The organism is Streptomyces rubrogriseus (assembly GCF_027947575.1).
Lineage (GTDB): Bacteria > Actinomycetota > Actinomycetes > Streptomycetales > Streptomycetaceae > Streptomyces > Streptomyces rubrogriseus.
Window position 1 is genome coordinate 6,430,273 of the sequence record NZ_CP116256.1, and the last position, 115,343, is coordinate 6,545,615.

Sequence of the window (115,343 nt, forward strand, 5' to 3'; positions counted from 1 at the left end):
TCCCGGACCTCGACCGAGGCGTCGTCGTGGAGGATCACTTCGATGTGGTCGCAGTAACCACCCAGGGCCTCGTCGACGGAGTTGTCGATGATCTCCCACAGGCAGTGCATCAGGCCACGGCTGTCGGTCGATCCGATGTACATGCCCGGACGCTTGCGCACGGCCTCGAGCCCCTCGAGGACGAGCAGGTGCCGCGCGGTGTAGTTGGATCCGTCCCGGTCTGCTCCTGCCAGCAGCGCAGTGGACGGCACGGATGTCTCGGCGGTCACGCGGTTCGCTCCTCGCTGAATTTCAGATGGGGCCCCGCTGGGTAAGGGCGCGGCTCTGTTCACCGGTCAGAGGGTACCGAGGCGTGGTAGAGCCGTTGTAACGCCACCCTCGTCACGCGCTCACCCTAGTCCAGGATCGCATACCTGTTCGATCCCTCGATGGGGTGAAGTACACATCACGTTCCCTTCGACGCATGAACCATTTAGGCTCCGGGCACGTCCTCATGAACAAACCGGCAACCCAGCCGGCGGGACCGACACTGACCGACTGCGCGAACCCGTACGACACAAAGACACGCAATACGGCACATTCGCCGCCAATCGGCAACAGCCGGCCCCTCGGAAAGTTTTTTCGAGGAAAAGCCACGAGCGGGAACGTTTTGGGGCTGGTTGGATGTTGACCCTGGTACGACAGCTCGTCGAGCTAGAGAAGAGGCGACGTGACTACTGTTCTGACTTCCGCAAGCCCGCTGACGGCCGCCGATCGTTGCGACCGCTGCGGCGCCCAGGCATACCTGCGCGTCGTCCTGCTGAGCGGCGGAGAACTGCTCTTCTGCGCCCACCACGGTCGCAAGTTCGAGCCGGAACTCAAGAAGATCGCCGCTGAGATACAGGACGAGACGGAGCGGCTGACGACCGTTCCGGCATCTTCCGCCGAGGAAGAGCGCTGACTCAACGCGCCCGACGACGAGCCGAATCGGCACAGGCCGGTGAACGGGCGGCCGCCTCCGGAACCCGGAGGCGGCCGCCCGTGCTCGTACCCGAAAGGCTCTCAGCGGCCGTCAGACGCCCCCGCGCTGCCGCGCGGCCGTGCCGTCCCAGCCCAGCGTCCGCAGTATCGAGGAGACCCGCGTGTACACCCCGGGACTGCCCGGGCGCCCGCAGCCGCTCCCCCAGGACACGAGACCGATGAGTCTGCCCCGACCGACCAGCGGTCCTCCGCTGTCCCCCTGACAGGCGTCACGGCCCCCGGCCTCCTCGCCGGCACAGAGCATGGTGCCCGGGAGGTAGTGGCCGTCGTCATCGCCCGGATACGCCCGCTCGCAGGACGCGTCGGGGAGTACGCGCACCCGGGACGCGTGCAGGCCGTTCGCGTAGTCTCCGGCGCCCGAGGTGTCCCCCCAGCCGTAGACAAGGGCCGCGGTGTCCGGTGTGTACGCCGGGTCGCCTTCCGCAGCCATCCCTATGACCGAGTCGGCGGGTAGGGCTTCGGAGAGCGTGAGCACCGCGAAGTCGCCGGCGTTGGTGCCGTCGTCGTGCTCCGGATTCACCCACACGGAGCGGACGGGGATCTCCTGGCCCCGGTCCGACAGCAGGTCGGTGCGGCCCGCGATGACCCTCAGGTCGTCCACCTGTTCCGGCGGCGACCCGAGAACCTCCTCCCCCAGACAGTGGGCCGCCGTGAGCACGGTGGTCCGGCCGACGGCCACTCCGCCGCAGAACTGTCCCGCCCGCGTACCCCCGAACCGGTCACGACTGGACAGGGCGACGGTCCACGGACTGTCGGACACCTCGACCGGAAAGCCGCCGACGACGATGCTGTCGGCGGCCGCGGGGGCGGCGGACCCCAGCGGTATCGCGGTCGCCGCGGCCGCCAGCACCAGCGGCCGGGCCAGTGTCCGGGCAAAGAGACGACGCATGCGGGCTCCTCACTCCTAGGTGGTCATGGGACACCCAGAGTGATCCAGTACGCCGTGCCGCGCACCCGCTGCCCAGCACGAAGGCCCGGCCCCGCACCTGGCGGGACCGGGCCTCAGTCGCTCGAACCGACCGCTCGTACCGTCCGGTCGTGCTGCCGGTCCGTACTGTCGGCTACGACCTAGTCGAGGTAGTCGCGGAGCACCTGCGAGCGCGAGGGGTGCCGCAGCTTCGACATGGTCTTCGACTCGATCTGGCGGATGCGCTCACGCGTGACGCCGTACACCTTGCCGATCTCGTCGAGGGTCTTCGGCTGACCGTCGGTGAGTCCGAAGCGCATGGAGACGACGCCTGCCTCGCGCTCGGACAGGGTGTCGAGAACGGAGTGCAGCTGCTCCTGCAGGAGTGTGAAGCTGACCGCGTCGGCCGGGACGACCGCCTCGGAGTCCTCGATGAGGTCACCGAACTCGCTGTCGCCGTCCTCGCCCAGCGGCGTGTGCAGCGAGATGGGCTCGCGACCGTACTTCTGGACCTCGATGACCTTCTCCGGGGTCATGTCGAGCTCCTTGGCCAGCTCCTCCGGGGTGGGCTCGCGGCCCAGGTCCTGGAGCATCTGGCGCTGCACGCGCGCGAGCTTGTTGATGACCTCGACCATGTGCACCGGGATACGGATGGTGCGGGCCTGGTCGGCCATCGCGCGGGTGATCGCCTGGCGGATCCACCAGGTGGCGTACGTGGAGAACTTGTAGCCCTTGGTGTAGTCGAACTTCTCCACCGCGCGGATCAGACCGAGGTTGCCCTCCTGGATGAGGTCCAGGAAGAGCATGCCGCGGCCGGTGTAGCGCTTGGCCAGCGAGACCACCAGGCGGAGGTTGGCCTCCAGCAGGTGGTTCTTGGCGCGGCGGCCGTCCTCGGCGATGATCTCCAGCTCGCGCTTGAGCTTGGGCGCCAGCTTGTCGGCGTTCGCCAGCTTGTCCTCGGCGAACAGACCGGCCTCGATGCGCTTGGCGAGCTCGACCTCCTGCTCGGCGTTGAGCAGGGGGACCTTGCCGATCTGCTTGAGGTAGTCCTTGACCGGGTCGGCGGTGGCACCGGCCGCGGCGACCTGCTGGGCCGGGGCGTCGTCCTCGTCCTCGTCGGACAGCACGAAGCCCGCGTTCTCGGTGCCCTCGGGCTCCTCCGTCGCGGCCTTCGGCTCCTCGGTCGCCTCGTCCTCGAGAAGCTCGCCGTCCTCCTTCTTGGCGGTGGTCTTCTTGGCCGCCGTCTTCTTGGCGGTGGTCTTCTTCGCCGTCGCCTTCTTGGCGGTCGTCTTCTTGGCCGCCGCCTTCTTGGCGGGCGCCTCTTCCTCGACGGCGGCGGGCTCGGTCGCGGGCGCCGCGGGGGCGGCGGGAGCGGCCGTCTTCCTGCTGGTCACCGGCTTCGCCGCGACCGCCTTCGTGGCGGTGCGCTTGGCGGGACTCTTCGCTGCGACGCTCTTTCGGGTGCGCTTGGGCTCTGCGGCACTGACCATCAGCGTCACACCCTCTTCCTCGAGGATCTGGTTGAGGCTGCGCAGTACGTTCTTCCACTGAGTGGCCGGAATCTGGTCAGCTTCGAAGGCCCGACGCACGTCATCGCCGGCGATCTGCCCCTCAGCCTTTCCCCGCTCAATGAGCGCCATGACAGAGACGGACTCGGCGATCTCCGGCGGGAGCGTACGGGATGTGCTGGCCGACACGAACAACCTCTCGGAACGTTGAAAAACGGCTTCCGGCCCCGTCCACGGCGGACAGGGGCCGACCACCGGCTTGGGAATGGGCCGACGGTGCGGGCGGGCCGGGGAGATGCACAGCGCCGTGAACGGCGTCCGTATTCCCTCCGCGGCTGTCACCTCTTAGGTCATCGTGTTGTTCCCAAGAGCGTTACGCCCAATCCGCGTGGCCCGAGTCACACCCCGTAAGCGATCAAAATTGGTCAGATGCGGATAAACAAGGTCATCAACTCGTACCTTCCGACCGCACGAGGAAGGCGCAGCCCGCTCATCACACCTTCGGACCCCGTGGAACCGCGAGCGGCTCCGCGGGGTCCGAAGGTGACGGCGGTGGCCGGCCACAGCCACAGGAGGGGTTTGGCGTGCCCGGACCGCGCCGTTCCGGTGGAAGGCGGTCAGTGCTCGCGAGGGGCGGGCACCACGCGTTCCACCTCTGGGTGGACGGTCAGAAGTTGACGCATGGCCGCCTCGGCCGCCGCGCCGTCACCGGTGGCGAGGGCGTCGACGATCCTGCCGTGCTGTGCGAGCGACACGTCGTTCGGCCGGTCACAGCCCGTGACCGGACCGCCGGAGACGTGGAGGGCGGCGGAGACGATGCCGGAGAGGTGGTCCAGCATCCGGTTGCCCGCGATCTGGATGAGCAGGCTGTGGAACTCCGCATCGGCGCGCGAGAAGGTGAGCGCGTCGCCCTGCCCCATGGCGTGGCCCATGATCCCGACCATGTCGGACAGCCTCTGCTGGACGTCCTCACGCCCGTGCCCGGCGGCCAGGCGCGCGGCGAGCGGCTCGATCGTCCAGCGCAGCTCGCTCAGCTCGCGGCGCTGGTCGTCGCGCTGCGGACCGAAGGCACGCCATTCGATGATGTCCGGATCCAGGAGGTTCCAGTCACTGACGGGGCGCACGCGGGTGCCGACATTGGGGCGAGCGCTGACCAGCCCCTTGGCCTCCAGCACGCGCAGGGACTCGCGCACCACGGTGCGGGAGACCTCGAAACGCTGTCCGATCTCCTCGGGCACCAGCGGGCGGTCGGCACCCAGGTCGCCGGAAACGATCATCTGGCCCAGCTGCTGGACGAGTTGCCCGTGCAGTCCGCGGCCACGGTTGCCCGCGGTGCGCCGGCCCACGCGCCCCAGCTCGGGCTCCACCCCTTCCCAGGAGGGCGCCCCGACGCGGTCGACGGCGGGCGTCTCCGCGTACGGGTAGCGGTCGAGTTCGCCCGGGTTCGCGAGGCCGGAGTCGGCGGAACGGGCGGCGGTCATCATGGTGTGCGCAAGGGTACTCACGCATCCTTTGTCGGCGCCGACCTCAACTCCCTTGAGGTCTTTGGTGAAAAGCACACGAAAGGGTGATCGCTCACCCCGTCGCAATTGACGCCTTATCGGAAAGAAATGGGCTTTCCCCGGGGAGTTGCGCACACGGTCGGAACGGAAGGGTGGGAGAGGGTCCTCAAACCCTGCTGCGCAGGGTCATGAGCAGATAGGCGCAGAGCAACGCGGTCAGCGACAACGTCATTGCGCCGCCCACCGGTTGGGCGATCAGGCGCAGTACCTCCGCCACGTACCGCTCGCCTCCGAACGGCCACTGGGTCAGAAGGACCTCGCGCACCCGCATCGGCAGTCCGGCGGCCGTCCGCACGGACGGTCCCTCCCAGACCTTCTGTACGAGCGGTACGACGACGACCGGGACGGCGACCACCACGGCCAGCCCGGCGGTGGTGGAACGGAAGACGCCCGCGGCGAGCACTCCGGACCAGGCGCACCCGACGACGAGCCCGAGCCAACCCGCACTCAGCGCGGGCCAGTCGGCGGGGGCCTGGGCGAGCTCCGGCCCGTAGAAGAGGCGGAGCACCTCGGCGTCGCAGCCCACCGTCAGCGCGGCCAGCAGCAGTGCGGTGGCCGCGGAGACGAGGAGTTTGGCGGTCAGCAGCCCCAGGCGTCGGGGCACGGTGCCGCGGTCCGCCGCCAGGGCGGGGTGGCGGAACTCGTCGCCGAAGGCGAGGGCGCCGAGCAGCCCGGCGCCGAGCGCGGCGGGCGGAAGCGGGAGTTCCCGCGGCCAGGCGGCCAGGAGTCGCGGCTGCGGGGTGTGTCCGACTCGGGCCAGGACCACGGCGACGACGGCGGACACGAGGAGGACGACCGCGCCGGTGACGAACCCGGTGCGGACGCCCACCGCGCGACGGAGTTCGTAGCGCAGCGGACGGAGCGGGCTGGGAGCGGAGCGGACGGAGATCGGCGGCGGCAGCGTGGCGGTCGCTTCCCGGGCCCGCGCGCCGCCCGCGTCGAGGACGCGGAACGGGCGCGTGGTGCGGAGCGGAGCGGCGTCGAGCGCGGAGGGGCAGGCAGCAGGCGCGGAGGGACCGGGAGCGGATACGGAAGGCCCGGGAGCGGACGCGGAATGCCCGGATGCGGGTTCGGCGGGACTGGGAGCGGACGCGGAATGCCCGGATGCGGGTTCGGCGGGACTGGGAGCGGACGCGGAATGCCCGGATGCGGGTTCGGCGGGACCGGGAGCGGCTTCGGGGTGGTGGCCGGAGGCTGGGGCCTGGCGGGGGCCGGGAGTTCTGTTCGGGACGGTTCCCGATGCGGGGCCGTCCGCGTCTCCGTGCCCGGCACCGCGCCCGTCTTCGACGGTTTCGCCTTCCGTGGCGGGAGACGGGAGGAGCACGCCGGGCGTCTCCGGGCCCGGCCCTCCCGCGCTCAACGTGCCTGTGCCCGGCTCTCGATCGCCGTCCGGCTCCTGGCGTTCCTGCTGCCGGGCTGCGGGAATCTCACCGGCTCCGGGGCCCATGTCACCGACCTCGTCAGCGAGTTGGTGCACGAGGATGCCGTGCCGAAAGGCCGCCTCGCCGATGTCGGCGCACGTACTGCCGTACACCGCCAGCCGGTTGCCGCCCTCGCGTACCACCTCGACGGAACGGCGGGCCGCGCGTGCCTCCTTGGTCACCAGGGCCGCGAGCCGGGCGGCGTGCGGGCTGCGTACGGCGACGCGGGGGCGCAGCCGGGTACGGGAGAACTCCGCCGCCTCCTGGTCGGCGACGACTCTGCCCCGCTCGAGTGTGACGACGTGGTCGGCCCTGCGCGCGGCCTCCTTGGGATCCGCCGTGCTGAACAGCACCGTGCCGCCCTGTGCGGCGTGCGCGCGCAGCGCTCCGTGCAGTCCCCGGGCATCGTGGGTGGAGAGGGCGCCGGCGGGATCGTCGAAGACCAGGGTGTGCGGGTCGGGGACCAGTGCGCAGGCCAGTCCGAGGCGCCGGTCCATGCCCCGGGAGAGGGAGCCGAGGCGTTCGTCGCGCAGGCCCAGGAGACCGACCGACTCCAGGACCTCGTCGGCCCTGCGGGCGGGAACACCGGCGGCGGCGCACAGCATGCGGAGATGGCCGCGCACCGTACGGGCGGGGTGGCCCGGAACGTCCCCCAGCAGCACGCCGACCTCGCGTGAGGGGTGGGCGATGCGGTGCAGGGGGCGGCCTCTGAAGTAGGTGAGGCCACGGCCCCGCTGAAGGCCGAGCATGAGTCTGAGTGCCGTCGTCTTGCCGGCGCCCGATGCTCCGAGCAGCGCGGTGACGCGGCCCGCGCGCGCCTCGAACGAGACGTCGTCGACGGCGGGCGGAAGCTCCTTGCGGGGGTTGCTGGTCAGTCCGAAGGCCTGGATCACCCGTAGCAAGATAGCGTGTGATATCCGATTTTTCGGGCATCGTGCGGGCCCGGCGTCAGACCTCGGGACGGAGCATCGGCGGGTTGAGGAGGGTGGCGCCGCCCGCGCGGAAGAGCTGGGCGGGACGGCCGCCCTGGCGGGTGGTCGTGCCGCCGGTGGGCACGAGGAAGCCGGGGGTGCCCGTCACTTTGCGGTGGAAGTTGCGCGGGTCGAGCGCCACGCTCCACACCGCCTCGTAGACACGGCGAAGCTCCCCCACGGTGAACTCGGGCGGGCAGAAGGCGGTGGCCAGCGACGAGTACTCGATCTTGGAGCGGGCTCGCTCCACGCCGTCCGCCAGGATCTGGGCGTGGTCGAAGGCGAGCGGCGCCACCGCCTCGTCGGCACGGCCGTAGCCACTCTGTTCGAGCAGTTCCTCGACCGGCGCCCAGCGGGCGTTGCTGGCGTCGCCACCGGCTCGCGGCGCGGGCAGGTCGGGGGCGAGCGCGAGGTGGGCGACGCTGACCACCCGCATGCGGGGGTCGCGCTCGGGGTCACCGTACGTCGCGAGCTGCTCCAGGTGGGCGCCGTTGTCCTGGGTCGGTGCGGCAGGGTCGTGGACGCACAGCCCGGTCTCCTCGGCCAGCTCCCGCGCCGCCGCCTGCGCCAGGTCCTCGCCGTCCCGTACGAACCCGCCGGGCAGGGCCCAGCGGCCCTGGAACGGCGGCTCACCCCTGCGCACCGCCAGCGCGCACAGTGAGTGGCGACGCACGGTCAGCACGACCAGGTCCACAGTGACGGCGAAGGGCGGAAAAGCTGACGGGTCGTAGGGCATGCGGCGATCATAGTCGTCTGCCTGACGATAAACACTCCCTTCGCCATCCGCTTCGCCGCTGATCCACTTCCTACCGACCTGCGCCTCCCTGCCCGGCGCCCCCGGGCACGTCCGGGCCTCGGCCGTCCGCCTCAGGAGCGCTCCCTGTCCTCGTGGCTCCCGCTCTCTCCCGGGCCCGCGCCCTCCGGGCGAGCGTCCTCCCGGCCGGTGACCGGCGTCGCCGGAGCGTGCGGGCGGGTCCGTCCCGTGCGCGGGACGCCGGGGTGGCCGGCCCCGGGGGTGATGCGGGGAGGCGTGGTGCGGGGAGGCGTGGTCTCGGTCCCGGGCCGGTGACCCCCCGCCCTCGTCCGGCGTCGTACACCGGAGGGCGAGGCGAGCGAGCGCCCGCGGTGCCGACGGCGGGGCGGCGCGGCGGACAGCGGCCGGGCCGGTTCCGTTTCCCCTTCCCTTCCCCCTCCCACGGCCGCACCGCCGCGTCCGTCGTCGTCCGCGGTGGTGTCTCCCGTACCTTGGCCGTCTTCCCTGCTCTCGCGCAGGCAGCGGCGGATCGACTCGGGGTCGAGGCCCTCGTTGCACGCCTGGTGCAGGAGCCGGGCGAAGAGGTAGTCGGGGTCCGCCCCGAGGGCCATGGCCAAGGCCTCCCGCGCCTCCAGCTCGTCACCCGTGGACCAGGCGACCCAGCCCGCGAGGGTGAGGGGCGCGGCCGCGTGTTCGCCGTACGGCCCGACGCAGCGTCGGGCCAGGGCCCGCCAGAGGCGCATCGCGGGTGCCGCCTCGGCGCCCTCCATCCAGGCGGCGGCACGGTCACGCGTCGTACGGTCCTGGAGCCCCAGGATCAGTGCCGCCGCCTCGTCGTGCCCGAGCAGTTGATCGTCCCGCACGTCCTCGGCCGACGCACCGGACACGGGCGGGGCCCCGGCGAGGCGTCGCATGATCCGCTCCGCCGTCTCCAGCGTCTCCTCGGCCACCTCCGCCCGGCCGCCGGCGTCAAGGATCCTGGCGACCAGCGTCGTGGCGGCCGCGTCCAGGGCGGCCGCCTGCTCGGCCGCCGTCGTGTGCTCCCTCGGAAGCATCCTGGCCCGCAGCTCGGTGAGCGAGCCGCGCACCTGGATACCGGCGTAGGTGGCCGCCGCGGCCAGCACCGACGTACCCGGCAGTCCCACGGGGAGGCCGTCGGCAGGGCAGCAGGCCTCTTCGTCGCAGCAGTACGACCAGAAGCGCCCGTCCGAGATGCACAGGGCTTCGACGACGGGAATGTCGAGCGCACCGCACTCGACACGGAGCTTCTGGGCCAGCGGCCGCAGTCGCTCCATCACCTTCCGGCCGGTCTCGCCCGGGCGAGGTTCCTGGCAGAGGTAGGCGACCATCTGCTCGGGTCGCACCCCTCGGCGCTCGCTCCCGGTCACCAGGCCGTGAACCAGTTGTCCGGCCGCGCCCGCCCAGTCGTCCGGGCTCGCCGGGATGCCGAGGCGCGCGCGGCCGCCGAACCGGCCCCGACCGTCCCTGTCGCGCAGAGCCGCCAGGACGATGCTGTCCTCGGGGCGGTACCCGAGCAGATAAGGCAAGGCGTCCGCGAGCTCGGCGGGGGTGCGCAGGGTGACCTGGTGTTCGTCTGCGGGGCTCTCGGGCGTGGCGCCGTCGGCCCGCTCCGGCCCCCGCTCCGCGGCTCGCGAGATGTCGCCGTTCTCGGAGGATCCAGTCGTTTCGCTGTGGTTCGTCATGACTGGACGATCTCGCGGATCGGGAAACTCCGCTTTGGCCTGTGGACAACTATCGGCAGGGGCACGTCACACCGGGCGACCCCTGCCATCGGAGACCGCATCGACGTGCCGTCCCAGCCGCCCCACCAGGCCCCGACGCCTGGCCGGACGACCGCCTCCGAGGGCCGGAATCCGTCATCCGGCCAGGGCCAGGACGAGCGGGAGGACCTCGTCTGCACCGGCCTGCCGCAGGAGGCGTGCGCCGACGGCCAGGGTCCAGCCGGAGTCGGTGAAGTCGTCGACGAGCAGGACCGGACCGTCCGTGGCGGCCAGCGCCGCGGCGAGCTCGCCGGGCACGGTGAACGACTCGGCCAGGGCCCGCAGCCGCTGGGCGGAGTTGCTGCGGTGGGCGGCGTACTCGTCGGCGTGGGGGGTGTGGGCGAGGCTGCCCAGCAGCGGGAGCCTGCCGACCCGCGCCACTCCCTCGGCCAGTGAGCCGACCAGCTGGGGCCGGGCGCGGGAGGGCACGGCGACGACGCCCACGGGCCTCGCCACCGCGTCGGGAGAGCCGGTGGCCCAGCCACCCGGTGAGCGGGCCCAGTCGGCCAGCACCGTCACGACGGCCCGCAGCACGTCGTCCGGGACCGGGCCGTCCGCGGCCTGCGCCGACAGGAGGGGCCGCAGACGGTTGCCCCAGCCGATGTCCGACAGTCTTCCCAGCGCCCGCCCGGTGAGGGCCTGCCGACCTGCGGGAATGCGGCCCTTGAGGTCCATGCCCACCGCGGCGAGGCCGGTCGGCCACATCTTGCGCGGCTCGACCTGCACGCCCGGACGGTCCAGCTCGCCCGTCGCCGCCGCGAGGGCCGCGGCGGAGACGGCGGGGTCGAGCCAGGGGCCGGCGCAGGTGTCGCAGCGGCCGCACGGGGCCGCCTTCTCGTCGTCCAGCTGCCGCTGCAGGAACTCCATCCGGCACCGCGTGGTGGACACGTAGTCCCGCATGGCCTGCTGCTCGGCCTGCCGCTGCCGGGCCACCCAGGCGTACCGCTCGGCGTCGTACGCCCACGCCTGTCCCGTGGCGGCCCAGCCGCCCTTGACCCGCTTGACCGCGCCGTCCACGTCCAGGACCTTGAGCATGGTCTCCAGCCGCGATCGGCGAAGGTCCACCAGCGGCTCGAGCGCCGGGAGCGACATGGGCCGCCCCGCCTCCTCCAGCACCGCCAGCGTGCGCCGGACCTGCTCCTCCGGCGGGAAGCCCACCGAGGCGAAGTACGCCCAGATCGCCTCGTCCTCCCGTCCGGGCAGCAGCAGGACGTCCGCATGGTCCACGCCGCGCCCGGCACGTCCCACCTGCTGGTAGTAGGCGATGGGGGACGAGGGCGACCCCACATGTACGACGAAGCCCAGGTCGGGCTTGTCGAAGCCCATGCCCAGCGCCGACGTCGCCACGAGTGCCTTCACCCGGTTGGCCAGCAGATCCTCCTCCGCCTGCAACCGGTCGGCGTTCTCCGTCTTCCCCGTGTAGGAGGCCACCGGATATCCGCGCTGCCGCAGGAACGCCGCGATCTCCTCCGCCGCGGCCACCGTCAGGGTGTAGATGATCCCGGAACCGGGCAGCTCGCCCAGCCTCTCCCCCAGCCACGCCAGCCGGTGCGCCGCGTCCGGCAGCACGAGCACGCCCAGCCGGAGGCTCTCCCGGTCGAGCGGCCCCCGCAGTACCAGAGCGTCCCCGGCGCCGGTGCCCAGTTGCTCGGCCACGTCGGCCGTGACCCGCGCGTTGGCGGTCGCCGTGGTGGCCAGCACCGGCACCCCGGCCGGCAGCTCGGCCAGCATCGTGCGCAGCCTGCGGTAGTCGGGGCGGAAGTCGTGCCCCCAGTCGGAGATGCAGTGCGCCTCGTCCACCACCAGCAGGCCGGTCGTGGCCGCGAGCCTCGGCAGTACTTGATCGCGGAAGTCGACGGAGTTGAGGCGTTCCGGGCTCACCAGGAGGACATCCGTCTCACCCCGCTCGACCTCCCCGTAGATCGCTTCCCAGTCCTCCGGGTTCGCCGAGTTGATCGTGCGCGCCCGGATCCCCGCCCGCGCGGCCGCCTCGACCTGGTTCCGCATCAGCGCCAGCAGCGGCGAGATGATCACCGTGGGTCCGGCGCCACGGCGGCGCAGCAGGGCGGTGGCGACGAAGTACACCGCCGACTTGCCCCAGCCGGTGCGCTGCACCACCAGGGCCCGCCGGTGCTCCTCCACCAGGGCCGCCACCGCCTGCCACTGATCCTCCCGCAGCCGTGCCGAGCCCTCACGGTCACCGACGAGCTCGGCGAGGACGGCGTCGGCTTCGGTCCGGAGTTCCACGTGGTCCATGCCTCCATGCAACCCGATGGCACTGACAATCGGCGAATCCGGAACAGGCCGTGGCGTGTGCCGTGCCCCATGCGTCGCCCGGTGACACTCCGGGTAGGGATATAGAACGCACATCGGCCGATATGGGTCCTCGGTCTCAATTGCTCGTTGCCGCATCCAAGTTCGACAGGAAGAATTGAAGTCCGCTCCCCGCACGGCCCGCCGTGACCCGGCAGGGCTTCGCTGCGGTGCGCGCTCCCCGATACCGACCCTGCCCGCAGTGTGGGCGCGTAGCCGAAGGGAGGAACGTGACCTTCGGATTCGCTCCGTCCTCGGCGGCCTCGTTTTCGTCGTCCGCCGTTTCCGCCACTCGCATGCTCGAACCGGCGGAGTGGGCCGCCGCCGGAATCCCGCTGCTGCGCAATCCCCGCGAGGTCGTCACCGGGCTGCACTCACGGCACCGTCCCGAGCCGGCGACGGCGGTCGTGGCCGTACTCGACCCGGACGAACGCCTGCGCGCCAGCGCCTCGTTCACCAGCCGCCGCGCGCCCGCCGACGGATGGATGTTCCGCAACGCGCTGCTCTCCCAGCTGCGCCGTGTCATCCCGCACGACCTGCGCCGCCGCACTCCGGTGCGCACCGCCGTGCTGCTCTACTGCCGTGAGGGCGACGGACGCTGGACGCAGGAGGACGGCGCGTGGATGTGGGGGCTGCGGGACGCGTGCACACTGCACGGGCTGCGCTGCGGCGCGTACATCACGCTGACCCGGGACGGCTGGCAGGTCCTGGGCGAGGGCCGCGGCGGGCGTCGGCCCAACGCGGCGTCGGCGCCGGAGCCCTTCGCCACGGCGGAGTCGCCTCCTCCGCCGCCACGCACCGGTGGTGTCGCCTCGGACGTGCTGCGCCGCGCCGCGGCCCGCTGAGCACCGCGGCGGGGCGGACCCGGCGAGGCCGCCCCGATGGAGGCCACGGGCCACGACGGGGTCGCGGCCCGGGCCGTCGCGCTGTTCGCTCGTGACCCGACCCGACCGGTGCGAGACCCGTCGGCGCCGACCGCGCCGGGCGTCCGGCGCCGGAGGCCCTCCGGGCACCCGGTCAGGCCGGAGTGTCCACCGTGCCGAGGGCTCCGGCCGGCGCCCCCTGTGTCACACCCGTGTCCGCCGCGCTCGGCGGAACGGGCTCAGACGCCCGCGCCCAGCACCGAGTTGATCCGCTGCGGATCACCGCAGACGATCAGCAGGGCACCGGCCCGGGAGTGGGCCACGGTCAGGGCGGTGACAGCGGCGGCCTCGGGGCCTCCGTTGAACGCGACCACGACCACGGCCCGCGACGCGGCACGGTCGGCGACGGCGGCGTCGGTGTAGAAGACGTCGTCGCCCGCGTCGTGCTGCGCCCAGTAGGCGGCATCGCCGAAGGACAGTTCGTGGGCCGCCCACGGGTGGAGTTCGCCGGTGGTGATCACCAGCACGTCTCCGGGGGTACGACCCGAGTCCAGCAGCAGGTCCACGGCCTCTTCGGCGGCGTCGAGCGCGCCGTCGGGGGTGGCCGGGATCAACTGGATCTGCGGGGCGGCCGAGGTGGCTTCCGGGGTGGACGGTGCGGCCGGACCCGAAGGTCCGGGTTCGGCGGCCGTGTCGCGCGGTGCGCGTTGCGCCGGCGGTGCCGGCCGCACCGGGCCGGGACGGCCGGGGCGCGGCGGAGCCGCGGGACGGGGGCCGGGTACGGGGCGGGGGGTCGGCGCGGTGCGGCCACTGGCCGGAGTGGCGCGGGGACCCTGGGCCTTCTCGTGAATCTGAGGCTCCTCGGGAATGAGAGGCATGAGCTGATATTTATCAAACGTTGGTGCGGCTCGCGTCGGCGGGTGGCACATACCTGCGAGCGGAACGGTCAGAAATCGAATCCGAGCTGACCCTCGATTTCCGGAACGCTTCCCTCCACCCAACTGCGGACCTTCTTGAGGTGCCGCCACTGGGGCAGCGCATCAAGATACGCCCACGACAACCGGTGGTGCGGGGTGGGGCCCCGCTCCTCCAGTGCCGCCTTGTGCACGGGCGACGGATACCCGGCGTTGTCCGCGAAACCGAAGTCTGCATGGTCGACACCCAGTTCGGCCATCATTTTGTCGCGCTGGACCTTGGCGAGCACCGAGGCCGCCGCGACGGCGATGCAGGACTGATCGCCCTTGATCACCGTGCGAACCCGCCAAGGGGCCCCGAGATAGTCGTGCTTGCCGTCGAGGATGACGGCGTCGGGGCGGACGGGCAGGGTATCCAGGGCCCGCACCGCAGCCAGTCGCAGCGCGGCGGTCATCCCCAGCGCGTCGATCTCCTCCGGGGAGGCGTGACCCAGGGCGTAGGACGTGACCCAGGTCCGCAACTCCACCTCGAGTTCGGTGCGTCGCTTGATGGTGAGCAGCTTGGAGTCGGTCAGACCGACCGGGGGTCGGCGCAGTCCGGTGATCGCGGCACAGACGGTGACCGGGCCGGCCCACGCACCGCGCCCCACCTCGTCGACACCGGCAATGATCTTCGCTCCGGTCGTGGCGCGAAGGGAGCGCTCGACGGTGTGAGTAGGCGGTTCGTACGGCATGGCGCCCCTAGCGTACGCCGCCGCGATCGCCGGGCGACACCCCGGTCGCCCGAAGCGGGAACGGCCTCCTCGCCGCGCGGGGTCAGGGGCTGTCGGGCCGCAGCAGCGGGATCATCAACTGGTCGATCATTTCCTCGAGCTCGCGATCCGTCCATTCACTTGCACAAATCTTGGAGCGGTACATCATCATCGCCGGGATGGCGTCGCAGACGTATCCGTTGGCCGCGTCGCGCCGGACCTCTCCCCGCTCCACTCCACGCTCGATGACCTCACAGAGCAGCTTGAGGGTCGGCTCGACGACACCCTTGACGATCACCGCGTGGAAGCGCTCGGCCTGCGTGGTGTCGCATTCGTGAATCACGGAGCGCAGAGCGGAGCCGGGCCGGGAGAACATCGCGTCGCGCGCCCTGCGGCACAGCTCCAGCAGGTCCTCGCGCACGTTGCCACGGTCGGGGGCCGTGTCGAAGTCCGGCAGCCCGGACCGCAGCGCGTCAGCGACCAGGTCTTCCTTGGAGGGCCAGCGCCGGTAGACGGCGGCCTTGCCGGTCTGCGCGCCCGCGGCCACCCCCTCCATCGTCAGCCCGTTCCAGCCGACGGTCCCGAGCTGGTCCAGCGCGGCCTCGAGGATCGCGCGCTCCAGGACCGCGCCACGCCGGCGGGAGGGCGTCTGGGCGGAAGCGGACGCCCAGTGCGAAGCAACCATGTCGGAGGTCTCCAGAAAGCGGTGAAAACGGGTATTCGGGAAAAGGCACACATCGCGCGGCCGCGACGGAGGACCGGACGCGCGACGACACGACAAGTGAACGGTTGCGTTCACTGTCTCCGGGTCGCTAACGTCGAAGCAACAGTGAACGCGAGCGTTCACTAAATCGTTCGTGGGGACACATAGTGACAACCTCTTCTCTGATCAAAGACAAGAAGCCGGGAGCGGCCCGCCGGGAGGGGCATCCCGGCATCGCACTCGCCGTCATCGCGGCCTGCCAACTCATGGTCGTACTCGACGCGACGATTGTGAACATCGCGCTCCCGCACATCCAGAACGCGCTCGAGTTCAGCACCACGGACCTCACCTGGGTCGTCAGCGCCTACACGCTCACCTTCGGCGGCCTGCTCCTGCTCGGCGGCCGAGCCGGTGACATCCTCGGCAGGCGCCGGGTCTTCATGACGGGCATCCTGCTGTTCACCTTCGCGTCGCTGCTCGGCGGCTTCGCCCAGGAACCCTGGCAGCTGCTGGCCGCGCGCGTCCTGCAGGGCGTGGGAGGCGCGATCGCGTCGCCCACGTCGCTGGCCCTCATAACCACCACCTTCCCCGAGGGGCCGGAACGCAACCGGGCCTTCGGCGTCTTCGCCGCCGTCTCCGCGGGTGGCGGTGCCATCGGCCTGCTGGCGGGCGGCATGCTCACCGAGTGGCTCGACTGGCGCTGGGTGCTCTTCGTCAACGTGCCGATCGGCATACTGATCGCCGTGCTCGCGCCGCTGTACATCAGCGAGTCCGAACGGCACTCCGGCCGCTTCGACATCGCCGGGGCGGTCACCTCGACGGCGGGCATGGCATCTCTCGTCTACGGCTTCATCCGGGCCGCGGACGAGGGCTGGCGGGACAACCTGACCATCGGCTCCTTCGCGGCCGCCGCGGTCCTGCTGCTGGCCTTCGTCCTCATCGAGCAGCGGGCCAAGGAACCGATCACCCCGCTGAAGATGTTCGCCGACCGCAACCGCTCCGGCACGTACGTGATCATGCTGAGCCTGGCCGCGGCGATGTTCGGCATGTTCTTCTACATCGTGCTGTTCGTGCAGAACGTGCTCGGCTACACCCCCATCGAGGCCGGACTGGCCTTCCTGCCGGTCACGGTCGTGATCGCGCTCGGTGCCGGACTGTCGCAGCGCTTCCTGCCCGTGTTCGGCCCCAAGCCGTTCATGATCGCGGGCTCGGCGCTCGCGGCGCTCGGGCTCGGCTGGCAGGCGCTCATCAGCTCCGACAGCTCGTACGTCGGCGGAATCCTGGGACCGATGCTGATCTTCGGCTTCGGCATGGGGCTGAACTTCGTCACGCTGACGCTGACCGCGGTCTCCGGCGTCGCCCAGCACGAGGCGGGCGCGGCGTCGGGGCTGCTCAACGCGATGCAACAGGTGGGCGGATCCATCGGCCTCGCCATCCTGACGACGGTCTTCGGCACGGCCAGCAAGGACGAGGCGGAGAAGCAGGTGCCCGACTTCCTCACCAACGGTTCGCCGGAGCAGAAGGCGGAGTTCGCCCAGACGCACCAGCTGCCCGCGCCTTGGTCGCACGACGTGCTGGCACAGGGCATCTCGGCCGCCTTCATCCCGGCGGCGGCCATGGCCGTGCTCGCGCTGGCCACGGCCTGGCTGGTGATACGGGTGCGCAAGAGCGACCTGGACGCCCTGTCCGGCACCGCCGGACCGGGTATGGGCTGACGCCCCGGCGCCCCGGGCCGGGCGGGGGCGACAGGTGGGAGTCGCCCCCGCCCGCCGGGGCCCGCCCCGCCTGCTCGCGTCCGACCGGGCGACCGGCCGGCCGAGCGGGGCGGCGGACAGCACGACGCACAGCACGACGGACAGCAGCGCGACGAACACCGACAGCGCGTCCACGTCCCACCCCCATGACCTTCCTGTCTGCCCGGAGGCGGTGCCCCGGGCAGCGGTTGTCATGACAACGCACTGGCGGTCACGCAGAGTTCCCGACGCACACGGAGAGTTTCCGTCGAGGGGCCGGGTCAGGCCGGCGTCGCCATCCAGGCGGGCAGCGCCTCGACCCGCTCCGCCCACTCGGCCGGGGGCGCCCCAGCCTTGCCGGCCGCGATCACCCCGCCCACGATGGCACAGGTGGTGTCCACGTCCCCGCCGACCTGGGCGGTGGTCCAGAACGCCGTCTCGTAGTCCCGGAGGGCGCGCGCCGCGGACCACAGGGCGAAGGGGACCGTGTCATGGGCGGTCGTACGCCGACCGCAGCCCAGGACCGCCGCCACCGTGGCCGCGTCGCCGTAGTCGAGCATGTCCCGGGCGCGTCGCAGCCCTGCGCCCACCGCGCTCTTCGGTACGAGCGCGATCACCCCGTCGAGGAGCGTGTGCGCTGTGGGCGGGCCGGACGGATCGGCGGCCAGCGCCGCGGCCGCCGCGACGGCCATGGCACCGACCACGGCCTCACGGTGCTGGTGTGTCGGGTAGGCCGAGATCTCCGCCTGGTGGGTCGCCTGCTCCGGATCGTCCGCGTACCAGGCACCGAGCGGGGCGATGCGCATGGCGGCGCCGTTGCCCCACGAGCCCTGGCCGTTGAACAGCGCCGCGGCCAGCTCGCGCCAGTCGCCGCCTTCGCGGACCAGCCGCAGCAGCCGGTTGACCGCGGGGCCGTAACCCCGGTCGAAGTCGTGGTGGTGGGCGAAGGAGTGTGCCAGGGCGTCCTGGTCGATGCGGTGGTGGGCGGCCAGGACGGAGACGACGGAACAGGCCATCTCCGTGTCGTCCGTCCACTGCCAGGTACCGGACGGCAGCTCGCGGCGCCCCAACAGCGGGTAGTTCGCGGGAACGAAGAACTGTGAGCCGAGCGCGTCCCCCACCGAAAGTCCGCGCAGGCTGGAAAGGGCGCGGTCCAGGCGCCCGTCAGAAGAGGAATGAAGGGTCATCGCCCCGCCACTCTATCCGGTGATCCCGTACGGTTCCGGATCTCGCCAGCGTTCGAAGGGCCGGTCAAGGCTGTACTTGCCGTCCTCACCGAGAACGAGCATCCGCATCTCGGCGTTCCCGGGGTTGGACAGCGACTCGAACTCCGCGACCGTCCAGTGGAACCACCTCATGCAGAACAGCCGCATGGCCAGTCCGTGCGTCACCAGCAGCACGTTCGGGGGATGGTCCGGGTCGTCGAAGCTGCGGAACAGGCTCTCCAGGAAGCCGCCGACCCGGTCGTACACGTCGGCGCCGGACTCGCCCTGGGCAAAGCGGTAGAAGAAGTGCCCGTAGGCGTCGCGGTAGGCCTTCTGCAGGCGCACGTCGTCGCGGTCCTGCCAGTTGCCCCAGTCCTGCTCCCGCAGCCGGGGCTCCTCACGTATCCGTATGAGGTCCGGGTCGAGGCGGAAGGCGCGGAGCGTCTCGTGGGTGCGGCGGTACGGGGAGACGTACACGCTGATCCGCTCGCTGCCGAACACCTCGCGCAGCCCCTTGCCGGTCTCCTCGGCCTGCGCCCGGCCCCGGTCGGTGAGGGCGAGCGCGTGGTCGGGTTCGCGCTCGTACACGGTGTCATCGACGTTGCCGGTCGACTCGCCGTGCCGGACAAGAACGATGCGCCGTGGTCGTGCCATGCCAGAACCCTAGATCGAGACGGGCGGAACCAAGCACCCGTACGAGCCCCGTACGGCGTACGTCACACAGTTTCCACACCTGGGAGAGGTATGCGGGTATGCGGGTCCGGATCTCAAACGTTCACACGGTCCAGGAAGGTTCCAGTTGCACGATGTCGCCCGTGAGCGCCGCGATGTCGGCCTCCGTCTGGGCGCGCAGGGCGAGCCGCTCCACCCGCTCGGTGCGGTACTTCCCGTGTTCGGCGGCCGACAGCCACATGGACAGCACTAGGTACTCGTTGTACCCGTTCCCCGGGGCCTCGCCGAACAGGCCGCGGATCATGCCGGGCGAGCCGGCCATCGCCGGGTTCCAGACCTTCTCCTGCATGAGGACGTAGTGCTCCGACCGCTCCTCGTGGACCCGGCACAGCGCCACCCGCAGCAGGTCGGCGTCGGTGAAGCGCGGCTCGAACCCGGTCTTCACGTCGAAGCGGTAGTCGAAGAGCCTGACCTGGGCGTCCTTGAACGTGCCCACCTGGGCCGAGGCCAGCCTGTCGTGGGAACGGGCCATGAAGGAGTCGTAGAAGGCACGGCTCTCCCAGAAGGCGAAGACGTGCGCCACGTCCGGCCGCCCCCGGCTCCAGCCACCCCCCTGTCCCCGAAAACCCGGCTCCCCCGGAAGCCCCGCCCACTTCCGCTGCCCCCGTTCGAAACCGCGGCGGTCCACCACGGTGCAGCGAATCCACTTGACCAGCACCGCGCCATGGTAAGGCCAGCGAACCCGGCGCCGGTCGCTCTCCGCGGGACCGCTTGCCCGCACGCCCGTCCCGGTGCGTGGCAGGATGGACAACCGGCCGCCACCGCCCGGCAGTTCAGGTGGCCCGGGCGGGGCGGGGGGACCTGGGAAGGGGAAGTCTGTGAACGGCCTCAGCAAGGGCATGGGCAAGGTCGAGGTCGCGCTGCGGTGGGACCCGAGTCCGGCGGGAGAGCCACCCACCGATCTGGACCTCGTCGCCGGGACCTATCCGGCCGGTGACCCGTACGGGACCCCGGTCTACGTGGTGCACTTCGACAGCCGCTCGCCCGACGGCACGATCTACCTCAACCGGGACAGCAAGGACGGCAAGGGCTTCGGTTTCGACGAGGTCATGACCCTGGAGCTGGAGCGGCTGGACGCCCGGTACGCGCGCGTGGTGGTGGGCGTCGCCATCCAGCAGCACACCGAGGACCGGACCTTCCGCGACGTGGCCGCCCCGGGCCTGCGCATCCGCGAGGGCTACACGGACCTGGCCGCGGAGGACTTCGCCGGCGTTCCGGCCGCCACCGCGGCGACGGTCGCGGAGTTCGTCCGGGACGAGGCGGGGGCGTGGGAGTTCCGCGCCGGCGTGCACGGCTTCGACGGCGATCCCGCGACGTTCACCCGGGTGATGGGCGCGGCACGGCGCCCCTGACGTTGCCGGTGGATGAGTAAGGGGCGCCCACCATTGGCGGGCGCCCCTTACTCATGGGCGGCTGGAGCGACTACGCGTCAGCTGCAACCGCTGGTCGAGCCGCAGCCCTCGCAGATGTAGCAGGAGCCGGCGCGCTGCATCTTCGTGCCGCAGGAGAAGCAGAGCGGGGCGTCGGCCTGGATGCCCAGCTGCATCTCCACCAGCTCGGCGCTGGTGTGCGCCTGCTGCGGAGCGGGCTTGGCGGCCTCGGCCTCGGCCTTCGGCGTGGCGACGGCCACCAGCTCCTGGGCGCGGGGCGCCGACTGGGCCAGGCCCTCGACGTCCAGCTCGTCGTCGGACGGCTCGTACGACCCGGTCTCCAGGTGGCGCTGGCGCTCCTCGGCGGAGTGGATGCCGAGCGCGGAGCGCGTCTCGAAGGGCAGGAAGTCCAGCGCCAGGCGGCGGAAGATGTAGTCGACGATCGACTGCGCCATCCGCACGTCCGGGTCGTCCGTCATGCCGGCCGGCTCGAAGCGCATGTTGGTGAACTTCGAGACGTACGTCTCCAGCGGCACGCCGTACTGGAGGCCGACGGAGACCGCGATGGAGAAGGCGTCCATCATGCCCGCGAGGGTCGAGCCCTGCTTGGACATCTTGAGGAAGACCTCGCCGAGACCGTCGTCCGGGTAGGAGTTGGCGGTCATGTAGCCCTCGGCGCCGCCGACGGTGAAGGACGTGGTGATGCCGGGGCGTCCCTTCGGAAGGCGCTTGCGGACCGGGCGGTACTCGACGACCTTCTCGACCGTCTCGCGGATGGCCGCCTCGGTCTTCTCGGTGATCTCCGCCTTCTCGTCCTTGGCGGACTTGGTCTTGGCGGAGAGGGGCTGGCCGACCTTGCAGTTGTCGCGGTAGATGGCGAGCGCCTTGACGCCCATCTTCCAGGCCTCGAAGTAGACCTCCTCGACGTCCTCGACGGTCGCCGACTCCGGCAGGTTGACCGTCTTGGAGAGGGCGCCGGAGATCCACGGCTGGATGGCGGCCATCATGCGGACGTGGCCCATCGCGGAGATGGAACGCTCGCCCATCGCGCAGTCGAACACCTCGTAGTGCTCGTGCTTGAGACCGGGCGCGTCGATCACGTTGCCGTGCTCGGCGATGTGGGCGACGATCGCCTCGATCTGCTCCTCCTGGTAGCCCAGGCGGCGCAGGGCCTGCGGGACGGTGCCGTTGACGATCTGCATCGAGCCGCCGCCGACCAGCTTCTTGAACTTGACCAGGGCGAGGTCGGGCTCGAGGCCGGTGGTGTCGCAGGACATCGCGAGGCCGATGGTGCCGGTCGGGGCGATGACGGACGCCTGGGAGTTGCGGAAGCCGTTCTTCTCGCCGAGGCGCAGCACGTCCTGCCAGGCCTCGGTGGCGGCGGCCCAGATCGGAGTGTCGAGGTCGTCCATGCGGACGGCCTTGGCGTTCTCGTCGGAGTGCTGCTTCATGACCCGCAGGTGCGGCTTGGCGTTGCGGGCGTAGCCGTCGTACGGGCCGACGATCGCGGCCAGCTCGGCGGAGCGCCGGTACGACGTGCCGGTCATCAGGGAGGTGATGGCGCCGGCCAGGGCGCGGCCGCCGTCGGAGTCGTAGGCGTGGCCGGTCGCCATCAGCAGGGCGCCGAGGTTGGCGTAGCCGATGCCGAGCTGGCGGAAGGCGCGGGTGTTCTCGCCGATCTTCTGGGTCGGGAAGTCCGCGAAGCAGATGGAGATGTCCATCGCGGTGATGACCAGCTCGACGACCTTCGAGAAGCGCTCGGCGTCGAAGGACTGGTTGCCCAAGCCGTCGTCCTTCAGGAACTTCATCAGGTTCAGCGAGGCGAGGTTGCAGGACGTGTTGTCCAGGTGCATGTACTCGCTGCACGGGTTCGAGCCGTTGATGCGGCCGGACTCCGGGCAGGTGTGCCAGGCGTTGATGGTGTCGTCGTACTGGATGCCCGGGTCGGCGCAGGCCCAGGCGGCCTCGGCCATCTTGCGGAAGAGCGCCTTGGCGTCGACCTCCTCGATGACCTCGCCGGTCATGCGGGACGTCAGGCCGAACTTGCCGCCGTCCTGCACGGCCTTCATGAACGTGTCGTTCACCCGGACCGAGTTGTTGGCGTTCTGGTACTGGACGGACGTGATGTCGTCGCCGCCCAGGTCCATGTCGAAGCCCGCGTCGCGCAGGGCGCGGATCTTCTCCTCTTCCTTGACCTTGGTCTGGATGAAGTCCTCGATGTCGGGGTGGTCGACGTCGAGGATGACCATCTTGGCCGCGCGGCGGGTGGCGCCGCCGGACTTGATGGTGCCGGCGGAGGCGTCGGCGCCGCGCATGAAGGAGACCGGTCCCGAGGCGTTGCCGCCGGAGGAGAGGAGTTCCTTGGAGGAGCGGATCCGGGAGAGGTTCAGGCCGGCGCCGGAGCCGCCCTTGAAGATCATGCCCTCTTCCTTGTACCAGTCGAGGATCGACTCCATGGAGTCGTCGACGGACAGGATGAAGCAGGCGGAGACCTGCTGCGGCTGGGGCGTGCCGACGTTGAACCACACCGGGCTGTTGAAGCTGAAGATCTGGTGCAGGAGGGCGTAGGCCAACTCGTGCTCGAAGATCTCGGCGTCGGCGGGCGAGGCGAAGTACTTGTGGTCCTCGCCGGCCTTCCGGTACGTCTTCACGATGCGGTCGATGAGCTGCTTCAGGCTCACCTCGCGCTGCGGGGTGCCCACGGCGCCCCGGAAGTACTTGCTGGTGACGATGTTGACCGCGTTCACCGACCAGAACTCGGGGAACTCGACGCCACGCTGCTCGAAGTTGACCGAGCCGTCGCGCCAGTTGGTCATGACGACGTCACGACGCTCCCAGGCCACCTCGTCGTAGGGGTGGACGCCGGGAGTGGTGTGGACGCGCTCGACGCGGAGTCCCTTGCCCGCCTTGGTGCCCTTGGCGCGGGAACTCCGTGCCGGACCGCTCGCCGTCTCTGTCATGCCGCCTCCCTGTACGGGCGAAAACGCCCTGAAGTGCCCCGATTGTTCCCGTGGGCACGGTGTTCTGTCTGGTGTTGCGGGCATCTCTCGGACCGCCCGCAACAGGTCTTTCTCACTCGCCGCCGTCCGGCCGGGCCCGGGCGCCGAAGTCCGGGTCCGGCCCGCCGATCAGTCGGCGGCGCCTGCGGGCTCGGGGACCTGTCCTGCCCCCGTGGGCCCGCGGTCGTTCTCCTGGCTCCCCGTGCCGGTGTCGTCCTCGCCGGGGTGCCCCGTCGTCTCCCTCAGTTCCGTGATCGCGGCCTCGAAGTCCTCGAGCGAGTCGAACGCCCGGTAGACGGAGGCGAATCGCAGATAGGCGACGAGGTCGAGCTCCTGCAACGGTCCGAGGATGGCCAGCCCCACGTCGTGGGTGGTCAGCTCGGCGCTTCCGGTGGCCCGCACCGCCTCCTCGACCCGCTGGCCGAGCTGGGCGAGCGCGTCCTCGGTGACGGGCCGGCCCTGACAGGCCTTGCGCACACCGTTGATCACCTTGGTGCGGCTGAACGGTTCGGTGACCCCGGACCGCTTCACCACCATGAGCGAGCACGTCTCCACGGTCGTGAACCGACGGGAGCAGTCAGGGCACTGGCGGCGCCTGCGGATCGACGTGCCGTCGTCGGTCGTACGACTGTCGACGACACGGCTGTCGGGGTGCCTGCAGAAGGGGCAGTGCATGGCCTCCGAACCCTCCTCACAGCAGACTCAACAGCCTCGAAAGGCCCTTCAGGCCCCTCGAAGCAGCCCCCAGCATAGGCGATCGCGGCGGGCTCGAAGACCCGGGGGACCACAACTTGTGGGCTGCTCTCGCTATCCAACCACTAGATGTGGGGATTGGCTCATACATACACGCCCTGCACGCGTGTCGCGCCTGTGCGTGCGCGGCCGCCCGCGCCGCCCCCCTGCGCCCAACCGCCACTCGCACCCAGCCGTCGCCCGCACGCGCCGCGGCCGTGTCGGGGCCGCGCCGCCCGGGGCATGCGGAGATACGGTGGGCGCCGCGGGGAGGGGACGTGGGGCTACCGCAACGGATGGGAGACCCGCCCCGTCGAACGGGATGCCGGATGGCAGACTGTGGTGACATCCCGGAGGTTGTCACCACGGCGGTGAAGAGTACAGCAATGAGCCCTTTTGTCCGCCAGGCGCCACGGTAGCCATACACCCAGGCACGCGATACGAGCGAGCGATTCGCGTTTTTTCACTCGAACGTGTGTTTGGCGCAACCTTTCGAAAGCTACTACCGTTGTGCAGCAGGGAGACCATCGAGAGGGGCCGACGTGACCACCACCGCCGACAGTGCCACCATCACTGCCCAGGAACGCCCCCAGGGCCGTCCTGAGCCGGTGCACGCGATGAGCGACGCCGCGAATCCCGAGGGGCACAAGCGCTCCCTGCCAGGACGACCTCCCGGCATCCGGGCGGACAGCTCGGGGCTCACCGACCGCCAGCGCCGGGTGATCGAGGTCATCCGCGACTCCGTGCAGCGGCGCGGATACCCGCCGTCGATGCGGGAGATCGGCCAGGCCGTCGGTCTCTCCAGCACCTCGTCCGTGGCGCACCAGCTGATGGCACTCGAACGCAAGGGCTTCCTGCGCCGGGACCCGCACCGCCCGCGCGCCTACGAGGTGCGCGGCTCCGACCAGGCCGCCTCGGTGCAGCCCACGGACACCGCCGGAAAGCCGGCCGCCTCGTACGTCCCGCTGGTCGGCCGGATCGCCGCCGGTGGTCCGATCCTGGCCGAGGAGTCCGTCGAGGACGTCTTCCCGCTCCCCCGGCAGCTGGTCGGCGACGGTGAGCTGTTCGTCCTGAAGGTCGTCGGCGACTCGATGATCGAGGCCGCGATCTGCGACGGCGACTGGGTCACGGTCCGCCGTCAGCCGGTCGCGGAGAACGGCGACATCGTGGCCGCGATGCTCGAAGGCGAGGCCACCGTCAAGCGCTTCAAGCGCGAGGACGGCCACGTCTGGCTTCTCCCGCACAACTCGGCGTACGAGCCGATTCCCGGTGACGACGCGACCATCCTCGGCAAGGTGGTGGCCGTACTGCGTCGCGTCTGAGCGCCACGGCGGGCGGGTACGCGCGACAGCGCCCCGCCGACCAGACCGGGCCCCGGGACCTCTGCGCCGGTTCCGGGGCCCAGCGCTGTCAGCCGCTCTCCGTCTGCCCCGCGGCCTCGGTCTGCCGTGCCTTCGCATCGATCGCGGCGAGTGACTTGCGGACCTGGTTTCGGTCCGTGGTGAACCAGAAGTCGGGCAGCGACGCCTTCAGATAGCTGCCGTACCGGGCCGTCGCCAGTCGCTGGTCGAGTACGGCGACCACCCCGCGGTCGCCCGACGCGCGGACCAGCCTGCCCGCGCCCTGCGCCATGAGCAGCGCGGCGTGGGTGGCGGCGACCGCCATGAAGCCGTTGCCCCCTGCCTCCTCCACCGCCTTCTGGCGTGCGCTCATCAGGGGGTCGTCGGGACGCGGGAACGGGATCTTGTCCATGACGACCAGCTGGCAGCTGGGCCCGGGCACGTCGACGCCCTGCCACAGGGACAGGGTGCCGAAGAGGCAGGTCCCGGGGTCGGCCGCGAAGTTCTTGATCAGCTCGCCGAGGGTCTCCTCGCCCTGGAGGAGGATCGGGTACTCCGGGATCCGCGAGCGCAGCTCCTCGGCGGCCAGCTGGGCCGCGCGCATCGAGGAGAACAGGCCCAGGGTGCGGCCGCCCGCCGCCTGGATCAGCTCGGTCAGCTCGTCGAGCATGTCGCCGCGGTCGCCGTCCCTGGCGGGGCGGGCCAGGTGCTTGGCGACGTAGAGGATGCCCTGCTTGCGGTAGTCGAAGGGCGAGCCGACGTCGACGCCCTTCCACTGGGGCACGTCGTCGCCCTCGGTGCCCTCGGGGGCGAGGCCGAGGGACGCCCCGACGCCGTTGAAGTCGCCGCCCAGCTTCAGCGTCGCGGAGGTCAGGACGACCGAGCGGTCGGTGAAGAGCTTCTCCCGCAGCAGTCCGGAGACGGACATCGGCGCGACCCGCAGCGAGGCGCCGAACCGGTCGTGGCGCTCGTACCAGACGACGTCCCACTCGGAGCCGTTGGTGATCCGCTCCGCCACGTCGTGCACGGACTCCACGGAGGCCAGCGCCTGCTTGCGGACCGCGTCCTCGTCCTGCACGGACTTGTCACGGGTGGTCCCGATCGCCGAGATGACCGTGCGACAGGCGTCCCGCAGGGCCATCAGGGCGTAGCCGAGATCCTCCGGGACCTCCTCGAGGCGGCCCGGCAGCGCGAGCTCCATCAGCCGCTCGAAGCCCTCCGCGGCGGTCTGGAGCTGGTCGGCGGCCTTCTCGTTCACCAGCTTCGCGGCACGGCGCACCGCACGGTTGACCTGGCCGGGGGTCAGCTCGCCGGTGGCGACTCCGGTGACCCGGGAGACCAGCTCGTGCGCCTCGTCGACGATCAGCACCTCGTGCTGCGGCAGGACGGGCGCGCCCTCGATGGCGTCGATCGCGAGCAGCGCGTGATTGGTGACGACGACCTCGGAGAGCTTGGCCCGCTCACGGGCCGACTCGGCGAAGCACTCGGCGCCGTAGGCACACTTCGAGGCGCCCAGGCACTCCCGGGAGGACACCGACACCTGCGCCCAGGCGCGGTCGGAGACGCCCGGCGTGAGGTCGTCGCGGTCGCCGGTCTCGGTCTCGTCCGCCCAGTCGCGCATCCGCAGCAGGTCCTGGCCCAGTTTGCTGGTGGGGGCGGCGGCCTCGAACTGGTCGAAGAGGCCCTCCTCCTCGTCCTGCGGCATGCCCTCGTGCAGCCGGTGCAGGCACAGATAGTTCGACCGGCCCTTGAGCATCGCGAACTCGGGACGGCGGCGCAGCTGGGGATGGAGCGCGTCGACCGTGCGGGGCAGGTCCCGCTCGACCAGCTGGCGCTGCAGGGCCAGGGTCGCCGTGGCCACGACCACCCGCTCGCCGTGCGCCAGCGCGGGCACCAGGTACCCCAGCGACTTTCCGGTGCCGGTGCCGGCCTGGACGAGCAGGTGGGAGCCGCCGTCGATGGCTTCCTCGACGGCTTCGGCCATGGCCACCTGGCCGGGACGCTCCGTTCCGCCGACGGCGGTGACGGCGGCGTGCAGGAGTTCGGGGAGTGAGGGCTTCGTCATAGCGCGACCACCCTACGGCCCGGGACTGACAAACGGGTCGGCAAGGCGGGGGCGAGCGACGTGAGTGACCGTGGGGACAGGCGGGGCAAGGGTGGCTCCTGGGCGGCCGAGCGGCGAAACGGGGTGGGCGGCCGGCGGCACGGGGACGGGCGACCGACCGGCGGAGACGCGGAGAGGCGGGGATGAGGAGAGGCGGGGGCGAGGAAAGACGGTGGGCGGGACGACGGATACGCCGGGCGGGGCGGCACAGGGCGTGGCGCCGGGCGGACGACTGAGGACGGCGGGTGGGCGGCCCCGCGCTTCACGGCGACTGTTCCCGCGCCTCGCGTGCCCGGACCATGAGAACGGCGCGCTTGGTGGGCAGCTCCACCTCCCCCGTCGGCCGGAACCCGGCGCCGAGGAACGCCGCGACGGACGGCCTGTTGCGGACGTCGGGTTCGGCGAGCACGCGCGTGCAGGCCGGTCGGCCCGCGAGGACGAGGTCGGTGACGGCCCTGATCAGCTCGGTTCCGAGGCCCCGCCCGCGGTGGGTGCCGTCGCCGATCAGCAGGTGGACGCCGGTGTCGTGGGGCCGGACCGGGCAGTACCGGGCCAGCGGATCGAGATCGGCGCGGTAGATCTCCCAGTAGCTCATCGGCACCCCGTCCAGCGTCCCGACGCACGGGACGCTGCGCCCGTCGCCGGTCAGCTGGGCCCGTAGGTGGTCCGCGGTCACGCTCTGCGGGCCGGTCAGCTCCCAGTACGCCGCGACGGCGGGGTCGTTCATCCAGCGGGCGAGGAGGGGGACGTCCCGTTCGAGGTCGGCGGGGACCAGGTGGAAGACCCCGGCGGAGGTGTCGCTCGGCCCCCAGTCGGCGATCCCGTCGAGGAGGTCCTCACGCGCGCGTGCCGTCCCCGCTTGCGCGCAGTCGTGCGCCGGGGTCCGGAAGAGGGCGACGAACTCCTCGGGCAGGTGCAGGTCCAGGGTGTCGTCGGCGCTCGCGTCGGTGGGGTTCGTGGAATGCACAGTTCGCTCCTTCGGGAGGGCGGCCCGCTCAACCATGCAGGGGGTTGGCGATGGTGACGTAGACGGACTGGGTGTCCACCGGGCCGACGAGTTCGTCCAGGCCGTGCAGCCGGGTCAGCAGGTTCGCCTTGCAGCGCAGCACGGGTGAGTCGAGCAGGTAGGCGGGGAGCGGGCCGCCCTGGGGGTCGGGGCCCGAGTCCAGCTCACCGAGGAAGCGGCGGAAGGCCGCCAGCAGCGTGCCCTCCGGGGCGAGACGCTCGGAGCCGAAGGTGCCGATGAGACCGAACACGTTGTTGACGGCGAGGTAGTAGGCGAAGCGCTCGTCGGTGACGGCGTCGGCCACGAACGTGTCGCTGTGTTCGCCGATCCCGGGGAGCCTGGCGTCGAGTTCCGCACGCCGGGACTCGCGGAAGTAGTAGCCCTGGTTGTCGCGGTAGCGGCCGCCCGCGGGCCAGCCGTCGGCGTCCAGCATGACGAGCGTGTTCTGCTGGTGCGCCTCCAGGGCGATCCCCGCGCGGGCGTCCAGCCACAGGACGGGGCGAACGACGTGGTGGAGGTAGCGCAGGAACCACTCCACGGCGACCGCCTCGCGCGGGCGGCCGGTCCGCCCGGCGAGCCGGGTGACCACCTCCGCCAGCCGGGTGTGCGGCCGCGGCGCCACGAGGGAGGCCACGCAGCAGACGTCGTCCGAGGGCCGGAAGGGGTTGTGCCGGACGACGACGTCGAGGCCGCGCACGGGCGTGCCGTCGGCGCCGTCGACGGCCAGCCAGGCGGGGTCGCGGACGATGTCGAAGTGCGGGTGGGCCGACCGCCACTGGCGGGACAGGCCGCGGCGCAGCAGGCGGTGCACCTCGACGCCGCGGTGGAGCTCCTTGCGGAGGTTCTCCCTGCGGGAGTTGGTGATGTGCAGGCCCAGCGAGAGCTTGAGCATGGCGGGTGCGCCACCCCGGTGGACGGTGCGCACGGAGGACGTGGGATGCCATGCCGGGCCCCGGGCGCCGAGGTCCCTGACCAGCCCGGCGTCCAGGAGGGCGGCGACGTCCGGCCGGTGCAGCACCGCGCGGAACTGCCAGGGGTGCAGCGGCAGGAGGGCGTACCCCTCCGGTGCCGCCGGACCGTCCGCAGCGAGGCGTGCGGTGAGCGCGGGCGCGGTGACCGGGCGGCCGCGCTCGGTCCAGGCCGAGTCGGTGCCGAGCACGGAGGGGGCGACGGCCAGCCAGTGCAGCGGGAAGGAGCCGCGCAGCTCCGGTGAGTACCGGCGTGCCTCGTCCTCGGTGAGGCCCTCCCGGCTCTTCGGGGTGGGATGCAGCGGGTGTCCGAGGAGCAGGGCCTGTTCGGCGGCGAGGAACAGGTCGGACCCGCCGCGTTCGCCTGAACCGGCGCGGTCCCGGAGGAAGACGGCGGTGCGGCGGACGGAGTCGGCCACGCGCGCGACGAGGTCGGGGCCGTCCGGCCCTGGTGCACCGGCCGTCTCGCGTACGAGCAGCGCGGCGAGCGTGACCGCGTCCACCGGCGGCGCCGACGCGGGAGCGCCGGACAGCCGCGGCGGGCCGAAGCGGTGCGCTCCGGTCGCGGACCAGTAGCGGACGGGCACGGCGAGCGCCGTACCGGAGGCCGGGAGCGGCACGTGGAGGACGCCGTCGTCGGGGGCGGACAGGTCGGCCTCACGGGCCCAGCAGCGGATCAGGTTCTCCGTGCCCGCGGCCTGGGCGGCGGCGCAGGGATCGAGGTCGTCCAGGGGGCCGGCCGCGGACTGGCGGGTGTGCGACGCGGGCCGCGGCCCGGGGAGGACGCCGTGCGCCGGGGCAAGCCGTGGTGCGGTGCCCGGAGTTCCGTCGGACTCCGCGGCGGCGTCGCGCGCGGCGACCGGAGCCGCGACAGGCCCCGGAGCAGCCGGGGTCCCGGGGGTGGAGGTTGCCGCGGGGGCCGGTTCGGGGGCGGGGTCGGTGTGCAACGCGGGTCCTCCTGGCGTGCCGTGTCCGGGGGTGGGTCTCATCTCGGGCCGCGCCTCCCGCGTAACGGGACGGGGCCGCCGGGACGGCCGCGGTCCACCGCCCGTACGGCGTCGGCGAGTCGGTCGAGGACGGCGGACATCTGCTCCTCGGTCACGATGAGCGGCGGCAGCAGCCGTACGACGTTCGCGCGCGGGCCCGTGACGTCCACGATCAGCCCGCGGCGCAGGCACTCCCGGCGGACGGCGGTGGCGAGCTCGGCGGCGGCGCCGGGGCGGACGGCGGTACCGGGGCGGGCGCCATGGGCGGTGACGTGGGGCGCGGTGTCCGGTGCCACGAGTTCGACACCGGCCATCAGGCCCCGCCCGCGCACGTCGCCGACACACGTGAACTCCGCGGCCAGGGCGCGCAGTCCGGTCAGCATCCGGCCGCCCAGCGTGGCGGCGTGTGCGGCCAGCCGGTGCTCGCGGACGTGGGCGAGGGTGGCGGCTCCCGCGGCCAGGGCCAGTTGGTTGCCGCGGAAGGCGCCGGCCGTACGCTCCGGTTCGCCCAGGTCCTCGCGGTGGACCACCACGGCCAGGGGGAGGCTGCCGCCGATCGCCTTGGCGAGGACCAGCACGTCGGGCGTGACTCCGCTGTGCTCGAAGGCCCAGTAGGCGCCGGTCCGGCCCACACCCGTTCCGGTCTCGTCGACGATGAGCGGGACGGCGCGGTCGGCCGCGCGGGCCCGCAGGCGCCGCACCAGGCCGTCCGGCACCGGACGCACCCCGGCCTCGCTTCGGACCGGTTCCAGGAGCAGTCCGGCAGGCCGCTCCCGTCCCGGCCCGCCGTCGCCGCCGCTGTCGCCGAGAACCGTCTCGTCGGCATCGGCATCGGCATCGGCATCGGCATCGGCATCGGTGACGGTGACCACCCGGGTCCGTCCGGTGGCGGCACGGACCAGCGCGACGGCGGCGTCGACCGGGTCCGTGCCGGCCGGGCCGCAGAACCGCACGCGCGCGCGGTCGGCGAGTCCCGGCGGCAGGGTGCGCAGCAGCTCGGTGACGAAGGCGTCCTCGACCGGTGTGGTGAGGTCCATGACGTGCAGGGGCGCGCCCGAGTCGAGGACCGCGCGGATCGCGTCCAGGACGACGGGGTGGTTGTGGCCGAGGGCCAGGGTGCCCGCGCCGGAGACACAGTCCAGGTAACGGCGGCCGTCGGCGCCCTCGATGGTGAGGCCCCGGGCGCGGACGGGTACGACCGGGAGAGCGCGCGCGTAGGTGCGCGCGGCCGGTTCCCGCGCCGCCGGGCGCCTCGGAGCACTCCTTCGCCCGCCGTCCCCCGGCCCCAGTCCAGATCCTGGCCCTGGCCCCGGCCCTGCCATGCCGCTCCCCTGCCCAGGGCCCTCGTGCAGGCCTCGCCCCTGCCCAGCGCCCGCGCGCGCGGCGTGCGCCCGCGTGGACGCCCCGGCCGCGGGCTCCCTCGCCACGACCGGCCCGGCGTTCCCGCCGGCGTCCGCGCACCCTCCGTACGGGGATCCCGCCACGGCTCGTCGACCTCCCGCCGTCCGGACACGACCCGACGTGCCGGGCGCTCCCGGCATGGGGGACCGCGTCCGGACAGCAGGCCCCCCACCGCTACCAACCGAGGACCGTTCACGGGGTTACGGCCTGCCTGAAGATCGTTGCCACGGCGGGAGTTCGCACGCGGCTTTCGCGGTCCGCTCGGGCTCCGCGACCCGGCGGTCCGCTCCGGCGGGCGACGCGTACCAGGTCAGGCGGCTGTATCCGAACCGTTGCCGTTCCGTCGGAACTCCCCCACAGCCACCGCATAGTGTGTGGTGCCGTTCCCGGTCACCGTCGTTCGGCGGTTCGACCGCGGCACCACGTTCGTTCACAGCAGGGGGAGTCAACACCATGCGATCCATACGGCCGTCGTTCAGCACGCGCGGAATCAGGCGCGGACGGCGCGGAACCTCCTCCGCGGCCGCCGCCGTGGCGCTCGTCTCGGCGCTCGCGCTCACCGCCACGGCGTGCGAGGACGGCGACCCCGAGGCGGGCGGCGACGCCGCGGCCTCCGCGTCCGCCGCGGACGACGGCAACGGCGGCATCCGGATCCCGGACGACATCAAGGACAAGCTCAAGGAACACGGGATCGACGTCGACGACTGGAAGAACGGCGCCTGGAAGAACTGGAACAAGGACGACTGGCTGCGCGAGGCGCAGGACTTCGTCAACCCGATCATCGAGGGCCTGTGGGACCCGGACCGGATGCGGGACGCCGAGGAGCCGGACCAGGAGGTCGACGAGAACGACATCTCCGGCGACCAGGGCGTGACCGACCCGGAGCCCGCGCCCGTCGAGGCGGAGGCCGTGCCGGCCAAGTACCACGACAACGCCGCCACGGCCGGCAAGCTCCTCTTCGACTCCCCCAAGGGTTCGATGGTGTGCTCGGCGACGGTCGTGAAGGACCCGGCCCACCCCGGCAAGTCCAACATGGTGTGGACGGCCGGCCACTGCGTGCACGCGGGCAAGAGCGGCGGCTGGTACCGCAACATCGCCTTCGTCCCGTCGTACAACGACGCGGACAAGTCGGTGGAGGAGCTGCAGAACGCCACCAAGGAGGAGCTCGCTCCCTACGGTGTCTGGTGGGGCGACTGGGCGCAGACCTCGGACCAGTGGATCGAGCAGGGCGGCGCGACCGGCGGTGACGGCGCCTCGTACGACTTCGCCGTGATCCATGTGACGCCGGAGAAGGGCAGCGGTGGCAAGTCGCTGGAGGAGACCGTCGGCGCCGCGCTGCCGGTCGACTTCGACGCGCCCGCCGTGCCGGAGATCGAGAGCATGAAGGCGACCGGCTACCCGGCCGCGCCGCCGTACGACGGCCAGAAGCTGTACCAGTGCCAGGACAAGCCCGGACGGCTGTCGCTCAACGCCTCCGACCCGACGATGTACCGCATCGGCTGCACCATGACCGGCGGCTCGTCCGGCGGTGGCTGGGTCGCCGCCGGTTCCGACGGCAAGCCCGCGCTGGTCTCCAACACCTCCATCGGTCCGGTGACGGCCGGCTGGCTGGCCGGTCCGCGCCTGGGCGACGAGGCCAAGGGCGTGTTCGACGCGGTGAGCGGCAAGTTCGCCGACCAGTGAGGACGGTGGGGTGCGTCGGGCCGGTGGCCGGCACCCCGCCGCGCGTTCCATGACAGACATTCACGTGTTCACACGTTTCAACGGGGGTTGTCGCACCATGCGTTCCACACCTGTGTCCGCCGCGCCACGGCGCGGGCGGCGCACCGCACTCGCCGCCGCCGGTCTGGTCGCCGCGCTCACGCTCACCGCGACCGCCTGCGGCGGGTCGGAGCAGGACGAGGCCGACGCCAAGCCCGGTGGCGGCACCTCCGGGGCCGCCGAGGCGGGCGGCACCGGTGGCGGCGAGGGCGGGCCGGCGGCCGGGCTCGCGAACCGGCTCAAGGAGCACGGCATCGACGTCGACCGGTGGAAGGACGGCGGCTGGAAGGACTGGGACCAGGACAAGTGGCTCAGTGAGGCCAAGGACTTCGTCAACCCGGTGATCGAGGGCCTGTGGGAGCCGGACCGGATGAAGTCCGCGAAGGAGGCCGACAAGACCGTCACCACCAAGGACGCCGCCGCCGACCAGGGCGCCACCGACCCGGAGCCGGCGCCCGTCGAGGCCGTGGCCGAGGAGAAGCCGTACCACGAGAACGCCGCTCCGGTGGGGAAGGTCTTCTTCGACTCCCCCGAGGGCTCGATGGTCTGCTCCGGCACGGTGATCAAGGACGTGAACCACCCCGGGAAGTCCAACCTGGTGTGGACGGCGGGCCACTGCGTGCACGCGGGCGGCAGCGGCGGCTGGTACCGCAACATCGCCTTCGTCCCGTCGTACAACGACTACGGCAAGTCCGAGGCGGAACTGGCGAACGCGACGACCACCGAGATGGCGCCGTACGGCACCTGGTGGGCCGACTGGGCGGCGACCTCGGACCAGTGGATCAAGGGCGGTTCGGAGAGCGGCGGTGACGGGGCCGCGTACGACTACTCGGTGCTGCACGTGAAGCCCGAGCAGGGCGGCAAGTCGCTGGAGGAGACCGTCGGCGCCGCGCTGGAGGTGGACTTCTCCGCCCCCTCGGCGACCGAGGTGTCCAGCATGGGTGCCTGGGGCTACCCGGCGGCCGCGCCGTACAACGGCCTGGAGATGTTCAAGTGCGTCGACCGGCCCGGCCGGCTGTCGCTGAGCCCGTCGCTGCCGACGATGTACCGCATCGGCTGCACCATGACCGGCGGCTCGTCCGGCGGCGGCTGGTTCCGGGTGGTGGACGGCGAGACCAGGCTGGTCTCGAACACCTCGATCGGCCCGCTGGAGAACACCTGGCTGGCGGGCCCGCAGCTCGGCCCGTCGGCCGAGGCGATGTACCAGAACATGAGCAAGACGTACGGCGGTCAGTGACCCGTACGGGATCCGTACGGATCCGCACGTGACCGAGGGCCCGTCCCCTGCCGCGGCAGGGGACGGGCCCTCGGTCGGTCGGCCTGCTGTTCGGCCGCGCGGGTCTCAGGCGAGCGGTGCCGGAACGTACGGCGCGAACTCCGCCGCCAGCTCCTCGTGCACCCGCACCTTGAGCAGGGTGCCCTCCGGGGTGTGCTCCTCGGAGATCACCTCGCCCTCGTCGTGGGCGCGGGCCACCAGCTTGCCGTGGGTGTACGGCACGAGCGCCTCGATCTCGACCGAGGGACGCGGCAGCTCGTTGTCGATCAGGGCGAGCAGCTGGTCGATGTTCTGGCCGGTGCGCGCCGAGACGGCGATGGCCCGCTTCTCGATCCGCAGCAGCCGCTGGAGCACCAGCGGGTCGGCCATGTCGGCCTTGTTGATCACGACGATCTCGGGCACGTCGGTGGCGCCGACGTCCCTGATCACCTCGCGCACGGCGGCCAGCTGCTCCTCCGGGACGGGGTGCGAACCGTCGACCACGTGGAGGATCAGGTCGGAGTCGCCGACCTCCTCCATCGTGGAGCGGAACGCCTCGACCAGGTGGTGCGGCAGGTGCCGGACGAAGCCGACGGTGTCGGCCAGGGTGTACAGCCGCCCGCTCGGGGTCTCGGCCCGGCGCACGGTCGGGTCGAGAGTCGCGAACAGGGCGTTCTCCACCAGCACGCCCGCGCCCGTGAGGCGGTTGAGCAGCGAGGACTTGCCGGCGTTGGTGTAGCCCGCGATGGCGACGGAGGGCACCTTGTGACGCTTGCGCTCCTGGCGCTTGATCTCGCGGCCGGTCTTCATCTCCGCGATCTCCCGGCGCATCTTCGCCATCTTCTCGCGGATCCGGCGCCGGTCCGTCTCGATCTTGGTCTCACCGGGACCACGGGTGGCGAGGCCGCCGCCCTTGCCGCCGCCCATCTGCCGGGACAGCGACTGACCCCAGCCGCGCAGCCTCGGCAGCATGTACTGCATCTGCGCGAGCGCGACCTGCGCCTTGCCCTCTCGGGACTTGGCGTGCTGGGCGAAGATGTCCAGGATCAGGGCCGTGCGGTCGATGACCTTGACCTTGACGACGTCCTCGAGGTGGATCAGCTGTCCCGGGCTCAGCTCACCGTCGCAGATGACGGTGTCAGCGCCCGTGTCGAGCACGACGTCCCGCAGCTCCTCGGCCTTGCCGGAGCCGATGTAGGTGGCGGCGTCGGGCTTGTCGCGGCGCTGGACGACGCCGTCGAGCACGAGCGCACCCGCCGTCTCCGCGAGGGCGGCCAGCTCGGCCAGGGAGTTCTCCGCGTCCTGCACGGTGCCCGAGGTCCAGACGCCGACGAGGACGACCCGCTCCAGCCGGAGCTGGCGGTACTCGACCTCGGTGACGTCCTCGAGCTCGGTGGAGAGGCCCGCCACGCGGCGCAGGGCCGCGCGGTCGGAGCGGTCGAACTGCTCACCGTCCCACTGCGAGTCGTTTCCGCGGTTCCAGGCGACGTCCTCTTCCATCAGGGCATCGGCCCGGAGGCCCTCGGGATAGGTCTGCTCGAGACGCTTGGTGTCCTGGGAGGGGGAAGAAGAGGAGGTCATTGGATCCTTACGTAGCTGGGAAGGGGTCGGCGCGGCGGACGGGCCGCGACATCGTGTACAACGTGCGAACGACCGGGGAGATTCCCGGGGCCCGTACCGCGCCGTCCCGAAGATGGTCGCACGGCACGGGCCGTCTCGTCACCGGCTTATTCCCCGTCTGCGTTCCGGGACGCCTTGGCGGGCCGCTTCCCCGCGGCCTTCTCGACGGGGTTCTGCTTCCAGTCCGGGTGGCCGGGCATCGGCGGGGTCTTCGCGCCGTACAGCCAGGCCTGGAAGAAGCCGCCCAGGTCCCGGCCGGAGGTCTCGGAGGCGAGCCGGACGAAGTCGGCGGTCGTCGCCGTGCCGTCCTGGTTGCGGGCGACCCACGCGCGCTCGACGCGTTCGAAGGCGGGGCTGCCGATCTCCTGGCGCAGGGCGTAGAGCACGAGCGCGCCGCCGTCGTAGACGTTGGCGCGGAAGATCCCGGTCTTGCTGCCGTTCTTCGGCGGCTTGGGGGCGGCGGGGGGTCCGCCCGCCGTGCGCCAGCGGTCGGAGGCCCCGTAGGCGGCCTTCATACGGGCCGCCACGGGCTTGTCCGCGGTCTCCTCCGCGTACAGCGCCTCGTACCAGGTGGCGTGGCCCTCGTTGAGCCACAGGTCGGACCAGGTGGCCGGGCTGACGCTGTTGCCGAACCACGAGTGGGCCAGCTCGTGCACCATGATCGACTCGACGTACCACTTCGGGTAGGCCGGCTCGGTGAACAGCTCCCGCTCGAAGAGGGTGAGCGTCTGGGTCTCGAGTTCGAAGCCGGTGGTGGCGTCGGCCATGAGCAGGCCGTACGTCTCGAAGGGGTAGCGCCCGACCTTCTGCTCCATCCACGTGATCTGGCCGGGGGTCTTCTCCAGCCACGGTTCGAGCGCCGCGCGGTGCTCGGTCGGCACCACGTCCCGGACGGGCAGTCCGTGCGGCCCGGCGCGGTGCAGCACCGTGGAGCGGCCGATGGACACCTGGGCCAGTTCGGTGGCCATGGGGTGGGGGCTCCGGTAGGTCCAGGTGGTCGATCCGCCGGTGCGGTCCACGCGGGTCGGCAGGCCGTTCGCGACGGCCGTGAGCCCGTCGGGGGCGGTGATGTGGAAGGTGAACCGCGCCTTGTCGGAGGGATGGTCGTTGCAGGGGAACACCAGGTGGGCGACGTCCGCCTGGTTGGCCATGGCGAGTCCGTCGGCGGTGCGCACCCAGCCGCCCGGACGGTCCTCGGAATACACCGGGTCGCTGCTGTGCCGCACGGTGATCCGCGTCCAGTCGCCCTCGTCGAGCGCGTCCTCGGGCGTCACGACGAGGTCCTCGCCCGCGGTGGCGAAGCCGGCGGGTTCGCCGTCGACCTCGACCGAGTCGACCTTCCCGTGGGCGAAGTCGAGGTTGATCCGGTCCAGGTCGGCGGTGGTCCGTGCCTCGATGGTGGTGACGGCCTTCAGCGGCTCGTCGTTGCTGCCGGAGTAGGTGAAGGAGAGGTCGTACGCCGCCACGTCGTACCCGGGGTTGCCCAGCTGCGGGAAGAGACGGTCGCCGACGCCCAGCGGGGTCGGCGGGGCGCTCGCGGCGACCAGGCAGACGGAGACGGCGGAGGCGAGCAGCGCCACGGCCCTGAGCCGGCGCCGGGGACGTGCGCGGAGTCGCGGAGTCGGGGGGTGAGGGGTGTGCGGCATCCCCCACGGCTATCAGCGCGCGCGTGCCCGACGGCGACGGCGCGCGCCCGGGGCACCCGAACGGGTCCCCGCGCGGTATGCCGGATCACGCGCCGGTCGGTTGCGGCTGGGCCCGGCTGACGTCGTAGACGCCGGCCACGTCGCGCATGGCGCGCATGAGGGCGGGCAGCCGGGCGGCGTCCGGGAGTACGACGGTGTAGCTGTGCCGGACCCGCTGGCGGTCCGGGGGTTCGACGGTCGCGGAGACGATCTCGGCGCCTTCGAGGGCCATGGCCTCGGTGAGGTCGGCCAGGAGGTGCGGGCGGCCGAACGATTCGGCGAGCAGGGTCACCCGGCACCCGGTGCTCTCCCCCCAGCGCACACCGACCTCCGCGCGCCCGGTGCTCTTCATACGCGCCACCACCGCGCACTGGGCGCGGTGCACGGTCACCACGCCTCCGCGCACGGCGAAACCGGTGATCTCGTCCGGCGGTACGGGGGTGCAGCAGCCGGCCAGCCGTACGGTCGCGCCCGGCGGGTCGACGAGGACGTCCGCGGCGGCGGGGCGGGCGGGTGCGGCGTCCGGGGCCGGGCGCGGCGCGTCCGGGTGGGCGTGGGGCTCGGGTACGGCGGGTCCGCGGGGCGGCTCCTGCACCTCGGGCGCCGCTTCCGGGTGGGCGGCGAGCCTGCGCTGGATGGCGATCCGCGCGGCCGGGGTGTGGGCGTGCTCCAGCCACTCCCTGGAGGGCTCGGAGGCGGGGTCCTGGCCCATCAGGAGCTGCACGGTGTCGCCGTCCCGCAGCACCGTGCTCATGGGCGCCAGCCGCCCGTTGACCCGGGCGCCGATGGTCGCGTGGGCGTCCTCGCCGTACTGGGCGTAGGCGGCGTCCACGCAGGTCGCGCCGTCGGGCAGGCCGAGGGTGCCGCCGTCGGGGCGGAAGACGGTGATCTCGCGGTCCTGGGCGAGGTCCTCGCGGAGGGTGGACCAGAAGGTGTCCGGGTCGGGGGCGCCGCGCTGCCAGTCGAGCAGCCGGGAGAGCCAGCCGGGCCGGGTGGGGTCGGCGCGCTCGCCGTCGCCCGCGCTCTGCTCCTCCGCCGGAGGCGCGTACGGGTTGCCGAGCGCGACCACGCCGGCCTCGGCGACCTTGTGCATCTGGTGGGTGCGGATGAGGACTTCGACGACCTGGCCGTCCTCCGCGCGGGCCACCGCCGTGTGCAGCGACTGGTAGAGGTTGAACTTGGGGACGGCGATGAAGTCCTTGAACTCCGAGACGACGGGCGTCATACAGGTGTGCAGCTCACCGAGGACGGCGTAGCAGTCGGCGTCCTCCTGGACGAGCACCAGGAGGCGGCCGAAGTCCGCGCCGCGGAGCGTGCCGCGCTTGCGGGAGACACGGTGTACCGAGACGAAGTGCCGCGGGCGGATGAGGACTTCGGCCTGGATGTCGGCCTCGCGCAGCACGCCCCGCACCTCGTCGGCGACCGCGGCGAGCGGGTCGTCCGCGCGGGCGGCGTTCTCCTGGACCAGCTCCCGCGTGTGGGCGTACTCCTCGGGGTGCATGACCGCGAAGACGAGGTCCTCCAGCTCGGACTTGAGCGCCTGGACGCCGAGCCGTTCGGCGAGCGGGATGAGGACGTCGCGGGTGACCTTGGCGATGCGTTCCTGTTTCTCGCGGCGCATGACACCGAGGGTGCGCATGTTGTGCAGCCGGTCGGCCAGTTTGATCGACATCACGCGGACGTCGTTGCCGGTGGCGAGGAGCATCTTGCGGAAGGTCTCGGGCTCGGCGGCGGCGCCGTAGTCGACCTTCTCCAGCTTGGTGACGCCGTCCACGAGGTAGCGGACCTCGGCGCCGAACTGCTCGCCGACCTGCTCGAGCGTCACCTCGGTGTCCTCGACGGTGTCGTGGAGGAGCGAGGCGGTCAGGGTGGTGGTCTCCGCGCCCAGTTCGGCGAGGATCAGGGTGACGGCGAGCGGGTGGGTGATGTACGGCTCGCCGCTCTTGCGCATCTGCCCGCGGTGCGAGGACTCGGCCAGGACGTAGGCGCGGCGCAGCGGGTCGAGGTCGGCGTCGGGGTGGTGGGCGCGGTGGGCCTCGACGACGTGGCCGATGGCGTCGGGCAGGCCACGGCTGCGGGGGGCGGAGCCGAGCAGGGCGGCCCGGCCGAGGCGGCGCAGGTCGATCCGGGGTCGGGCCTTCCTGCGGGGCGCCGGCGTGACGGCACCGGTGGCCGCGGGCGGCACGGGTCCCGGGCTCGCTGGATTCACGGCCTCCGCATTCATGGGCACCTCCGGCTGCGCGGACCGGCGGACGGGGAATCCCAGGGCGGACACGGCTCAGGGGATGCTGTCGGTCCCCCGTCCGGGCCGGTGCTTGATGCTATCGAGCCCATCACGTGCGGCCGACCGCCTCTCGCCGAGCGTGAAACGGATCACCCATTCGAGCGATGGTCCGAGGGTTTACGTTTTCGCACTGAGTGTCATGGACCGAGCTGTGGTTCACCGCGGTCCGGGTGACCGGGTCGTGGTTCAGGCGAGTACCCCTTCCAGCCAGGCGGAGTCGAACTCGCCCTCCGCGACGATCACGGCCGGCCCCGTCATCTCGATCTCGCCGTCCGGGCGCTCGGTGATCACCAGGGTGCCGCCGGGCACGTCGACGGTGTAGGTGGCCGGGGTTCCGGTGGCCGCGGGGTCGAGGCCGTCCCGGCGGGCGGTGGCGACGGCGACGGCGCACGCGCCCGTACCGCAGGAGCGGGTCTCGCCGGAGCCGCGCTCGTGCACGCGCATCGCGACGTGGCGGGGGCCCCGGTCGACCACGAACTCGACGTTGACCCCGTCCGGATAGGCACCGGCGGGCGCGTGGGAGGGCGGGGCGTACAGGTCGCCCGCGTGGGCGAGGTCGGCGACGAAGGCGACCGCGTGCGGGTTGCCCATGTTCACGTTCCGCGCGGGCCAGTCTCGCTCCCCCACGCTCACCTCGACGTCGCCCTCGGGCAGCAGCGCCCGGCCCATGCCGACGGTGACGTCGCCGTTCTTGGCGATGTGCACGGTCTTCACGCCCCCGCGGGTGGCGACGGCGAGGTCTCCCTCGGTGACGTGCCCGGCGTGCTGGAGGTAGCGCGCGAAGACCCGCACGCCGTTGCCGCACATCTCCGCGACCGAGCCGTCGCCGTTGCGGTAGTCCATGAACCACTCCGCCTCGGCGGCCATGCCCCGGGCCTCGGGGTGCGCCGCGGACCGCACCACGTGCAGCAGCCCGTCCCCGCCGAGGCCCGCTCGGCGGTCGCACAGGGCGGCGACGGCGGCGGGGGGCAGGTCGAGGGCGTTCTCCGGGTCGGGAACGATCACGAAGTCGTTCTCGGTGCCGTGACCCTTGAGGAAGGCGATCCGCGTGCTCATTCCTCGATCGTACGGGGTGGGTGCACCGCGACGACGAGGGGCGGAGCGGAGGCCGGGGGCGGGAGGGCCCCGTCAGCCCCGCAGGCGGGCGACCCGCCACACGGCCAGGACGACGACCGCGGCGACCGCCAGGGCGTACACGAGGATCGTCCGCCAGTCGGCTCGGCGCCCCGAGCCGCGCTGGGGCAGGCCCGGCCAGGTGTAGCCGACCCGGCGGGCGGCCATCATGCCCCAGCCGGCCGCGCAGGAGCAGATCAGCAGTCCCAGCATGGCGATCACGGCGCCGCTGTCGCCGAAGTCGAAGGCGAGCGGGAAGGCGAACATCAGGGAGCCGAGCGCGGCCAGGCACACGATGGGCGCGAGCTGCCAGATCCGCAGCCGGCGCTGGGGCCGCAACTCGACCTCGACCTCGTCGCCGTACATCTCGGCGGGCGCGGGGCCGTCGGCGACGCCGTCCGGCGTCTCGTCGGGACCGTCGGGGCTCAGGGCGCCGCCGTCCGGCTCCGGTCCGCCGTGGTCGGCGGTGCCGTGTTCGGTGCTCGGTGCGGTGTCGCGAGGGCCGGCCTCCATCGCCACGCGCCCTCCCAACTAGGACTCACTCGGTCGATCGAAGCTCGATGATGGCACGCCGCCGAAGGCCCGGATGACGGCCGGGGCGTCCCGATGCCATCACGTGATCAGGCTGTAACCGGTCGTTCGACCAACGACAGGGCGAGTCGCGGAAGTTCCGTGCGATCCGCCACACCCCCACTCAACCAGTGCACCCGCGGGTCGCGCCTGAACCACGAATCCTGACGGCGCGCGAAGCGCTTGGTGGCACGGACGGTCTCGGCGCGCGCCTCGTCGAGCGTGCACTCGCCGGCGAGCGCCGCGAGGACCTGCTGGTAGCCGAGCGCGCGGGACGCCGTACGCCCCTCGCGCAACCCCTGCGCCTCCAGTGCGCGCACCTCGTCGACCAGACCGGCCTCCCACATCCGGTCGACGCGCAGGGCGATGCGCTCGTGCAGCTCGGGGCGGGCCACGTCGACGCCGATCTGCACGGTGTCGTAGACGGAGTCGTGACCGGGGAGGTTGGCGGTGAAGGGCCGGCCGGTGATCTCGATCACCTCGAGGGCGCGCACGATGCGGCGCCCGTTGCTGGGCAGGATGGCCCGCGCCGCCTCCGGGTCGGCGAGGGCCAGCCGGGCGTGCAGCGCACCCGGGCCGCGCAGTTCCAGCTCCTCCTCGAGGCGGGCCCTGATCTCCGGGTCGGTACCGGGGAACTCCAGGTTGTCGACGGCCCCGCGGACGTAGAGACCGGAACCGCCGACGAGGATCGGCCAGCGTCCTTCGGCGAGCAGCGCGTCGATCCGCTCGCGCGCGAGGCGCTGGTACTCGGCGACGGACGCCGTGACCGTCACGTCCCAGATGTCGAGCAAATGGTGCGGGACGCCACCGCGTTCCTCGGGCGTCAGTTTGGCGGTGCCGATGTCCATCCCTCGGTAGAGCTGCATGGAGTCGGCGTTGACGACCTCGCCGCCGAGCCGCTCGGCCAGGAAGACGCCCAGATCGGACTTTCCGGCCGCGGTGGGTCCGACTACGGCGATGACGCGGGGGGCGGGGGGTGCGCTGCTCACCGCACCAGTCTCGCAAACCTCTCACCTCGCCCTCGAACGAGTTACGTGACGGTCCGCGTCCGGGGTCGTTGCCCGTTGCGAGGTTCCCGCTCCCGGGCCACCGGGTCATGGCCCCGGCCACGCGAACGGACGCACCGGATGCCGCGGGATTTCGCCCGCACGAGTAACGTATGGAGTTGATATGGGCGTTTTTACACGGCTTTTTCGGAGGTCGAAGAACACCGAGGCGGCGTCGGGCGCGGAGACGCGGACCGACGTCCCGGACGCCGGGAGCGCGGCCGGGGCGAAGGCGGCGGATGCCGCCGGGGCGGCCGAGCCCGCCGATGCCGGTCCGCGGAACACGGCGGAGGCCGGCGAAGCCGACGGGACCTCCACCGAGGCCGGCGACCCGGAGAGCGTCGGCATCCCCAAGCAGCAGTCCGCCGGGGAGGCCGTCGACAACGAGGCCGACAAGGGCGCCCGCACCTGACTGCCCCGTGAGGGAAGGCGAACCATGGGTCTCCTGGACAACTTGAAGGCCAGACTCGAGCCGGCGAAGGGCAAGGTCTCCGACCTCGCGCAGCAGCACGGCGACAAGATCGATCGCGGTCTCGACAAGATGGCGCGGACCGTCGACGAGAGGACCAAGGGCAAGTACAGCGACCGGATCCAGACCGGCACGGGCAAGGCCAAGGGCGCCATGGACCGCCTCGCCCACAAGGACGACAGGGGCGGGGAAGAAGGCGGCGGCACGCCCGGCGCCGCACCCGGCAGCGGACCCGGCGGCACCCCTCCGGCCGGCCCGCCACCGGCCTCCTGACCCGTTACGCCGCAGGACGGTCACGGAGCCCGGCCCCCGGGCCGGCTCCGGACCGCCCGCGGGCGCGGCTACGGCTACGGCTACGGCTACGGCACGGTGACAGCGCGGTCGCTGCGACCGGGCGGCACCTCGCCGCTGAGCCCGAGCGCTACGACCAGGTCGCCACGATGTATCCGACCCCGTAGGGCGCGTCCTCGTACAGCAGCGCCCCGCCCAGGTCCGAGTCCCCGGCGGCACCCGCGAGGACCTGCCAGGGTGCCCGGCCCGACGCCTTGAGCTCGCGGGCCAGACCGGGGTCGAGGGCGGCGAGTGCGGCCGGGTCCGCCGTTTCCAGGGCACGGCCCACCTCCGCGTCGAAGGGCGCCGCCCGCTCGTCGAGGTAGCCGGGCGCCTTCAGTGTGCGGCACGCGCTGGCGTCGCCGAGCACCAGCAGCGCCGTCCGGCCGGACCGCGCGGCGACGTCCCGGCCGACGGCGGCACAGCGCTCGGCGGACAGCTCTTCTCCCACCCCGATGACGTCGACGGGGGCGTCGGCCCAGCCGGTCCGCCCGAGCAGCCAGGCGCCGACGGCGAGGCCGTGGGGCAGCTCGGCCCCGTCGGCACCGGCGCTGTCGGCGCCCAGGCACACCTCCACGTCCACGCCGAAGCCGCGGAAGGAGCCCCGCGCACCGCTCGGATAGACCTCGGGCCCGGCGGAGTCCGCGGGTCCGACCACCACGAGCCGGTCGGGCCGGGACGCGGCGAGCACGCCCAGCGCGTCCGCGCACGCGGCGCGTGCGGCGTCCAGCTCGGGTGCGGCACCCGCGGCGACCTCCGGCACGAGGAGCGGCGGGCAGGGACAGACGGCGGCGGCGACAAGCATGATCGGCAGCGTATCCCCGTGTCGCCGCCCCCGGCGGCACCCCCCGCGGTCAGTCGCAGCCGCAGCCGCTCGCCACGGCCGGCTGGGGCTCGGGAACGCCGATCTTCGGCAGTCCCAGCAGCACGCCCGCGGGCTTGGCCTGCTCGGCGGTGTTGCGCTTCTCCCAGGCGTCGCCCGCGCGCGTGCGGCGCACGTCGAGCACGGCGCCCTCGGCGAGGAGGTGGTGCGGGGCGGCGTAGGTGATCTCCACGGTCACCACGTCGCCGGGGCGGACCTCCTGGTCGGGCTTGGTGAAGTGCACCAGGCGGTTGTCGGGGGCCCGGCCGGACAGACGGTGGGTGGCGCCGTCCTTGCGGCCCTCGCCCTCGGCGACCATCAGCTCCAGGGTGCGGCCGACCTGCTTCTTGTTCTCGTCCCAGGAGATCTCCTCCTGAAGGGCCACGAGGCGCTCGTAGCGCTCCTGGACGACCGCCTTGGGGATCTGGTTCTCCATCTCGGCGGCCGGGGTGCCGGGGCGCTTGGAGTACTGGAAGGTGAAGGCCTGGGCGAAGCGGGCCTCCCGCACCACGTGCAGCGTCTGCTCGAAGTCCTCCTCGGTCTCGCCGGGGAAGCCCACGATGATGTCGGTGGTGATCGCCGCGTGCGGGATGGCGGCGCGGACCTTCTCGATGATCCCCAGGTAGCGCTCCTGGCGGTAGGAGCGGCGCATCGCCTTGAGGACCGGGTCGGAGCCGGACTGGAGCGGCATGTGCAGCTGCGGCATCGCGTTCGGCGTCTCGGCCATGGCGGCGATGACGTCGTCGGTGAAGTCGCGGGGGTGCGGGGAGGTGAAGCGGACGCGCTCCAGGCCGTCGATGTTCCCGCAGGCGCGCAGCAGCTTGCTGAACGCCTCGCGGTCGCCGATGTCGGAGCCGTAGGCGTTGACGTTCTGCCCGAGCAGGGTGATCTCGCTGACGCCCTCGGCGACCAGGGCCTCGACCTCGGCGAGGATGTCACCGGGGCGGCGGTCCTTCTCCTTGCCGCGCAGCGCCGGGACGATGCAGAAGGTACAGGTGTTGTTGCAGCCGACGGAGATGGAGACCCAGGCCGCGTACGCGCTCTCGCGCCGGGTGGGCAGCGTGGACGGGAACGCCTCCAGGGACTCGGCGATCTCGACCTGCGCCTCCTCCTGCACGCGGGCGCGCTCGAGCAGCACCGGGAGCTTGCCGATGTTGTGGGTGCCGAAGACGACGTCCACCCAGGGGGCCCGCTTCACGATGGTGTCGCGGTCCTTCTGCGCCAGGCAGCCGCCGACGGCGATCTGCATGCCGGGGCGGCTCGCCTTCTTCGGGGCGAGGTGGCCGAGGTTGCCGTACAGCTTGTTGTCGGCGTTCTCCCGTACGGCGCAGGTGTTGAAGACGACGACGTCGGCGTCGCCGTCGGCGCCCTCGGGGGCGCGGACGTAACCCGCGTCCTCCAGCAGACCGGACAATCGCTCGGAGTCGTGGACGTTCATCTGGCACCCGTAGGTGCGTACTTCGTAGGTGCGCGTGCCGCCCGCTGACTGGCTCCGGTCGATGCTGCTCATGGCACTAAGGGTAGGCGGTCACGATCGGGCCGAACGCCCGCACACATCTTGACAGTACACCGTCAATCTCGGTGTGATGCATGGGAGCGCTCCCATGCATCACACCGTGCATGCCCCGTACCGGCCCCACGCATGCGCTGACGCATCCCTTCTCCCGCACTGGAGGCACCCTGTGCGCACCCGAGTCCTTCGATTACTGCGCCGGCCCTGGACCGCGGCCGTGGCCGCCGTGGCGCTGGTGGTGTCGGTCCTGGTGGCGATGCCGGCGAGCGGCGCGGCGGCGGCCGCCTGCCGGGTCGACTACGGCGTCGACGCCTGGGCGGGCGGCTACACGGCCCGGGTGAGGATCACCAACCTCGGCCCCGCGGTGAGCGACTGGCGTCTGACCTGGACCTACACCGGCGATCAGCAGGTGACGTCGGCGTGGAACGCGACCGTCACCCAGACCGGCGCCTCCGTCGTCGCCGTCGACGCCGGCTGGAACGGCGCCGTGGCGACGGGCGGCACCGCCGAGTTCGGACTGCAGGGGACCTGGCGGTCCGCCGACCCCGCACCGGACGACTTCGCGCTCAACGGCACCTCCTGCGGCGACGACGGCGGCACACCGACGGCCACTCCGACGACGTCCCCCACCACACCGCCGACCACGCCTCCCCCGACGACTCCACCGCCGTCCGCGGAGTGCGGTGACGCGGTGATCTGCTCGGGCTTCGAGGACCAGGCCGGCCCCGAGCCCTCCGGCGACTGGCGGTTCACCGCACCCGACTGCCGGGGCACGGGCACGGCCGCCGTGGACTCGGCGGTGTCCCACGAGGGCGGCAGGTCGCTCCGGGTGGACGGCCGGGCCGGGTACTGCAACCACGCGTTCGTCGCCCACACCGCGGACCTGTCGTCGGTCGGCCCGGTGATGTACGTGCGCATGTGGGTCCGGCACAGCACCGCGCTGCCGACCTCGCACGTCACCTTCGTGTCGATGCCGGACTCGGCGCAGGGCGGCCGGGCGCTGCGCGTGGGCGGCCAGAACGGCGCGCTGCAGTGGAACCGGGAGAGCGACGACGCCACCCTGCCCGCGCAGAGCCCGGCCGGGGTGGCGCTGAGCCGGCCGCTGCCGACGGACGGCTGGCAGTGCCTGCGGTTCGCGATCGACACCACGGCCGCCGGCCTCGACACCTGGCTCGGCGACGAGCAGGTGCCGGGCCTGCACGCCGACGGGGTGCCGACGCAGGACGTCGACCAGCAGTGGCTCGCCCGCGGCACCGCGCCCAGGCCGACCGCCCTGCGACTGGGCTGGGAGAGCTACGCGACGGGCGACGACACCGTCTGGTTCGACGACGTGGCCGTGGGCTCCGCACCGATCGGCTGCTGACCGGCGGTACGTGATCCGCGCCGGCTCAGGGCTCGATGAGGCCCGCGCGGATCGCGTACCTGGTGAGTTCCAGGCGGTCCCGTACGCCCAGTTTCTGCAGGAGGTTCGCGCGGTGGCGTTCGACGGTCTTGGCGCTGATGAACAGCAGCTCGCCGATCTCCTTGGAGGTGTGACCCTCGGCGACCAGCTTGAGGATCTCCTCCTCGCGCTCGGTGATGGGGCGCTCGGGCAGACCACCACCGCCCTGCACGCGGTCCAGGTAGGAGCGGACCAGGGCCCGCTCGGCGCCGGGGTAGATGAACGGCTCGTCGCGCACGGCGGCCCGGCACGCCTCGACCAGGTCGCGGTCGGCGACGGACTTGAGGACGTATCCGCAGGCGCCCGCCTTGAGGGCCTCGAAGAAGTACTGCTCGTTGTCGTACATGGTCAGGATGAGGATGCGCAGCTCGGGCAGGCGCCGGGAGAGTTCGCGGGCCGCCTGGAGGCCGGTCATGCGGGGCATGGCGACGTCCAGGACGGCCAGGTCGATCTCGGTGGCCCGCGCGGCCGCGACCGCTTCGGCACCGTCACCGGCCTCGGCGACCACCGTCAGATCGGGTTCGCCGTCCAGGATGAGGCGGACGCCGCGGCGTACGAGGGTGTGGTCGTCGGCGAGCAGGACGCGGATCGGGGGCCGTGCGGACATCAGGGGCTGTCTCCGGTTCGGTCTGCGGAACGGTCCCCCGGCGGCGCGGGGACGCGCAGGCGTACGTCGGTGCCCCCTCCGGGGGCGGGTTCGAAGTGGATCTCGGCTCCTATCAGCAGGGCCCGCTCCCGCATCCCGCGGATACCGGCGCCCTCGGCGGCCGTGCCGAGACCGGTGCCGTCGTCCCGGACGAGCAGTTCGACACCGGCGGCGCCGGGCAGCGGCCGCAGCGTGAGCGCCGCGCGGGCGGCGTCGGCGTGGCGGGCGGTGTTGGTCAGTCCCTCCTGGGCGACCCGGTAGAGCACGAGTTCGGCCTCCGGGGCGAGCGGGGGGAGGTCGCCGGGGATGTGGTGCTGGACGGTCAGCCCGTGGTGCGTGAACTCGGCGGCGAGCGAGCGCAGCGCGCTGGCCAGGCCGAGTTCCTCCAGGACGCCCGGACGCAGCCGGCGGGCGATGCGGCGGATCTCGTCGAGCCCGGCCCGGGTGGCCTCCTGCGCCAGGGTCACCTCGTCGCGCAGTTCCCCGGGGACCCGGTCCGCGACGCGCTTGAGCTGGAGGAGGACGGCGGTCAGGGTCTGGCCCACCTCGTCGTGGAGTTCGCGGGCGATGCGGTGCCGTTCGCGTTCCTGGGCCTGCAGGGCCCGACCGGCACCGGCGGCGCGTTCGGCCTGGAGCCGGTCCAGCATCGTGTTGTACGTCGCGATGAGCTGCGCCGCCTCGGCCGGTCCGGAGACCTCGGGACGGGACCCGGGCACCAGCAGGTCGGCGGTGGACATGGCCCGGCCCAGCCGGTGCAGCGGGGTGAGCCCGATGCGCAGGACGACCGCGTTGCCGGCCAGCAGGGCCGCGAGGCCGGCCAGCAGGACGAGGGCCTCCCCGGCCAGCACGGGCGTCGACACGGTGACCGGTCCCAGCAGCAGTGCGGTGGCGACGACCAGGCCGGCGGCGTTGAGCGAGAAGATCCGCCAGAACAGCGACACGTTCCTCTTCCCGCTCCTCCCGGCCTGCTCGCACGACACCCCCGCGGCCAGCTTCGCCGACCGCGACCGGCTGCGTATATCCGTCACGACACCCATATCGCCACCGTACGTGCGGATGGCAGCATGGCGAGGTCGCGGGCACGGCACCCACGTGCGGAAAGCGCAGCTGGAGACGCGGCAGGCAACGCAGGACGAGTGAGGGGAAAGCACGTGTCAGCTCCACGCCTGAGGGCGACGCCGCTCCCGGGTATCGGGGTCCAGTACGACCTGGTGACCCGCGAGCACCGCCACCTGTCGGTGGTGGCCCACCGCGACGGCGCCCGCACGGTGAACGTGTACCGGTCCGACGACCCCGATTCCTGTGCCCACTCACTGCGGCTGACGGGGCCCGAGGCGGGCGCGCTGATCGACGCGCTGAAGCCCTCCCACCACAGCGCGAGCCTGCTCTACACCACCGATCTGGGCCTGGTCGCCGAACGGATCGAGGTGGCGGCCACCTCCCGGTGGAACGGACGGCTGCTGGGCGACACCCGGATGCGGACCGACACGGGCGCCTCGATCGTGGCGGTGCTGCGGCGGGCCGAGGCGATTCCCTCGCCGGCGCCGGACTTCCGGCTCGTGGGTGGTGACACCTTGATCGTCATCGGCACCCGTGAGGGCGTCGACGCCGCCGCGGCGAAACTCGGGCAGGAGTGAGCGCGTGCACTCCGCGGTACTCCTGATCGAGTTCGGTTCCATCATCCTGGGGCTCGGGCTGCTCGGCCGGTTCGCCGGCCGTTACCGGCTGTCGCCCATCCCGCTGTACCTGCTGGCCGGTCTCGCCTTCGGCGAGGGCGGCCTGCTGCCGCTCGGCGCGAGCGAGGAGTTCGTCGCGACCGGCGCCGAGATCGGTGTCATCCTCCTGCTGCTGATGCTGGGCCTGGAGTACACGGCCAGCGACCTGGTGACCAACCTCAAGTCCCACTATCCGGCCGGTCTCGTCGACTGCGCGCTCAACGCCGTGCCGGGCGCGGTGGCCGCGCTGCTGATGGGCTGGGGCCCGGTGGCCGCCGTCGTCCTGGCCGGCGTGACGTGGATCTCGTCGTCCGGTGTGATCGCGAAGGTCCTCGGCGACCTGGGCCGGGTCGGCAACCGCGAGACGCCGGTGATCCTGAGCGTGCTGGTCCTGGAGGACCTGGCGATGGCGGTGTACCTGCCGATCGTCACGGCCCTGGTCGCCGGCGCCGGTCTGATGACCGGGAGCATCACGCTGGCGGTCGCGCTGGCCGCGGCGGGGCTGGTGCTCTTCGTGGCGGTGCGCTACGGCCGGCTGATCTCCCGCTTCGTCTCCAGTGACGACCCGGAGAAGCTGCTCCTCGTGGTGCTGGGCCTGACGATCCTCGTCGCCGGTGTCGCCCAGCAGCTCCAGGTGTCGGCCGCGGTGGGCGCCTTCCTGGTGGGCATCGCGCTGTCCGGGGAGGTCGCGGAGGGCGCGCACACGCTGCTGAGCCCGCTGCGGGACCTGTTCGCGGCCGTCTTCTTCGTCTTCTTCGGGCTGCACACGGACCCGGCCAGCATTCCGCCGGTCCTGCTGCCCGCGCTGGCGCTGGCGCTGCTGACCGCCGTGACGAAGATCGCCACGGGGTACTGGGCGGCGCGGCGCGCCGGGATCTCCGTCAAGGGCCGATGGCGGGCGGGCGGTGCGCTGGTGGCGCGCGGTGAGTTCTCCATCGTCATCGCGGGCCTCGCGGTCTCCGCCGGCATCGAGCCGTCCCTGGGCCCGCTGGCCACGGCGTACGTCCTCATCCTGGTCGTCCTCGGCCCCCTCACCGCGCGCTTCACCGAGCCGCTGGCGATGCGCCTCTTCGGGCGCCGCGACAACCCGGACCGCCCGAGCGGCCTCGCGGAGGGGTCGCCCCGGGCCGCGGCGACGGAGGAAGCCTCGGTGGGCGACTGACCGGCACCGGGCTCGTCCCCCGGCACGACTCCGGCACCCGGGTGCCGGAGTCGTCGCACGCCGGGGTCAGGCGCCGGTCGGTTCCGGGGCGTCCGGCGTCCGCGGTGTCCAGCCCTGCCGGCGCAGCACGCCGGAGACGTCCGGTGTCTCGTAGTGGTCGCCCTTGAGGACCTTGCCGTCGGCCCGGCGGCTGACGCGGCCGTCGGGCCCCAGCTTGGTCATGTTGGAGCGGTGGACCTCCGCGATCACCGCGTCCAGGTCGATGCCGTGCACGAGGGCGGTGCCGTAGGCCACGTAGACCACGTCGGCCAGTTCGTGCGCGAGCCGGTCGAGCGGGCCCCGCACCGACACCTCGGCGACCTCGGCCGCCTCCTCGGCCAGCAGCTCGCCTCTGTGCGCGGCCAGGGCGGGCGGGACCTCGGTCGGAGTGCTGCGGGCGTCCAGCCCGAAGGCGAGGTGGAAGGCACGGACCAGGTCCGCGGGCGACGTCCTGCCCCGGTCGGGCGACGTCCTGCCCTGATCGGGCGGGGTGCGGCCCTCGGCGGACGGCGGGCCGCTCTCGGCGGGCGGGGTGTTGCTCATGCCGACGACTGTAGCGACCGCCACTGACAGTGGGCCCTGGTCAGTGCGGGTGCGGGCTGGCAGGATCGCCCCCATGTCCACGCTGCTCTCCCGTATCGGCAGGCGCCGGGCCGTCCAGGGCACGGTCGCCGGTGCCGTCGTGCTCGGGCTGCTGCTGTGGTGGCTGCTGCCGCTGGGCGAGAAGCCGCCGAGCGGAACGATCACGTTCAGCACCGGAACCCGCGCGGGCGTCTACCAGAAGTACGGCGAGCTGCTGCGCACCGAGCTGCGCAAGGACATGCCGGGCCTGGACGTGCGGCTGATGACCAGCGCGGGCTCGCAGGAGAACGTCGAGCGGGTGGCGTCCGGGGAGGCCGACTTCACGATCGCCGCGGCCGACGCGGTCGAGACGTACAAGCTGGCCGGCCGCCCGGGTGCGGAAGGGCTGCGCGGGGTCACCCGGCTCTACGACGACTACGTGCAGCTCGTCGTGCCGAGCGACTCGGACATCCAGTCGGTGCGGGACCTGCGTGGCAAGCGGGTGGCCATAGGGCTGCCCAACTCGGGGGTACGGCTGATCGCCACCCGGCTGCTGAAGGCGGTGGGCATCGACCCGGAGACGGACATCACGCCCCGGGCGGACGGGATCGACACCGGCCCCGGACGGCTGGGCGACGAGCTGGACGCGTTCTTCTGGTCCGGCGGGGTGCCGACGGACGGCCTCAAGGAGATCGCGGAGAGCTCCGCCTTCCGGTTCGTGCCGATCGGCGACGACCTGGTGACCAAGCTGCACCGGTCGGGCGGCGCGACCCGCTACTACCGCACCACCAACATGCCGGAGTCGGCCTACCCCACGGTCCAGAACGGCGCCGTGGTGCCGACGATGGCGGTGTCCAACCTGCTGGTGACCCGCGCGGACGTCGATCCGCGGCTCACCGAGTGGCTGACCCGGACCGTGCTCGACAGCCGCGACGGCATCGGTGCGCACGTGCACTCCGCGCAGCTGGTCGACCTGCGCACCGCGATCTACACCGACCCGCTCGAACTGCACGAGGGCGCCCGGCGCTACTACCGGTCGGTCAAGCCGTAGGCCCGCTCGGGCTCCTTGGGCACCGTGCCGGTCCTGGGCACCGTGACCGTGACCCGAAGTCCGTGCGGCTCGTGGCGGCCGAAGGAGATCGAGCCGTCGCCCGCCGCGAGCAGCGCCCGGCAGATGGACAGGCCGAGGCCGGAGCCGTTGATGTTCTGGTGCCGGCCGCTGCGCCAGAAACGGTCGCCCACGCGCGTGAGCTCCTCGTCGGTGAGTCCGGGACCGTTGTCGGTGACGACGACGGTGGCGGCGTCCCCGGTGGAGGCGACCTCGACCCGGACGCTCTCGCCGGGCGGCGTGAACTTCACCGCGTTGTCGATGACCGCGTCCAGGGCGCTCGACAGGGTCACCGGGTCGGCCCAGCCCGTGGTCGGCGGGCAGTCGCCGACCAGCCGTACGCCCTTGACGTCGGCCGTCGGTGACCAGGCGGCCACCCGCTCGGCGGCCAACGCGCCGACGTCGGTGACCTTCAGGTCGGCCTGGCTGTGCTCGGCCAGCGCCAGGTCGAGCAGGTCGTCCAGGACCCGGGCCAGGCGTTTGCCCTCGGTCTGGACGGAGGCGATCTCCTCGTTGCCCTCGGGCAGTTCGAGGGCGAGCAGTTCGATGCGCAGCAGGAGGGCGGCGAGCGGGTTGCGCAGCTGGTGGGAGGCGTCGGCGACGAAGGCCCGCTGCTGCTCCAGCACGTCCTCCACGTGGTCGGCCATCTCGTTGAACGACCGGGCCAGGCGTCTGAGCTCCGGCGGTCCCCCGGACGGCGCGACCCGGGACTTCAGCCTCCCGGTGGCGATGTCGTGGGTGGTGGCGTCGAGTACCCGTACCGGCCTGAGCACCCAGCCGGTCAGCCGCAGCGCCGCACCGACGGCGAGCAGCATCGCGGCGACCTCCCCGGCGCCGATGACGAGCCAGCCGCGCAGGGTGCTCGAACGCATCGAGTCGGTCGGCGACTCGGTGACCACGACCGCGACCACGTCGCCGTCCCGGATGACCGGCGAGGCCACCACGAGCCGGCCGTCCTGCCAGGGCCACACCTGCTCGGGGTCGTGGCTGCGGCGGCTGAGCAGCGCCTCGTCGAAGGAGTCGCGGACCTCGCCGGCCTGGGGCAGGAACCAGGTCGTGGGCGCGTTGGCCATCGGGATGTGGTTGCGGTAGAAGACCCCGGCCTTGATGCCGTAGACCTCGTAGTAGCTGGTCAGCTCGGTCTGCAGGGTCTCCAGGCGCTCGTCCGTGTCCGTCCGGCGTGAGCCGCCCGAGCCGTCCTCCGTGACGAACTGGGCGAGCGCGGCGAAGCGCGCCGTGTCGTCGATACGGTCGATGACGACCTTCTGCTGCTCCGCGCGGGCGACGCTGACGCCGAGCGGCACGCCGAGCGCGAGCAGGACGGCCGCCATCAGGACGATGAGCAGCGGAAGCAGTCGGGTGCCCACGCGGACCCGCTAGGCGGTGGGGGCGACGAGGCGGTAGCCGACGCCGCGTACGGTCTCGATCAGCGCGGGCATGTGCAGCTTGGAGCGCAGGGACGCGACGTGCACCTCCAGGGTGCGCCCGGTCCCCTCCCAGCTGGTGCGCCACACCTCGCTGATGATCTGCTCACGGCGGAAGACCACACCGGGGCGCTGGGCGAGCAGGGCGAGCAGATCGAACTCCTTGCGGGTGAGTTGGACGACCGAACCGTCCACGCTCACCTGGCGTGTCGGCAGCTCGATGCGCACCGCGCCGAGGCGGACCACGGTCTCGGTGCTGCCGGTGGCGTCCTCATGGGCGGTGCGCCGGCTGACGGCGTGGATCCGGGCGAGCAGTTCCCCCGTGTCGTACGGCTTGACCACGTAGTCGTCGGCGCCGAGGTTGAGGCCGTGGATGCGGGAGCGCACGTCGGAGCGCGCGGTGACCATGATGACCGGGGTGCTGGTGCGCTTGCGGATCTTTCCGCAGACCTCGTAGCCGTCCTGGTCGGGCAGGCCCAGGTCGAGCAGGACGACACCGAAGCCGTCGACCTCGGGGACGAGCGCCTGGAGCGCCTCCTCGCCGCTGCGCGCGTGGGTGACGTCGAAGCCGTGCCGTGCCAGGATCGCGGACAGGGCGGCGGCCACGTGGTTGTCGTCCTCGACGAGCAGCAGTCTCATCCGGGCTCCCTTCGGTTCATCGGCCGTACGCTCGGGGCGGGTAGAAATCGGGACGGGCTCATGGACGGGCACGCGCGCGTGCGTCCTGTGCAGTGACGCCGATGGAGGGGGACGGCGTCAAGAGGCTTCCGGTTGCGGCCGCTCGAAGTTATCCGGCCGATATGCGCCCAGCTCACAAGTGCTACGACTCGTGTCCGATTGCTATCGGATCGTGATGCTCAGATCTCGCTCAGATGTAGAGACGCGACGTGTCCCGGGTCACTACTGTCCTGCGAAACCCAGGAGGACGGAGCCCGAGAGCGATGACCGAAGTATCGGTGGCCAAGGAAGACAAGGCTGCGACCGGCGAACTGGTCGTCCTGAAGAGTGTCAACAAGCACTTCGGCGCGTTGCACGTGCTCCAGGACATCGACCTGACGATTCAGCGCGGCGAGGTCGTCGTGGTCATCGGACCCTCCGGGTCCGGAAAGTCCACCCTGTGCCGCACCATCAACCGGCTGGAGACCATCGACGACGGTTCGATCACGATCGACGGCAAGCCGCTGCCCGCCGAGGGCAAGGAGCTGGCCAGGCTGCGGGCCGACGTCGGCATGGTCTTCCAGTCGTTCAACCTCTTCGCGCACAAGACGGTGCTCGAGAACGTGACCCTGGGCCAGGTCAAGGTCCGCAAGGTCGACGCCAAGAAGGCCGAGGAGAAGGCCCGCGCGCTGCTCGACCGGGTCGGCGTGGGCGCCCAGGCTGACAAGTACCCCGCGCAGCTCTCCGGCGGCCAGCAGCAGCGTGTCGCCATCGCGCGTGCGCTGGCCATGGACCCGAAGGTCATGCTCTTCGACGAGCCGACGTCGGCCCTCGACCCGGAGATGATCAACGAGGTCCTCGAGGTCATGAAGCAGCTCGCCGAGGACGGGATGACCATGATCGTGGTCACCCACGAGATGGGCTTCGCCCGCTCGGCCGCCAACCGCGTGGTGTTCATGGCGGACGGCCGCATCGTCGAAGAGGCCACGCCGGACCAGTTCTTCAGCAATCCGCGCAGCGACCGTGCCAAGGACTTCCTGTCGAAGATCCTGCACCACTGAGATTTCGGAGCGGTTCCGGCGCCCCGCGCCGGCCGCACCGGCGGCCCGTTCCCGGGAGCCGCACCTGATCGCCTGATCCTCTGATCGTCCGATCGCAGCTCGATCACAGCCAAAGGATGTCCACCATGAAGCTTCGCAAGGTCTCCGCCGCCTCGGCCGCCGTGCTCGCCCTCGCCCTGACCGCCACCGCCTGTGGCGGCGACGACAAGGACAGCGGCTCCTCCGGTGGTGACGGCAAGAAGATCACCATCGGTATCAAGTTCGACCAGCCCGGCCTCGGCCAGAAGACCCCGGACGGCTACGCGGGCTTCGACGTGGACGTCGCCACGTACGTCGCCAAGAAGCTCGGCTACACCGAGGACCAGATCGAGTGGAAGGAGTCGAAGAGCGCCGACCGCGAGACCATGCTGCAGCGCGGTGACGTCGACTTCATCGCCGCCACGTACTCGATCACTCCCGAGCGCTCGGAGAAGGTCGACTTCGCCGGCCCGTACCTGCTGGCCCACCAGGACGTGCTGATCCGTGCCGACGACGACAAGATCAAGTCGCCGGAGGACCTGAACGACGCGAAGCTCTGCTCCGTCACCGGCTCGACCTCGGCGCAGAACATCAAGGACAAGCTGGCCCCCAAGGCCCAGCTGCAGCCGTACCCGACGTACTCGGCCTGCCTGCCCGGCCTGCAGAACGGTGCCATCGACGCGCTCACCACGGACGACTCGATCCTCGCGGGTTACGCCTCCCAGTCGCAGTTCAAGGGCAAGTTCAAGCTCGGCGGCTTCAAGCTGACGAACGAGAACTACGGCATCGGCGTCAAGAAGGGCAGCGACCTCAAGAACAAGATCAACGACGCGCTCGAGGCCATGGTCGCCGACGGTGCCTGGGACAAGGCCGTCAAGGACAACTTCGGCCCGGCCAACTACAAGAACGAGCCGGCGCCGAAGATCGGCGACATCAAGAGCTGAGGCCGGGCCTGACAGGGTGCGCCGCCCCACGGCAGGGGCGGCGCACCGGGGCGGGCATCCCTACACGCGGAAGCGCGGGAGATCGTGTTCGACTTTCTTCAGGATTACGACCTGGCGGGAGCCATCTGGACGACAGTGCAGCTCGCTGTGCTCTCGGCCGTCGGCTCCCTGATCTGGGGCACCCTACTGGCCGCCATGCGGGTCGGCCCGGTGCCGTTGATGCGCGGTTTCGGAACCGCGTACGTGAACATCGTGCGGAACATCCCGCTGACCGTGATCATCCTGTTCGCGTCGCTGGGACTGAACCAGACGCTGGGGGTCACCCTCGGCGGCGGGAATGACTTCGAGACGATCAACTTCCGGCTCGCCGTCCTGGGCCTGATCCTCTACACGTCGTCGTTCGTGTGCGAGGCACTGCGCTCCGGCATCAACACGGTGCCGGTCGGCCAGGCGGAGGCGGCCCGTGCCCTGGGGCTGAGCTTCGGCCAGGTGCTCCGGCTGGTGGTTCTGCCGCAGGCGTTCCGCTCGTCCGTGGTCCCGCTGGCGAACGTGCTGATCGCGCTGATCAAGAACACCACGGTGGCCGCCGCCATCGGCGTGGCGGAGACGGCGCTGCTGATGAAGGAGATGATCGAGAACGAGGCGCAGCTGCTGCTCATCTCCGCGGTCATCGCTCTCGTGTTCGTGGTGTTGACGCTGCCGACCGGCCTGATCCTCGGCTGGGTGGGCAAGAAGGTGGCGGTGAAGCGATGAGCTCGGTCCTCTATGACGCCCAGGGCCCCCGTGCCAAGCGTCGCAACGTCCTCTTCACGGTCGTCTTCGTGGTCGCCGTCGCCGCCCTGCTGTGGTGGGTCTTCAGCACCCTCGACGACAAGGGTCAGCTGGAGTGGGCCCTGTGGAAGCCGTTCTTCACCGGCACCGAGGCCTGGTCGACGTACATCTGGCCGGGTCTGCAGAACACCCTGAAAGCCGCGGCTCTCGCGGTGGTCATCGCCCTGCCGCTCGGCGCCGCACTGGGCATCGCCCGGCTCTCCGACCACAAGTGGGTCCGGGTACCGGCCGCGATCGTGGTCGAGTTCTTCCGGTCCATCCCCGTGCTGGTCCTGATGATCTTCGGTCTCGCGCTCTTCGCGGAGTACACGAACGTCAGCTCGGACGACCGTCCGCTGTACGCCGTCGTCACCGGTCTGGTGCTGTACAACGCATCCGTCCTCGCCGAGATCGTCCGGTCCGGCATCCTCGCCCTCCCCAAGGGCCAGGCCGAGGGTGCGATGGCGATCGGGCTGCGCAAGGGCCAGGTCATGCGGCTGATCCTGCTCCCGCAGGCGGTCACCGCGATGCTGCCGGCCATCGTCAGCCAGCTGGTCGTGATCCTCAAGGACACCGCGCTCGGCGGCGCCATCCTCACGTTCCCCGAGCTGCTCGCCTCGGCCAACACCATGAGCGGCTACTACGGCGCCAACGTGATCGCCAGCTACACCGTGGTCGCGGTGATCTACATCGCGCTCAACTTCGCCCTCACCACCTTCGCGAGCTGGCTGGAGCGCCGGCTGCGGCGGGCGAAGAAGTCGACCGGTGCGGTGCTCAGCGCGGACGACGTGGAGACCGCCGACGCCGGAACGGTCGGCAAGCTCTAGCACACCTGACACTCGGTCATCTCGTATGACCATCGACGGAGGCCGTGGCATGATCGCCACGGCCTCCGTCGCTTGACGCAAGCAGCGGCAATAGGTTGCATACGTTCTGTGACCGTGCACCCTGCTCAAATGTCCTGTTCACCCACGTCCCCCGGGACACCGCCACGGGCAGGGGGCGCCGCACCGTGGACCCGGTGATCATCACCGGAGCGGGGCCCGTCGGGCTCACGCTCGCCCTGGCGTTGGCGCGGCAGGAGGTGCCCTGCGTCGTCCTCGACGAGGGACCCGGCAAGGACGAACCGCGCCCCGCGCGCACCGTCGTCCTGCGCGAGGAGGCCGTCGCGCTCGTCGAGCGGCTGACCGGCGCACCGCTGACGGGGCTGGGTTCGCGTTGGGCCGGATGGCGGTCGATGCGGCGCAAGCAGGTGACGCGCGAGGTCGTGTTCGGCGACGCCGACCCGGCCCCCCTGCACATCGCCCAGCACGAGCTGGCCGGGGTCCTGCGCACGGCGCTCGCCCGCGAGCGGCTGGTCAGGATCGCCGTGGACAGCCGACTGGACGGCATCGAGCAGGAGAAGTCCGGCGTCACGGCCCACACCCGCGGTCCCGCCGGCACGTGGTGGCGCGGCAGTTACCTGGTCGGCTGCGACGGCCCGCGCTCCACCGTCCGCAAGCTCCAGGACATCCGCTTCCCCGGCCGTACGGCGGTGGAACGATACGCCGTCGCCGCACTGCGCACCGAACTCCCGTGGCCCGAAGAGGCGCTGCTCCACCGCATGCCGCCGTGGCGGACGACCGGGCCCTCGACCGGCGAGGTGGTCGGCCGCCCGCTGCCGGACGGCGTGTGGCGCCTGGACTGGCTGCTGCCGCCCGGCAAGGACCTGGTCACGCCCGAACTGCTGGTGAACCGGGTCCGCGAGACCCTCGCCGGATGGGCGGCCGACGGTTCGACCCCGGCATACGAACTCCTCGACACCGGCGTCCACACGGTCCACCACCGCCTCGCCCGACGCTGGCGGGTGGGCCGGGTGCTGCTGGCCGGGGACGCGGCGCATCTGCTGGGCGCGCTGGGCACGCAGGGCCTGGAGGAGGGGCTCCTGGACGCCGACAACCTCGCCTGGAAACTGGCCCTGGCCTGGCACCACGGGCCACGCGAGGCGCTGCTCGACAGCTACCAGCAGGAACGTCGGGCGGCGATCTCCGCGCGGCTGCGCGCCGCCGACCAGTTGCTTCCGCTGGTGCGCGGCGGCGGTGGACTGCGCTCCTACGTGCCCGGCTCCGCCCGCGGCAACGACGCGCTGCTGACGGACGGTCACCTCGGCCGCGGCACGCTGGGCGCGCAGGGAACGTACGCCGACTCGCCGCTCGCGCCCGAGGACCTCGGCGGGGAGGTGTCCGTGGGCACACCGCCGGGGACACCCGTGACCGACGTGCGGGTGACGGCGGAGGACGGCACTTTCGTACGGCTGCGCGACCGGCTGGGGCGCGGGGCGCTGCTGGTGGTACTGATCGCGCCGGGCACCGGGGTGTGGGACCGCAAGCACTGGGTGACGGCCGGGATCATGCCCCGGCTGGCGGCGGCGGTGACGGCGCTGCCCCACCACGCCGAGCTGCTGGTCGCCGAGAGCTACCCGGGTGCCGCGGCCCACACGGTGCTGCTCGTGCGGCCCGACGGCCACCTGGTCACGGCGCTGAACGGGGTGCGCCCCGCCGACCTCTACGCGGCTGCCGAGAGCGCGCTGGGCGGGGCGACGGCCAGGGCGGCGACCGAGGCCGCGGAGGGGGCGGGGGCCGCGGCGGGTTCACGTTGAGCGGGCGCGTCCAAGGGGCGCGTCGAACGGTCGCGTCTGGCCGTCGCGTCTGGCCGTCGCGCCGGCCGGGTGCCGGTCCCGCCGCCCGTCCGGACACCCGGGGGCGCGGTCGCTGTCCGCATGGTGACGCTGAGTTGACCGGCCCGCACCGTCATGGTCTACTCCGGATCGTGACCGACACCTGTGTGCGCCTGTGGCGGAGGGTCCATATGGACCTCGTCCGCTATGCGGGCTGCGTGTGTCGTCCGTCCTGCTGAATTCGCCTCCCCTTTCCTTCGCGCGTGCCGCCGGTCGACGTGCCGCCGCGCGCTCCCCCGCGAACTCCCAGGACGGTACCCGTGTCCCTCCCCTCCGTTTCTCCTGCTTCCCCTTCTCCCGCGTCCGCGTCCGCCCCGACGCAGGCCCAGCTCCTCGACTTCGTACGGCGGGCGGCGGCCGACGCCGAACTGATCGCCTCCCTGCCGCTCGACCCCGAGGGCCGTACCTGGATGCGGCTGGCCGGGCCGGGTGGCAGCGAGGCCTGGCTGATCGGCTGGCCGCCCGGCACGGGCACCGGCTGGCACGACCACGCCGACTCCGTGGGCGCCTTCGTCACGGCCGCGGGCGAGCTCAGGGAGAACGCGCTCGCTGCCCGCCTGCCCACCGACGGCTGGAAGACCCTCGAACTCAGCGACGGTGTGGACCGGGAGCGTCGGCTGTCCGTCGGCGCGGGGCGCGCCTTCGGCCGGCACCATGTGCACGAGGTCCTCAACGAGTCCTCGGACCGCCACGCGGTGTCCGTGCACGCCTACTACCCGCCCCTGCCGCAGATCCGCCGCTACAGCCGCAGCGGACAGACCCTGCGCCTGGAGCAGGTCGAGCGCCCGCAGGACTGGCAGTGAGCGGGCCCATCGGAATCGACGCCCTGCTGGAGCGGGTACGCGCCGGGTACCGGCGGATCGCGCCGGACGAGGCGTACGAGGCCACCGAGGCGGGCACCGCACTGCTGGTCGACATCCGGTACGCCGCCCTGCGCGAGCGGGACGGTGTGATTCCCGGCGCGCTGGTGATCGAGCGCAACGAACTGGAGTGGCGGCTGGACCCGCTGGGCAGCCACCGCGTCCCCGAGGCGACGGACCACGACGTGCGGGTGGTCGTGGTGTGCGACGAGGGTTACGCCTCCAGCCTGGCGGCGGAGTCACTGCACCGTCTGGGACTGCACCGGGCCACCGACCTGATCGGCGGCTTCCAGGCCTGGCGGGCGGCGGGCCTCCCGGTGGCGGCACGGGGTCAGTAGTCGGCGGGGCAGTAGCGACGTCCTACCGGGAGTTCGCGGTGACCAGCCTCGCGAAGTCGTCCTTGGCGGCGATCTCCACGGACCGCTGGAGACAGGTGTGGAACCGGCTGTCGCCGCCGTTGACGAATCCGAGGGTGAGCGGTCCGTCGTCTGCCGAACCGGATGAACCGGAGCCGGCCGGGTAGGGGCCGCAGCCGCTCAGCAGCACGCCGGTGCCGAGGAGCAGCAGACTGGCGGCTCTTCGGCGGCGGGCGGGCGTGGGCATGGCGGGGCCGCCTTTCGGGGCATGCCGGAGGGGTCTCCGCGCGGGACCGTCCGCCATCGGACTTCCGGCGGCGGCGTACGCGCGGTGGCCGCGGCTCCTGCGGCGGCCACGCGACGGCGCAGACGGTACCGCCGTGCGGCGGGCGTTCACCCTTCCGGAGCGCAAGGTAATCCTGCGCGGTCTGCGCCTGCCCGCCTTCCCGGTCCGCCTCGAAGTCCCCTCGGGCAGGACGCCTGCTCAGAACCCCTCGTCGCCGAGGTGTTCCGTGTCCTCGCCCTCCTCCTCCAGCGCCTGGCGGACCACCCGCAGGGCCATGCCCTCGGGGTAGCCCTTGCGGGCCAGCATGCCGGCGAGGCGGCGCAGTCTCTTGTCGCGGTCGAGGCCCCGGGTGGCGCGCAGCTTGCGGGCGACCAGGTCGCGCGCGGTCTCCTCCTCCTGGTCGGTGTCCAGTTGGGACACCGCCACGTCGATGAGCGCCGCCTCGACGCCCTTGGTACGCAGTTCCCTGGCGAGGGCGCGCCTGGCCAGCCCGCGGCCGTGGTGCCGGGACTCCACCCAGGCCTGGGCGAAGGCTCCGTCGTTGATCAGGCCGACCTCCTCGAACCTGGACAGCACCTCCTCCGCGGCCTCGTCGGGGATCTCCCGCTTGCGCAGGGCGTCGGCCAGCTGGCTGCGGGTGCGCGGGGTCCCGGTGAGCAGGCGCAGGCAGATCGCCCTTGCCTGCTCCACCGGGTCCCGCGGAGGCTCCCCCTTCTCGGCCCTCGACGAGGAAGTGGCACCTCCGTCCTCGGCGGACGGCTCCACACGCTCGCGCCTTCGGCGCCCGCGCGTGCCGCCCGCTCCACGGCTCCGCCCGCCTCCGCGGCGCACCTCGCCGTCACCGTGGTGTGCCGCGCCGTCCTCGCGGGGACCGACGGCGGAGGGATCCGCCTCGTACGGGGCCGCAGCCGCCCCGTACGCGTCGTCGCCCGCCCCGGCGGAGCCGCTCGTGTACTCGGCCCAGTCGGTTCGTCGGGTCACGGGTCAGCTCTTGGCTGCCGCGGCCTTGGACTTGGTGGCCTTGGCGGTCGTGGGTGCGGGCACCGCCGGTGCGGCGTCGGCCGGGGCGGCGGAGGCGGCGTCCGCGCCGGGCTCGGTGGCCGACTCCTCGGGGCGCACGCCGACGCCCAGCTTCTGCTTGATCTTCTTCTCGATCTCGTTGGCCAGGTCGGGGTTGTCCTTCAGGAAGTTGCGCGCGTTCTCCTTGCCCTGGCCGAGCTGGTCGCCCTCGTACGTGTACCAGGCGCCGGCCTTGCGGACGAAGCCGTGCTCCACGCCCATGTCGATCAGGCCGCCCTCGCGGCTGATGCCCTGGCCGTAGAGGATGTCGAACTCGGCCTGCTTGAAGGGCGGCGCGACCTTGTTCTTCACGACCTTGCAGCGGGTGCGGTTGCCGACCGCGTCCGTGCCGTCCTTCAGCGTCTCGATGCGGCGGATGTCGATGCGCACGGAGGCGTAGAACTTCAGCGCCCGGCCACCAGTCGTGGTCTCCGGGGAGCCGAACATCACGCCGATCTTCTCGCGGAGCTGGTTGATGAAGATCGCGGTGGTCTTGGACTGGTTGAGCGCGCTGGTGATCTTCCGCAGGGCCTGGCTCATCAGCCGGGCCTGCAGACCGACGTGGCTGTCGCCCATCTCGCCCTCGATCTCCGCGCGCGGGACGAGCGCGGCGACGGAGTCGATGACGATGAGGTCGAGGGCGCCGGAGCGGACCAGCATGTCCACGATCTCCAGGGCCTGCTCGCCGTTGTCGGGCTGGGAGAGGATCAGGTTGTCGATGTCGACGCCGAGCTTCTTGGCGTACTCGGGGTCGAGGGCGTGCTCGGCGTCCACGAAGGCGACCTGGCCGCCGGCCTTCTGCGCGTTCGCCACCGCGTGCAGGGTCAGGGTCGTCTTGCCGGAGGACTCGGGGCCGTAGACCTCCACGACACGGCCGCGCGGGAGGCCGCCGACGCCGAGGGCCACGTCGAGCGCGGTCGACCCGGTCGGGATGACCTCGATGGGCTCGTTCGGCCGCTCGCCCATGCGCATGACCGCGCCCTTGCCGAACTGCCGTTCAATCTGTGCGAGCGCGGCGTCCAGGGCCTTCTCGCGGTCGGTTCCTGCCATGGGTTCCACCCGGTTTGCTTGATTCGATCGCTTCACGTCAAAGACGCTAATGCCTGCCACTGACAATGGGCCCCGATGCGGGTCCGGCCTGTGGATAACTCGGGTGCATCTCCACCCGAACCCACTCGAATCACCCGTCACGAGCCCCGCCGGAGCCTCCATAAGAATGGATGTTCGATTTTTGTGTCAAGCGCACCACGCGGCACTTCCGAGCGTACGTCCCCGTGACGGCGAGCCAGGTGGTTGGATGCGGATGCGACACCGGGAGAGGTCGGAGAGGGGACGCACATGGCCAGGATCACCATCGATCTCGACGCCGAACTCGTGGTGGAGGTGATGGTCCTGGCCGGTATCGGCTCACCCCAGGACGCCGTCGAGGCAGTGGTGCGGGACTACATCGCCCGCGGACACCGCACCGAGACCCGCACCGAGTTCAAGGACCGCAACCTGCGGGAGATCGACGCCAAGCCGCAGGAACCGCAGGGCTGACCCCGCTCCCGCGTGCCCGCCGTACGCCGGGTGCGGCGCGCCTCAGGAGGAGCCACCGTCCCCGGTGCCTTCCGTGCCGCCCGTGCCCTCGCCGCCCTCCGTGCGCTCCGTTCCCTCCGGCCCCGGGCGCCCCTGCTCCGGGCGCCGGGCCCACAGTTTGCGCAGACGCGTGGACGTCCCGGACACCGACCGGCGGTCCCTGCGCCCGTGGACGCGGGGATCGTCCGTGACGGCGTAGCGCTTGACGTACGCGCCGAGGAACGCCTGCAGCGTGGCGACCGCCGGGATGGCGATCAGCGCGCCGACGGCACCGAGCAGGGCGGTGCCCGCGATGACGGAGCCGAAGGCGACCGCGGGGTGGATGTCCACGGTCTTCGACGTCAGCTTGGGCTGCAGCACGTAGTTCTCGAACTGCTGGTAGATCACCACGAAGATCAGCACCCACAGCGCGTACCAGGGATTGACCGTGAACGCGATCAGCATGGGCAGGGCGCCCGCGAGATAGGTGCCGATGGTCGGGATGAACTGCGACACCAGACCGACCCACACGGCGAGCGCGGGCGCGTAGGGCACCTCGAGGATCTCCAGGAGGATGTAGTGCGCGACGCCGGAGACCAGCGCCATCAGCCCGCGTGAGTACAGGTAGCCGCCGGTCTTGTCCACGGCGATCTCCCACGCGCGCAGGACCTCCGCCTGGCGGGCGGGCGGCAGGACGGAGCAGAGTCCGCGCCGCAGCCGGGGGCCGTCGGCGGCGAAGTAGAACGAGAACAGCAGCACCGTCAGCAACTGGAAGAGGCCGCCGAGGACCTGGGCCGACACGTCCAGGACGCCCGTCGCGCTGTTCTGCACGTAGTTGCGCAGCCAGTCGGAGCGGAGCAGTCCCTCCTGGATGTCGACCCGTCTCAGCTCGGTGTGGAAGTGGCCGTTGACCCAGTTGATGACGGAGTCGAGGTAGTCCGGGAACTCCTCGACCATCTTGACGATCTGGCCGGCGAGCATGGAGCCGAGCAGGGTGACGAACCCCGCGGCGGCGATCAGTACGGCGAGGAAGACGAGGAAGGTGGCGAACCCCCGGCGCATGCCGCGCCCGGCCATCCAGCTCACCGCGGGCTCGATGGCCAGGGCCAGGAAGAACGCGATGAGGACGTTGATCAGCAGCCCGGTGAGCTGGTGGAAGGCCCAGCTGCCCAGCTGGAAGGCGGCGATGAGCGCGAGGGCCAGCACCATGGCGCGCGGCAGCCAGCGCGGCATGCGGGCGCCCGGACCCGTCGCGGAGCCGTGGGCCGGGGGGTCGGCGGGCGGCGTGGTGCCCGCCGGGGGTGCGTGCCGGGCGGCCTGCCCGGTCTCGTCAGTGGATGCCACGGAGCAAGTCTCGCCCACGCCACCGGGAGGAGAGCCCGGTACGGCGATCTTCGTGAACCGTCACCGCTGTTCCCGCGGCACGTTCATGACGGTGCACACCACGCGCCACACGTCCTTCGCGTCCCAGCCGGCGTCCAGCGCCTCGTGCACCGTACGCCCGCCCAGCTCCGTCATCACGTGATCCCGCGCGAAGGTGTCGGCGTAGCCCGGACCGAAGTGATCCGTCATCCGCTCCCAGAAGACCGTCAACCGCATGCCCCCAGTATCCCGCCCCTGAGAGTGGGCCCCGGGCCGGGACCGCCTGCCGGAACCGCCTTTCGGCCTACGGTCTGTCCCATGGCCGAAACCGGAGCGTCCCCACTCCCCGCGATCCCACCGCCCGCGTCCCCCCGTGCCCGGGGCCCGCGCTCACCGCTGGCGCGCGCGGAGCAGTTCGTCTGGCTCACCGCGCGCGTTCTGGAGCAGCGGCTGTTCGCGTACGACTTCCGCGGCGGGGACCCCGGCCCGGTGGAGACCGCGCTGGAGGCCTACCGCAACGAGGACGGCGGGTACGGCCACGCGCTGGAGCCCGATCTGCGCGGCCCGGCCAGTCAGCCGCTGCACACCGCGCACGCGCTGCGCGTCCTGGACGCCGTCGGCCGCTGCGGCGGGCAGCGGGCCGAACGGGTCTGCCGCTATCTGACCGTCGTGTCCACCCCGGACGGTGCCCTGCCGGTGACCCGTGCGGTCCGGGACGGGTCACCGGCCGCGCCCTTCCTGCCGGTCGTGGCCGACCCTCCCGGCGAGCTGCTCGTCACCGGGCCGGTGGTCGGCCTGCTGCACCGCAACGAGGTCTGGCACGCGTGGCTGTTCCGGGCCACGGACTTCTGCTGGCAGGCGGCCGAGTCGCTGGACTCCCCGCACCCGTACGAGGCCCGGGCGGCCGTGGCCTTCCTGGACACCGCTCCGGACCGTCCGCGCGCGCGGGCCGCGGCCGACCGGCTGGGCCGCCTGGTGCGCGAGCAGCGACTCGCCGTGCTGGACCCGGACGGTCTCGACGCCGGTCCGGTCCCTGCCGGCCACGCCCCCGGCGAGCACCTCTTCCCGCACGACTACGCGAGCGATCCGCGTTCGCTCGCGCGCGCGTGGTTCACGGACGACGAGATGGCACGTTCCCTCGACTTCCTCGCGGCCGAGCAGGAGGACGACGGCGGCTGGCCCGTGCGGCGACGGCGGTGGGCACCCGCCCCGACGCTGGAGGCCCGCGGCCGGGTGACGCTCGAGGCCCTGCGCACCCTACGGGCGTACGGCCGTCCCCTGGGCTGACCCGTCTGCTCAGCCGCCCATGGCCCGTACGCCCGCGGTGACCACCACGGCCGCCGCGACGACGAGCAGGAACGGTGCGCGCAGCAGCAGCGCGACGGCGGCCGCGGCGACTCCGGCGGCCCGCGCGTCCAGCATGAGCCGCTGCCCGTCGGCGAAGGTCTGCTGGGCGGTGAGCGCCGCGAGCAGGGCGACGGGCAGCAGCGCGGCGAGCCGCCGGACCAGGGGCCGTTCCAGGGCGCCCGCGGGCACCAGCAGCCCGAGGAGCTTGACCGCGTAGCAGCCCACGGCGGTCACGCCGATCGCGATCCACACGCTCATCGCTCGTCCCTCCCCTCGGCGGCCCCGCGGACCGCACCGTCCTCGGTGTCACCCGCGCGGCGTCCGCGCGCCCACAGCACGAGCGGCGCCGCGAGCGCGGCCACCAGGACGGGCACGCCGGCGGGCAGCACGGGCAGCAGACCGAGCCCCAGGAGGACGGCCAGGGCGGCGACCGCGCGCTCGGTGGTGTTCTTCAGCATCGGCGCGAGCAGCGCGAGGAAGACCGCCGGACCGGCCGCGTCGAGGCCCCAGGCGTCGGTGTCCCCGATGGCCTCGGCGCCCAGCGCGCCGAGCAGGGTGGTGAGGTTCCACAGGACGTACAGCGTGAGTCCGGTGACGGTGAAGCCGATCCGGACGCCGCGGCGCGTGGGCTGTGCGAGCGCGACGGCCGTCGTCTCGTCGATGACCCACTGCGCGGCGAACGGCCGCACCGCGCGCGGGAGGGCCAGCAACTGCGACAGGCGCAGCCCGTAGAAGGCGTTGCGGACGCCCAGGAAGAAGGCCCCCGCGGCCGCGGTGAGCGGGTTTCCGCCTGCCGCGAGCGCGCCGACGAGCGCGAACTGGGACGCCCCGGTGAACACCAGGAGGCTGAGGGCGCAGGTCTGGGCCAGGGTGAGTCCGCTGCCGGCCGAGGTCACCCCGAAGGCGAACCCCGACAGTCCGACGGCGACTCCGACCCCGAGGGCGTCCCGTACGACGGCGGCGTCCGGCTTGGCACCGGCGCCTCCCGTGCCGGGAGCGTCGGGGAGGGCTGTCTGTTCTGTCACGCCTCGAACGGTAGGAGCAGCTCCCGCGGCGCGTCTTGTACGTTCTTGCGCTCGCGCTGGTAGGAACCGGGCGGCACCCCGACGATCCGCGCGAAGTGCCGGTTCAGGTGCGGCTGGTCGGTGAACCCCACGGCGACGGCGGCCTCGGCCGGGGAGGTCCCGGTGTCCAGCAGCCGCCGCGCCCGACGCACCCGGGCGTCCGTCAGCCAGGTGTGGGGCGGCATCCCGTAGGCGTCCCGGAAGGCCCGCAGCAGCGCGAACGGGCTGCTTCCGAGCTCCCCGGCGAGCCGCTCCAGGCTCGGCGGGTCGGCCATCCGTTCCTCCAGCACGGCACGCGCGCGTGCCGCCGTCCTCGCCCCGGCGGTACGCACCCGGCGCCGGGGCAGCGGACCGCCGTTGAGCCGCAGCAGCCGGGTCACGGCCACCCGCAGCAGGGTGTCGGCGGCGAGCGCGTTCCCGTCGTCGGCGGCCCGCAGCACGCGGTGCACCAGCTCGACGGTGTACGGGTCGTCGAGCACCGGCCGGACGAATCCCGGCGTCCCGCGCAGCGTCGTCGTCTCCGCCGCGATCCCGGCCACCAGCTCGGGCGCCGGGTAGACGGCCCCGTACCGCCACCCCTCCGGCACCCCGGCCCGCCCCGTGTGCGGGGTGTCCGGGTTGACCAGGGCGAGGGAACCGGCCCCGGCGTACTGGTCGCTCCCGCCGTGGTGGAAGACCTCCACACCGTCGGCGATGGCGGCGATGACGAAGTGCTCGTGCGTGTGGCGCACGAAGGTCTTGCGTATGTACTGGGCGCGGAGCAGGTCGACGTCGGGCAGCTCCGCGTAACGCCAGTGCCGTGCCCGCTCGCCCGATCCCGCCATGCCCCCATTCTCCGTCACCCGCAGCGGACGCCGGAGACACCCCGGACGCCCGGCCCTGGTCCTCGCTCGCCGGACCGGCACTTCACCTGCACCTGCACCTGCACTCAGCCCGGAACCACCGGGCTCCGGCACCCGCAGCTCGCGGCCCGGTCCTCGGCCCGGTCCTCGGCTCGGTCCTCGGCCCGGTCCTCGGCTCGGTCCGATTGTCAGTGGTCGGGTGCACGATGGAGCCATGGTCAGCTCCGCACACCGAGCCCTGGACGGCTTCTCCCCCGCGACCCGCGGCTGGTTCACGGGGGCCTTCTCCGCGCCCACCTCCGCGCAGGCGGGCGCGTGGCAGGCCATCTCGCAGGGCTCGGACGTCCTGGTGGTCGCCCCCACCGGTTCCGGCAAGACGCTGGCCGCCTTCCTCGCCGCGCTGGACCAGCTGACCTCGACACCCCCGCCCGCCGACCCCAAGAAGCGCTGCCGCGTCCTGTACGTCTCCCCGCTGAAGGCCCTGGCCGTCGACGTCGAGCGCAATCTCCGCAGCCCGCTGACCGGCATCCGCCAGGAGTCCGTGCGCCTGGGCCTGCCCGAGCCCGAGGTCAAGGTCGGCATCCGCTCCGGCGACACCCCGGCCGCCGAGCGCCGGGCCCTGTCCACCCGGCCGCCGGACATCCTGATCACCACCCCGGAGTCCCTCTTCCTGATGCTGACGTCGGCCACGCGCGACGCGCTGACCGGCATCGAGACGGTGATCCTGGACGAGGTGCACGCGGTCGCGGGCACCAAGCGCGGCGCCCATCTCGCGCTCACCCTGGAGCGGCTGGACGAGCTGCTGCCGAAGCCGGCCCGCCGCATCGGACTGTCGGCGACGGTCCGCCCGGTGGACGAGGTCGCCCGGTTCCTGGCCCCGCGCGGCCGGGTCGAGATCGTCCAGCCGGAGTCGGGCAAGGAGTTCGACCTGTCCGTCGTCGTCCCCGTCGAGGACCTCGGCGAGCTGGGCGGCTCCCCGGTCGCGGACGGCAACGAGGGGGCGGAGCGCCCGTCGATCTGGCCGCACGTCGAGGAGCGGATCACCGACCTGGTCCAGTCGCACCGCTCCACGATCGTCTTCGCCAACTCCCGGCGGCTGGCCGAGCGCCTGTGCAACCGGCTCAACGAGATCGCGTACGAGCGGGCCACCGGCGAGCCCCTGGACGAGCACCACTCCCCCGCCGAGCTGATGGGCGGCTCGGGCGCCGCCCAGGGCGCCCCGCCCGTGATCGCCCGCGCCCACCACGGCTCGGTCTCCAAGGAGCAGCGCGCCCTGGTCGAGGAGGACCTCAAGGCGGGGCGACTGCCCGCCGTCGTCGCGACCTCCAGCCTGGAGCTGGGCATCGACATGGGCGCCGTCGACCTGGTGGTCCAGGTCGAGTCGCCGCCCTCCGTCGCCTCCGGCCTGCAGCGCGTGGGGCGCGCGGGCCACCAGGTCGGCGCGGTCTCCACGGGTGTGGTCTTCCCGAAGTACCGCGGCGACCTGGTGCAGTCGGCCGTGGTCACCGAGCGGATGCGCAGCGGCGCCATCGAGGCCCTGCGGATCCCCGCCAACCCGCTGGACGTGCTCGCACAGCAGCTGGTGGCGATGACCGCGCTGGACACCTGGCAGGTCGACGACCTCCTCGCCACCGTCCGCCGCGCCGCGCCCTTCGCCTCGCTGCCGGAGTCGGCCTTCACGGCCGTCCTGGACATGCTCGCGGGCCGCTACCCGTCCGACGCCTTCGCCGAGCTGCGCCCGCGCGTGGTGTGGGACCGGGTCGCCGGCACGGTCACCGGCCGCCCGGGGGCGCAGCGGCTCGCCGTGACGTCCGGGGGGACGATTCCCGACCGCGGGCTCTTCGGGGTGTTCCTCGCCGGGGCCGACCCGAAGAAGGGCGGCGGGCGGGTCGGCGAGCTGGACGAGGAGATGGTGTACGAGTCCCGCGTGGGCGACGTCTTCACGCTCGGCACCAGTTCCTGGCGGATCGAGGACATCACCCGCGACCGGGTGCTGGTCTCCCCGGCGCCGGGCGTGCCGGGCAGGCTGCCGTTCTGGAAGGGCGACCAGCTGGGCCGCCCCCTGGAGCTGGGCCGCGCGCTGGGCGCGTTCCTGCGCGAGGTCGGCTCCCTGTCCAAGGAGGACGCCCGGCTGCGCCTGGTCACCGCGGGTCTGGACGCCTGGGCCGCGGACAACGTGCTGGCGTACCTCGACGAGCAGCGTGAGGCCTGCGGCCACGTCCCCGACGACCGCACCATCGTCGTGGAGCGCTTCCGGGACGAGCTGGGCGACTGGCGGGTGGTGGTCCACTCCCCCTTCGGCGCCCAGGTCCACGCCCCCTGGGCCCTCGCCCTGGGCGCCCGCCTGTCCGAGCGGTACGGCATGGACGCCCAGGTCATGCACGCCGACGACGGCATCGTGCTGCGCCTGCCGGACGCCGACCTGATGGGCCTGGACTTCCTCGACCAGGACCCCGCGAAGCCGGGCCTCGAATACGACGCGGAGAAGGCGCCCGTCGGCGCGGCCGACGTCGTCTTCGACAAGGGCGAGGTCGACCGGGTCGTCACCGACCAGGTGGGCGGCTCGGCCCTGTTCGCGTCCCGCTTCCGCGAGTGCGCGGCCCGTGCGCTGCTGCTGCCGCGCCGCAGCCCCGGCAAGCGCACCCCGCTGTGGCAGCAGCGCCAGCGCGCCGCGCAGCTGCTGGAGGTGGCGAGCGAGTACGGCTCGTTCCCGATCGTCCTGGAGGCGGTCCGCGAGTGCCTCCAGGACGTCTTCGACGTCCCCGGCCTGGTCGAGCTGATGGGCGACGTGGAGGCCCGCAAGGTCCGCCTGGTCGAGGTCACCACCCCGGAGCCGTCGCCGTTCGCCCGCTCCCTGCTCTTCGGCTACGTCGCCCAGTTCCTGTACGAGGGCGACTCGCCGCTCGCCGAGCGCCGGGCCGCCGCGCTGTCCCTGGACTCGCGGCTGCTGGCCGAGCTGCTCGGCCAGGCGGAGCTGCGCGAGCTGCTCGACGCGGAGGTGCTCACCGAGCTGGAGCGCGAGCTGCAGTGGCTCACCGAGGACCGCCGTATCAAGGATCCCGAGGGCGTCGCCGACCTGCTGCGGGTGCTCGGCCCGCTGACGGACGCGGAGCTGGCCGAGCGCGGCGCCGAGCCGCAGTGGGCGCCCGAGCTGGCCGCGGCCCGCCGCGCGATCAGGGTGCGGATCGCCGGCGCCGACCACTGGGCGGCGATCGAGGACGCGGGCCGGCTGCGCGACGCGCTGGGCACGGCGCTGCCCGTCGGTGTGCCGGAGGCCTTCACCGAGCCGGTCAAGGACCCGCTCGGCGACCTCCTGGCCCGTCACGCCCGCACCCACGGCCCCTTCACGTCGGTCACCGCGGCGGCCCGCTTCGGTCTGGGTGTCGCGGTCACCGAGGGCGCCCTCCAGCGGCTCGCGGGGTCGGGGCGGGTCGTGCAGGGCGAGTTCCATCCGGCCGGCATCGGCCAGGAGTGGTGCGACGCGACCGTCCTGCGCAGGCTGCGCCGCCGTTCCCTGGCCGCGCTCCGGCACGAGCTGGAGCCGGTGGCACCGGCCGCGCTCGGCCAGTTCCTCCCCCAGTGGCAGCACATCGGCAAGGGGCACACGCTGCGCGGCATCGACGGGCTGGTTCGCGCCGTCGAGCAGTTGCAGGGCGCCTCCGTGCCCGCCTCCGCCCTGGAGAAGCTGGTGCTGCCCTCCCGCGTGGCGCACTACAACCCCGCGATGCTGGACGAGCTGACGGCAGCCGGTGAGGTGGTGTGGGCCGGGGCGGGGTCGCTGCCCGGCAAGGACGGTTGGGTCTCCCTCTATCTCGCGGACGCGGCCCCGCTGCTCCTGCCGCCCCCGCACCCCCTGGAGACGACTGCCCTGCACGAGTCCGTCCTGAGCGCGCTCTCGGGCGGATACGGCTTGTTCTTCCGCCAGATCGCCGACCAGGTCCGCGCCACCACCCACCCGGAGGCCACCGATCCGCAGCTGGCCGACGCCCTGTGGGACCTGGCCTGGTCCGGACGGCTGACCAACGACACGCTGGCCCCCCTGCGCTCCGTGCTGGGCTCCGGTCGCACCGCGGGCTCCACGGCCCACCGTGCCAAGCGTGCGGTGCCGCGCGGCCGGTACGGCTCTTTGACGGCCGCCGCCCGCCCGGCGTCCCGCACCGGCCCGCCGACGGTCGCGGGCCGCTGGTCGCTGCTGCCCGACCGCGAGGCCGACGGCACCGTGCGGGCCCATGCCCTGGCCCGCACGCTTCTCGACCGGCACGGCGTGGTGACCCGCGGCGCCGTCGCCGCGGAGGGCGTCGAAGGCGGCTTCTCGGCGGTGTACCGGATCCTGGCCGCGTTCGAGGAGAGCGGCCAGGCCCGGCGCGGTTACGTGGTGGAGGGGCTCGGCGCGGCACAGTTCGCCATGGAGGGTGCCGTGGACCGGTTGCGCGCGGTGGCCAACGCCCGCGAGCGCGGTGACGGCCCGGCCGGGCCGGAGGACTTCCCGCGCGACGGCTCCGCGGACCGCCGCGGGAGCGCCGGCTTCGCGAACGGGTCGGGGCCCGTGGGCTCCGCGCCCCGGCCCGGGACCGACGGCCCCGCCGGACCTCACGACTCCCCCGGTCCCGCCGACGACTCCGCCCTCGACCCCTTCGCCCCCTTCGACCCCCAGGACCCCTTCGGCGACATCGGCGCCGGCCGTCCCTCCGACGACGTCTTCGCCGACCCGGACCGTCTGGGCCGTTCACCCTCCCGGGGCGACTACATCTCACCTCGCGACTACGCCGAGCCGGGCGCCGGCGGCCCGCGCGGGGGCGGCGCGGGCCGCCGCTCCGAGGGCCCGCGCGGCGGGTACGACACCGGTTTCCCCGGCCGTCGCGACCGCGCCTCCGTCGGTCCGCGGGCCGTCGTGCTGGCCGCCGCCGACCCGGCGAACGCGTACGGTGCGGCCCTCGGCTGGCCCGAACCGCCGGCCGGTGCCACGCACAAGCCCGGTCGCAAGGCGGGCTCCCTGGTGGTGCTCGTCGAGGGCGAACCGGCGCTCTACATGGAGCGCGGCGGCAAGACCCTGCTGCTGTGGCCCTCCGACCCCGACCGGCTGCCCACCGAGGACCCACGGCTGCGAGCCGCCGCCGAAGCGCTCGCGGAGGCCGCCCGCGCCGGTTCCCTCGGCACGGTCACCGTGGAGCGGGTCAACGGCGCGGCGGCCCTGACGTCCCCGTTCGGCCCCCTCCTGGAGGCAGCGGGGTTCATCGCTACCCCGCGCGGTCTGCGCATCAGGGCCTGACCCTGTCACCCTTGAGCCATGCCCGAAGGAGACACGGTCTGGCAGGCGGCGCGGCGGCTGCACGACGCCCTCGCGGGCCGGGTGCTGACCCGCAGCGACTTCCGCGTCCCCCGGTACGCCACGGTCGACCTCACCGGTCGCACCGTCCTGGACGTCACCCCGCGCGGCAAGCATCTGCTGACCCGTGTCGAGGGCGGCCTGACGGTCCACTCGCACCTGCGGATGGACGGCTCCTGGAAGGTGTTCGCGCCCGGACAGCGCTGGAGCGGCGGCCCGGCGCACCAGATCAGGGTGATCCTCGGCACCGCCGACCGCACGGCCGTCGGCTACCGCCTCCCGGTGCTGGACATCCTGCGCACCGCCGACGAGCAGCGCGCCGTCGGCCATCTGGGCCCCGACCTGCTGGGCCCCGACTGGGACCCTGAGCGGGCCCTGGACAACCTGCGCGCGGACCCGCCCCGCGCGCTCGGCGAGGCCCTGCTCGACCAGCGCAATCTCGCCGGCATCGGCAACGTCTACAAGAGCGAGCTGTGCTTCCTGCTCGGCGTCACCCCCTGGCTGCCGGTGGGCGAACTGCCCGCCGACCGGGCCGCGCGGCTGCCCACGCTCGCCAAGAGGCTCCTGGAGGCCAACCGCGACCGCCCGGTCCGCCGCACGACGGGCCTGCGCGGCCAGGACCTGTTCGTGTACGGCCGGGCTCCCCGCCCCTGCCTGCGCTGCGGCACGTCGGTCCGGGTGGCCGACCAGGGCGACGGCTCCCGTGAGCGCCCCACGTACTGGTGCCCGACCTGCCAGGCGGGGCCAGCGCCGCGTCCGGGCGGCCGTACGGGCGCCCGGACGCGGCGCTGAGCGACGCCGGGAAGGCCGCGGGCCGGACGGCTCCCCTAGGCGGCGAGCAGAGCGTCCATCTGGCCGGCCGCCTCGCGCAGGCCCTCCGCCATGCCCATCGTCATGAGCTGCTCCATCTGCTCCCGGGTGTCGAAGACCGCCCGCATCTCCATGCGGGTGCCGCCGGCGCGCTCGGTGAGCGTCACCCGGTTCGCGGTCGTCGGCATCGCGGCGTTCGGGACCCCGTCCTCGTCGGCGAATCCGTCGGTGAACTCCAGCGACCTCGGGGCGCCGACCGTGGCCACCCGCCACCAGCCGCGGAACCTCTCGCCTTCCGGGCCGGTCATGAAGTACGTGACGTCCCCGCCCGGGGTCAGGTCGTGCTCCTCCACCGTCGCAGGGTAGGTGGGCGGTCCCCACCACCGCTCCAGCTGCCGGGGATCGGACCACAGCTGCCACACCCGTTCCACCGGAGCGGCGAAGTCGGCGACCAGGGCGAGGGTCAGGTTGTCGAGATCCTTGTCCAGGCTGGTGACACTCATCGGCTCTGTCCTTCCGTCGGTTGCCGCGCTGCGCATCCGGCCTCCGGCGCCTGGGCGAGGAGGCCGGGCATCCGCTCCACGCGTCCGCACATCCGCTCCATCCGTCCGCGCCAGGCGCCTCCGGTCGCGTCCGGGGCACGACGGGCCCGGCCCAGGGCGTCGGGATCGGTCCGCACGAGCTGCTCCCGCGCGGCGCTCCTTGACCACCAGACCGACCCACTCCGGTACCGCGACGTGCTACCGCACCGGGCGAAGATCATCGGACAGGCCAGCCGCCCGCCGTAGCGGTCAGCGCACGTCCGGGCGGGTCGTGGCCGTTCCCCGCGTCCGCGCCCCGCGCAGGGCCCGGCGCCACCGTCCAGCTCCCAGCGCCCCCGCGGCCCGGCGGCGCGGCACACAGTGCACCGGCAGCACGCTCAGCCCCCAGCCGCCGACCGCGACCGCCCCTTCGAGGACCCCGGCGCCGGGCTCCAGCGCCAGGCGCAGCACGGCCCACCACCACAGCACACCGAGGCCCAGCGCGGCCGCCCGGCGAGCCGTCCGCGCCGAGACCATCCCGCGTCATCCGTTTTCGGCCTGGAACATCCAGTGCTGCTTCTCGAGATCGGCCGTGATCTGGATGAAGATGTCCTGGCTCACGGGATCGGGCTCACCGCTCGCCGCGATCCGCTCACGCATCCGCCCGATCACCACGCCCAGCGCGTCCACGACGGTCTGGACGGCGGTGGTGTCGTCGACCCAGCCCTCGGGGGTCACGTCGATGCCACTGCCGACGGCGACCGTCGCGGCCCGCCCGTCCGGGGAGACGCCGAGCGCCGAGGCACGTTCCGCCACGGTGTCCGAGTGCGTGCGGGCGGTGCCGACGAGTTCGTCCAGCTGGAGGTGTACGGAGCGGAAGCGCGGGCCGACCACGTTCCAGTGGATCTGCTTCGCCACCAGGGCCAGGTCGACCAGGTCGACGAGAGCGCCCTGCAACGCCTCGGAGACGGTCTTCAGGTCCGCGTCGGACAACGGGCTCTTCACGACGTACATCCACGCCTCCGTCGGTTCGCCCCCCGGCCATCTCCCTCCACGATGACCGCCCCCACACCGACCGGCAAACCGGCGGCGGCACCGCCGAGAGCCCTCACACCCGCACGCCGGACACCCCCGGGCATGCGAAAACCCCGACCTCGTCGCTCCGGGTCTCCGGAGCGACCCCTGGCCGGGGCCTCACACGCACACGTTCTCGGGCGCTCAGGCGGCGACGACGTCCACTGCCTCGGCGGGCGCCTTGATGGTCACCCGTTCCGGCGGCACACCGGTCACCGACACGGAACCCAGCATCGGACGCACCGGTGCCGGTACGGTCTCGCTGGGCGTCGCCGCGGCGGACCGGGCCAGCTCGGCAAGGGCCAGCTCGTCGCTCACTTCACGCATGAGCTCGGACATCCGTACGTCCAGCGCGTCGCAGATGGCGGAGAGCAGCTCGGAAGAAGCCTCCTTCTGCCCCCGCTCCACCTCGGAGAGATAGCCGAGTGAGACTCGGGCGGACGAGGAGACTTCGCGCAGAGTACGGCCCTGGCGTTGGCGCTGCCGACGCAGCACGTCACCCAGCAGGCGACGGAGCAGAATCATCGGTGGCTCCCTCCTCGGACCGTGTAACCGCATCCTTCACGCCCCACCGTACCGCCTCGCGCCGCGGCCGTGCGGGGAGCGATGTCGTGTTCACTCAGGGCTGCAAACATCAAAACCCCCCGTTCCGTTCCGTATCCTGTGCCCGCTCATTCCCGGTCTGTTCGCTCGCAAGCTCCCTCAAAAGAAGTGCGAGTACGCTCCGTACACTCTCCATACGAATTTCCGCGCGGTCGCCGTTCAACCGCAGCGCCTCCACTTTTCCGCCATCGGCGCAACCCTGCTCGGCCCCGGCGGGCCCGTCCACGGCTACGAAAACCGTCCCCACGGGCTGCCCGTCCTGCGGGTCCGGACCGGCGACGCCCGTCGTCGCTATGCCCCAGTCGGCGCCCAGCGCCGTGCGTACGCCCGCCGCCATCTGGGCGGCGACCTGCGGATCCACCGCTCCGCGCGCCGTGAGCAGCTCGCCGTCGACGCCGAGCAGCTCCCGCTTCAGCTCCGTCGCGTACGCGGTGACGGAGCCCCGGAATGCCTTGGACGCCCCGGGGACCGCCGTGAGCGCGGCAGCGACCATTCCACCCGTCAGTGACTCGGCGACCGCGAGGGTCTCGCCCCTGACCGTGAGTAGTCGCACCACGTCGGCGGCCGTGGAACTCAAACTTCCGACTCCTTCAACGCCGCTCTGCGTTCGGCGATTCCCCGGCGGCGCAGCACAATGGCCTGCTTCACATAGTCCAGGCCGGTCGCGACGGTCAGGACGACCGCCGCAGCCATCACCCAGAACCTCAGGGTGGCCAGGGGCCCCGTCAGCGCCAGGACGTACATGCCGACGGCGATGCCCTGGGTGAGCGTCTTGAGCTTGCCGCCCCGGCTCGCGGGGATGACGCCGTACCGGATGACCACGAAACGCAGGACGGTGATCCCGAGTTCCCGGCCGAGGATGACGGCCGTCACCCACCACGGCAGGTCGCCGAGCGCGGACAGGCAGATGAGCGCCGCACCCATGATCGCCTTGTCGGCGATGGGATCGGCGATCTTCCCGAAGTCGGTGACGAGGTTGTAGGTGCGCGCCAGATGCCCGTCGAAGAGGTCGGTGATCATGGCGACGGCGAAGGCGGCCCAGGCGAAGGAGCGCCAGGCCGGGTCGTACCCGCCGTTGCCGAGCATGAGCGCGACGAAGGCCGGCACCAGGAGCAGCCGGAGCATCGTCAGCAGATTGGCGACGTTCCAGACACTCGCCTGGTTGACGGCGGCCGCCGCGATCTTGCCACCGCGCGCGCCGGCGCCACCCTCGGTGGCCCCCCGCCGCTCTCCCGCGTCCCGTTCCACGGCGCCCCCCGAAGTCGTGCGCCCGGCCGGTTCCTGTGCCGCGCCCGAGGCGCCGCGCGGGCCGGTCCGGCGCGCACTGGAGGAGCCGCCCGCCGCGGACGCCGGGACTCCGGTCATCTGCCGGCCTCCTCACTCCACTCGGGCGAGCCCAGCAGCGGTTCGGCCACCAGGTCGACACCCTCCGTACCGACCACCTTCGCGTCGACCATACGACCGACACTCAGGCCCGCGCCGCTCGTGAGCAGCACCTGGCCGTCCGTCTCCGGCGCCTGGTGCTCCGCGCGGCCGCGCACCCCGTCCCCCTCGCCGGCCGGGTCCACGGACTCGACGAGTACCCGCACGGTCGCCCCGACGCGCTCGTCGGCCCGCTGCGAGACCAGTTCCTCGGCCAGGCGGGAGACACGTGCCAACCGCTCGGCGACGACGTCCTCGTCCAGCTTGTCGCCGTAGGTCGCCGCCTCGGTGCCCTCCTCGTCGGAGTACCCGAAGACGCCGATGGCGTCGAGGCGGGCGTGGTTGAGGAACCGCTCCAGCTCGGCCAGGTCGGCCTCGGACTCGCCGGGGAAGCCGACGATGAAGTTGGAGCGCACGCCCGCCTCGGGCGCCTTGCTCCGGATGGTGTCGAGGAGCTCCAGGAAGCGGTCGGTGTCGCCGAAGCGGCGCATCGCGCGCAGCACGTTCGGCGCGGAGTGCTGGAAGGAGAGGTCGAAGTAGGGCACGACCTTCTCGGTGGAGGTCAGCACGTCGATCAGGCCGGGGCGCATCTCGGCCGGCTGGAGGTAGCTGACCCGCACCCGCTCGATGCCGTCGACCTCGGCCAGGTTCGGCAGCAGCGACTCCAGGAGCCGGATGTCGCCGAGGTCCTTGCCGTAGGAGGTGTTGTTCTCGGAGACCAGCATGATCTCCTTGACGCCCTGCTCGGCCAGCCACCGCGTCTCGTTCAGCACGTCGCTCGGGCGGCGCGAGATGAAGGAGCCGCGGAAGGACGGGATGGCGCAGAAGGAGCAGCGCCGGTCGCAGCCGGAGGCCAGCTTCACCGAGGCGACCGGGGAGCCGTCCAGCCGGCGGCGCAGCGGCGCGCGGGGCCCCGAGGCGGGGGCGACGCCCTCGGGGAGGTCGGTCGGGCCGTGTCCCGGCAGGGCGACCGAGGCGCCGGCCTCCTGCCGCTCGGCGGGGCTGATCGGCAGCAGCTTGCGCCGGTCGCGCGGGGTGTGGGCGGCGTGGATGCCGCCGTTAAGGATGGTCTGCAGGCGGTCGGAGATGTCGGCGTAGTCGTCGAAGCCGAGGACGCCGTCGGCCTCCGGGAGGGCGTCGGCCAGCTCCTTGCCGTACCGCTCGGCCATGCAGCCCACCGCCACGACGGCCTGCGTTCTTCCATGGCCCTTGAGGTCGTTGGCCTCCAGGAGGGCGTCCACGGAGTCCTTCTTGGCGGCCTCGACGAAGCCGCACGTGTTCACGACGGCGACGTCCGCTTCCTCGGCGTCGTCGACGAGCTTCCAGCCGTCCGCCTCCAGACGGCCTGCGAGCTCCTCCGAGTCCACCTCGTTACGGGCGCAGCCAAGGGTGACGAGTGCGACGGTACGGCTTTCAGGCATGGGCTCAAGACTACTTCGTCCCGCCGACGGCCCACGTCGACGGGGTTGGCCGATCCTGGCCAACCCCGTGTGGACTCGTCTCCCGCGACCCCTATCCGACCTGCGGGTCGCCCTTCGTGTACGTCAGGCGCTCGACGGCGCCGGGCCGGAAGTCGTCCTCGATCTTCTTGCCGTTGACGTAGAGCTGGATGGCTCCGGCGTCGCCGAGGACGAGCTTGACCTTCTCGTTGTCCTGGAAGGTCTTGGAGTCGCCCTGCTTGAGCAGTCCGTCGAAGAGCAGCCGGCCGTTGTGGTCCTGGGCGGAGATCCAGCTGCGGCCCTCGGTGGCGCTGACCTTGACGGTCACCTTGTCCGCGGGCGCGGCGGCGATGGCGCTGTCGCTCGGTTCCGGCTTGGGGTCGGCGGGCTTCTTGGGCTTGGCGCTCGACGAGGCGGACTCGCCGGACGAGGGCTGGGCCCCCTCGGCGACGCTCGCCTCGTTGCCGCCGTCGTCGCCGCCCTTGACGAACGTGAAGCCCACGAAACCGATCACGGCGACGATCGCGGCGACCATGGCGGCGGTCCAGTTGGGTCCGCGCCGCTCTGGACGGATGCGCTCCGCCTCGAACAGGGGCGCGGCGGGGGTCGGCGCCGGGCGTCCGCCGTGCTCGGCGTCGAACCGGGCGAGCAGCTCGGCCGGGTCGAGCCCGACGGCCTTGGCCAGGGTGCGGATGTGCCCGCGTGCGTAGACGTCGCCGCCGCAGGGCGCGAAGTCGTCCGCCTCGATGGCGTGCACGATGGCGATGCGGACCCGGGTGGCGGTGGTGATGTCGTCGACGGTCAGCCCGGCGGCGATCCGGGCCTGCTTCAGGGCCTGGCCGACGGAGGGGCGGGCTTCCTCGGAAACGTCGTCAGGGGCGTCTTGGGACACGTCTTCGATCGGACGCTCGTCTTCAGGGGAGTTGCCGTTGGACACGGGGGCGCCTTTCGAGCGTTTAGCCGCCTGTGCTGGGCGTTCAGTCTAGGGGGGGTGCAAACGGGTGGGGCAACCGGGCGGTACGACCTTTACGCCATCGGAATGGCCCGGCACCCCGATGGTGGACTACCTGTTTGTCACTTCCCTCAACTTGACGTAGGGCCTGGGGAAACGGTTGCTCAATGATCCCTAACGGGTGAGTCACGATCGGCCGCCCGGCCGTCGTGACGCCGCCCGGCCGTCGTGACCCTCCGTCGGCGAAACGTCTGCGGATCGTCGGCGGAACCCTTCTCCTACCCGTCCCTAGCCTTCGGACTCCCCCCGGATCACCGCGAGCACGCCGTCCAGCTCATCAGGCTTCACAAGAACGTCACGAGCCTTCGAACCCTCGCTCGGTCCGACGATGCTCCGCGACTCCATCAGGTCCATCAGCCGCCCGGCCTTGGCGAAGCCGACCCGCAGCTTGCGCTGGAGCATCGAGGTGGACCCGAACTGCGTGGAGACGACCAGCTCGGCCGCCTGGCACAGCAGGTCGAGGTCGTCGCCGATGTCCTCGTCGATCTCCTTCTTCTGCTTGGTGCCGACCGTGACGTCCTCGCGGAAGACCGGCGCCATCTGGTCCTTGCAGTGCTGGACGACGGTCGCGACCTCCTCCTCGGTCACGAACGCGCCCTGCATGCGGGTCGGCTTGTTCGCGCCCATCGGCAGGAAGAGCCCGTCGCCCTTGCCGATCAGTTTCTCGGCGCCTGGCTGGTCGAGGATGACCCGGGAGTCGGCGAGCGAGGAGGTGGCGAAGGCGAGCCTGGAGGGAACGTTGGCCTTGATCAGGCCGGTGACGACGTCCACGGAGGGCCGCTGGGTGGCGAGCACCAGGTGGATGCCGGCCGCGCGCGCGAGCTGCGTGATCCGCACGATCGCGTCCTCGACGTCGCGCGGCGCGACCATCATCAGGTCGGCCAGCTCGTCCACGATCACCAGCAGGTACGGGTACGGCTGGAGTTCGCGCTCGCTGCCCTCGGGCGGCTTGACCTTGCCCTCGCGCACCGCGCGGTTGAAGTCGTCGATGTGCCGGTAGCCGTAGGCGGCGAGGTCGTCGTAGCGCAGGTCCATCTCGCGCACGACCCACTGGAGCGCCTCGGCGGCCCGCTTCGGGTTGGTGATGATCGGCGTGATCAGGTGCGGGATGCCCTCGTACGCGGTCAGCTCGACGCGCTTGGGGTCGACCAGGATCATCCGGACGTCCTCCGGGGTCGCCCGCATCATGATCGAGGTGATCAGGCAGTTGATGCAGGAAGACTTGCCGGAGCCGGTGGCGCCGGCCACCAGCATGTGCGGCATCTTCGCCAGCGAGTGCATGACGTAGCCGCCCTCGACGTCCTTGCCGAAGGCGACCAGCATCGGGTCGTCGTCCTCGGCGGACTCCGCGAGGCGCAGCACGTCGCCGAGGTTGACCATCTCCCGGTCGGTGTTGGGGATCTCGATGCCGACGGCGGACTTGCCGGGAATCGGGCTGATGATCCGTACGTCGGGGCTGGCGACGGCGTAGGCGATGTTCTTGGTCAGCGCGGTGATCCGCTCGACCTTCACGGCGGGGCCCAGCTCGACCTCGTAGCGCGTGACCGTCGGGCCGCGGGTGAAGCCGGTGACGGCGGCGTCGACCTTGAACTCGGTGAAGACGGTGGTCAGCGAGGCGACTATGGCGTCGTTGGCGGCACTGCGCGCCTTGCCGGGTCCGCCGCGCGTGAGGGAGTCGAGGGACGGCAGGGAGTAGGTGATGTCGCCGGAGAGCTGGAGCTGCTCGGCGCGCGGCGGCAGGTCCCGCTCCTTGGGCAGCGGCGTCTTGGTGAGGTCGGGGACCGCGCCGCCCGCCGGTTCCCCTCCGGCCGCCTTCGTGGCGTCCTTCTTGAGCTTGCCCGGCTGCGGCCGCGCGGCCGGCACCGGCGTGGGCGTCGGGGTGGTGGACTCGCGGTCCCCGGTGCTCACGCCCTGGGTGAGGTCGGCGACCAGCGGCGAGGGCGGCATCCCGTGCAGTACGGCGCCGTCGAGCGCGGCGGCGGCAGCGGCGGCGACGTCCACGGCGTCCATCGGACGGTTCATCTCGGGCTGCGGCACGGCGGACCGCCGGGGCCTGCCGCGGCGACGGCTGAGCGCCTCCTGCTCGGCCGCGTCGGGGTCGTACGGCTCGGCGGCGGCCGGTAGGGCGCGCTTTCGGGGCCGGGCGGGCAGCGCCTCGCGCCACTGCTCGTCGTAGCGCTCGTCGTCGTCCGTGAACTCGTCCGTCTCCGGGGCGTGGACCACGCCGAGCCGCACTCCGAGCTGCCGCAGCCGCTGCGGGACGGCGTTGACCGGGGTGGCCGTGACGACGAGCAGCCCGAAGACGGTGAGCAGCACGAGCAGCGGCACGGCCAGCACGTCGGTCATCGTGTAGGACAGCGGGGTGGCCGCGCCCCAGCCGATGAGGCCGCCGGCGTCCCTTATGGCCTGCATCCCCTCGCTGCGGGCCGGTGAGCCGCAGGCGATGTGCACCTGGCCGAGCACGCCGATGACGAGCGCGGACAGGCCGATCACGATCCGCCCGTTGGCCTCGGGCTTCTCGGGGTGCCGGATGAGGCGTACGGCGATGGCGCCGAGCAGGATCGGCACGAGCAGGTCGAGCCGGCCGAAGGCGCCGGTCACGAGGATCTCGACGAGGTCGCCCACGGGGCCCTTGAGGTCGGCCCAGGTGCCCGCGGCGACGATCAGCGAGACGCCGAGCAGCAGCAGGGCGACGCCGTCCTTGCGGTGGGCCGGGTCGAGGTTCTTGGCGCCCTGCCCTATGCCGCGGAAGACGGCGCCCACTCCGTGGGCGAGGCCCAGCCAGAGCGCGCGCACCAGCCGGTACACGCCGCCGGTGGGGTTCGGAGCCGGCTTGGGCGCGGGCTTCTTCGCCGCGGCCCTCTTGGCGGGCGCCTTTTTCGCGGGTGCCTTTTTCGCGGCGGCCTTCTTGGCCGGACCCTTCGCGGGAGCGGCCGCCTTCTTCGCGGGCTGCTTCTTGGCTGCGGAGGGACGTGAGGCCATGGGTGTGAGGTTACCGGGGGAGACGGCGGTCGACACGTGTGCCTACCGCTTCACCCGTTCGTGTCGCCCCTCCATGAGGGCGGAACTGACGCGTCCGGTACAGCCCCTGACAAGTCCTCACAGAACCTCTCAGAGGCCACTTCACGGACGGCCGCGGAGGCCGCCGCGACGAGCCTCACGGGGCAGCGGGGGCACTCCCCGCGTCAGTTGACGGCGGCCTGACCGCCGGACGAACCCGGCTCCAGGGCGTCCAGCGCCCGCCGCAACCCGGTGAGCTTGCGCTCCAGATGGGCGGCCGTCGCCACCGCGGCCGCGTCCGTCGACTCGTCGCCGAGCTGCTTGGACAGCGCCTCCGCCTGCTCCTCCACGGCCGCCAGCCGCGCCGACAGCTCGGCGAGCAGCCCCGCCGGCTCCTTGGCCTCGCCGACGGCGGCCTTGTCGTTGCCCTCCAACTGGAGGCGCAGCAGGGCCGCCTGTTCACGCAGCTGGCAGTTCTTCATGTACAGCTCGACGAAGACCGAGACCTTGGCGCGCAGCACCCAGGGGTCGAACGGCTTGGAGATGTAGTCCACCGCGCCTGCCGCGTACCCGCGGAAGGTGTGGTGCGGCCCGTGGTTGATCGCCGTGAGGAAGATGATCGGGATGTCCCGGGTCCGCTCCCGGCGCTTGATGTGCGCCGCGGTTTCGAAACCGTCCATGCCCGGCATCTGGACGTCCAGCAGAATGACCGCGAAGTCGTCCGTGAGCAGTGCTTTGAGCGCTTCCTCCCCGGACGATGCCCGCACCAGCGTCTGATCGAGCGCCGAGAGGATCGCCTCCAGCGCAAGCAGATTCTCCGGCCGGTCATCGACCAGGAGGATCTTGGCCTTCTGCACCATGGCCCGCCCTCCTCGCCCCGGCGTGGGGCCTCCCCTGTCCACAGGACTTGGCACGGCACCGGCGGGTGCCGCCCCGGGGGGCGACTCCCTTGCGCCGCCCGTCCTTGTGCCGGTCATCGTAGCCGCACCCCGCCTGTCGCCACACCCTGTCACCGTGATGTCACTGTGCTCGTAGCAGAAACGCGGCGGGAGACCAGAAGGTTCCCCGAAACCCGTACTTCTACACGGCTTCGGGCACGCTGGGCCAGCCACTTCGCGTGGCCCCCGAAGGTTCCCGCCGTTTACACACACCCCACGTTCGCACACCGCCCGAGCGAGCCGCACGGAAGGTGCCCGTACGTACGGGGAGACCCTGCCCGAACGTACTACGGGCCCGGGGTCCGGGCGGACCGACCACTTCCCGCCCGACCCCGGCGCCGCCGGCTCCCCGGCAGACCCGCCCGGGGCTCACTCCTCGCGCATCCACTGCTGCATCACCGTCAGCAGGTGGTCGGGGTCGACCGGCTTGGTCACGTAGTCGGAGGCGCCCGACTCGATCGCCTTCTCCCGGTCGCCCTTCATCGCCTTCGCGGTCAGCGCGATGATCGGCAGCCCAGCGAACTGGGGCATCCTGCGGATCGCCGTGGTCGTCGCGTAGCCGTCCATCTCGGGCATCATGATGTCCATCAGGACGACCGCCACGTCCTCGTGCTGCTCCAGCACCTCGATGCCCTCGCGCCCGTTCTCGGCGTACAGCACGGACAGTCCGTGCTGCTCCAGGACGCTGGTGAGGGCGAAGACGTTGCGGATGTCGTCGTCGACGATCAGCACCTTCTGCCCGCCGAACCGGATCCCCCGGTGCGCCTGCGCCACCGCCTCCTGCCCGGCGCCCGGCTGCCGCTCCCGCACCTCGGGCCGGTCCTCGGTGTCCGCGGCCGACTTGCGACGGCGCCGGAACAGCGCGGCCGCGCCGTGCTGCGCGTCCTGGTACGACTTCACCTCGGCCGGCGCCCCGACCTCGGCACCCGGCAGCTCGGCCACGGCACCCGAGGACGCCGGCAGCTCACCGGCCTCCACGGACGGCAGCGGCTGCTGGTAGCCGTGCGGGGGCAGCTCGCTCGGGTGCAGCGGCAGGTAGAGCGTGAAGGTCGACCCGCGGCCCGGCTCGCTCTGCGCGTGGATCTCGCCGCCGAGCAGCTGCGCGATCTCCCGCGAGATGGACAGCCCGAGGCCGGTACCGCCGTACTTGCGACTCGTGGTGCCGTCGGCCTGCTTGAACGCCTCGAAGATCACCTGCATCTTGCTGGCCGCGATCCCGATGCCCGTGTCGCTCACGGAGAACGCGATCAGCTCGGCGTCCGGGTCGTTCATCGAACCGGCCTCCAGCAACTGCTCCCGGATGGCCGTCGGCACCTCGTCCCGGGCCGGCCGGATGACCAGCTCGACGGAGCCCGAGTCGGTGAACTTCACCGCGTTGGACAGCAGGTTGCGCAGCACCTGGAGCAGCCGCTGCTCGTCGGTGTGCATCGTGGCGGGCAGCCCCGGCGACACCCGCACCGACAGGTCCAGGCCCTTCTCCGCGCTCAGCGGCCGGAAGGTCGCCTCCACGTAGTCCACGAGCTGGACGAGGGCGATGCGCGTCGGGGAGACGTCCATCTTCCCCGCGTCGACCTTCGACAGGTCGAGGATGTCGTTGATGAGCTGGAGCAGGTCGGAGCCCGCGCCGTGGATCGTCTCGGCGAACTCGACCTGCTTCGGGGTCAGGTTCGCGTCGGCGTTGTCCGCGAGCAACTTGGCCAGAATCAGCAGCGAGTTGAGCGGCGTACGCAGCTCGTGCGACATGTTCGCCAGGAACTCGCTCTTGTAGCGCATCGATACCGCGAGCTGCTCGGCACGCTCCTCCAGGACCTGCCGCGCCTCCTCGATCTCGGTGTTCTTCACCTCGATGTCGCGGTTCTGCTGCGCCAGCAGCTCGGCCTTCTCCTCCAGTTCGGCGTTGGACGACTGGAGCGCCTTCTGACGCTGCTCCAACTCCTCCGACCGCTCCCGCAGTTGCTCGGTCAGCTCCTGCGACTGGCTCAGCAGCACCTCGGTCTTGGTGTTCACGGAGATGGTGTTGACGCTCGTCGCGATCATCTCGGCGATCTGGTTCAGGAAGTCCTTCTGGATGTGCGTGAACGGCGTGAAGGACGCCAGCTCGATGACGCCGAGCACCTGCCCCTCGAACAGCACCGGCAGCACGATCACCTGCGCGGGCGGTGCCTCGCCGAGCCCGGAGGAGATCTTCAGGTAGCCGCTCGGCGCGTTCTCCACGAGGATCGTGCGCTTCTCCTGGGCGGCCGTGCCGACCAGCGCCTCGCCCGGCCGGAACGAGGTGGGCATGGACCCCATCGAGTAGCCGTACGACCCGAGCATGCGCAGCTCGTACGCGTCGCCCTCGGCGCCCGCCTGCTCCTGCCCGTCGACCAGGGGCATCGCGAGGAAGAACGCGCCGTGCTGCGCGGAGACCACGGGCGTCAGCTCGCTCATGATCAGCGAGGCCACGTCCTGGAGGTCGCGGCGGCCCTGCATCAGGCCGGAGATCCGGGCCAGATTGCCCTTGAGCCAGTCCTGCTCCTTGTTGGCGATCGTGGTGTCGCGCAGGTTGGCGATCATCTTGTTGATGTAGTCCTGCAGCTCCGAGATCTCGCCGGAGGCGTCCACGTCGATCTTCAGGTTCAGGTCGCCGCGGGTCACCGCGGTCGCCACGCGCGCGATGGCACGCACCTGCCGGGTGAGGTTCCCGGCCATCTCGTTCACGGACTCCGTCAGGTCGCGCCAGGTGCCGTCGACGTCCCGCACGCGTGCCTGACCGCCGAGCTGGCCCTCCGTGCCCACCTCACGGGCGACGCGGGTGACCTCCTCGGCGAAGGACGACAGCTGGTCCACCATCGTGTTGATGGTCGTCTTCAGCTCCAGGATCTCGCCGCGCGCGTCGATGTCGATCTTCTTGGTCAGGTCGCCCTTCGCGATCGCCGTGGTGACCATGGCGATGTTGCGCACCTGACCGGTCAGATTCGACGCCATCTGGTTCACCGACTCGGTGAGGTCCTTCCACGTCCCCGACACGCCCGGCACCTGTGCCTGGCCGCCCAGGATGCCGTCGGTGCCCACCTCGCGGGCCACCTTGGTCACCTGGTCGGCGAAGGACCGCAGCGTCCGCACCATGGTGTTGAAGGTGTCGGCGAGCTGCGCGACCTCGCCGCGCGCCTCGATCGTCACCGTCCGCGTCAGGTCGCCGTTGGCGACGGCCGCGGCCACCTGGGAGATGTTCCGCACCTGGACCGTGAGGTTCTTGGCCATCAGGTTGACGTTGTCGTTGAGGTCCTTCCAGATGCCCACGACGCCGGGCACGCTCGCCTGGCCGCCGAGGATTCCCTCCGTACCCACCTCGCGGGCCACCCTCGTGACCTGCTCGGCGAAGGACGACAGCTGGTCCACCATCGTGTTGACGGTGGTGACCAGCTCGAGGATCTCGCCCTTCGCGTCGACGGTGATCTTCTTCGACAGGTCGCCCTTGGCGACCGCGGTGGTCACCTCGGCGATGTTGCGCACCTGCATGGTCAGGTTGTTGGCCATGCCGTTCACGGACTGCGTGAGGTCCTTCCAGGTGCCGGAGACGCCCTGCACCTCCGCCTGGCCGCCGAGGATGCCCTCGGTACCCACCTCGCGCGCGACGCGCGTGACCTCCTGGGCGAACGACGACAGCTGGTCCACCATCGTGTTCAGCGTGTTCTTCAGCTCCAGGATCTCCCCGCGCGCGTCCACGGTGATCTTCTGGGACAGGTCACCGCGCGCCACCGCCGTGGCGACCTGCGCGATGTTGCGGACCTGCGCGGTGAGATTGCCGGCCATGCCGTTCACCGAGTCGGTCAGGTCCCGCCACACACCGGCGACCCCGGGCACCTGCGCCTGACCGCCGAGACGGCCCTCGGTACCCACTTCGCGGGCCACGCGCGTGACCTGCTCCGCGAACGACGACAGCTGGTCGACCATCGTGTTGATGGTGTTCTTCAGCTCAAGGATCTCGCCGCGCGCGTCCACGTCGATCTTCTGCGACAGGTCACCGCGCGCCACCGCCGTCGTCACCTGCGCGATGTTGCGCACCTGGGAGGTCAGATTGCCGGCCATGGAGTTGACGGAGTCCGTCAGCTCCTTCCAGGTCCCCGACACACCGTCGACCCGCGCCTGACCGCCCAGGCGGCCCTCGGTACCCACGTCCCGGGCCATCCGCGTCACCTGGTCGGCGAAGCTGGAGAGCTGGTCCACCATGGTGTTCACGGTGTTCTTCAGCTGGAGCATCTCGCCGGAGACGTCCACGGTGACCTTCTGCGACAGGTCTCCGTTGGCCACCGCCGTCGTCACCTGGGCGATGTTCCTCACCTGACCGGTGAGGTTGCGGAACGCGGTGTTGACGGAGTCCGTCAGGTCCTTCCACGTCCCCGCCGCCCCCGGCACCTGCGCCTGACCGCCCAGCTCGCCCTCGACACCGACCTCACGGGCCACCCGCGTGACCTCGGCACCGAAGGCGGAGAGCTGGTCGACCATCGTGTTGACGGTGTTCTTCAGCTCCAGCATCTCGCCGGCCACGTCCACGGTGACCTTCTGCGACAGGTCGCCGCTGGCCACGGCCGTCGTCACGGCGGCGATGTCCCGCACCTGCGTGGTCAGGTTCCGGAAGACGGTGTTGACGGAGTCCGTCAGGTCCTTCCAGATACCGGCCGCGCCCGGCACGTTCGCCTGCCCGCCGAGCTGGCCCTCGCCACCGGTCTCGTTGGCCACGCGCGTGACCTCGTCCGCGAAGATCCGCAGCGTCTCGGTCATCTGGTTGATCGTCTCGGCGAGCTGCGCCACCTCGCCGCGGGCCGGCACCGTCACCTTCTTCGACAGGTCGCCGTTGGCGACCGCCGTCGTCACGTGGGAGATCTCCCGCACCTGGGCCGTGAGGTTCCCGGCCATGGTGTTGACGGAGTCGGTCAGCTCCTTCCACACCCCGGCCACGCCCGGCACCTGCGCCTGCCCGCCCAGGGCGCCCTCGGTGCCCACCTCCCGGGCGACGCGCGTCACCTCGGACGAGAACGCGGAGAGCTGGTCCACCATCGTGTTGACGGTGTTCTTCAGCTCCAGCATCTCGCCGGCCACGTGCACCGTGACCTTCCGGGACAGGTCACCCTTGGCCACCGCCGTCGTCACCAGCACGATGTCCCGCACCTGCGCGGTGAGCCGGTACGCCATCGTGTTGACGGAGTCCGTCAGGTCCTTCCACGAACCGGACATGCCGCGCACCCTGGCCTGACCGCCCAGCTTGCCCTCGGTGCCGACCTCGCTGGCCACCCGCGTGACCTCGTCCGTGAACGTCGACAACTGGTCGACCAGGTTGTTCACGGTCCGGCCGACCTTCAGGAACTCGCCGCGCAGCGGCTGCCCGGTGCCCTCGTCGTTCTGCGTGCGCAGCTCCATGCGCGGCGACAGATCGCCGTCCGCCACCGCCGACAGCACCCGGCTGACCTCGGAGACGGGCCGTACCAGGTCGTCCACCAGCGCGTTCGAGTGGTCGATCGCGGCCGCCCAGGACCCCTCGCAGGCACCGGTCTCCAGCCGCTCCGTGAGTTTCCCCTCACGCCCGACCACGCGCCGCACCCGCGCCAGCTCACCCGTGAGGTGCAGATTGCGGTCGGCCACCTCGTTGAAGACCGCCGCGATCTCCGACATCACGCCGTCGCCGGACACCGTGAGCCGCCTACGGAAGTTCCCCTCGCGCATGGACACCAGCGCCGCGAGCAGCCGGTTCAGCGCGGCCGTGTCCACCGTCGTACTGCCGCTCCGTGCGCCGCCACCCCGCGATTTGCCCTGGTTACTCAGGGACTGTCCGCCTTTCGCGCGCGTCTTCGTGGTCCGCGTCGCTGCGCCAGACTCCACTGTGTCCCTCCCGCAGGGGTCGACCGATACCGCTGTGCCCGGCCGCCCACACTCGGCGGACCGGTTGCTGCCGCTTACTTCCCGTACTGCCGGTACTTCCGTACTGCCGGGTGGTCCGGGCCGGCGCGCCGGACCGCTTCCAGGGCTGCTGCCCACCCGACTCGGCGCGCATTCACCTGCCCGGACCTTCATAAGCAGCTTGCCCAGTGTTTCACCCCGGCCGAACCAGGCCATAACAGTTCGGCAGCTTCGCACATCGTCCGCACACCCTCTGGGCGGAAACACTGCAGACCGGCATTCGGATGGACGGCGAAGGTAAGTAACCTTGCATACGGCTGTCCAGCCAAACCGGTCCGTCCGGTCTGGGCGGTGGCAGGGAGACGAGCGGGCATCGGAGGGGCGGCCGGAATGACCACCGGACTGATCCCGGGGGAGCAGCCCCCGGATCCCGGGCCGACGGGTGGGCTGCCGCAGCAGCGGCACGAGCCGGTCGGCCATGAGGCCGTGCACGGGGAGAGAGGGTCGAGGAGTTCTGTGATCACCGCGCGCGCGGCCGCCAGCTTCGAGCCCGTCGGACGATCCGTGGCGAGCGCCCGGTCCTTCGTCCGCGACACGCTCCAGGGCTGGGGCCATGCGGACATCGTCGACGACGCCGTGGTGCTCACCAGCGAACTGGTGACCAATGCCGTGGTCCACGCCGGCACGACCGCCGACGTCGTCTGCCTGCGCAGCGACGACGGCGTACGGATCGAGGTCGCCGACCACTACCCGGAGCGCGAGGTCCCCCTCCAGGGCTCCCCCGCCAACATGGGCAGCCTCGACCGCGAGGGCGGCCGCGGCCTCCAGCTGTGCGCGGCCCTGGCCGACCGCTGGGGCGTGGAGTACACGCCCACGCTGAAGAACGTCTGGTTCCACCTCCATCTGCCCGAGCGCCCGGTCGGCACCCGCGCCGCCGGTCCCTCCCTCCCGGCCGCCCTGCTGCCGCTCGCCGACGGCCGGGTCCGCGTCGCCGTCGTCCAGATCGACCGCACCGGCGCCGTCACGTCGTGGAACGAGGACGCCGAGGACCTCTTCGGCTACTCCGCCGACCAGGTCACCGGCAAGCCGCTCACCGACCTCGCCGCCTGGCCGCACACCCCCGGCACGAGCACCGGCATCGCCGAGGCGCTCCAGCTCTCCCGCTGGGAGGGCAGCTACGGCATGCGCGGCGCCAACGGCCGGGTGACCCCGGTGTACGCCTCCCACCTGCGCGTCCGCGACGCCGACGGCGAGCCCTCCACGGTCTGCCTCCTCGTGCGCGACCACGAACGCGCGGTGCTGCAGACTCCGTTGCGGGTACCGGCCTCCGACTCCCCGTCCGCCGAGGGGCAGAGCGCGGACCCCTTCGAGGTGTTCATCGGCTCCCCCGCCCCGGACGACCTCGACGGACTCCTCCAGCGCACGGTCGAACGCGCCCGCGACATGCTCGACGCCGACGCCGCCTTCCTCCTCCTGGCGACCGACGACGAGACGGAGTTGGAGGTCCGCGCCTCCACCGGCCTGCCATCCGCCCGCCAGCGCTTCGCCCGCGTCCCCGTCGAGGCCGGGCCCGGCCGCTACGGCTCGGCACGCATGCCCGCCGTCCACGACGACCTGGAGGCCGTCCCCGGCGCGGTCCCGCTGCTCAACAGCACGGGGATGCGCTCGGTCGTCACCGTCCCGCTCAAGGTCGAGGGCCGCCTCACCGGCTCGCTCGGCGTCGCGGCCGAGGCCTCCGGCCGGTACTCCAACGAGGAGGCGCTGCGCCTCCAGTTCGCGGCCGACCGCATCGCGCTGGCCGTCGAGTCGGCGCGCCTCGGCGAGCTGGAGCGGCTGCGCCGCGGCTCGCTCAGCTTCCTCGTCGAGGCGTCCGACCTGCTCGCCGGCACCCTCGACCGCGACCAGACGCTCGCCCTGATGGCCCAGATGACGGTCCCGACCCTGGCCACCTGGTGCGCGGTCTACACGATCGCCGACCAGGCCTCGGACCCGTACCTCTCGTACGTCCTGCACGAGGACGAGGAGCTCATCGACGGCATCAAGTCCCTGCTGTCGAAGATCGCCCCGCCCGACCCGGTGCCCACCCCGGGCGCCCGCGTGTGGACGGCCCCCGCCGAGATGGCCCACCAGGCGGCCCTGCGCACCTCCATGCGCGACCTCGGCCTCAGCGGCGGCGGCGCCACCCAGCCGCTGAGCACCGGCATCGGCCCCACCCTCGCCACCGCCTCCGCCGTCGGCGGCGAGACCGTCGTCCTGCCCCTGGTCGCCCGCAACCGCGTCATCGGCATGCTCACCCTTGGCAAGCCCACCGACGACCACTTCCGCCAGGAGATCCTCGAACTCGCCGAGGACCTGTCGCGCCGCGCCGCCCTGGCCCTGGACAACGCCCGGCTGTACTCGGAGCGCACGGCGATCAGCCAGTCCCTCCAGCGCAGCCTCCTGCCCCCGGAACTCCCCGTCGTGGACGGCGTGGAGGTCGACGTCATCTACCGCGCCGCGGGCGAGGGCAACGAGGTCGGCGGCGACTTCTACGACCTCTTCCCCATCAGCGACGACGCCTACGGCTTCGCCATCGGCGACGTCTGCGGTACGGGCCCCAACGCGGCGGCCGTCACGGGCCTCGCCCGGCACGCCCTGCGCCTGCTGGCCCGCGAGGGCCTCAGCGGCCCGGAGGTCCTGCAGCGCCTCAACTCCGCCATCCTCGACGAGGGCGCCCGCAGCCGCTTCCTCACGCTGCTGTACGGCGAGATGCGCCCGCAGGAGGACGGCAGCGCGGAGTTGAAGGTCGTCTGCGCCGGCCATCCGCTCCCGCTCCGCCTGCGCCAGGACGGCACGGTGGAACCGGCCGCCGAACCGCAGCCCCTCCTCGGCGTCATCGAGGACCTGGAGCTGTACGAGCAGACGGTCACCCTCGACCCGGGCGACGTCCTGCTCTGTGTCACGGACGGCGTCACCGAACGCCGCGAGGGCACCCGCATGCTGGGCGACGACGGCCTCGCCGACGTCCTCACGACCTGCACGGGCCTGACGGCCGGCGCGGTGGCCGCCCGCATCATGCGCGCGGTGGAGCGCTTCGCCTCCGACGCCCCGTCCGACGACATGGCGATCCTCGCGATGCGCGTCCCGGAGCCCCACACGGACTGACCGGAGCATGCGAAAGGCCCCGCCCTGGTGGGCGGGGCCTTTATGTCGGAGCCCCCAAACGGAATCGAACCGTTGACCTTCTCCTTACCATGGAGACGCTCTACCGACTGAGCTATAGGGGCCTGTCGCTTTCGAGGTTTCCCTCGCGGCAACGGAATAGATCATACCCCGAACAAGCCGGTGCTCCCAACCACTGACTTCCGCTCAGTACGCAGGCTGCAACAGCCCACCGAGCGCATTGCAGGCGGACACGATCCGCTGCATGTCCCGCTTGGTCAACGCGGCCTCGACAGGCAGCGCGAGCGTCTCGTCGACGGCCCGCTCCGTCTCCGGCAGCGACACACACCGCCGGAATCCAGGCATCCGGTGCACTGGCGTCTTCACCGGCACCCGGCACTCGACGCCCCTCCCCCGCACGGCGCGGGCGAAGGCGTCACGGTCCGGCCGACCGTTCCCCGGCACCCGCACCACGTACTGCTGATAGGTGTGCCCGTCACCCCCGTCGGGGGTCCGCACGCCTCGCAACTTCCCGTCGAGATAGGCCGCCCGCTGCCTGCGCCGCGCTATCTCGTCGTACGGCGCCTCGGACTCGCCCTGCTCCAGCACGAGCAGCCCGTGCCGTTCCCCGACGCGGTGCAGAGAGCCCATGTCCGCCGGGCGCCCGAACCGGTGCACGACGACCACGGCCGCGGTCCGGGGCGTCAACGCGGCCTCCACCAGGGAGGCGTCCAGACAGTACGTATCCGGATCTATGTCGGCGAACACCGGCAACGCACCCGCCAGGGCCACGGCCTCGGCGACCTCCACGTTCCCGAAGGCAGGTACGACGACCTCGTCACCGACACCCACGCCGGCGGCCCTGAGCATTGCTGCAGTACCCATACGTCAGATGGTCGGGGCGCAACGTGAACGCGAAGTGACAGAAAGCAAAAAAGGGTTGGTCCCGGAACCGAAGTTCCGGGACCAACCCTATTCTAAGAATTGTTCGGCGGCGTCCTACTCTCCCACAGGGTCCCCCCTGCAGTACCATCGGCGCTGTAAGGCTTAGCTTCCGGGTTCGAAATGTAACCGGGCGTTTCCCCTACGCTATGACCACCGAAACACTATGAAACAGACAATCAACCGGGTGACCAACACAGTCTGATTGTTCGTGGTTTCAGAACCAACACAGTGGACGCGAGCAACTGAGGACAAGCCCTCGGCCTATTAGTACCGGTCACCTCCACACCTCACGGTGCTTCCAGATCCGGCCTATCAACCCAGTCGTCTACTGGGAGCCTTAACCCCTCAAGGGGGTGGGAGTCCTCATCTCGAAGCAGGCTTCCCGCTTAGATGCTTTCAGCGGTTATCCCTCCCGAACGTAGCCAACCAGCCATGCCCTTGGCAGAACAACTGGCACACCAGAGGTTCGTCCGTCCCGGTCCTCTCGTACTAGGGACAGCCCTTCTCAAGACTCCTACGCGCACAGCGGATAGGGACCGAACTGTCTCACGACGTTCTAAACCCAGCTCGCGTACCGCTTTAATGGGCGAACAGCCCAACCCTTGGGACCGACTCCAGCCCCAGGATGCGACGAGCCGACATCGAGGTGCCAAACCATCCCGTCGATATGGACTCTTGGGGAAGATCAGCCTGTTATCCCCGGGGTACCTTTTATCCGTTGAGCGACGGCGCTTCCACAAGCCACCGCCGGATCACTAGTCCCGACTTTCGTCCCTGCTCGACCCGTCGGTCTCACAGTCAAGCTCCCTTGTGCACTTACACTCAACACCTGATTGCCAACCAGGCTGAGGGAACCTTTGGGCGCCTCCGTTACTCTTTAGGAGGCAACCGCCCCAGTTAAACTACCCATCAGACACTGTCCCTGATCCGGATCACGGACCCAGGTTAGACATCCAGCACGACCAGACTGGTATTTCAACGACGACTCCACCCACACTGGCGTGCGAGCTTCAAAGTCTCCCAGCTATCCTACACAAGCCGAACCGAACACCAATATCAAACTGTAGTAAAGGTCCCGGGGTCTTTCCGTCCTGCTGCGCGAAACGAGCATCTTTACTCGTAGTGCAATTTCACCGGGCCTATGGTTGAGACAGTCGAGAAGTCGTTACGCCATTCGTGCAGGTCGGAACTTACCCGACAAGGAATTTCGCTACCTTAGGATGGTTATAGTTACCACCGCCGTTTACTGGCGCTTAAGTTCTCAGCTTCGCCCCACCGAAATGGAGCTAACCGGTCCCCTTAACGTTCCAGCACCGGGCAGGCGTCAGTCCGTATACATCGCCTTACGGCTTCGCACGGACCTGTGTTTTTAGTAAACAGTCGCTTCTCGCTGGTCTCTGCGGCCACCCCCAGCTCGGAGTGCAAGACTCGTCACCGGGTGTGGCCCCCCTTCTCCCGAAGTTACGGGGGCATTTTGCCGAGTTCCTTAACCATAGTTCACCCGAACGCCTCGGTATTCTCTACCTGACCACCTGAGTCGGTTTAGGGTACGGGCCGCCATGAAACTCGCTAGAGGCTTTTCTCGACAGCATAGGATCATCCACTTCACCACAATCGGCTCGGCATCAGGTCTCAGCCTCGTGTGCGACGGATTTACCTACCGCACGGCCTACACCCTTACCCCGGGACAACCACCGCCCGGGATGGACTACCTTCCTGCGTCACCCCATCACTCACCTACTAACCGCTTGGTTCGGCGGCTCCACCACTCCCCTCAACTCCGAAGAGATCAGGGCGGCTTCACGGCCTTAGCATCACGATGCTCGATGTTTGACGCTTCACAGCGGGTACCGGAATATCAACCGGTTATCCATCGACTACGCCTGTCGGCCTCGCCTTAGGTCCCGACTTACCCTGGGCAGATCAGCTTGACCCAGGAACCCTTAGTCAATCGGCGCAAACGTTTCTCACGTTTGTATCGCTACTCATGCCTGCATTCTCACTCGTGAACCGTCCACAACTCGCTTCCGCGGCTGCTTCACCCGGCACACGACGCTCCCCTACCCATCACAGTCAGCGTTGGCCGTATTGCTGCAATGACACGACTTCGGCGGTACGCTTGAGCCCCGCTACATTGTCGGCGCGGAATCACTAGACCAGTGAGCTATTACGCACTCTTTCAAGGGTGGCTGCTTCTAAGCCAACCTCCTGGTTGTCTGTGCGACTCCACATCCTTTCCCACTTAGCGTACGCTTAGGGGCCTTAGTCGATGCTCTGGGCTGTTTCCCTCTCGACCATGGAGCTTATCCCCCACAGTCTCACTGCCGCGCTCTCACTTACCGGCATTCGGAGTTTGGCTAAGGTCAGTAACCCGGTAGGGCCCATCGCCTATCCAGTGCTCTACCTCCGGCAAGAAACACACGACGCTGCACCTAAATGCATTTCGGGGAGAACCAGCTATCACGGAGTTTGATTGGCCTTTCACCCCTAACCACAGGTCATCCCCCAGGTTTTCAACCCTGGTGGGTTCGGTCCTCCACGACCTCTTACAGCCGCTTCAACCTGCCCATGGCTAGATCACTCCGCTTCGGGTCTTGAGCGTGCTACTGAACCGCCCTGTTCGGACTCGCTTTCGCTACGGCTTCCCCACCCGGGTTAACCTCGCAACACACCGCAAACTCGCAGGCTCATTCTTCAAAAGGCACGCAGTCACGAGATACGTGCAAGCACGTATCCGACGCTCCCACGGCTTGTAGGCACACGGTTTCAGGTACTATTTCACTCCGCTCCCGCGGTACTTTTCACCATTCCCTCACGGTACTATCCGCTATCGGTCACCAGGGAATATTTAGGCTTAGCGGGTGGTCCCGCCAGATTCACACGGGATTTCTCGGGCCCCGTGCTACTTGGGTGTCTCTCAAACAAGCCGCTGACGTTTCGACTACGGGGGTCTTACCCTCTACGCCGGACCTTTCGCATGTCCTTCGCCTACATCAACGGTTTCTGACTCGTCTCACGGCCGGCAGACCGTAAAAGAGAGATCCCACAACCCCGCACACGCAACCCCTGCCGGGTCTCACACGTATACGGTTTGGCCTCATCCGGTTTCGCTCGCCACTACTCCCGGAATCACGGTTGTTTTCTCCTCCTGCGGGTACTGAGATGTTTCACTTCCCCGCGTTCCCTCCACACTGCCTATGTGTTCAGCAGCGGGTGACAGCCCATGACGACTGCCGGGTTTCCCCATTCGGACACCCCCGGATCAAAGCCTGGTTGACGACTCCCCGGGGCCTATCGTGGCCTCCCACGTCCTTCATCGGTTCCTGGTGCCAAGGCATCCACCGTGCGCCCTTAAAAACTTGGCCACAGATGCTCGCGTCCACTGTGCAGTTCTCAAACAACGACCAACCACCCATCACCCCGGGAAAAACTCCCGAGTGCACTGGGGCCGGCAACTGAAGGCGACCTCACGGCCGTACCCTCAGACACCCAACAGCGTGCCCGACACGAGTCCCTCTTTGAAGTCACGTTCCACGCCGAAGCAGTACTAGTGATCCATCAAGAAGACCGTGCCGAGTAGTCAACGTTCCACCCATGAGCAACCGTGCAGGACATTTGCCTGCAGTCGGCTATGTGCTCCTTAGAAAGGAGGTGATCCAGCCGCACCTTCCGGTACGGCTACCTTGTTACGACTTCGTCCCAATCGCCAGTCCCACCTTCGACAGCTCCCTCCCACAAGGGGTTGGGCCACCGGCTTCGGGTGTTACCGACTTTCGTGACGTGACGGGCGGTGTGTACAAGGCCCGGGAACGTATTCACCGCAGCAATGCTGATCTGCGATTACTAGCGACTCCGACTTCATGGGGTCGAGTTGCAGACCCCAATCCGAACTGAGACCGGCTTTTTGAGATTCGCTCCACCTTGCGGTATCGCAGCTCATTGTACCGGCCATTGTAGCACGTGTGCAGCCCAAGACATAAGGGGCATGATGACTTGACGTCGTCCCCACCTTCCTCCGAGTTGACCCCGGCGGTCTCCCGTGAGTCCCCAACACCCCGAAGGGCTTGCTGGCAACACGGGACAAGGGTTGCGCTCGTTGCGGGACTTAACCCAACATCTCACGACACGAGCTGACGACAGCCATGCACCACCTGTACACCGACCACAAGGGGGGCACCATCTCTGATGCTTTCCGGTGTATGTCAAGCCTTGGTAAGGTTCTTCGCGTTGCGTCGAATTAAGCCACATGCTCCGCCGCTTGTGCGGGCCCCCGTCAATTCCTTTGAGTTTTAGCCTTGCGGCCGTACTCCCCAGGCGGGGCACTTAATGCGTTAGCTGCGGCACGGACAACGTGGAATGTTGCCCACACCTAGTGCCCACCGTTTACGGCGTGGACTACCAGGGTATCTAATCCTGTTCGCTCCCCACGCTTTCGCTCCTCAGCGTCAGTATCGGCCCAGAGATCCGCCTTCGCCACCGGTGTTCCTCCTGATATCTGCGCATTTCACCGCTACACCAGGAATTCCGATCTCCCCTACCGAACTCTAGCCTGCCCGTATCGACTGCAGACCCGGGGTTAAGCCCCGGGCTTTCACAACCGACGTGACAAGCCGCCTACGAGCTCTTTACGCCCAATAATTCCGGACAACGCTTGCGCCCTACGTATTACCGCGGCTGCTGGCACGTAGTTAGCCGGCGCTTCTTCTGCAGGTACCGTCACTTTCGCTTCTTCCCTGCTGAAAGAGGTTTACAACCCGAAGGCCGTCATCCCTCACGCGGCGTCGCTGCATCAGGCTTTCGCCCATTGTGCAATATTCCCCACTGCTGCCTCCCGTAGGAGTCTGGGCCGTGTCTCAGTCCCAGTGTGGCCGGTCGCCCTCTCAGGCTAGGCTACCCGTCGTCGCCTTGGTGAGCCATTACCTCACCAACAAGCTGATAGGCCGCGGGCTCATCCTGCACCGCCGGAGCTTTCGAACCTCGCAGATGCCTGCGAGGGTCAGTATCCGGTATTAGACCCCGTTTCCAGGGCTTGTCCCAGAGTGCAGGGCAGATTGCCCACGTGTTACTCACCCGTTCGCCACTAATCCCCACCGAAGTGGTTCATCGTTCGACTTGCATGTGTTAAGCACGCCGCCAGCGTTCGTCCTGAGCCAGGATCAAACTCTCCGTGAATGTTTACCCGTAATCGGGTGACACCACGAGAGCGGAACAGTCGGAGGAATAATCCGACCGTTCACAGCGTCCTCGCTGTTGTTGTGTTACTTCAAAGGAACCTCAACCCGATCAGGAATCCGATCAGGTCGGGGTATCAACATATCTGGCGTTGACTTTTGGCACGCTGTTGAGTTCTCAAGGAACGGACGCTTCCTTTGTACTCACCCTCTCGGGCTTTCCTCCGGGCGCTTCCCTTCGGTTTTGCGTTACCGACTCTATCAGATCTTTCCGACCCGATTTCCTCGGTGCTTTCCAGGTGCCCGCTTTCGCGTTTCCCTTTCCGGCGGTTCCGACTTTATCAGAGATTCTGAGTCGGGATTTCCACCCTCCGGGGCGGCTCCGAACCACGAAGTGGTCGGGTGCCCGTCCGAGCGGAGATGTAAACGTACTGGAGCGGGGCGCCCCGATGCAAATCGGGGCGCCCCGCTCCAGGTTGGCGCTGTCGGTGGTCCGACGGTCCGTCAGACCTCCACGACAACAGGCAGGATCATCGGTCGGCGCCGGTAGGTGTCCGAGACCCACTTGCCCAGCGTCCTGCGGATCAGCTGCTGGAGCTGGTGCGGCTCGACGACTCCGTCCTGGGCCGAGCGCTCCAGTGTCTCGGTGATCTTGGGGAGCACCGCGGCGAAGGCCGAGTCCTCGATGCCCGAGCCGCGGGCCTGGACGTGCGGTCCGCCGGTGATCTTGCCGGTGGAGGAGTCCATGACCACGAAGACCGAGATGATGCCCTCGTCTCCGAGGATCTTGCGGTCCTTGAGCGCCGGCTCGCCGACGTCACCGACCGAGAGGCCGTCGACGTAGACGTACCCCGCCTGGACCTTGCCGGTGATCTTGGCCTTGCCCTCGACGAGGTCGACGACCACGCCGTCCTCGGCGATGACGATGCGGTCGTGCGGGACGCCGGTGAGGGCGCCCAGCTCGGCGTTGGCGCGCAGGTGGCGCCATTCGCCGTGGACCGGCATCAGGTTCTTCGGACGGCAGATGTTGTAGAAGTACAGCAGCTCGCCGGCCGAGGCGTGGCCCGAGACGTGGACCTTGGCGTTGCCCTTGTGGACGACGTTGGCACCCCAGCGGGTCAGGCCGTTGATCACGCGGTACACCGCGTTCTCGTTGCCCGGGATGAGGGACGAGGCCAGGATCACCGTGTCGCCGTTGACGATGCGGATCTGGTGGTCCCGGTTGGCCATGCGGGACAGGGCTGCCATCGGTTCGCCCTGGGAGCCCGTGCAGACCAGGACCACCTCGCTGTCGGGCAGGTCGTCCAGCGTCTTGACGTCGACCACCAGGCCCGGCGGGACCTTGAGGTAGCCGAGGTCTCTCGCGATGCCCATGTTGCGGACCATGGAGCGGCCGACGAAGGCGACCCTGCGGCCGTACTCGTGGGCGGCGTCCAGGATCTGCTGGATGCGGTGGACGTGACTGGCGAAGCTCGCCACGATGATGCGCTTGCGGGCGCTGGCGAAGACCTGCCGCAGGACGTTCGAGATGTCCCGCTCGGGCGGGACGAAGCCCGGCACCTCGGCGTTGGTCGAGTCGGCGAGGAGCAGGTCGATGCCCTCCTCGCTGAGCCGCGCGAACGCGTGCAGGTCGGTGAGGCGGCCGTCCAGCGGAAGCTGGTCCATCTTGAAGTCGCCGGTGTGGACGACCATGCCCGCCGGGGTGCGGATGGCGACGGCCAGCGCGTCCGGGATGGAGTGGTTGACCGCGACGAACTCGCAGTCGAAGGGGCCGACGCGTTCGCGGTGCCCTTCCGCCACCTCGAGGGTGTACGGACGGATGCGGTGCTCCTGGAGCTTGGCCTCGATGAGTGCGAGGGTCAGCTTGGAGCCGATCAGCGGGATGTCCGGCTTCTCGCGCAGGAGGAAGGGGACGCCGCCGATGTGGTCCTCGTGGCCGTGGGTCAGGACGATGCCCTCGATGTCGTCGAGGCGGTCCCGGATGGACGTGAAGTCCGGCAGGATCAGGTCGATGCCGGGCTGCTCCTCCTCGGGGAAGAGCACGCCGCAGTCGACGATCAGCAGACGGCCGCCGTATTCGAAGACCGTCATGTTGCGGCCGATTTCGCCGAGGCCACCGAGGGGCGTGACCCGCAGGCCGCCCTTGGGAAGCGCCGGGGGCCGGCCCAGTTCAGGATGCGGATGACTCAAAAGACTCTCCTCACCACACGCGCCACGTACCGGTGGCACGTGGCGCGCGTGACGTTCGTGCAGAAGCAGTTGTCGTATGGGGTGCGGGCACCGGTGGCCCGCCTATTCAGTTGTGAAGTCCGTCCGGTCGTGCGGTGGTGCGAAGTCTGATGTCAGAGCTGTACCCCGCCGGCGGCAAGATCGATCTTGAGCTGCTCGGTTTCCTCGGGCGTGAGGCCGACCATGGGGGCGCGCAGCGGTCCTGCGGGCAGCCCCTGGAGGGCGAGCGCGCCCTTGGTGGTCATGACGCCCTGGGTGCGGAACATGCCGGTGAAGACGGGGAGCAGCTTCTGGTGGATCTCCAGGGCCTTCTGTACGTCACCGGCGACGAACGCGTCCACCATGGCGCGCAGCTCGGGGGTGACGACGTGGCCGACGACCGAGACGAAGCCGACCGCGCCCACGGAGAGGAGCGGCAGGTTCAGCATGTCGTCGCCGGAGTACCAGGCGAGGCCGGAGCGCGCGATGGCCCAGCTGGCCCGGCCGAGGTCGCCCTTGGCGTCCTTGTTGGCGACGATCCGCGGGTGCTCCGCGAGCCGGACCAGGGTCTCGGTGTTGATCGGGACGCCGCTGCGGCCGGGGATGTCGTAGAGCATGACCGGCAGCCCGGCGGCGTCGGCGATGGCCGTGAAGTGCAGGTACAGGCCCTCCTGAGGGGGCTTGTTGTAGTACGGCGTGACGAGCAGCAGGCCGTGGGCGCCGACGCGCTCGGCGGCACGGGCCAGCTCGATGCTGTGCTGGGTGTTGTTGGTGCCCACTCCGGCCACGACGTGCGCCCGGTCGCCGACGGCCTCCACGACGGCTCGTACGAGGTCCGCTTTCTCCGCGTCGCTGGTGGTCGGGGACTCGCCGGTGGTGCCGTTGATGATCAGGCCGTCGTTGCCTGCGTCCACCAGGTGGGCGGCGAGCCGCTGGGCGCCGTCGAGGTCGAGTGCGCCGTCCGCCGTGAAGGGCGTGACCATGGCGGTGAGGACCCGCCCGAAGGGGGTCTGCGGAGTGGAGGTCGGAGCCATGGGTTACACGCTACTCGTTGCTCAGGGCGGGGTCTGCCCTCGGGGGAGGCGGCAGGTCGGAACGGAGGTGGAGCCCGGCACTGCCTGCTCGGGGGTTCAAGCAGTGCCGGGTCCCTTTGATCAGGCTAGATGAACTTCTCCAAACGCCGCAATCCGGACACTTCGCATGGTTGATGCGTACATCTGTGCCCGGCCGGGCCGGCCAGGGGGCCCGACCCGCTACGGCGCCACGCGGCCGTTGGCGTTGAAGGCGGCGTGGGTGAGCGGCATGAGGCGGGCCCACTCCGCCTCCATCTTCTCGCCGACCATCTCGATCTCCCGCTGCGGGAAGGAGGGCACCTTGGCCAGCTCGTGCTGGGTGCGCAGGCCCAGGAAGTGCATCAGCGAGCGGGCGTTGCAGGTCGCGTACATCGACGAGTACAGACCGACGGGGAGCACCGCGCGGGCCACCTCGCGGGCGACGCCGGCGGCGAGCATCTGCTGGTACGTCGCGTAGGCCTGGCGGTAGGAGTCCTCCATCGCGCCGCCGACCAGCTCGTGCTGCTCGGGGGTGCCCTCGACGAAGACGTACTTGCCGGGGCGGCCCTGCTGCACCAGCTTGCGGGAGGCGTCCGGGACGTAGAAGACCGGCTGGAGCTCCCGGTAGCGGCCCGACTCCTCGTTGTAGGACCAGCCGACGCGGTGCCGCATGAACTCCCGGAAGACGAAGATCGGGGCGCTCACGAAGAAGGTCATCGAGTTGTGCTCGAACGGGCTGCCGTGCCGGTCCCGCATGAGGTAGTTGATCAGGCCCTTGGAGCGCTCCGGGTCCTTCTTCAGCTCGTCCAGGGACTGCTCCCCGGCGGTGGAGACACGGGCGGCGAACAGCACGTCGGAGTCGGTCGCGGCGCTCTTGACCAGCTCGACGGTGATGTCACTGCGGAGTTCGATCTTCGGATCGTCGGCGGGGGTGTCGGTCACGGTGTGGAGGGCCTTCCCAGTCAATCTCGGCGCTTGGCGAGGCCACTCTACGACCCGCCCATGGGCGCCGAATCGGGCGATCGGTGGCGTGCCGCAATCAAGTCGGCGAAACAGGGCACCTGAAGGGGCGTTCGTTCGTCTGTATGAGTAACAGCACTTCATTCCAGTCCCTGAAGGGAGACGCAGCCCCTATGATCCGCCGGCGTGAACCCGTGCCGTTCGCCTTCGTCGCCGAGGCCGACAGGTTCCGCAGCAATGTCACACCCCCGCCCCGCGAGCGGGCGTCCTTCGGTCAGCTGGCCGGACGCTGGCTCCTCGGCGTGACCGTCGTCGCCGGTCTGGTCGGTTCCCTGGTGATCGGGATGCCCGCCCTGTCGGCCGACCAGCCCTCCCCGCACAAGCAGCCGTCGCAGGCGTCCGAGGGGCGCTGAAGGCTCACGGGCGCGGACGGCCGGCTCCGTCCGGACCCCCGAGGGTGGTGACCGGAGACACAGGTCGGTAGCCTCACCGGGCACAACACTTGCCTTGGAACGAGTGAGGACCAGCCGTGCCCCTGCCCTTCCTGACGGCCGACCGCGCCTTTGACACGGCCGACGACGTCGCGCTGCCGTACGACGACCGCGACCTCTGGCGCCGGCCCTACCGGCCGGGGCCGTGGCGAGTGGGGGCGGCGGCCCTGATGCTGCTGCTCGCCTCGTTCGTCCTGTTCGCGGCGGTCATCATCGCGGCGACGGGCGGGCCGTCCTCCGCCGGGGTGGTCTTCGGCCTCGCGGTCGTCGTCATCCTGTGCGCCCTGCGGATGCTGCGCATGGGCGCGTGGGTGAGCGCGCACGGAGTGCGTCAGGTGGGCTTCTTCACCACGCGCACGGTCGCCTGGCAGCAGGTCGCCAGCCTGCGCACGGTGCAGCAGCCGGTGCGCTGGCTGGGACTGCCGCGCACGGTGCAGGGGCAGGCGCTGCTGCTGGTGCGGCAGGGCAGGTCGGCGGAGCCCCTGTCCCCGCTGCTGACCTCGCACAACTCCGACTTCCTCGCCCGCGACGGTGCCTTCAACCGGGCGGCCGACGCGGTGGAGGCGTGGGCCGACGAGTACCGACGGGGCTGACGCCAGAGAGTCGAAACCGCCGGGGCCCGGACCGCACCACTGCGGTCCGGGCCCCGGCGTTTCGCCTGTGGTCGGGTCAGGCGGCCTCGACGTGCTTGCCGTCGTGCAGGGCGATCGCCCGCTGCATCGCCTTGCGGGCGCGCGGGGTGTCGCGGGCGTCGTGGTAGGCGACTGCGAGGCGGAACCAGCTGCGCCAGTCGCCGGGGGCGTCCTCCGTCTCCGCCTTGCGCAGGGCGAAGACCGCGTCGGCCGACTCCCGGTCGACCCGGCCGCTGGGGGTGCGCTTCAGCTCGTCGACGGGCAGTCCGCCCTCGGCGTCGAGTTCGGCGGCGAGGGCGTTGGCCCGGCGGACGAACTGGGTGTTCTTCCACAGGAACCACAGGCCGATCACCGGCAGGATCAGCACCGCGACGCCGAACGTGACGGTGAGGAGGGTGCCGGTCTTGATGAGCAGTACGCCGCGGCTGCCGACCAGGGCGAAGTAGAAGACCAGGACGGCGGCCGTGACGAGGTAGGTGATCTTCGCGCGCATCAGGGTGAGGGTCTCAGTTCAGGTCCAGGAAGTGTTCCAGGCCGAAGGTGAGGCCCGGGGTGGTGACCACCCGGCGGGCGCCCAGCAGGATGCCCGGCATGAAGCTGCTGTGGTGCAGGGAGTCGTGCCGGACGGTGAGGGTCTCGCCCTCGGCGCCGAGCAGGACCTCCTGGTGGGCGAGCAGGCCGCGCAGCCGGATCGCGTGCACCGGGACCCCGTCCACGTCCGCGCCGCGGGCGCCGTCCAGGGCGGTGGCAGTGGCGTCGGGCGCCGGTGCGGAGCCTGCCTTCTGCCGGGCCTGAGCGATCAGCTGGGCGGTGCGGGTGGCGGTGCCGCTGGGGGCGTCCACCTTGTTCGGGTGGTGCAGCTCGACGACCTCGACGGACTCGAAGTACGGGGCCGCGATCTGCGCGAATTTCATGGTCAGCACGGCGCCGATGGAGAAGTTCGGCGCGATGAGCACGCCGGTCCCCGGGGAGGCGTCGAGCCACGCGTTGAGCTGCGCGAGGCGCTCGTCGGTCCAGCCGGTGGTGCCGACGACGGCGTGGATGCCGTGGCGTACGCAGTAGTCGAGGTTGTCCATCACCGAGGCGGGGGTGGTCAGCTCGACGGCGACCTGGGCGCCGGTCTCGGCCAGCACCTCCAGGCCGTCGCCCCGGCCGAGGGCGGCGACCAGCTCCATGTCCTCGGCGGCCTCGACCGCCCGTACCGCCTCGGAGCCGATCCGGCCCTTGGCACCGAGGACGGCCACGCGCAGCTTGCTCATGTCACACGCTTCCTTCTCGAACTGTTCGCAACGGGACCGTCAGGCGACGGCGTCGTGCAGCCGGGACGCCTGCTTGTCCTTGAGCGGGCCGATGACCGACAGGGACGGCCGGCGGCCCAGGACGTCGCGGGCGACGGCGCGGACGTCGTCCGGCGTGACCGAGGCTATCCGGGCCAGCATGTCGTCGACCGACATCTGCTCGCCCCAGCACAGCTCGCTCTTGCCGATACGGTTCATCAGCGCGCCGGTGTCCTCCAGGCCGAGGACCGTGGAGCCCTGGAGCTGGCCGACGGCGCGGCCGATCTCGTCGTCCGTGAGGCCGTGCTCGGCGACGTGGTCCAGCTCGTCGCGGCAGATCTTGAGCACGTCGTGCACCTGGGAGGGCCGGCAGCCCGCGTACACGCCGAAGAGGCCGCAGTCGGCGAAGCCGGACGTGTACGAGTACACGCTGTAGGCCAGGCCGCGCTTCTCCCGGACCTCCTGGAACAGCCGCGAGGACATGCCGCCGCCGAGGGCGGTGTTGAGGACGCCCATGGCCCAGCGGCGCTCGTCGGTGCGGGCCAGGCCCGGCATGCCGAGGATGACGTGGGCCTGCTCGGTCTTGCGGCCGATCAGCTCGACGCGGCCGGAGGTGCGGATGGTGCGCCGGCCGGCGCGCGGGGCGATGGGTTCGGCCGCCGGGTCCCGGAAGGCGCCGGCCTTCTCGAAGGCGGCGCGGACCTGGCGTACGACCTTGTTGTGGTCGACGTTGCCGGCCGCGGCGACCACCAGGTGGGTGGGGTCGTAGTGCTTCTTGTAGAAGCGGCGGATGCGGTCGGCGGTGAGGGCGTTGACCGTGTCGACGGTGCCGAGGACGGGGCGGCCCAGCGCGTTGTCGCCGAACATGGTGTGCGCGAACAGGTCGTGCACGCAGTCACCGGGGTCGTCCTCGGTCATCGCGATCTCTTCGAGGATGGCGCCGCGCTCGACGTCGACGTCCTCCTCCTGGATCAGCGAGCCGGTCAGCATGTCGCAGACGACGTCGATGGCGAGCGGCAGGTCGGTGTCGAGCACGCGCGCGTAGTAGCACGTGTACTCCTTCGCCGTGAACGCGTTCATCTCACCGCCGACCGCGTCGATGGCGGCGGAGATGTCCAGGGCGCTGCGCTTGCGGGTGCCCTTGAAGAGCAGGTGCTCCAGGTAGTGGGTGGCGCCGTTCAGGGCCGGGGTCTCGTCGCGGGAGCCGACGTGGGCCCAGATGCCGAAGGTCGCCGAGCGGACCGAGGGCAGGGTCTCGGTGACGATGCGCAGGCCGCCGGGGAGGGTCGTCCTGCGGACCGTGCCGATGCCGTGCTCGCCCTTGATGAGGGTTTGGGTACGGGCGACGGCCCGCGCCTCCGAGGAGGTGCGGGCCGTCGCCGTGGCGCTACGGGACGTCACTGGTCGGCGTCGTCCTTCTTGTCCTCGGAGCCTTCCTCGCCCTCGATCACGGGGATGAGGGAGAGCTTGCCGCGGGAGTCGATCTCGGCGATCTCGACCTGGACCTTGGCGCCCACGCCGAGCACGTCCTCGACGTTCTCCACGCGCTTGCCGCCGGCGAGCTTGCGGATCTGCGAGATGTGCAGCAGGCCGTCCTTGCCGGGCAGCAGGGAGACGAACGCGCCGAAGGTGGTCGTCTTGACGACCGTGCCCAGGTAGCGCTCGCCGACCTCGGGCATGGTCGGGTTGGCGATGCCGTTGATCGTGGCGCGCGCGGCCTCGGCCTGCGAGCCCTGGGCGGCACCGATGTAGATGGTGCCGTCGTCCTCGATCGTGATGTCGGCGCCCGTGTCCTCCTGGATCTGGTTGATCATCTTGCCCTTGGGGCCGATGACCTCACCGATCTTGTCGACGGGGATCTTCACGGTGATGATCCGCGGCGCGTTCGGGGACATCTCGTCCGGCGTGTCGATCGCTTCCATCATCACGTCGAGGATGTGGAGGCGGGCGTCACGGGCCTGCTTGAGGGCGGCGGCCAGGACGGAGGCGGGGATGCCGTCCAGCTTGGTGTCGAGCTGGAGGGCGGTCACGAACTCCTTGGTGCCGGCGACCTTGAAGTCCATGTCGCCGAAGGCGTCCTCCGCACCGAGGATGTCGGTGAGGGCGACGTAGTGCGTCTCGCCGTTGATCTCCTGGGAGATCAGGCCCATGGCGATACCGGCGACGGGGGCCTTCAGCGGCACACCGGCGTTCAGCAGCGACATGGTGGAGGCGCAGACCGAGCCCATGGACGTCGAGCCGTTGGAGCCGAGGGCCTCGGACACCTGACGGATCGCGTAGGGGAACTCCTCGCGCGTCGGCAGCACCGGCACGATGGCGCGCTCGGCGAGGGCGCCGTGGCCGATCTCGCGGCGCTTCGGGGAGCCGACGCGGCCGGTCTCGCCGACGGAGTACGGCGGGAAGTTGTAGTTGTGCATGTAGCGCTTGCGGGTCACCGGGGAGAGGGTGTCCAGCTGCTGCTCCATGCGGAGCATGTTGAGGGTGGTGACGCCCAGGATCTGGGTCTCGCCACGCTCGAACAGGGCGGAGCCGTGCACGCGCGGGATGGCCTCGACCTCGGCGGCCAGGGTGCGGATGTCGGTGACACCGCGGCCGTCGATGCGCTTCTTCTCCTTGATGACGCGCTCGCGGACCAGGGACTTGGTCAGCGCGCGGTACGCGGCGGAGATCTCCTTCTCGCGGCCCTCGAACTCCGGCAGGAGCTTCTCGGCGGCGATGCCCTTGACGCGGTCCAGCTCGGCCTCGCGCTCCTGCTTGCCGGCAATGGTGAGCGCCTGGGCCAGCTCGGGCTTGACGGCGCCGGTCAGCGCCTCGAGGACGTCGTCCTGGAAGTCCAGGAAGATCGGGAACTCGCCGGTCGGCTTGGCGGCCTTGGCGGCGAGGTCGGCCTGGGCGCGGCAGAGCACCTTGATGAAGGGCTTCGCGGCCTCGAGACCGGCGGCGACGACCTCCTCGGTGGGCGCCTCGGCGCCTCCCTCGACCAGCTTGACGGTCTTCTCGGTGGCCTCGGCCTCGACCATCATGATCGCGACATCGCCGTCCTCCAGGGCGCGGCCCGCGACGACCATGTCGAAGACGGCGTCCTCGAGCTCGGTGTGCGTCGGGAAGGCCACCCACTGGCCGCGGATCAGCGCGACGCGGACGCCGCCGATCGGGCCGGAGAAGGGCAGACCGGCCAGCTGCGTGGACGCGGAGGCGGCGTTGATCGCCACGACGTCGTACAGGTGGTCGGGGTTGAGGGCCATGATCGTCGCGACGACCTGGATCTCGTTGCGCAGGCCCTTCTTGAAGGACGGGCGCAGCGGGCGGTCGATCAGGCGGCAGGTGAGGATCGCGTCCTCGGAGGGCCGGCCCTCACGGCGGAAGAAGCTGCCGGGGATCTTGCCGGCGGCGTACATCCGCTCCTCGACGTCCACCGTCAGGGGGAAGAAGTCGAGCTGGTCCTTCGGGTTCTTCGAGGCGCTGGTGGCCGACAGCACCATGGTGTCGTCGTCCAGGTACGCCACGGCGGAACCGGCGGCCTGACGGGCCAGGCGGCCCGTCTCGAAGCGGATGGTGCGGGTGCCGAACGCGCCGTTGTCGATCACGGCTTCGGCGTAGTGGGTCTCGTTCTCCACTAGTGGATTCTCCGATGCTTGTCGTCTTTTGTCCCGCCCGCCCGTGTGGCGGAGGGGACGGTGCCGGAGAAGCGTCCGTGCGATGCGGGCCGGTCTTCGATCGAAGCACCCGGGGATCTGCCCCCGGGGGCCACTACCGAGGACCGGCGGCGGCGGTGCGGTCCGCTTCTCCTCGTACGTCTTGTTCTTCTGTTACCACACTACAAAGGGGCGGCGACAGCGCGCACGTACGGCAAAGGGAGCGGCCCCCTTACGATGGGAACCGCTCCCTTCACGGCGTGCTAGCGGGCGCCCGCCGCACCGCGGCGGATGCCGAGGCGCTCGACCAGCGCACGGAAGCGCTGGATGTCCTTCTTGGCGAGGTACTGCAGCAGCCGGCGGCGCTGGCCGACCAGGATGAGCAGACCACGACGGGAGTGGTGGTCGTGCTTGTGCGTCTTGAGGTGCTCGGTCAGGTCGGAGATCCGACGGGACAGCAGAGCGACCTGGACCTCGGGGGAGCCGGTGTCGCCCTCCTTGGTACCGAACTCGGTGATGATCTGCTTCTTCACTGCGGCGTCGAGCGACACGCGTACTCCTCTTGGTCTGTGACTGGCCACCGAGTGCCCCCGGTCTACGTCTCGGGGGATCTTCCGTAACTCGGAAGGCGGGGATCCGCTGGGCGCGACCTCCAGGGCTCGGGGGCTCCGGGGGCGCGTACACAAACGGCCGTCACACAGGGTACCAGTCGGGAGGTGCCGCCCTGTCCGTGCCTCGGCGGCAGCCGGTCAGCCGGTCATCGAGCGAACCTCGGTGAGCACGCCCAGCACCGCGAGACAGAGAGGGACCAGCGTCAGCAGGACGGCTCCCTCCGTCAGGTCGAGCAGTCTGCCCCAGAACGGGGACAGGCCCTTGCGCGGGATGACGAGTCCGACGGCGGTGATCAGCGCGGCACCCGCCGCGATCGCTGCGGTCAGCCAGATGGTCCGGAGGTCGAGCGCTCCCCTGTCGCCGTGCAGGAGGAACTCGGTCAGGGCGGCCGTGGGTGGGTTCAGCGCGAGGCCGAGCAGCAGCAGGACGATCGCCGCCAGGCCCGCCACCAGCACACACGCCACCTGGGAGGTGTAGCGGAACAGGCGCGCCCTGATCAGCATGGACAAGCCGACGGCCAGGGCCAGGAGCTGGGCCCACACGTCGTCCGAGAAGCCGAGTACGGCCCCGGCCCCGACCACGACCGCGGCGGTGCCGCCGACCAGCCCCAGCAGCAGCTCGTGACCTCGCCGGGCCTGGGCCGCGATGCGCTCGGCGTCGAGCGGACCGATTTCGGGACCGTGCGCGAGTTCCGGGTCGAAGTCGTCCTGGGCCGCCGAGCGCGGCGCCGCGTATCCGATGGGCAGGCGGGCGAACCGCGCCGACATGCCCGGCAGGAAGGCGACCAGGCCGATCGCGCAGGGGGCACACACGGCGGCGGTCTCGGTCGCGGTCGCGTCCGCGACGACGGCGAAGAAGGTCGCGAGGGACCCGACGGCCGCGAGGAAGGTGGCCGCCACGAACGGGGCGTCCGAGCCCGGCGCCAGTGCCACCAGGACCACCGAGGCCACCAGCACGGTCACACAGCCCAGCAGGAACTGCAGCCTCCCCGGCCCTTGCCCGGCGTCCGGGCCGACGATGCCGGATCCGGCGATCAGCAGCAGCACCAGGGCCGGCAGCCCGAGCGCAGTCGCCGAGGCACGGTCCGCGTACACCCGCACCCGTACGCCCGCGAACGCGGTGAGCAGCACACCGAGGCTGCCCGCGACGATGCCGGGCAGGCCGTGCATGTCGTGGCGCAGGGGGTCGGCGAACCAGAGGACGAAGCCGATCATCACCACCAGCAGCGCACCGCCGACCAGCCCGGCGACGCGCAGCAGGTCGTCGCTCCAGAGGTGGCGGTCGCGGACGACGGCGGAGGCGACGGCGTCGGACACGTCGTCGTAGACGGCCGGCGGGAGCGACTCGGCGAAGGGGCGCAGGCTCAGCACCTCCCCGTCGAGGACCCTCTCCTCGGCGAGCGTGCGTGCGCCGTCGATGACGCGACCGTCCCTGCGCACCAGGTGGTAACCGGTCGGCGTACCGGCGGACTGGGTCTGCTGGGCCAGGCGCAGGATCTCCGGATAGAGGTCGGCCACGGGCAGGTCCACCGGCAGTGCCACGTCGATGCGGGCGTCGGGCGCCACGACCGTGACTCGGCAGAAACCCGTTGCCGTGGTCGAACTCACCTTCGCTGTCCCCCTGTTTCGCTGATGCGTGCGCTGCGTCGGCCACCCTACCGACAGGCACCGTCCGTCACGACGCGTAGTATCCCCGAGCAGCGGGGAACGGCCGGTGCCACGGGGGCGCCGGTGAGGAATGGCCGCTCCGTACAGGGGGATTGAAGCTTCGGTGAGCCAGATCGTCATCAAGCGCCCGCCTCGTACGCTGCCGCCCGACGTCTCCTCGGACGAGTTGCTTCTGGAAGCCCCTCCCGAACTGCCGCGCGGGCAGCAGGAGGGCGTACTGATGCAGGTGCTGCCGACGCTCGGCATGGGCTCGTCGGTGGTGTTCTACTTCGCATCGCCCAATGCTCATCCGTTCATGCGGATCATGGGCGTGGTGATGCTGATGTCGACGGCCGCGATGGTGATCGCGCAGATCGTCCGCCATCGCCGAGGTACGCAGGGGCAGATGGCCGATGTGCGCCGTGACTACCTCCGCTATCTCGCCCAGACACGGCGCCGGATCCGCCGGACGGCCCTGCGCCAGCGTGACGCGCAGTTGTATCTGCACCCCGCCCCCGACCAGTTGTGGGCCGTGGTCGCCGAGGGCAGCCGGGTATGGGAGAGACGGATCGGTGACGCCGACTTCGGTCAGGTCCGCCTCGGTCTCGGGCCGCAGCAGCTGTCGACCCCGCTCGTCGCGCCGGACACCGCACCGGTGGACGAGCTGGAACCGCTGTGCGCGGGAGCCATGCAGCGCTTCCTCGCCGTGCACGGCCAGTTGGACGCCCTGCCGGTGGCGCTGTCGCTGCGCGCCTTCTACCACGTGACGGTATCCGGTGATCCGGAGCAGGCCCGGTCCACGGCCCGTGCGCTGGTGGCCCAGGCGACGACCCTGCACTCCCCCGACGACCTGGTCGTCGCCGTCGTCACCGCGCCCGGAGCGGTGAGCCGCTGGGACTGGACGAAGTGGCTGCCGCACTGCCAAGTGGCCGGACAGCTGGACGGTGCCGGCAGCCGGCGCCTGTTCGGGGACGACCTGGGCGAGCTGGAACCGCTGCTCGCCGCGCACCTCGACGGACGACCGCGCTTCAGCCGTGACGGTCGGCCGCTCCTCGACCAGCCTCACGTCCTCGTGGTGCTGGACGGCGGCATGGTGCCGCCGACCTCGGCCTTCGCCGCCGCGGAGGGCTTGCAGGGGGTTACCGTCGTCGAGGTGGTCGCCGGTGACCTCGACCAGCCGAGGGGGGACCTCTCCGTCGTTGTCCGCCCGGATCGGCTCTGGCTGGACTCGGGGGGCGGTGTCGCCTACGAGGGCGCGCCCGACGTGATGCCCCTGCCCGGCGCCGAGGCGCTGGCCCGGCAGCTCGCGCCGCTGCGCATGGGCGGCGGTGACGACGACGAACCCTTGCTGGCCAACCTGGACTTCACCGAGCTGCTCGGGCTGGGCGACGCCGCCTCGGTGGACGTACGGCGCACCTGGCGCCCCCGGTCCACACCGGAGCGGCTGCGGGTGCCGATCGGTGTCGGCGAGGACGGCAGGCCCGTGATGCTGGACCTGAAGGAGGCCGCCCAGGACGGTATGGGTCCGCACGGTCTGTGCGTGGGCGCGACCGGCTCCGGCAAGTCGGAGCTGTTGCGCACCCTCGTGCTCGGTCTGGCCGTCACCCACTCCTCCGAGACACTCAACTTCGTGCTGGCGGACTTCAAGGGCGGCGCGACCTTCGCGGGCATGTCGCAGATGCCGCACGTCGCCGCGGTCATCACCAACCTCGCCGACGACCTCACCCTGGTCGACCGCATGGGTGATGCGATCCGCGGAGAGCTGCAGCGCCGCCAGGAGTTGCTGCGCTCGGCCGGCAACTACGCCAATCTGCACGACTACGAGAAGGCCCGGGCCGCGGGCGCCCCGCTGGAGCCGCTGGCTTCCCTCGTCCTCGTGATCGACGAGTTCAGTGAACTCCTCACCGCCAAGCCCGACTTCATCGACATGTTCATCCAGATCGGCCGGATCGGCCGGTCCCTG

The 115,343-nt window shown here is 71.2% G+C and carries 91 protein-coding genes, 1 tRNA gene and 3 rRNA genes (2 of these 95 only partly in view); 29 read left to right on the forward strand and 66 right to left on the reverse strand.

Annotated features, from left to right (window positions below):
• Window positions 1–269: the 5' end (the start) of a DNA gyrase/topoisomerase IV subunit B gene (locus Sru02f_RS28895; protein WP_109029915.1), read on the reverse strand. Its footprint begins 1,855 nt before the window's first position; the window shows 269 of its 2,124 coding nt (coding positions 1–269); the start codon lies at window positions 267–269; its stop codon lies beyond the left edge, outside the window.
• Window positions 270–709: 440 nt separating this feature from the next.
• On the opposite strand from Sru02f_RS28895, the gene Sru02f_RS28900 reads away from it, so the two are divergent.
• Window positions 710–940, forward strand: coding sequence for a DUF7455 domain-containing protein (locus tag Sru02f_RS28900; RefSeq protein ID WP_030184453.1), 231 nt, complete (start codon window positions 710–712; stop codon window positions 938–940).
• Window positions 941–1,051: 111 nt separating this feature from the next.
• On the opposite strand, the gene Sru02f_RS28905 is transcribed toward Sru02f_RS28900, so the two are convergent.
• The 7 genes from Sru02f_RS28905 to Sru02f_RS28935 form a co-directional block, all read right to left on the reverse strand.
• The gene (locus tag Sru02f_RS28905) at window positions 1,052–1,909 is read right to left on the reverse strand and encodes a S1 family peptidase (protein ID WP_109029916.1); all 858 of its coding nucleotides are present in this window, start codon (window positions 1,907–1,909) and stop codon (window positions 1,052–1,054) included.
• 179 nt (window positions 1,910–2,088) lie between these two features.
• A complete protein-coding gene (locus tag Sru02f_RS28910) occupies window positions 2,089–3,624 on the reverse strand; it encodes an RNA polymerase sigma factor (protein WP_109030014.1) in 1,536 nt (511 codons plus the stop codon).
• Between the two features lie 428 nt (window positions 3,625–4,052).
• The gene (gene whiH / locus Sru02f_RS28915; RefSeq protein WP_109029917.1) at window positions 4,053–4,940 is read right to left on the reverse strand and encodes a sporulation transcriptional regulator WhiH; all 888 of its coding nucleotides are present in this window, start codon (window positions 4,938–4,940) and stop codon (window positions 4,053–4,055) included.
• 163 nt (window positions 4,941–5,103) lie between these two features.
• Complete coding sequence (locus tag Sru02f_RS28920) at window positions 5,104–7,311, reverse strand: ABC transporter ATP-binding protein (RefSeq protein ID WP_109029918.1); 2,208 nt, start codon at window positions 7,309–7,311, stop codon at window positions 5,104–5,106.
• A gap of 55 nt (window positions 7,312–7,366) precedes the next feature.
• Window positions 7,367–8,125: an NUDIX hydrolase gene (locus tag Sru02f_RS28925; RefSeq protein WP_109029919.1), complete on the reverse strand. Its 759-nt coding sequence runs from the start codon at window positions 8,123–8,125 to the stop codon at window positions 7,367–7,369.
• 131 nt (window positions 8,126–8,256) lie between these two features.
• Window positions 8,257–9,846 (reverse strand): DUF4192 domain-containing protein, encoded by a 1,590-nt coding sequence (locus Sru02f_RS28930; RefSeq protein WP_109029920.1) that lies wholly within the window; start codon window positions 9,844–9,846, stop codon window positions 8,257–8,259.
• 174 nt (window positions 9,847–10,020) lie between these two features.
• Window positions 10,021–12,180 carry a RecQ family ATP-dependent DNA helicase gene (locus Sru02f_RS28935; protein ID WP_109029921.1) on the reverse strand — a complete coding sequence of 720 codons (2,160 nt, stop codon included), beginning with the start codon at window positions 12,178–12,180 and terminating at the stop codon, window positions 10,021–10,023.
• A gap of 287 nt (window positions 12,181–12,467) precedes the next feature.
• On the opposite strand from Sru02f_RS28935, the gene Sru02f_RS28940 reads away from it, so the two are divergent.
• Complete coding sequence (locus Sru02f_RS28940; RefSeq protein ID WP_109029922.1) at window positions 12,468–13,082, forward strand: hypothetical protein; 615 nt, start codon at window positions 12,468–12,470, stop codon at window positions 13,080–13,082.
• A gap of 257 nt (window positions 13,083–13,339) precedes the next feature.
• Here the strand turns inward: Sru02f_RS28940 and Sru02f_RS28945 are convergent, their stop codons facing one another.
• The 3 genes from Sru02f_RS28945 to Sru02f_RS28955 all read right to left on the reverse strand — a co-directional run bounded on the left by Sru02f_RS28945 (window position 13,340) and on the right by Sru02f_RS28955 (window position 15,451).
• Window positions 13,340–13,978, reverse strand: coding sequence for a hypothetical protein (locus Sru02f_RS28945; RefSeq protein ID WP_109029923.1), 639 nt, complete (start codon window positions 13,976–13,978; stop codon window positions 13,340–13,342).
• A 68-nt stretch (window positions 13,979–14,046) separates the two neighbouring features.
• On the reverse strand, window positions 14,047–14,748 hold the full coding sequence (locus tag Sru02f_RS28950) for a ribonuclease HII (RefSeq protein WP_109029924.1): 702 nt from the start codon (window positions 14,746–14,748) through the stop codon (window positions 14,047–14,049).
• 82 nt (window positions 14,749–14,830) lie between these two features.
• Window positions 14,831–15,451 (reverse strand): TetR/AcrR family transcriptional regulator, encoded by a 621-nt coding sequence (locus Sru02f_RS28955; protein WP_109029925.1) that lies wholly within the window; start codon window positions 15,449–15,451, stop codon window positions 14,831–14,833.
• A gap of 185 nt (window positions 15,452–15,636) precedes the next feature.
• Here Sru02f_RS28955 and Sru02f_RS28960 point away from each other — a divergent pair, with 185 nt between their 5' ends.
• On the forward strand, window positions 15,637–17,184 hold the full coding sequence (locus tag Sru02f_RS28960) for an MFS transporter (protein ID WP_109029926.1): 1,548 nt from the start codon (window positions 15,637–15,639) through the stop codon (window positions 17,182–17,184).
• Window positions 17,185–17,483: 299 nt separating this feature from the next.
• On the opposite strand, the gene Sru02f_RS28965 is transcribed toward Sru02f_RS28960, so the two are convergent.
• The 3 genes from Sru02f_RS28965 to Sru02f_RS28975 all read right to left on the reverse strand — a co-directional run bounded on the left by Sru02f_RS28965 (window position 17,484) and on the right by Sru02f_RS28975 (window position 19,797).
• Window positions 17,484–18,389, reverse strand: a complete 906-nt coding sequence (locus tag Sru02f_RS28965) for an ADP-ribosylglycohydrolase family protein (protein WP_109029927.1) — start codon at window positions 18,387–18,389, stop codon at window positions 17,484–17,486.
• Between the two features lie 12 nt (window positions 18,390–18,401).
• Window positions 18,402–19,061 carry a histidine phosphatase family protein gene (locus tag Sru02f_RS28970; protein WP_109029928.1) on the reverse strand — a complete coding sequence of 220 codons (660 nt, stop codon included), beginning with the start codon at window positions 19,059–19,061 and terminating at the stop codon, window positions 18,402–18,404.
• Window positions 19,062–19,182: 121 nt separating this feature from the next.
• A complete protein-coding gene (locus tag Sru02f_RS28975; RefSeq protein WP_109029929.1) occupies window positions 19,183–19,797 on the reverse strand; it encodes a YdbC family protein in 615 nt (204 codons plus the stop codon).
• A gap of 160 nt (window positions 19,798–19,957) precedes the next feature.
• On the opposite strand from Sru02f_RS28975, the gene Sru02f_RS28980 reads away from it, so the two are divergent.
• Window positions 19,958–20,491 (forward strand): TerD family protein, encoded by a 534-nt coding sequence (locus Sru02f_RS28980; protein ID WP_167469334.1) that lies wholly within the window; start codon window positions 19,958–19,960, stop codon window positions 20,489–20,491.
• A gap of 77 nt (window positions 20,492–20,568) precedes the next feature.
• Here the strand turns inward: Sru02f_RS28980 and Sru02f_RS28985 are convergent, their stop codons facing one another.
• Both Sru02f_RS28985 and nrdR read right to left on the reverse strand, forming a co-directional pair.
• Window positions 20,569–23,469, reverse strand: a complete 2,901-nt coding sequence (locus tag Sru02f_RS28985; RefSeq protein WP_109029931.1) for a vitamin B12-dependent ribonucleotide reductase — start codon at window positions 23,467–23,469, stop codon at window positions 20,569–20,571.
• A gap of 168 nt (window positions 23,470–23,637) precedes the next feature.
• Window positions 23,638–24,183 (reverse strand): transcriptional regulator NrdR, encoded by a 546-nt coding sequence (gene nrdR, locus Sru02f_RS28990; RefSeq protein ID WP_109029932.1) that lies wholly within the window; start codon window positions 24,181–24,183, stop codon window positions 23,638–23,640.
• 599 nt (window positions 24,184–24,782) lie between these two features.
• On the opposite strand from nrdR, the gene lexA reads away from it, so the two are divergent.
• Window positions 24,783–25,562, forward strand: a complete 780-nt coding sequence (gene lexA / locus Sru02f_RS28995) for a transcriptional repressor LexA (protein ID WP_109029933.1) — start codon at window positions 24,783–24,785, stop codon at window positions 25,560–25,562.
• Between the two features lie 88 nt (window positions 25,563–25,650).
• Here the strand turns inward: lexA and Sru02f_RS29000 are convergent, their stop codons facing one another.
• The 4 genes from Sru02f_RS29000 to Sru02f_RS29015 all read right to left on the reverse strand — a co-directional run bounded on the left by Sru02f_RS29000 (window position 25,651) and on the right by Sru02f_RS29015 (window position 31,966).
• Window positions 25,651–27,645 carry an ATP-dependent DNA helicase gene (locus tag Sru02f_RS29000; RefSeq protein WP_109029934.1) on the reverse strand — a complete coding sequence of 665 codons (1,995 nt, stop codon included), beginning with the start codon at window positions 27,643–27,645 and terminating at the stop codon, window positions 25,651–25,653.
• Window positions 27,646–27,946: 301 nt separating this feature from the next.
• On the reverse strand, window positions 27,947–28,687 hold the full coding sequence (locus Sru02f_RS29005; protein WP_109029935.1) for a GNAT family N-acetyltransferase: 741 nt from the start codon (window positions 28,685–28,687) through the stop codon (window positions 27,947–27,949).
• Window positions 28,680–30,647: an IucA/IucC family protein gene (locus tag Sru02f_RS29010; protein WP_109029936.1), complete on the reverse strand. Its 1,968-nt coding sequence runs from the start codon at window positions 30,645–30,647 to the stop codon at window positions 28,680–28,682. Before Sru02f_RS29010 ends, Sru02f_RS29005 begins: the two co-directional genes overlap by 8 nt.
• On the reverse strand, window positions 30,644–31,966 hold the full coding sequence (locus Sru02f_RS29015; RefSeq protein WP_373103594.1) for an aminotransferase class III-fold pyridoxal phosphate-dependent enzyme: 1,323 nt from the start codon (window positions 31,964–31,966) through the stop codon (window positions 30,644–30,646). Before Sru02f_RS29015 ends, Sru02f_RS29010 begins: the two co-directional genes overlap by 4 nt.
• Before the next feature lie 532 nt (window positions 31,967–32,498).
• Between Sru02f_RS29015 and Sru02f_RS29020 the strand changes: the two genes are divergently transcribed.
• Window positions 32,499–33,728 carry a trypsin-like serine peptidase gene (locus Sru02f_RS29020; protein ID WP_109029938.1) on the forward strand — a complete coding sequence of 410 codons (1,230 nt, stop codon included), beginning with the start codon at window positions 32,499–32,501 and terminating at the stop codon, window positions 33,726–33,728.
• 97 nt (window positions 33,729–33,825) lie between these two features.
• Entirely contained in the window at window positions 33,826–35,043 is a 1,218-nt protein-coding gene (locus Sru02f_RS29025) for a trypsin-like serine peptidase (RefSeq protein WP_109029939.1), read from the forward strand.
• A 105-nt stretch (window positions 35,044–35,148) separates the two neighbouring features.
• On the opposite strand, the gene hflX is transcribed toward Sru02f_RS29025, so the two are convergent.
• The 6 genes from hflX to miaA form a co-directional block, all read right to left on the reverse strand.
• Window positions 35,149–36,642, reverse strand: coding sequence for a GTPase HflX (gene hflX, locus Sru02f_RS29030; protein ID WP_109029940.1), 1,494 nt, complete (start codon window positions 36,640–36,642; stop codon window positions 35,149–35,151).
• 146 nt (window positions 36,643–36,788) lie between these two features.
• On the reverse strand, window positions 36,789–38,327 hold the full coding sequence (locus Sru02f_RS29035; protein ID WP_109029941.1) for a M1 family metallopeptidase: 1,539 nt from the start codon (window positions 38,325–38,327) through the stop codon (window positions 36,789–36,791).
• Window positions 38,328–38,412: 85 nt separating this feature from the next.
• Window positions 38,413–40,590, reverse strand: a complete 2,178-nt coding sequence (locus Sru02f_RS29040) for a RelA/SpoT family protein (RefSeq protein WP_109029942.1) — start codon at window positions 40,588–40,590, stop codon at window positions 38,413–38,415.
• A gap of 246 nt (window positions 40,591–40,836) precedes the next feature.
• Window positions 40,837–41,706, reverse strand: a complete 870-nt coding sequence (gene dapF / locus Sru02f_RS29045; protein WP_109029943.1) for a diaminopimelate epimerase — start codon at window positions 41,704–41,706, stop codon at window positions 40,837–40,839.
• A gap of 72 nt (window positions 41,707–41,778) precedes the next feature.
• Window positions 41,779–42,276 (reverse strand): hypothetical protein, encoded by a 498-nt coding sequence (locus Sru02f_RS29050; protein ID WP_167469350.1) that lies wholly within the window; start codon window positions 42,274–42,276, stop codon window positions 41,779–41,781.
• Window positions 42,277–42,383: 107 nt separating this feature from the next.
• A complete protein-coding gene (gene miaA, locus Sru02f_RS29055; RefSeq protein WP_109029945.1) occupies window positions 42,384–43,322 on the reverse strand; it encodes a tRNA (adenosine(37)-N6)-dimethylallyltransferase MiaA in 939 nt (312 codons plus the stop codon).
• Between the two features lie 181 nt (window positions 43,323–43,503).
• On the opposite strand from miaA, the gene Sru02f_RS29060 reads away from it, so the two are divergent.
• Both Sru02f_RS29060 and Sru02f_RS29065 read left to right on the forward strand, forming a co-directional pair.
• Window positions 43,504–43,791: a hypothetical protein gene (locus Sru02f_RS29060; RefSeq protein ID WP_109029946.1), complete on the forward strand. Its 288-nt coding sequence runs from the start codon at window positions 43,504–43,506 to the stop codon at window positions 43,789–43,791.
• Between the two features lie 24 nt (window positions 43,792–43,815).
• Window positions 43,816–44,121, forward strand: a complete 306-nt coding sequence (locus Sru02f_RS29065) for an antitoxin (protein ID WP_109029947.1) — start codon at window positions 43,816–43,818, stop codon at window positions 44,119–44,121.
• Window positions 44,122–44,269: 148 nt separating this feature from the next.
• Here the strand turns inward: Sru02f_RS29065 and Sru02f_RS29070 are convergent, their stop codons facing one another.
• Together Sru02f_RS29070 and miaB are read right to left on the reverse strand one after the other, a co-directional pair.
• Window positions 44,270–44,983, reverse strand: a complete 714-nt coding sequence (locus tag Sru02f_RS29070; RefSeq protein WP_109029948.1) for a class III extradiol dioxygenase subunit B-like domain-containing protein — start codon at window positions 44,981–44,983, stop codon at window positions 44,270–44,272.
• Window positions 44,984–45,032: 49 nt separating this feature from the next.
• Window positions 45,033–46,550 (reverse strand): tRNA (N6-isopentenyl adenosine(37)-C2)-methylthiotransferase MiaB, encoded by a 1,518-nt coding sequence (gene miaB / locus Sru02f_RS29075; protein ID WP_030865091.1) that lies wholly within the window; start codon window positions 46,548–46,550, stop codon window positions 45,033–45,035.
• A gap of 172 nt (window positions 46,551–46,722) precedes the next feature.
• Between miaB and Sru02f_RS29080 the strand changes: the two genes are divergently transcribed.
• Window positions 46,723–47,916 carry a cellulose-binding domain-containing protein gene (locus tag Sru02f_RS29080; protein WP_109029949.1) on the forward strand — a complete coding sequence of 398 codons (1,194 nt, stop codon included), beginning with the start codon at window positions 46,723–46,725 and terminating at the stop codon, window positions 47,914–47,916.
• 25 nt (window positions 47,917–47,941) lie between these two features.
• Here Sru02f_RS29080 and Sru02f_RS29085 read toward each other — a convergent pair whose 3' ends face one another.
• Both Sru02f_RS29085 and Sru02f_RS29090 read right to left on the reverse strand, forming a co-directional pair.
• Window positions 47,942–48,601, reverse strand: a complete 660-nt coding sequence (locus Sru02f_RS29085) for a response regulator (RefSeq protein ID WP_011030451.1) — start codon at window positions 48,599–48,601, stop codon at window positions 47,942–47,944.
• On the reverse strand, window positions 48,601–49,677 hold the full coding sequence (locus tag Sru02f_RS29090) for a HAMP domain-containing sensor histidine kinase (RefSeq protein ID WP_109029950.1): 1,077 nt from the start codon (window positions 49,675–49,677) through the stop codon (window positions 48,601–48,603). Before Sru02f_RS29090 ends, Sru02f_RS29085 begins: the two co-directional genes overlap by 1 nt.
• A 114-nt stretch (window positions 49,678–49,791) precedes the next feature.
• On the opposite strand from Sru02f_RS29090, the gene Sru02f_RS29095 reads away from it, so the two are divergent.
• Together Sru02f_RS29095 and Sru02f_RS29100 are read left to right on the forward strand one after the other, a co-directional pair.
• Complete coding sequence (locus Sru02f_RS29095) at window positions 49,792–50,277, forward strand: cation:proton antiporter regulatory subunit (protein WP_109029951.1); 486 nt, start codon at window positions 49,792–49,794, stop codon at window positions 50,275–50,277.
• A gap of 4 nt (window positions 50,278–50,281) precedes the next feature.
• Window positions 50,282–51,517: a cation:proton antiporter gene (locus Sru02f_RS29100; RefSeq protein ID WP_109029952.1), complete on the forward strand. Its 1,236-nt coding sequence runs from the start codon at window positions 50,282–50,284 to the stop codon at window positions 51,515–51,517.
• 66 nt (window positions 51,518–51,583) lie between these two features.
• On the opposite strand, the gene Sru02f_RS29105 is transcribed toward Sru02f_RS29100, so the two are convergent.
• Window positions 51,584–52,099: a pyrophosphohydrolase domain-containing protein gene (locus tag Sru02f_RS29105; protein WP_167469336.1), complete on the reverse strand. Its 516-nt coding sequence runs from the start codon at window positions 52,097–52,099 to the stop codon at window positions 51,584–51,586.
• A gap of 73 nt (window positions 52,100–52,172) precedes the next feature.
• Between Sru02f_RS29105 and Sru02f_RS29110 the strand changes: the two genes are divergently transcribed.
• Window positions 52,173–53,168 carry a TAXI family TRAP transporter solute-binding subunit gene (locus tag Sru02f_RS29110; protein WP_109029954.1) on the forward strand — a complete coding sequence of 332 codons (996 nt, stop codon included), beginning with the start codon at window positions 52,173–52,175 and terminating at the stop codon, window positions 53,166–53,168.
• On the opposite strand, the gene Sru02f_RS29115 is transcribed toward Sru02f_RS29110, so the two are convergent.
• Window positions 53,147–54,592, reverse strand: coding sequence for a HAMP domain-containing sensor histidine kinase (locus Sru02f_RS29115; RefSeq protein ID WP_109029955.1), 1,446 nt, complete (start codon window positions 54,590–54,592; stop codon window positions 53,147–53,149). The two genes, Sru02f_RS29110 and Sru02f_RS29115, sit on opposite strands and share 22 nt — an antisense overlap.
• 9 nt (window positions 54,593–54,601) lie before the next feature.
• Window positions 54,602–55,288, reverse strand: coding sequence for a response regulator transcription factor (locus Sru02f_RS29120; protein ID WP_109029956.1), 687 nt, complete (start codon window positions 55,286–55,288; stop codon window positions 54,602–54,604).
• Window positions 55,289–55,590: 302 nt separating this feature from the next.
• On the opposite strand from Sru02f_RS29120, the gene Sru02f_RS29125 reads away from it, so the two are divergent.
• The 8 genes from Sru02f_RS29125 (at window position 55,591) to Sru02f_RS29160 (ending at window position 62,053) form a co-directional block, all read left to right on the forward strand.
• Entirely contained in the window at window positions 55,591–56,367 is a 777-nt protein-coding gene (locus Sru02f_RS29125) for an amino acid ABC transporter ATP-binding protein (RefSeq protein WP_109029957.1), read from the forward strand.
• 125 nt (window positions 56,368–56,492) lie between these two features.
• Entirely contained in the window at window positions 56,493–57,329 is an 837-nt protein-coding gene (locus Sru02f_RS29130; RefSeq protein WP_109029958.1) for a glutamate ABC transporter substrate-binding protein, read from the forward strand.
• Window positions 57,330–57,413: 84 nt separating this feature from the next.
• Complete coding sequence (locus Sru02f_RS29135) at window positions 57,414–58,082, forward strand: amino acid ABC transporter permease (protein ID WP_109029959.1); 669 nt, start codon at window positions 57,414–57,416, stop codon at window positions 58,080–58,082.
• Window positions 58,079–58,966, forward strand: coding sequence for an amino acid ABC transporter permease (locus Sru02f_RS29140; RefSeq protein WP_109029960.1), 888 nt, complete (start codon window positions 58,079–58,081; stop codon window positions 58,964–58,966). The genes Sru02f_RS29135 and Sru02f_RS29140 overlap by 4 nt, the downstream gene beginning before the upstream one ends.
• Window positions 58,967–59,151: 185 nt before the next feature.
• Window positions 59,152–60,777, forward strand: a complete 1,626-nt coding sequence (locus tag Sru02f_RS29145) for an FAD-dependent monooxygenase (protein ID WP_109029961.1) — start codon at window positions 59,152–59,154, stop codon at window positions 60,775–60,777.
• A gap of 185 nt (window positions 60,778–60,962) precedes the next feature.
• Window positions 60,963–61,034: a putative leader peptide gene (locus Sru02f_RS29150; protein ID WP_309544753.1), complete on the forward strand. Its 72-nt coding sequence runs from the start codon at window positions 60,963–60,965 to the stop codon at window positions 61,032–61,034.
• Between the two features lie 81 nt (window positions 61,035–61,115).
• A complete protein-coding gene (locus Sru02f_RS29155) occupies window positions 61,116–61,658 on the forward strand; it encodes a cupin domain-containing protein (RefSeq protein WP_109029962.1) in 543 nt (180 codons plus the stop codon).
• Window positions 61,655–62,053: a rhodanese-like domain-containing protein gene (locus Sru02f_RS29160; protein WP_109029963.1), complete on the forward strand. Its 399-nt coding sequence runs from the start codon at window positions 61,655–61,657 to the stop codon at window positions 62,051–62,053. The genes Sru02f_RS29155 and Sru02f_RS29160 overlap by 4 nt, the downstream gene beginning before the upstream one ends.
• Before the next feature lie 22 nt (window positions 62,054–62,075).
• On the opposite strand, the gene Sru02f_RS29165 is transcribed toward Sru02f_RS29160, so the two are convergent.
• The 3 genes from Sru02f_RS29165 to recA form a co-directional block, all read right to left on the reverse strand.
• Entirely contained in the window at window positions 62,076–62,318 is a 243-nt protein-coding gene (locus Sru02f_RS29165; RefSeq protein ID WP_109029964.1) for a hypothetical protein, read from the reverse strand.
• A 237-nt stretch (window positions 62,319–62,555) separates the two neighbouring features.
• Window positions 62,556–63,338 carry a recombination regulator RecX gene (gene recX, locus Sru02f_RS29170; RefSeq protein WP_109029965.1) on the reverse strand — a complete coding sequence of 261 codons (783 nt, stop codon included), beginning with the start codon at window positions 63,336–63,338 and terminating at the stop codon, window positions 62,556–62,558.
• 3 nt (window positions 63,339–63,341) lie between these two features.
• Complete coding sequence (gene recA / locus Sru02f_RS29175; RefSeq protein WP_108990708.1) at window positions 63,342–64,466, reverse strand: recombinase RecA; 1,125 nt, start codon at window positions 64,464–64,466, stop codon at window positions 63,342–63,344.
• A 288-nt stretch (window positions 64,467–64,754) separates the two neighbouring features.
• Here recA and Sru02f_RS29180 point away from each other — a divergent pair, with 288 nt between their 5' ends.
• Window positions 64,755–64,955, forward strand: a complete 201-nt coding sequence (locus tag Sru02f_RS29180; protein WP_003973256.1) for a type II toxin-antitoxin system VapB family antitoxin — start codon at window positions 64,755–64,757, stop codon at window positions 64,953–64,955.
• A gap of 42 nt (window positions 64,956–64,997) precedes the next feature.
• Here the strand turns inward: Sru02f_RS29180 and Sru02f_RS29185 are convergent, their stop codons facing one another.
• Window positions 64,998–66,317, reverse strand: a complete 1,320-nt coding sequence (locus Sru02f_RS29185) for an AI-2E family transporter (RefSeq protein ID WP_174855006.1) — start codon at window positions 66,315–66,317, stop codon at window positions 64,998–65,000.
• Window positions 66,318–66,377: 60 nt separating this feature from the next.
• Window positions 66,378–66,572: a DUF3046 domain-containing protein gene (locus Sru02f_RS29190; RefSeq protein ID WP_003973258.1), complete on the reverse strand. Its 195-nt coding sequence runs from the start codon at window positions 66,570–66,572 to the stop codon at window positions 66,378–66,380.
• A gap of 81 nt (window positions 66,573–66,653) precedes the next feature.
• Here Sru02f_RS29190 and Sru02f_RS29195 point away from each other — a divergent pair, with 81 nt between their 5' ends.
• Window positions 66,654–67,622: a hypothetical protein gene (locus Sru02f_RS29195; RefSeq protein WP_167469337.1), complete on the forward strand. Its 969-nt coding sequence runs from the start codon at window positions 66,654–66,656 to the stop codon at window positions 67,620–67,622.
• Window positions 67,623–67,631: 9 nt separating this feature from the next.
• Here Sru02f_RS29195 and Sru02f_RS29200 read toward each other — a convergent pair whose 3' ends face one another.
• From Sru02f_RS29200 to Sru02f_RS29210, 3 genes are read right to left on the reverse strand one after another with little or no spacing between them, the layout of a single operon-like run.
• Window positions 67,632–67,940, reverse strand: a complete 309-nt coding sequence (locus tag Sru02f_RS29200; RefSeq protein WP_109029967.1) for an AzlD domain-containing protein — start codon at window positions 67,938–67,940, stop codon at window positions 67,632–67,634.
• Window positions 67,937–68,707, reverse strand: a complete 771-nt coding sequence (locus tag Sru02f_RS29205; protein WP_109029968.1) for an AzlC family ABC transporter permease — start codon at window positions 68,705–68,707, stop codon at window positions 67,937–67,939. The genes Sru02f_RS29200 and Sru02f_RS29205 overlap by 4 nt, the downstream gene beginning before the upstream one ends.
• Window positions 68,704–69,570, reverse strand: a complete 867-nt coding sequence (locus Sru02f_RS29210; protein WP_109029969.1) for an AraC family transcriptional regulator — start codon at window positions 69,568–69,570, stop codon at window positions 68,704–68,706. The genes Sru02f_RS29205 and Sru02f_RS29210 overlap by 4 nt, the downstream gene beginning before the upstream one ends.
• A gap of 232 nt (window positions 69,571–69,802) precedes the next feature.
• On the opposite strand from Sru02f_RS29210, the gene Sru02f_RS29215 reads away from it, so the two are divergent.
• Both Sru02f_RS29215 and Sru02f_RS29220 read left to right on the forward strand, forming a co-directional pair.
• Window positions 69,803–74,857, forward strand: a complete 5,055-nt coding sequence (locus Sru02f_RS29215) for an ATP-dependent helicase (RefSeq protein ID WP_109029970.1) — start codon at window positions 69,803–69,805, stop codon at window positions 74,855–74,857.
• Window positions 74,858–74,875: 18 nt separating this feature from the next.
• Window positions 74,876–75,706 (forward strand): Fpg/Nei family DNA glycosylase, encoded by an 831-nt coding sequence (locus Sru02f_RS29220; protein WP_109029971.1) that lies wholly within the window; start codon window positions 74,876–74,878, stop codon window positions 75,704–75,706.
• A gap of 35 nt (window positions 75,707–75,741) precedes the next feature.
• Here the strand turns inward: Sru02f_RS29220 and Sru02f_RS29225 are convergent, their stop codons facing one another.
• The 11 genes from Sru02f_RS29225 to Sru02f_RS29275 all read right to left on the reverse strand — a co-directional run bounded on the left by Sru02f_RS29225 (window position 75,742) and on the right by Sru02f_RS29275 (window position 91,592).
• Window positions 75,742–76,227 carry an SRPBCC family protein gene (locus tag Sru02f_RS29225; protein ID WP_109029972.1) on the reverse strand — a complete coding sequence of 162 codons (486 nt, stop codon included), beginning with the start codon at window positions 76,225–76,227 and terminating at the stop codon, window positions 75,742–75,744.
• Window positions 76,228–76,515: 288 nt separating this feature from the next.
• On the reverse strand, window positions 76,516–76,782 hold the full coding sequence (locus Sru02f_RS29230; protein ID WP_109029973.1) for a hypothetical protein: 267 nt from the start codon (window positions 76,780–76,782) through the stop codon (window positions 76,516–76,518).
• A 6-nt stretch (window positions 76,783–76,788) separates the two neighbouring features.
• Window positions 76,789–77,259, reverse strand: coding sequence for a Dps family protein (locus Sru02f_RS29235; protein ID WP_109029974.1), 471 nt, complete (start codon window positions 77,257–77,259; stop codon window positions 76,789–76,791).
• 204 nt (window positions 77,260–77,463) lie between these two features.
• Window positions 77,464–77,844 carry a helix-turn-helix domain-containing protein gene (locus Sru02f_RS29240; protein WP_003973269.1) on the reverse strand — a complete coding sequence of 127 codons (381 nt, stop codon included), beginning with the start codon at window positions 77,842–77,844 and terminating at the stop codon, window positions 77,464–77,466.
• A 109-nt stretch (window positions 77,845–77,953) separates the two neighbouring features.
• Window positions 77,954–78,499 carry a CinA family protein gene (locus tag Sru02f_RS29245; RefSeq protein ID WP_109029975.1) on the reverse strand — a complete coding sequence of 182 codons (546 nt, stop codon included), beginning with the start codon at window positions 78,497–78,499 and terminating at the stop codon, window positions 77,954–77,956.
• Complete coding sequence (gene pgsA / locus Sru02f_RS29250; RefSeq protein ID WP_109029976.1) at window positions 78,496–79,287, reverse strand: CDP-diacylglycerol--glycerol-3-phosphate 3-phosphatidyltransferase; 792 nt, start codon at window positions 79,285–79,287, stop codon at window positions 78,496–78,498. The genes Sru02f_RS29245 and pgsA overlap by 4 nt, the downstream gene beginning before the upstream one ends.
• Window positions 79,284–80,765, reverse strand: a complete 1,482-nt coding sequence (gene rimO, locus Sru02f_RS29255; RefSeq protein WP_109029977.1) for a 30S ribosomal protein S12 methylthiotransferase RimO — start codon at window positions 80,763–80,765, stop codon at window positions 79,284–79,286. The genes pgsA and rimO overlap by 4 nt, the downstream gene beginning before the upstream one ends.
• A gap of 91 nt (window positions 80,766–80,856) precedes the next feature.
• On the reverse strand, window positions 80,857–81,720 hold the full coding sequence (locus tag Sru02f_RS29260) for a helix-turn-helix domain-containing protein (RefSeq protein ID WP_109029978.1): 864 nt from the start codon (window positions 81,718–81,720) through the stop codon (window positions 80,857–80,859).
• A 303-nt stretch (window positions 81,721–82,023) separates the two neighbouring features.
• Entirely contained in the window at window positions 82,024–84,777 is a 2,754-nt protein-coding gene (locus Sru02f_RS29265) for a DNA translocase FtsK (RefSeq protein ID WP_174855007.1), read from the reverse strand.
• A 203-nt stretch (window positions 84,778–84,980) separates the two neighbouring features.
• Complete coding sequence (locus tag Sru02f_RS29270) at window positions 84,981–85,655, reverse strand: response regulator (protein WP_003973275.1); 675 nt, start codon at window positions 85,653–85,655, stop codon at window positions 84,981–84,983.
• 447 nt (window positions 85,656–86,102) lie between these two features.
• Window positions 86,103–91,592, reverse strand: a complete 5,490-nt coding sequence (locus tag Sru02f_RS29275) for a HAMP domain-containing protein (RefSeq protein ID WP_109029980.1) — start codon at window positions 91,590–91,592, stop codon at window positions 86,103–86,105.
• A 408-nt stretch (window positions 91,593–92,000) separates the two neighbouring features.
• Between Sru02f_RS29275 and Sru02f_RS29280 the strand changes: the two genes are divergently transcribed.
• Window positions 92,001–94,754 carry a SpoIIE family protein phosphatase gene (locus Sru02f_RS29280; protein WP_109029981.1) on the forward strand — a complete coding sequence of 918 codons (2,754 nt, stop codon included), beginning with the start codon at window positions 92,001–92,003 and terminating at the stop codon, window positions 94,752–94,754.
• 49 nt (window positions 94,755–94,803) lie between these two features.
• Here Sru02f_RS29280 and Sru02f_RS29285 read toward each other — a convergent pair.
• From Sru02f_RS29285 to thyX, 8 genes are all read right to left on the reverse strand, one after another.
• Window positions 94,804–94,876: transfer RNA gene (locus Sru02f_RS29285), tRNA-Thr, on the reverse strand.
• An 82-nt stretch (window positions 94,877–94,958) separates the two neighbouring features.
• Entirely contained in the window at window positions 94,959–95,621 is a 663-nt protein-coding gene (locus tag Sru02f_RS29290) for a DegT/DnrJ/EryC1/StrS family aminotransferase (protein ID WP_174855011.1), read from the reverse strand.
• A gap of 116 nt (window positions 95,622–95,737) precedes the next feature.
• Window positions 95,738–95,854, reverse strand: a 5S ribosomal RNA gene (rrf, locus tag Sru02f_RS29295).
• Between the two features lie 86 nt (window positions 95,855–95,940).
• A 23S ribosomal RNA gene (locus Sru02f_RS29300) occupies window positions 95,941–99,061 on the reverse strand.
• A gap of 279 nt (window positions 99,062–99,340) precedes the next feature.
• Window positions 99,341–100,868: ribosomal RNA gene (locus Sru02f_RS29305) — 16S ribosomal RNA — on the reverse strand.
• The 16S, 23S and 5S rRNA genes sit together here, the layout of an rRNA operon.
• Window positions 100,869–101,371: 503 nt before the next feature.
• A complete protein-coding gene (locus Sru02f_RS29310; RefSeq protein WP_109035857.1) occupies window positions 101,372–103,057 on the reverse strand; it encodes a ribonuclease J in 1,686 nt (561 codons plus the stop codon).
• Between the two features lie 152 nt (window positions 103,058–103,209).
• Window positions 103,210–104,109: a 4-hydroxy-tetrahydrodipicolinate synthase gene (gene dapA, locus Sru02f_RS29315; protein WP_109035859.1), complete on the reverse strand. Its 900-nt coding sequence runs from the start codon at window positions 104,107–104,109 to the stop codon at window positions 103,210–103,212.
• Between the two features lie 219 nt (window positions 104,110–104,328).
• On the reverse strand, window positions 104,329–105,069 hold the full coding sequence (thyX, locus tag Sru02f_RS29320) for an FAD-dependent thymidylate synthase (protein ID WP_109035861.1): 741 nt from the start codon (window positions 105,067–105,069) through the stop codon (window positions 104,329–104,331).
• Between the two features lie 191 nt (window positions 105,070–105,260).
• Between thyX and Sru02f_RS29325 the strand changes: the two genes are divergently transcribed.
• Together Sru02f_RS29325 and Sru02f_RS29330 are read left to right on the forward strand one after the other, a co-directional pair.
• Window positions 105,261–105,500 carry a hypothetical protein gene (locus Sru02f_RS29325; RefSeq protein WP_076976600.1) on the forward strand — a complete coding sequence of 80 codons (240 nt, stop codon included), beginning with the start codon at window positions 105,261–105,263 and terminating at the stop codon, window positions 105,498–105,500.
• Between the two features lie 116 nt (window positions 105,501–105,616).
• Window positions 105,617–106,171, forward strand: a complete 555-nt coding sequence (locus Sru02f_RS29330) for a hypothetical protein (protein WP_109035863.1) — start codon at window positions 105,617–105,619, stop codon at window positions 106,169–106,171.
• A gap of 76 nt (window positions 106,172–106,247) precedes the next feature.
• Here Sru02f_RS29330 and Sru02f_RS29335 read toward each other — a convergent pair whose 3' ends face one another.
• From Sru02f_RS29335 to eccD, 6 genes are all read right to left on the reverse strand, one after another.
• Window positions 106,248–106,703 carry a tetratricopeptide repeat protein gene (locus tag Sru02f_RS29335; protein ID WP_109035865.1) on the reverse strand — a complete coding sequence of 152 codons (456 nt, stop codon included), beginning with the start codon at window positions 106,701–106,703 and terminating at the stop codon, window positions 106,248–106,250.
• Between the two features lie 13 nt (window positions 106,704–106,716).
• Window positions 106,717–107,469, reverse strand: coding sequence for a 4-hydroxy-tetrahydrodipicolinate reductase (dapB, locus tag Sru02f_RS29340; RefSeq protein ID WP_109035867.1), 753 nt, complete (start codon window positions 107,467–107,469; stop codon window positions 106,717–106,719).
• A 39-nt stretch (window positions 107,470–107,508) separates the two neighbouring features.
• On the reverse strand, window positions 107,509–108,888 hold the full coding sequence (locus tag Sru02f_RS29345) for a M16 family metallopeptidase (protein WP_109035869.1): 1,380 nt from the start codon (window positions 108,886–108,888) through the stop codon (window positions 107,509–107,511).
• Window positions 108,885–111,104 carry a polyribonucleotide nucleotidyltransferase gene (locus tag Sru02f_RS29350; RefSeq protein ID WP_109035871.1) on the reverse strand — a complete coding sequence of 740 codons (2,220 nt, stop codon included), beginning with the start codon at window positions 111,102–111,104 and terminating at the stop codon, window positions 108,885–108,887. The genes Sru02f_RS29345 and Sru02f_RS29350 overlap by 4 nt, the downstream gene beginning before the upstream one ends.
• Window positions 111,105–111,385: 281 nt before the next feature.
• A complete protein-coding gene (gene rpsO, locus Sru02f_RS29355) occupies window positions 111,386–111,673 on the reverse strand; it encodes a 30S ribosomal protein S15 (RefSeq protein WP_003973291.1) in 288 nt (95 codons plus the stop codon).
• 198 nt (window positions 111,674–111,871) lie between these two features.
• Entirely contained in the window at window positions 111,872–113,341 is a 1,470-nt protein-coding gene (eccD, locus tag Sru02f_RS29360; RefSeq protein WP_109035873.1) for a type VII secretion integral membrane protein EccD, read from the reverse strand.
• Between the two features lie 163 nt (window positions 113,342–113,504).
• Between eccD and eccCa the strand changes: the two genes are divergently transcribed.
• Window positions 113,505–115,343 carry the 5' portion of a type VII secretion protein EccCa gene (gene eccCa / locus Sru02f_RS29365; RefSeq protein WP_109035875.1) on the forward strand. Its footprint extends 2,127 nt past the window's final position, so the window shows 1,839 of its 3,966 coding nt (coding positions 1–1,839); the start codon lies at window positions 113,505–113,507; its stop codon lies off the right edge, out of view.

Excerpts from the sequence above, each read along its gene's own strand:
- Sru02f_RS28905 (WP_109029916.1), bottom strand. The coding sequence starts at position 1,909 with ATGCGTCGTCTCTTTGCCCGGACACTGGCCCGGCCGCTGGTGCTGGCG.
- Sru02f_RS28925 (WP_109029919.1), bottom strand. The coding sequence starts at position 8,125 with ATGCCCTACGACCCGTCAGCTTTTCCGCCCTTCGCCGTCACTGTGGAC.
- Sru02f_RS28930 (WP_109029920.1), bottom strand. The coding sequence starts at position 9,846 with ATGACGAACCACAGCGAAACGACTGGATCCTCCGAGAACGGCGACATC.
- Sru02f_RS28935 (WP_109029921.1), bottom strand. The coding sequence starts at position 12,180 with ATGGACCACGTGGAACTCCGGACCGAAGCCGACGCCGTCCTCGCCGAG.
- Sru02f_RS28945 (WP_109029923.1), bottom strand. The coding sequence starts at position 13,978 with ATGCCTCTCATTCCCGAGGAGCCTCAGATTCACGAGAAGGCCCAGGGT.
- Sru02f_RS28950 (WP_109029924.1), bottom strand. The coding sequence starts at position 14,748 with ATGCCGTACGAACCGCCTACTCACACCGTCGAGCGCTCCCTTCGCGCC.
- Sru02f_RS28955 (WP_109029925.1), bottom strand. The coding sequence starts at position 15,451 with ATGGTTGCTTCGCACTGGGCGTCCGCTTCCGCCCAGACGCCCTCCCGC.
- Sru02f_RS28965 (WP_109029927.1), bottom strand. The coding sequence starts at position 18,389 with ATGACCCTTCATTCCTCTTCTGACGGGCGCCTGGACCGCGCCCTTTCC.
- Sru02f_RS28970 (WP_109029928.1), bottom strand. The coding sequence starts at position 19,061 with ATGGCACGACCACGGCGCATCGTTCTTGTCCGGCACGGCGAGTCGACC.
- Sru02f_RS28985 (WP_109029931.1), bottom strand. The coding sequence starts at position 23,469 with ATGACAGAGACGGCGAGCGGTCCGGCACGGAGTTCCCGCGCCAAGGGC.
- nrdR (WP_109029932.1), bottom strand. The coding sequence starts at position 24,183 with ATGCACTGCCCCTTCTGCAGGCACCCCGACAGCCGTGTCGTCGACAGT.
- Sru02f_RS29000 (WP_109029934.1), bottom strand. The coding sequence starts at position 27,645 with ATGACGAAGCCCTCACTCCCCGAACTCCTGCACGCCGCCGTCACCGCC.
- Sru02f_RS29005 (WP_109029935.1), bottom strand. The coding sequence starts at position 28,687 with ATGGTTGAGCGGGCCGCCCTCCCGAAGGAGCGAACTGTGCATTCCACG.
- Sru02f_RS29010 (WP_109029936.1), bottom strand. The coding sequence starts at position 30,647 with ATGAGACCCACCCCCGGACACGGCACGCCAGGAGGACCCGCGTTGCAC.
- Sru02f_RS29015 (WP_373103594.1), bottom strand. The coding sequence starts at position 31,966 with ATGGCAGGGCCGGGGCCAGGGCCAGGATCTGGACTGGGGCCGGGGGAC.
- Sru02f_RS29020 (WP_109029938.1), top strand. The coding sequence starts at position 32,499 with ATGCGATCCATACGGCCGTCGTTCAGCACGCGCGGAATCAGGCGCGGA.
- Sru02f_RS29025 (WP_109029939.1), top strand. The coding sequence starts at position 33,826 with ATGCGTTCCACACCTGTGTCCGCCGCGCCACGGCGCGGGCGGCGCACC.
- hflX (WP_109029940.1), bottom strand. The coding sequence starts at position 36,642 with ATGACCTCCTCTTCTTCCCCCTCCCAGGACACCAAGCGTCTCGAGCAG.
- Sru02f_RS29035 (WP_109029941.1), bottom strand. The coding sequence starts at position 38,327 with ATGCCGCACACCCCTCACCCCCCGACTCCGCGACTCCGCGCACGTCCC.
- Sru02f_RS29040 (WP_109029942.1), bottom strand. The coding sequence starts at position 40,590 with ATGAATGCGGAGGCCGTGAATCCAGCGAGCCCGGGACCCGTGCCGCCC.
- dapF (WP_109029943.1), bottom strand. The coding sequence starts at position 41,706 with ATGAGCACGCGGATCGCCTTCCTCAAGGGTCACGGCACCGAGAACGAC.
- Sru02f_RS29050 (WP_167469350.1), bottom strand. The coding sequence starts at position 42,276 with ATGGAGGCCGGCCCTCGCGACACCGCACCGAGCACCGAACACGGCACC.
- Sru02f_RS29060 (WP_109029946.1), top strand. The coding sequence starts at position 43,504 with ATGGGCGTTTTTACACGGCTTTTTCGGAGGTCGAAGAACACCGAGGCG.
- Sru02f_RS29065 (WP_109029947.1), top strand. The coding sequence starts at position 43,816 with ATGGGTCTCCTGGACAACTTGAAGGCCAGACTCGAGCCGGCGAAGGGC.
- Sru02f_RS29070 (WP_109029948.1), bottom strand. The coding sequence starts at position 44,983 with ATGCTTGTCGCCGCCGCCGTCTGTCCCTGCCCGCCGCTCCTCGTGCCG.
- miaB (WP_030865091.1), bottom strand. The coding sequence starts at position 46,550 with ATGAGCAGCATCGACCGGAGCCAGTCAGCGGGCGGCACGCGCACCTAC.
- Sru02f_RS29085 (WP_011030451.1), bottom strand. The coding sequence starts at position 48,601 with ATGTCCGCACGGCCCCCGATCCGCGTCCTGCTCGCCGACGACCACACC.
- Sru02f_RS29090 (WP_109029950.1), bottom strand. The coding sequence starts at position 49,677 with ATGGGTGTCGTGACGGATATACGCAGCCGGTCGCGGTCGGCGAAGCTG.
- Sru02f_RS29105 (WP_167469336.1), bottom strand. The coding sequence starts at position 52,099 with ATGAGCAACACCCCGCCCGCCGAGAGCGGCCCGCCGTCCGCCGAGGGC.
- Sru02f_RS29110 (WP_109029954.1), top strand. The coding sequence starts at position 52,173 with ATGTCCACGCTGCTCTCCCGTATCGGCAGGCGCCGGGCCGTCCAGGGC.
- Sru02f_RS29120 (WP_109029956.1), bottom strand. The coding sequence starts at position 55,288 with ATGAGACTGCTGCTCGTCGAGGACGACAACCACGTGGCCGCCGCCCTG.
- Sru02f_RS29125 (WP_109029957.1), top strand. The coding sequence starts at position 55,591 with ATGACCGAAGTATCGGTGGCCAAGGAAGACAAGGCTGCGACCGGCGAA.
- Sru02f_RS29130 (WP_109029958.1), top strand. The coding sequence starts at position 56,493 with ATGAAGCTTCGCAAGGTCTCCGCCGCCTCGGCCGCCGTGCTCGCCCTC.
- Sru02f_RS29140 (WP_109029960.1), top strand. The coding sequence starts at position 58,079 with ATGAGCTCGGTCCTCTATGACGCCCAGGGCCCCCGTGCCAAGCGTCGC.
- Sru02f_RS29165 (WP_109029964.1), bottom strand. The coding sequence starts at position 62,318 with ATGCCCACGCCCGCCCGCCGCCGAAGAGCCGCCAGTCTGCTGCTCCTC.
- recA (WP_108990708.1), bottom strand. The coding sequence starts at position 64,466 with ATGGCAGGAACCGACCGCGAGAAGGCCCTGGACGCCGCGCTCGCACAG.
- Sru02f_RS29180 (WP_003973256.1), top strand. The coding sequence starts at position 64,755 with ATGGCCAGGATCACCATCGATCTCGACGCCGAACTCGTGGTGGAGGTG.
- Sru02f_RS29190 (WP_003973258.1), bottom strand. The coding sequence starts at position 66,572 with ATGCGGTTGACGGTCTTCTGGGAGCGGATGACGGATCACTTCGGTCCG.
- Sru02f_RS29195 (WP_167469337.1), top strand. The coding sequence starts at position 66,654 with ATGGCCGAAACCGGAGCGTCCCCACTCCCCGCGATCCCACCGCCCGCG.
- Sru02f_RS29200 (WP_109029967.1), bottom strand. The coding sequence starts at position 67,940 with ATGAGCGTGTGGATCGCGATCGGCGTGACCGCCGTGGGCTGCTACGCG.
- Sru02f_RS29210 (WP_109029969.1), bottom strand. The coding sequence starts at position 69,570 with ATGGCGGGATCGGGCGAGCGGGCACGGCACTGGCGTTACGCGGAGCTG.
- Sru02f_RS29215 (WP_109029970.1), top strand. The coding sequence starts at position 69,803 with ATGGTCAGCTCCGCACACCGAGCCCTGGACGGCTTCTCCCCCGCGACC.
- Sru02f_RS29220 (WP_109029971.1), top strand. The coding sequence starts at position 74,876 with ATGCCCGAAGGAGACACGGTCTGGCAGGCGGCGCGGCGGCTGCACGAC.
- Sru02f_RS29225 (WP_109029972.1), bottom strand. The coding sequence starts at position 76,227 with ATGAGTGTCACCAGCCTGGACAAGGATCTCGACAACCTGACCCTCGCC.
- Sru02f_RS29230 (WP_109029973.1), bottom strand. The coding sequence starts at position 76,782 with ATGGTCTCGGCGCGGACGGCTCGCCGGGCGGCCGCGCTGGGCCTCGGT.
- Sru02f_RS29235 (WP_109029974.1), bottom strand. The coding sequence starts at position 77,259 with ATGTACGTCGTGAAGAGCCCGTTGTCCGACGCGGACCTGAAGACCGTC.
- Sru02f_RS29240 (WP_003973269.1), bottom strand. The coding sequence starts at position 77,844 with ATGATTCTGCTCCGTCGCCTGCTGGGTGACGTGCTGCGTCGGCAGCGC.
- pgsA (WP_109029976.1), bottom strand. The coding sequence starts at position 79,287 with ATGACCGGAGTCCCGGCGTCCGCGGCGGGCGGCTCCTCCAGTGCGCGC.
- rimO (WP_109029977.1), bottom strand. The coding sequence starts at position 80,765 with ATGCCTGAAAGCCGTACCGTCGCACTCGTCACCCTTGGCTGCGCCCGT.
- Sru02f_RS29265 (WP_174855007.1), bottom strand. The coding sequence starts at position 84,777 with ATGGCCTCACGTCCCTCCGCAGCCAAGAAGCAGCCCGCGAAGAAGGCG.
- Sru02f_RS29270 (WP_003973275.1), bottom strand. The coding sequence starts at position 85,655 with ATGGTGCAGAAGGCCAAGATCCTCCTGGTCGATGACCGGCCGGAGAAT.
- Sru02f_RS29280 (WP_109029981.1), top strand. The coding sequence starts at position 92,001 with ATGACCACCGGACTGATCCCGGGGGAGCAGCCCCCGGATCCCGGGCCG.
- Sru02f_RS29290 (WP_174855011.1), bottom strand. The coding sequence starts at position 95,621 with ATGCTCAGGGCCGCCGGCGTGGGTGTCGGTGACGAGGTCGTCGTACCT.
- dapA (WP_109035859.1), bottom strand. The coding sequence starts at position 104,109 with ATGGCTCCGACCTCCACTCCGCAGACCCCCTTCGGGCGGGTCCTCACC.
- Sru02f_RS29325 (WP_076976600.1), top strand. The coding sequence starts at position 105,261 with ATGATCCGCCGGCGTGAACCCGTGCCGTTCGCCTTCGTCGCCGAGGCC.
- Sru02f_RS29335 (WP_109035865.1), bottom strand. The coding sequence starts at position 106,703 with ATGCGCGCGAAGATCACCTACCTCGTCACGGCCGCCGTCCTGGTCTTC.
- dapB (WP_109035867.1), bottom strand. The coding sequence starts at position 107,469 with ATGAGCAAGCTGCGCGTGGCCGTCCTCGGTGCCAAGGGCCGGATCGGC.